Genomic DNA, 103,905 nt, shown 5'->3' with positions numbered 1-103,905 from the left:
GGACTTGGCTAGGGTTTTCCAGACCTCCGCGCTCGACCCGCACTGGACCTGAGGGCGGTAACCGCCGCTGCGGGCCGCCGGGACACACCCCGTCGGCCCGCTGCTTTGTCCCGCGTTGTCAGTGGCAGCGGATAGCCTGCACAAACAGACTTGCGATCGACTGAAGATCAGGGAGGGGCGGCGTGCGCGTCCTCGGGGTTGACCCGGGTCTGACCCGGTGCGGTGTCGGTGTCGTCGAAGGCGTCGCCGGACGTCCGCTGACCATGCTCGGCGTCGGGGTGGTCCGGACCCCCGCGGACGCCGACATCGGTCCGCGACTCGTCGGCATCGAGCGCGGCATCGAGGAGTGGATCGACCGCTACGAGCCCGAACTGGTCGCCGTGGAGCGGGTGTTCAGCCAGCACAACGTACGTACGGTGATGGGCACCGCCCAGGCCAGCGCCGTCGCCATGCTGTGCGCGAGCCGCCGCGGACTGCCGGTCGCCCTGCACACCCCGAGCGAGGTCAAGGCCGCCGTCACCGGCAGCGGACGCGCCGACAAGGCCCAGGTCGGCGCCATGGTCACCCGGCTGCTCCGGCTCTCCGCCCCGCCCAAGCCCGCCGACGCGGCCGACGCCCTCGCCCTCGCCATCTGCCACATCTGGCGCGCCCCCGCCCAGAACCGTCTCCAGCAGGCCGTGGCGCAGAACCGTCTCCAGCAGGCCGCTGCCCTGCACGCCTCGAAAGGCCGCACGTCATGATCGCCTTCGTCAGCGGCCCGGTGGCCGCCCTCGCCCCCACGACCGCCGTCGTCGAGGTGGGGGGCGTCGGCATGGCCGTCCAGTGCACCCCGAACACGATCGCGGCCCTCCGCGTCGGCGAGCCCGCCCGCCTCGCCACCTCCCTCGTGGTCCGCGAGGACTCGCTGACCCTGTACGGCTTCGCGGACGACGACGAGCGCCAGGTCTTCGAGCTGCTCCAGACCGCCAGCGGCGTCGGCCCCCGCCTCGCCCAGGCCATGCTCGGCGTGCACAGCCCCGACGCCTTGCGCCTCGCCGTCTCCACCGGCGACGAGAAGGCGCTCACCGCCGTCCCCGGCATCGGCAAGAAGGGCGCCCAGAAGCTTCTGCTCGAACTGAAGGACAAGCTCGGCGCGCCGCTCGGCAGCAGCGGCCTGGTCGGCCAGCGGCGCGCGGCCGCCGGCCCCGCGCCCTGGACCGAGCAGCTCTCCGCCGCGCTCGTCGGCCTCGGCTACGCGAGCCGGGAGGCCGAGGAGGCCGTCGCCGCCGTCACCCCGCAGGCCGAGGCCGCGCTCGCCGAGACCGGCTCCGCGCCCGTGCCGCAGCTGCTGCGCGCCGCCCTCCAGACCCTCAACCGCGCCCGCTGACCCGGCCGCCCCTTCCCCGTACGAGCGAAAAGGCAACCACCACCGTGAACTGGGACGACGAGACGGCAACGGCCGAGGAGCGGATCGTCGACGCCTCCGCCGAGGGCGACGACCAGGCCGTCGAGGCGGCGCTGCGCCCCAAGGACCTCGCCGAGTTCGTCGGCCAGGAGAAGGTCCGCCAGCAGCTCGACCTCGTCCTCAAAGCGGCCCGCCAGCGCGGCGCCACCGCCGACCACGTGCTGCTCTCCGGCGCCCCCGGCCTGGGCAAGACCACCCTCTCCATGATCATCGCGGCGGAGATGAACGCCCCGATCCGGATCACCAGCGGCCCCGCCATCCAGCACGCGGGCGACCTCGCCGCGATCCTGTCCTCCCTCCAGGAGGGCGAGATCCTCTTCCTCGACGAGATCCACCGGATGTCCCGGCCCGCCGAGGAGATGCTCTACATGGCGATGGAGGACTTCCGCGTCGACGTCATCGTCGGCAAGGGCCCCGGCGCCACCGCCATCCCGCTGGACCTGCCGCCGTTCACCCTGGTCGGCGCCACCACCCGGGCCGGCCTGCTGCCGCCGCCGCTGCGCGACCGCTTCGGCTTCACCGCCCACATGGAGTTCTACGAGCCGCACGAGCTGGAGCGGGTGGTGTGCCGCTCCGCCGGACTCCTCGACGTCGCCATCGACCCGGCCGGCGCCGCCGAGATCGCCGGCCGCTCCCGCGGCACCCCCCGTATCTCCAACCGGCTGCTGCGCCGGGTGCGCGACTACGCCCAGGTCAGGGCGGACGGAGCGATCACCCGTGAGATCGCCGCCGCGGCCCTCGGGGTGTACGAGGTCGACAGCCGCGGCCTCGACCGCCTCGACCGCGCCGTCCTCACGTCCCTGCTCAAGCTCTTCGGCGGCGGCCCGGTCGGTCTGTCCACCCTCGCGGTCGCGGTGGGGGAGGAGCGCGAGACCGTCGAGGAGGTCGCCGAGCCCTTCCTCGTACGGGAGGGACTGCTGGCGCGCACGCCCCGTGGCCGGGTCGCCACTCCGGCGGCCTGGGACCACCTCGGAATGGTCCCGCCGCAGGCCGCGGGACCCGGCTCCACCACCGGGAATGGGGGAACCGGACAACCGGGGCTCTTCGGGGCGTGACGGCGCGGAGACTCGCCCGTTCGGGAACCGGGGTGCGATGCTGGGCGTTGTTCCATCGATGCGGACTCGCCTAGACTCCGCCGATGCCGCCCTTATGGTCGGCGCACCCACCCCCGAATCAGGCCGACGGACTTTTCCCCGGCCTTGCGAAGGAAATTCCGTCCCGTGAATAACATCGGCATGCTCCTCCCGTTCATCGTGCTCATCGGGGCCATGTTCCTCATGACCCGCTCTGCCAAGAAGAAGCAGGCGCAGGCGGCGGAGATGCGCAACCAGATGCAGCCCGGCACCGGCGTACGCACGATCGGGGGGATGTACGCCACGGTCAAGGAGATCAACGACGAGACCGTCCTCCTGGAGGTCGCTCCCGGCGTCCACGCGGTCTACGCGAAGAACTCGATCGGCGCCGTCCTCGACGACGCGGAGTACAACCGCATCGTGCACGGTGACGAGCCCGACACGGTCGTCCCCGACGATGTGTCCTCGCTGACCGAGGCCGCCCAGGACGCCGAGGAGACCTCCACGGAGGCCGCGGTCGAGCCCAAGGCCGACCTGACCAAGAAGACCGGCGCTGCCGAGGGCGACAAGGACGGCAAGGCGGACGGCGAGACCGAGGCCAAGTAAGTTCCACGCACGGGAGCCGCGTCCGCCCCGCCGGGGCGTGCGCGGCTTCCGCGGCGGTCTCACGTCTGCGGGGCGGTTGCCCCTCACATACTTCGTGGCCGTCCCCGGCCCAGCGGCGCGGGGCGGTTCGGACAGGGAGAAACGACAGGTGGCAGCACCGAAGAAGGGCCGAAGGCCGGCGGGGGGCCAGAGCCGGCCGGGCCGCGCCCTGGCACTCATTCTGATCGCCATGGTCGCGTTGACCGGCGGGATGTTCTGGTCGGGGCACACCAAGCCGCGCCTGGGCATCGACCTCGCCGGCGGTACGTCGATCACGCTCAAGGCGAAGGCGGAGCCCGGACAGGAGTCCGCCGTCAACGAGTCCAACATGAACACGGCGGTCGGCATCATCGAGCGCCGTGTCAACGGGCTGGGTGTCTCGGAGGCCGAGGTCCAGACGCAGGGCCGCGAGAACATCATCGTCAACATCCCCAAGGGGACGAACGAGAAGCAGGCCCGCGAGCAGGTCGGTACCACCGCCCAGCTGTACTTCCGGCCGGTCCTGACCGTCGCCGCCGCCCAGCCGCCCGTCGCGGACCCGAGCGCCAAGCCGAACGGCACGGCCTCGCCGAAGCCCTCCGCTTCCGGCAAGCCCGCGCAGGGAGACAAGGGCGACAAGGACAAAGCCGGCCAGGGAGCCAAGGCCGGCAACGGAGAGGCGGACGGGAAGTCCGCCACTCCGACCGCCACCGCCACTCCGCAGGGCCGCGCCGTCACCGAGGGCCTGAAGGCCCCGAGCCCGACGGCCACCGCCAGCACCTCCCCGTCGGCCCCGGCGAAGGCGGCCACCCCGCCGGCCCCGGAGCAGACCCCCGACCCGGCCACCGCCGCGCTCCAGCAGAAGTTCGCGGCGCTGAACTGCCTCGACCCGAAGCAGCGCGCGGCCGTCGGCCAGGGCGTCAAGCCGACCGAGCCCGCCGTCGCCTGTGGCGAGAACGGCGGCATGTGGGAGAAGTACCTCCTCGGCCCCGCCGAGGTCGACGGCAAGGACGTCGACAAGGCCCGCGCCTCGCTCGACCCGCAGACCGGTCAGTGGATCGTGGACATGACGTTCACGGACGGCGGCTCGAAGAAGTTCCAGAAGATCACCAGCAAGCTCTCGCAGCAGGCCGAGCCGCAGAACCAGTTCGCGATCGTCCTCGACGGCGACGTCGTCTCGGCGCCCCGCGTCCAGACCACGCTCAGCGCCAACGCGCAGATCTCCGGCAGCTTCACCCAGCAGAGCGCCCAGGACCTCGGCAACATCCTGTCGTACGGTGCCCTGCCGCTCTCCTTCGTGACCCAGAGCGTGGACACCGTCACCGCCGCCCTCGGCAGCGACCAGCTGCAGGCCGGTCTCATCGCCGGTGCCATCGGTCTCGCCCTGGTCGTCCTCTACCTGGTGATCTACTACCGCGGCCTGTCGTTCATCGCGCTCCTCAGCCTCGGTGTCTCGGCCCTGCTCACCTACGTGCTCATGGCCCTGCTCGGCCCGGCCATCGGCTTCGCGCTGAACCTGCCGGCCGTCTGTGGCGCCATCGTCGCCATCGGTATCACCGCCGACTCGTTCATCGTCTACTTCGAACGCATCCGCGACGAGATCCGTGAGGGCCGCTCGCTGCGCCCAGCCGTCGAGCGCGCCTGGCCGCGGGCCCGGCGTACGGTCCTGGTCTCCGACTTCGTGTCGTTCCTCGCCGCCGCGGTGCTGTTCATCGTCACCGTCGGCAAGGTCCAGGGCTTCGCGTTCACGCTCGGCCTGACCACCCTCCTCGACATCGTCGTGGTCTTCCTCTTCACCAAGCCGGTGATGACGCTGCTGGCCCGTACGAAGTTCTTCGGCAACGGCCACAAGCTGTCCGGCCTCGACCCGAAGAGCCTCGGCGCCAAGCCGCCGCTGCGCCGCACCCGCCGTACGTCCGCCCCTGCCGCCGGCACTGTCGAACCGAAGGAGGCGTGAGATGTCGAAGCTCGGAGATCTCGGCGCCCGGCTCCACCGAGGTGAGGTCGGCTACGACTTCATCGGCAACCGCAGGATCTGGTACGGCCTGTCGATCCTGATCACCATCACGGCGATCGTCGCCCTCGCGGTGCGCGGGCTGAACATGGGCATCGAGTTCCAGGGCGGTGCTGTCTTCACCACCCCGAAGACCGCCGTCTCGGTCGAGCAGGCCACCGAGTACGCGGAGGAGGCGTCCGGTCACGACGCCATCGTCCAGAAGCTCGGCAACGGCTCGCTGCGCATCCAGGTCGGCGGCCTCGACACCGGCAAGTCCGACCAGGTGCGCGCGCAGCTGGCCGAGGACCTCAAGGTCGAGGAGCCGAAGATCGCGGCCGAGCTGGTCGGCCCCAGCTGGGGTGAGCAGATCGCCAACAAGGCCTGGACCGGCCTCGGGGTCTTCATGATCCTCGTGGTGATCTACCTCGCCATCGCGTTCGAATGGCGGATGGCCGTCGCGGCGCTCGTCGCGCTCATCCACGACCTCACGATCACGGTCGGCATCTACTCGTTGGTCGGCTTCGAGGTCACGGTCGGTACGGTCATCGGTCTGCTGACGATCCTCGGTTACTCGCTCTACGACACGGTCGTCGTCTTCGACTCCCTCAAGGAGCAGACGAAGGGCATCACCAAGCAGACCCGCTGGACCTACAGCGACATCGCCAACCGCTCGATCAACGGCACCCTGGTCCGTTCGATCAACACCACGGTGGTGGCCCTGCTCCCGGTCGCCGGCCTGCTCTTCATCGGTGGCGGCGTCCTCGGCGCCGGCATGCTGAACGACATCTCGCTGTCGCTGTTCGTCGGCCTCGCCGCCGGCGCGTACTCCTCGATCTTCATCGCCACGCCGCTCGTCGCCGACCTCAAGGAGCGCGAGCCGGCCATGCGGGCCCTGAGGAAGCGCGTCCTGGCCAAGCGGTCCGCCGCGGCCACCCGGGGCGACGAGCAGGACGTGGACGGCGCGTACGACGACATGGCGGCCGAGCCCGCCGTCGTCGGCCAGCGTTCGCGCCGCGGCCGGTCCTCGGAGCGCCGCGGATGAGCACCGAGACCCAGAGCACCAGCGACCTGCTCCTCAGCCGGATCAGGGACGTCCCCGACTATCCGAAGCCGGGTGTGATGTTCAAGGACATCACCCCGCTGCTCGCGGACCCGGAGGCGTTCACCATCCTCACGGACACCCTCGCCGGGCTGTGCGCCGTGGCCGGGGCCACGAAGATCGTCGGCCTGGAGGCCCGCGGCTTCATCCTGGCCGCCCCCGTCGCCGTCCGCGCCGGTCTGGGCTTCATCCCGGTCCGCAAGGCCGGGAAGCTGCCCGGGGCAACCCTGAGCCAGGCCTACGAGCTGGAGTACGGCACCGCCGAGATCGAGGTGCACGCCGAGGACCTGGCCGCGGGCGACCGCGTCATGGTCATCGACGACGTCCTCGCCACCGGCGGCACCGCCGAGGCGTCCATCGAGCTCATCCGGCGTGCCGGGGCCGAGGTCGCCGGCGTCGCCGTCCTCATGGAGCTGGGCTTCCTGCCCGGCCGGGCCCGCCTGGAGTCCGCCCTCGGCGGCGCTCCGCTCACGGCGCTGATCACCGTCTGACGAGCGGCCCGCAGGACGAAAGGGGCGGCCCGGGGAATTCCCCGGGCCGCCCCCGTCGTTTTCCCCACAGACCCGCCAGGGTCCCCGGACGACGCCGGACGACGCCGGACGACGCCGGACGACATCGGACGACTGTGGACGGCCGCCCAGGGCGCCGCGGCGGGCGGTCGCCGCCCGTCCCGCTCCGGGCCCGCCCCGGCCACGCGAGCACCGCGTCTCCCAGGTCGATACGATGGCCTTTCCGGGCCAGACCGGGGATCCGGAACCTCCCCCAGACTCCGTCCGGGGGACCCTCAGAGGAGCGCCGTTGCCAGACGAGGCCCAGTCATTCTCCGCCGAGCAGCCCGACCCGCAGGCCCAGCAGGCCGCGCCGGGGGCTGCCGCGCCACGGAACGAGCCTGCGGAGAACCGGCCCCGATCCGCGGCACCCGCGCCCGCCTCCGCCGCCCGGCCCGCGTCGGCGACGCCCGCCAGGACCGAACCGGCCCGCACCGAGCCCGCCCGCCCGGCGCACACTCCGGGCCGCTCGGGCGGCTCCTCCAGCCGCGTCCGCGCCCGCCTCGCCCGCCTGGGCGTCCAGCGCTCCTCCCCGTACAACCCGGTCCTCGAACCGCTGCTGCGGATCGTCCGCTCCAACGACCCGAAGATCGAGACGGCGACGCTGCGCCAGATCGAGCGCGCCTACCAGGTCGCCGAGCGCTGGCACCGCGGCCAGAAGCGCAAGAGCGGTGACCCGTACATCACCCACCCGCTCGCCGTCACCACCATCCTCGCGGAGCTGGGCATGGACCCGGCGACCCTGATGGCGGGGCTCCTGCACGACACCGTCGAGGACACCGAGTACGGCCTGGACGACCTGCGCCGCGACTTCGGCGACCAGGTCGCCCTGCTCGTCGACGGCGTCACCAAGCTCGACAAGGTCAAGTTCGGCGAGGCCGCGCAGGCCGAGACCGTCCGCAAGATGGTCGTCGCCATGGCCAAGGACCCCCGGGTCCTGGTCATCAAGCTCGCCGACCGCCTGCACAACATGCGCACCATGCGCTACCTCAAGAGGGAGAAGCAGGAGAAGAAGGCCCGCGAGACCCTCGAGATCTACGCCCCGCTGGCGCACCGGCTGGGCATGAACACCATCAAGTGGGAGCTGGAGGACCTCGCCTTCGCGATCCTCTACCCCAAGATGTACGACGAGATCGTCCGCCTCGTCGCCGAGCGCGCCCCCAAGCGCGACGAGTACCTGGCCGTCGTGACCGACGAGGTGCAGGCCGACCTGCGGGCCGCCCGGATCAAGGCCACCGTCACCGGCCGCCCCAAGCACTACTACAGCGTCTACCAGAAGATGATCGTCCGCGGCCGGGACTTCGCGGAGATCTACGACCTGGTCGGCATCCGTGTCCTCGTGGACACCGTCCGCGACTGCTACGCGGCCCTCGGCACCGTCCACGCGCGCTGGAACCCGGTCCCCGGCCGGTTCAAGGACTACATCGCGATGCCGAAGTTCAACATGTACCAGTCGCTGCACACGACGGTCATCGGACCCAGCGGCAAGCCGGTCGAACTCCAGATCCGTACGTTCGACATGCACCGCCGCGCCGAGTACGGCATCGCCGCGCACTGGAAGTACAAGCAGGAGGCCGTCGCCGGCGCCTCCAAGGTGCGCACCGACGTGCCGAAGAAGGCCAGCAAGGACGATCACGTCAACGACATGGCGTGGTTGCGCCAGCTGCTGGACTGGCAGAAGGAGACCGAGGACCCCTCGGAGTTCCTGGAGTCGCTGCGCTTCGACCTGTCCCGCAACGAGGTGTTCGTCTTCACCCCGAAGGGCGACGTCATAGCGCTGCCCGCGGGCGCCACCCCGGTCGACTTCGCGTACGCCGTCCATACCGAGGTCGGCCACCGCACGATAGGCGCCCGCGTCAACGGCCGGCTCGTGCCGCTGGAGTCCACCCTCGACAACGGCGACCTGGTCGAGGTCTTCACCTCCAAGGCGGCCGGCGCCGGACCGTCCCGGGACTGGCTCGGCTTCGTCAAGTCGCCGCGCGCCCGCAACAAGATCCGCGCCTGGTTCTCCAAGGAGCGCCGCGACGAGGCCATCGAGCAGGGCAAGGACGCCATCGCGCGGGCCATGCGCAAGCAGAACCTGCCGATCCAGCGCATCCTCACCGGCGACTCGCTGGTCACCCTCGCCCACGAGCTGCGCTACAGCGACATCTCCTCGCTGTACGCGGCGATCGGCGAGGGCCATGTCACGGCCCAGTCCATCGTCCAGAAGCTGGTCCAGGCCCTCGGCGGCGAGGAGGCCGCGACCGAGGACATCGCCGAGACCGTCCCGCCCGCCCGCGGCCGCGCCAAGCGGCGCTCCAGCGCCGACCCGGGCGTCGTGGTCAAGGGCGTCGACGACGTGTGGGTGAAGCTGGCCCGCTGCTGCACCCCGGTGCCGGGCGACCCGATCATCGGCTTCGTCACCCGCGGCAGCGGCGTCTCCGTGCACCGCAGCGACTGCGTCAACGTGGACTCGCTGTCCCGGGAGCCCGAGCGGATTCTGGAGGTCGAGTGGGCGCCCACCCAGTCCTCGGTCTTCCTGGTCGCCATCCAGGTCGAGGCCCTGGACCGGTCCCGGCTCCTGTCGGACGTCACCCGCGTCCTGTCCGACCAGCACGTCAACATCCTGTCGGCGGCCGTCCAGACCTCCCGCGACCGGGTGGCCACCTCGCGCTTCACCTTCGAGATGGGCGACCCCAAGCACCTGGGCCACGTCCTGAAGGCGGTACGGAGTGTGGAGGGCGTGTACGACGTCTACCGCGTGACCAGCGCCCGCAGGCCGTAGCCCCACCTGGCCGGCCACCGCGCCGAGCCGTACGCGATACGAGGAAGGGCCCCCGGCACGCGCCGGGGGCCCTTCCTCGTACGACCGGGAGAGGCGGGATCAGCCGCCGAACTCCTGCAGGCCCTTCAGCGCCTGGTCGAGCAGGGCCTGGCGGCCCTCCAGCTCCTTGGAGAGCTTGTCGGCCTTGGCGTCGTTGCCCGCCGCCCGGGCCGCGTCGATCTGCCCGCGCAGCTTGTCGACCGCGTCCTGGAGCTGACCCGTCAGGCCCGCGGCACGCGCCCGGGCCTCCGGGTTGGTGCGACGCCACTCGGCCTCCTCGGCCTCCTGGATCGCGCGCTCCACGGCGTGCATCCGGCCCTCGATGCGGGGACGGGCGTCACGCGGGACGTGGCCGATGGCCTCCCAGCGCTCGTTGACGGCACGGAACGCGGCCCGGGCCGCCTTCAGGTCCGTCACCGGAACCAGCTTCTCCGCCTCGACGGCCAGCTCCTCCTTCAGCTTGAGGTTCTCGCCGAACTCGGCGTCGCGCTCGGCGAACACCTCGCCACGGGCCGCGAAGAACACGTCCTGGGCGCCGCGGAAGCGGTTCCACAGGTCGTCCTCGTGCTCGCGCTGGGCCCGGCCCGCCGTCTTCCACTCCGCCATCAGCTCGCGGTAGCGGGCCGCCGTGCCGCCCCAGTCCGTCGAGTTCGCCAGCGACTCGGCCTCGGCGACCAGCCGCTCCTTGGCCTTGCGGGCGTCCTCGCGCTGCGCGTCCAGCGCGGCGAAGTGGGCCTTGCGGCGCTTGCTGAACGCCGAGCGGGCGTGCGAGAAGCGGTGCCACAGCTCGTCGTCGGACTTCCGGTCGAGCCGCGGCAGGCCCTTCCAGGTGTCCACGAGCGCCCGCAGCCGCTCGCCGGCCGACCGCCACTGCTCGCTCTGCGCCAGCTCCTCGGCCTCGGCGACCAGGGCCTCCTTGGCGACACGCGCCTCGTCGGCCTGCTTCGCCTTCTCGGCCTTGCGCTCCTCGCGGCGCGATTCCACCGTCCGGTCCAGCTGGTCGAGCCGGGCCGCCAGCGCCGCCAGGTCGCCCACCGCGTGGTGCTCCCGGACCTGCGTGCGGATGTGTTCGATGGCCGTCGTGGCGTCCTTGGCCGAGAGGTCGGTGGTCTTCACTCGCTTCTCGAGGAGGCCGATCTCGACCACCAGGCCCTCGTACTTGCGCTCGAAGTAGGCCAGCGCCTCCTCGGGGCTGCCGGCCTGCCACGATCCGACGACCTGCTCGCCCTCGGCCGTCCGCACGTACACGGTGCCCGTCTCGTCGACGCGGCCCCACGGGTCGCTGCTCACAGCGCCTCCTCACCATGATGCCGTCACGGGGGACCCGCCCCCTGGCATCGTCCACGGATTCCCGGCGGGTCTCGCCCGCCCTCCACAGCCCGGCCGACGGCCGGCACTGCACAACGCCAATCTAGGCGAACGGCGGCCCGGCTGTCCGCACTCAGCGCGACCGAAATTCCACGGTCGCGCGCGGGTACGGTCCCCGGGCCGCCCTCGCCCCGCCCGGCGGGCCTACTTCTTGGAGACGGTGGCCTTCTCGATCGTGACCGCCGTCTGCGGCGCCCCGTCCTGCGCGCCGCCCTGCACGCCGGCCTTCGCCACGGCCTCGACGGCCTTGACGCCGGCGGCGTCGAAGGTGCCGAACGGCGTGTAGTTCGGCGGCAGCCGGGTGTCCTTGTAGACGAGGAAGAACTGGCTGCCACCCGTGCCCGGACCCGCGTTCGCCATCGCCACGGTGCCCTTCGGGAAGGTGACCGTGCCGTCCTCCTTCGCCTTGCCGAGGCCCGTCAGGTTCTCGTCCGGGATCGCGTAGCCGGGACCGCCGGTGCCGTCGCCCTTCGGGTCGCCGCACTGCAGCACGTAGATGCCCGAGGTCGTCAGCCGGTGGCACTTCGTCCCGTCGAAGTACTTCTTGTCGGCGAGGTACTTGAAGGAGTTCACGGTGTGCGGGGCCTTCGCCGCGTCCATCGTGACCGTGATGTCGCCGGCGCTGGTCTTCAGCGCCATGGCGTACGTGGCCTTCTTGTCGATCGACATCGCCGGCTCGGGCTGCTTGGGCTCGGCGGACTCGCTCTTCCGCGGGTCCGGCGTGGCCGACGCGCCGGCCGCCGCGCTGTCGGAGGCCGGGGAGTCGTCACCGGACAGGGCCACCGAGGCCCAGACGGCGCCGCCGGCGGCGAGCACCACCGCGAGCGCGGAGGCGATGACGGTGTTCCGTCGTGCCTTGTGCCGTGCCTCCACACGCCGCTGCTGCTGTCGCAGGTACTTCTCCCTGGCGAGCTGCCGCCGCCGCTGATCGCTGCTGACCACCGGTTCCGCTCCTTCGTCGATCGCCAGTCCAGTCCTGGCCGGGTGTGCCCGTACCGTATACGGGTTGGCTGTGGAACAGGCACCGCCGGTAAACTCTGATCCGCTGCTTGTCACACGGCCGCACCCACCCACCGGACGAGACCAGAAGGACGATCGTGCTGATTGCCGGGTTCCCCGCCGGGGCCTGGGGCACCAACTGTTACGTGGTCGCCCCCGCCGCAGGCGAGGAGTGCGTCATCGTCGACCCGGGCCACCAGGCCGCCCAGGGAGTCGAGGAGACGCTGAGAAAACATCGGCTCAAGCCCGTCGCGGTGGTCCTCACCCATGGACACATCGACCACGTCGCCTCCGTCGTCCCGGTCTGCGGCGCCCATGACGTACCCGCGTGGATCCACCCCGCCGACCGGTACATGATGAGCGACCCGGAGAAGGCCCTCGGCCGCTCCATCGGGATGCCCCTCATGGGCGAGCTGACCGTGGGCGAGCCCGACGACGTGCACGAGCTCACCGACGGGGCCGCGCTGAAGCTCGCGGGCCTCGACTTCTCCGTCGCGCACGCGCCCGGGCATACCAAGGGGTCGGTGACCTTCAGGACCCCGGAGACCACGGAGATCCCCTCCGTCCTCTTCTCCGGAGACCTGCTCTTCGCCGGCTCCATCGGACGCACCGACCTGCCCGGCGGTGACATGGACGAGATGCTCGAATCGCTGACCCGCGTGGTCCTGCCGCTCGACGACTCGACCGTGGTGCTGTCGGGGCACGGTCCCCAGACGACCATCGGCCAGGAGCGCGCCACCAACCCGTACGTACGGCAGGTGGCCTTCGGCCTCGGGAGCGCGAACCAGGCTCCCCGACGAGGAATGTGACGAGAATCCACGTGAGCACCTTCAAGGCCCCCAAGGGCACGTACGACCTGCTGCCGTCGAACTCCGCGACCTATCTGGCGGTGCGCGACGCCATCGCCGCGCCGCTGCGGACCTCCGGCTACGGCTACGTCGAGACCCCCGGCTTCGAGGACGTGAACCTCTTCGCCCGCGGTGTCGGCGAGTCCACCGACATCGTCACCAAGGAGATGTACACCCTCACCACGAAGGGCGGCGACGAGCTCGCCCTGCGTCCCGAGGGCACCGCCTCCGTGCTGCGCGCGGCCCTGGAGGCCAACCTGCACAAGCAGGGCAACCTCCCGGTCAAGCTCTGGTACTCGGGCTCGTACTACCGCTACGAGCGCCCGCAGAAGGGCCGCTACCGCCACTTCTCGCAGGTCGGTGCCGAGGCCATCGGCGCCGAGGACCCGGCGCTCGACGCCGAGCTGATCATCCTGGCCGACCAGGCCTACCGCTCGCTCGGTCTGCGCGACTTCCGCATCCTGCTGAACTCGCTCGGCGACAAGGAGTGCCGCCCCGTCTACCGCGAGGCCCTGCAGACCTTCCTGCGCGGTCTCGACCTGGACGAGGACACTCTGCGCCGCGCCGAGATCAACCCGCTGCGCGTCCTCGACGACAAGCGCGAGTCCGTGCAGAACCAGCTCACCGACGCCCCGCTGCTGCGCGACTACCTGTGCGACGCGTGCAAGGCGTACCACGAGGAGGTGCGCGCGCTGATCACCGCGGCGGGCGTGGTCTTCGAGGACGACCCGAAGCTGGTGCGCGGCCTCGACTACTACACCCGGACCACCTTCGAGTTCGTCCACGACGGTCTCGGCTCGCAGTCCGCGGTCGGCGGCGGCGGCCGCTACGACGGTCTGTCCGAGATGATCGGCGGCCCCGCGCTGCCGTCCGTCGGCTGGGCGCTCGGCGTGGACCGTACGGTCCTGGCCCTGGAGGCCGAGGGCATCACCCTCGACCTGCCGGCCGCCACCAGCGTCTTCGCCGTCGCGCTCGGCGAGGAGGCCCGCCGGGTGCTGTTCGGCAAGATCACCGAGCTGCGCCGGGCCGGTGTCGCCGCGGACTTCTCCTTCGGCGGCAAGGGCCTCAAGGGCGCCATGAAGGACGCCAACCGCTCCGGCGCCCGCTTTGCGCTGGTCGCCGGCGAGCGCGACCTCGCCGAGGGCATGGTCCAGCTCAAGGACATGGAGTCCGGCGAGCAGCAGGCCGTCGCCCTCGACGAGCTGGTGGACGCGGTGAAGGCGAAGCTCGCCTGATCCGCCGCGTACGAGGGTCCCATCGGACCCTTGTGGCAGGGGTCCGGAGCCGCGATCATCGCGGACCGGGCCCCTGCCCGTATCCATGGGCGTGGCACCCTGTGCCGGGGGAGAGACGACAGGTTCCGGCCTCGCCGGGGCCCATCGGTTGACCGAGGAAGAACTGGTGGCGACATGACGAACACAGCGGCCGCGCACGATACCGCCCAAGGGGAGGGCTCCCGTACGCGCGGCGCCGGCCGGGGCTTCGCCTGGCTTCTGGTGATCACCGCCGCCGCGGGACTGCTGGCGTCCTGGGTGATCACGATCGACAAGTACAAGCTCCTGGAGGACCCCGACTTCGTCCCCGGGTGCAGCCTCAACCCGGTCGTCTCCTGCGGCAGCGTGATGCAGAGCGAGCAGGCGTCGGTGTTCGGCTTCCCGAACCCGATGGCCGGCCTCGTCGCGTACGGCGTGGTGATCGCCATCGGCGTCGGCGTCCTCGCGGGCGCCCGTTACCGCCGCTGGTACTGGCTCGGCCTCAACGCCGGCATGTTCCTCGGCGTCGTCTTCTGCACCTGGCTCATGATCCAGGCGCTGTACGAGATCAACGCCCTGTGCCTGTGGTGCGTGCTCGCCTGGATCGCCACCCTCGTCATGTTCTGGTACACGACCTCGTACAACATCCGCAACGGCGTGATCCCCGCCCCCGGCGCCCTGCGCTCCTTCTTCGACGAGTTCACCTGGGTCCTGCCGGCCTTGCACATAGGGGTCATCGGCATGCTGATCCTGACCCGCTGGTGGGACTTCTGGACCAGCTGAGTCCGGCCGGCCGGGCCACCCGGTCGCGGGGAAGGCCGGTCCCGGGCGCGTCGCGTCCGGGACCGGCCTTCTCGCCGTGTCGGTGGTCTGGCTTAGGCTTCATGACCGTGGAGCCCGACCTTTTCACCGCCGCAGCCGAAGAACGCCAGGAGAAGGACCCGGCCGGCAGCCCGCTGGCCGTCCGGATGCGTCCGCGCACCCTCGACGAGGTCGTGGGCCAGCGCCATCTCCTCAAGCCGGGCTCGCCGCTGCGCCGGCTGGTCGGCGACGGGTCGGGCGGCCCGGCCGGCGCCTCGTCGGTGATCCTCTGGGGCCCGCCCGGCATCGGCAAGACCACCCTCGCGTACGTGGTCTCCAAGGCCACCAACAAGCGCTTCGTGGAGCTGTCCGCGATCACCGCCGGCGTCAAGGAGGTCCGCGCCGTCATCGACGGGGCCCGCCGGGCCGTCGGCGGCTACGGCAAGGAGACCGTCCTCTTCCTCGACGAGATCCACCGCTTCTCCAAGGCCCAGCAGGACTCGCTGCTGCCCGCCGTGGAGAACCGCTGGGTCACCCTGATCGCCGCCACCACCGAGAACCCGTACTTCTCGGTGATCTCCCCGCTGCTGTCCCGCTCACTGCTGCTCACCCTGGAGCCGCTCACCGACGACGACCTGCGCGGACTGCTGCGCCGGGCGCTGGAGGAGGAGCGCGGGTTCGGCGGCGCGGTGACCCTCGCCGAGGACGCCGAGACGCATCTGCTGCGGATCGCCGGCGGAGACGCCCGGCGCGCCCTGACGGCCCTGGAGGCGGCGGCCGGCGCGGCCCTCGCCAAGAAGGAGCCGGAGATCACCCTGGAGACGGTCGAGGAGACCGTCGACCGGGCCGCGGTGAAGTACGACCGGGACGGCGACCAGCACTACGACGTGGCCAGCGCCCTCATCAAGTCCATCCGCGGCTCGGACGTCGACGCGGCGCTGCACTACCTGGCCCGGATGATCGAGGCGGGGGAGGACCCGCGGTTCATCGCCCGGCGGCTGATGATCTCCGCGAGCGAGGACATCGGCCTCGCCGACCCGAACGCGCTGCCGCTGGCCGTGGCCGCCGCCCAGGCCGTCGCCCTGATCGGCTTCCCGGAGGCGGCGCTGACCCTGAGCCACGCCACCATCGCCCTGGCCCTCGCCCCGAAGTCGAACGCGGCGACGAACGCGATCTTCGCGGCCCGCGCCGACGTACGCAACGGCCTCGCCGGCCCGGTCCCGTCCCATCTGCGCGACGGCCACTACAAGGGCGCCGCCAAGCTCGGCCATGCCCAGGGGTACGTGTACCCGCACGACGTCCCGGGCGCCATCGCCGCCCAGCAGTACGCCCCGGACCCGGTGCACGGCAAGCAGTACTACGAGCCGACCCGCTACGGGGCCGAGGCGCGTTACGCGGACGTGGTGGAGAAGGTGCGCGAGCGCCTGCGGGGCGAGAACGGCTGATCCTGGGGGTGTATGGGCGTGAGGCCAGGGGCCCGGGTGGCACGGGCGGTCTCGCGGAACCGGTACACTGACCGACAGTGCTGCGTCCCGTGTCCGGCTTCGGCCGGCATCACCAGAACGGGACAGGCAGCCGGAGTCCCGGTCCTTCGGGCCGGTTCTCCAGGAGCGTCGCGCACCTTCGAAGGTGTCGCGGGCAACCCATCACCACCGGGATTCCCCGGAGCGGCGGTGGGCCGTTCGCGTGCTGCACGTATGTGCCCAGACCAGGGAGCGGCTGCCCGGCAGGTCTCTCGTGGACCCGACGGGTCTTCCCGGCTGCGGATTGCGACCTCCCTAACCCTGGTGAAGCCGTATTCGAAAGAGATAGAGAGGTTGGTTCATGCCGAACCAGTCCCGTCCCAAGGTCAAGAAGTCGCGTGCCCTCGGCATCGCGCTGACCCCGAAGGCCGTCAAGTACTTCGAGGCCCGCCCGTACCCGCCGGGTGAGCACGGTCGTGGCCGCAAGCAGAACTCGGACTACAAGGTCCGTCTGCTCGAGAAGCAGCGTCTGCGCGCCCAGTACGACATCAGCGAGCGCCAGATGGCCCGCGCCTACGACCGCGCGAAGAAGGCCGAGGGCAAGACGGGCGAGGCGCTGGTCGTCGAGCTCGAGCGTCGTCTCGACGCCCTGGTCCTGCGTTCGGGCATCGCCCGCACCATCTACCAGGCCCGCCAGATGGTCGTCCACGGCCACATCCAGGTCAACGGCCAGAAGGTCGACAAGCCGTCCTTCCGCGTCCGTCCCGACGACGTCGTGATGGTCCGCGAGAAGTCGCGCAACAAGACCCTCTTCCAGGTCTCCCGTGAGGGTGGCTTCGCCCCCGACGGCGAGACCCCGCGCTACCTCCAGGTCAACCTGAAGGCCCTGGCCTTCCGCCTGGACCGCGACCCGAACCGCAAGGAGATCCCGGTCATCTGCGACGAGCAGCTGGTCGTCGAGTACTACGCCCGCTGATCCAGCCGGCCGCCGTACTCACCTCCGCGGTGTGAGCCCGCCGCTTCCCCGCCCGCCGTGGCGGGGGAGCGGCGGGCTTCCGCGTCTGCGGCCGCCCCCGCCCCGGCCGCGGCACCGGGTGCCCGGACACCCCTGGTCCGGGCCGGAATCCGGTACGGACGGGGACCTCCGGCGCGATAGGCTCGGAGGACGCTTATCCACCCGGGCCGGACCTCGTCTCCGAGCCCGACGACAGCAGAGAGCGGTGCACAGTGACCGGTGGTGAGGTTGCCGGGATCCTGGTGGCCGTGTTCTGGGCGATCCTCGTCTCCTTCCTCGCCGTGGTGCTGGTGAGGCTGGCGCAGACGCTCAAGGCGACCACCAAGCTCGTGGCGGATGTGACCGACCAGGCAGTCCCGCTGCTCGCGGACGCCTCCACGGCCGTGCGCTCGGCGCAGACCCAGCTCGACCGGGTCGACGCCATCGCCACGGACGTCCAGGAAGTCACGTCCAACGCCTCCGCGCTGTCCTCCACCGTCGCCTCCACCTTCGGCGGCCCGCTCGTCAAGGTCGCCGCCTTCGGTTACGGAGTGCGCCGGGCCCTGGGCCGCAAGGGGTCCGAGCCCGCGCCCGCGCCCGAGCGGCGCACCGTCCTCGTCGGCCGGACCGTGCCGATCGCGCGGCGCCGGAAGCAGAAGGGCTGAACCCGATGTTCCGCCGTACGTTCTGGTTCACCGCGGGCGCAGCCGCCGGCGTGTGGGCCACCGCCAAGGTCAACCGGAAGCTCAAGCAGCTGGCCCCGGAGAGCCTGGCCGCGCAGGCGGCCGACAAGGCCGTCGAGGCAGGTCACCGACTGAAGGACTTCGCCCTCGACGTGCGGGCGAACATGCAGCAGCGGGAGGCCGAACTCGGCGAGGCGCTCGGCCTGGACGCGCCGCCGCCGGAGCCCGGCCGCGAGCTGCCGGCCGCGCACCGCCCGACGGCGCTCGGCCCGCGTACCGCCACCTCCCGCACCACCCCGTATTCGATCTCGTACAACCGGAATGAGGACCACTGATGGAGTCGGCTGAAATCCGCCGCCGCTGGCTGAGCTTCTTCGAGGAGCGCGGGCACACCGTCGTCCCTTCGGCGTCGCTCATCGCGGACGACCCGACTCTGCTGCTTGTCCCGGCCGGCATGGTGCCCTTCAAGCCCTACTTCCTGGGTGAGGTCAAGCCGCCGTTCTCGCGCGCCTCCAGCGTGCAGAAGTGCGTGCGCACGCCCGACATCGAAGAGGTCGGCAAGACCACCCGCCACGGCACGTTCTTCCAGATGTGCGGCAACTTCTCCTTCGGCGACTACTTCAAGGAAGGCGCCATCAAGCTCGCCTGGGAGCTCCTGACCTCCTCGGTCGAGCACGGCGGCTACGGGCTCGACCCGGAGAAGCTCTGGATCACCGTCTACCTCGACGACGACGAGGCCGAGACCATCTGGCGCGACGTCGTGGGCGTCCCCGCCGAGCGCATCCAGCGCCTCGGCAAGAAGGACAACTTCTGGTCGATGGGCGTCCCCGGCCCCTGCGGCCCCTGCTCCGAGATCAACTACGACCGCGGCCCCGAGTTCGGCGTCGAGGGCGGCCCCGCCATCAACGACGAGCGGTACGTCGAGATCTGGAACCTCGTCTTCATGCAGTACGAGCGAGGCGAGGGCACCGGCAAGGACGACTTCGAGATCCTCGGCGACCTGCCGTCGAAGAACATCGACACGGGCCTCGGCCTGGAGCGCCTGGCGATGATCCTCCAGGGCGTCCAGAACATGTACGAGACGGACACCCTCAAGGTCGTCATCGACAAGGCCACCGAGCTGACCGGTGTCGCCTACGGCAAGTCCCACGACAGCGACGTGTCGCTGCGCGTGGTCGCCGACCACATGCGTACGTCGGTCATGCTCATCGGCGACGGCGTCACCCCCGGCAACGAGGGCCGCGGCTACGTGCTGCGCCGCATCATGCGCCGCGCCGTCCGCAACATGCGGCTGCTCGGCGCCACCGGCCCGGTCGTCCGCGAGCTCGTCGACACCGTCATCACGACGATGGGCGAGCAGTACCCGGAGCTGGAGACCGACCGCAAGCGCATCGAGACGGTCGCCCTCGCCGAGGAGGCCGCGTTCCTGAAGGCCCTCAAGGGCGGCACGAACATTCTCGACACCGCCGTCACCGAGACCAAGGCCGCCGGCGGCACGGTCCTGGCCGGCGAGAAGGCCTTCCTGCTCCACGACACCTGGGGCTTCCCGATCGACCTCACCCTGGAGATGGCCGCCGAGCAGGGCCTCTCCGTGGACGAGGACGGCTTCCGCCGCCTGATGAAGGAGCAGCGGGAGCGCGCCAAGGCCGACGCCCTGGCCAAGAAGACCGGCCACGCCGACCTCAGCTCGTACCGGGAGATCGCCGACGCCTCCGGTGCCACCCGGTTCACCGGCTACACCAACACCGAGGGCGAGACCACGGTCGTCGGCCTGATCGCCAACGGCGCCCCGTCCCCGGCCGCCTCCGAGGGCGACGAGGTCGAGGTCGTCCTCGACCGCACCCCGTTCTACGCCGAGGGCGGCGGCCAGCTCGCCGACCAGGGCCGGATCAAGCTGCACTCCGGTGCCGTCATCGAGATCCGCGACGTCCAGCAGCCGGTCCCCGGCGTCTACGTCCACAAGGGCTCGGTGCAGGTCGGCGAGGTGACCGTGGGCGCCTCCGCCTACGCCGCCATCGACGTGCGCCGCCGCCGGGCCATCGCCCGCGCCCACAGCGCCACCCACCTGACCCACCAGGCGCTGCGCGACGCCCTCGGCCCGACCGCCGCCCAGGCCGGTTCGGAGAACTCCCCGGGCCGCTTCCGCTTCGACTTCGGCTCGCCGAACGCCGTCCCCGGCGCCGTCCTCACGGACGTCGAGCAGAAGATCAACGAGGTGCTCGCGCGCGAGCTCGACGTGCACGCCGAGGTCATGCCGATCGACGAGGCCAAGCGTCAGGGCGCCATCGCCGAGTTCGGCGAGAAGTACGGCGAGCAGGTCCGTGTCGTCACCATCGGCGACTTCTCCAAGGAGCTGTGCGGCGGTACGCACGTCCACAACACCGCCCAGCTGGGTCTGGTGAAGCTGCTCGGCGAGTCGTCGATCGGCTCCGGCGTGCGCCGGATCGAGGCCCTCGTCGGCGTCGACGCGTACAACTTCCTGGCCCGCGAGCACACGGTCGTCGCCCAGCTCCAGGAGCTGGTCAAGGGCCGTCCGGAGGAGCTGCCGGAGAAGATCTCCTCGATGCTCGGCAAGCTGAAGGACGCCGAGAAGGAGATCGAGAAGTTCCGCGCGGAGAAGGTCCTGCAGGCCGCCGCCGGTCTGGTCGACTCCGCCCGGGACATCCGCGGCGTCGCCCTGGTCACCGGCCAGGTGCCGGACGGCACCGGCGCCGACGACCTGCGCAAGCTGGTCCTCGACGTCCGCGGCCGCATCCCCTCGGACCGCCCGGCCGTCGTCGCCCTGTTCACGACCGTGGGCGGCAAGCCGCTGACGGTCATCGCCACCAACGAGGCCGCCCGCGAGCGCGGCTTCAAGGCCGGCGAGCTGGTCCGCACGGCCGCCAAGACCCTCGGTGGCGGTGGCGGCGGCAAGCCGGACGTCGCCCAGGGCGGCGGGCAGAACCCGCAGGCCGTCAGCGAGGCCATGGCCGCTGTCGAGCGCCTCGTGACGGAGAACGCGTGACGATGCGTCGAGGACGCCGACTCGCCGTCGACGTCGGGGACGCCCGGATCGGGGTCGCCTCGTGCGACCCCGACGGGGTCCTCGCCACGCCGGTGGAGACCGTGCCGGGGCGTGACGTCCCGGCCGCCCACCGGCGGCTGCGGAAGCTCGTCGAGGAGTACGAGCCGATCGAGGTCGTCGTGGGCCTGCCCCGCTCGCTCAGCGGGCGGGAGGGCCCGGCCGCGACCAAGGTGCGCGCCTTCGCCCGGGAGATGGCCAAGGGCATCGCCCCGGTCCCGGTGCGGCTCGTCGACGAGCGGATGACGACGGTGTCGGCCACGCACGGGCTGCGGGCCTCCGGCGTGAAGGCGAAGAAGGGGCGGTCCGTCATCGATCAGGCCGCCGCTGTGATCATCCTTCAGAACGCTCTTGAGTCCGAACGGGTATCAGGTAATCCGCCCGGTGAGGGCGTCGAAACAGTCATCTGATCGCGATACGGTAACGTTCCGCGCGTTGCGGCGGTGTTCGAACAGCCGCCGCACCACGTAGAGGCTGAACGTCCGGAGGCCTCGCGGCTGTTTGGGGATCAATGACTGAGTATGGCCGGAGCCCCGGCTCCGAACCGTGGCACCCCCAGGACCCCCTGTACGGGGACCAGGGGTGGGATGGCCAACAACAGCAGCAGTACCCGCAGCAGGCGACGTACGGCCAAACGGATCCGTACGCGGGTGACGCGTATCAGCAGTACCCGCAGCAGGAACAGCAGCAGTACGCGCAGCAGGATCAGCAGCAGTACGCGCAGCAGGATCAGCAGCAGTATCCGCAGGAGCAGCACCAGCAGCAGTATCCGCAGCAGTACGCGCAGGAGCAGTACCCGCAGCAGTATCCGCAGGAGCAGGCGTACGGCGGGCAGCAGCAGTACGGGAACCAGGGCGGCTACGACGCCAACGGCTACCCCGTGCAGCAGCAGTCGCCGGAGTCGCAGCCGCAGCCGCAGTACGACGGCAACTGGGAGACGGGCCAGGCGGCGATGCCGTACAACGCCCCGCCCGCCGATCCGTACGGCGGCCAGCAGCAGCCCGACCTCTACGGCACCCCCGAGGCGTACCCGCCGCCGCAGCCCCCCGGCCACCGCCAGGCTCCGCCGGAGCCGGTCGACGAATGGGACGCGGACCCGGAGTCGCAGGAGGAGCATCCTTTCTTCACCGGCGGCGGTGACGACGACGGCGACGGCCGGGACGACCACGGTGGCCGGGGCGCCGGTCGCGGAGACCGCGCCGGCCGGGGCCGCCGGGGCGCCCGGGACGACCACGACGACGCGTACGACAAGTACGACGAGGAAGACGACGACGAGGAGCCGGGCCGCGGCTCCCGCTCCGGCCGCGGCGGCAAGGGCAAGAAGGGCCGCAAGGCCAAGAACGGGGTGGCCTGCCTGGTCGTCACGGGCGTCATCCTCGGCGCCGTCGGTGGCGTCGGCTACTTCGGCTACAAGTTCTACCAAGGCCGTTTCGCCGCCGCGCCCGACTACGTGGGCGAGGGCAGCGGCGACGTCCAGGTCGAGATCCCGGGCCAGGCGAGCGGCTCGCGGATCGGCAACATCCTCAAGAAGGCCGGTGTCGTCAAGAGCGTCGACGCCTTCGTCTCGGCCCAGCAGAGGAACCCCAAGGGTCTCTCCATCCAGGCCGGTGTCTACACGATGAAGAAGGAGATGTCGGCGGCGAGCGCGGTCGCGCTCATGCTCAACCCGGCGAGCCAGACCAACTTCATCATCCCCGAGGGCAAGCGCAACTCCTGGGTGTACGCCCAGATCGACAAGCGCCTCGACCTCGAACCCGGGACCACCAAGGACATCGCCTTCAAGGACGCGAACAAGCTCGGGCTGCCCGACTGGGCCAAGAACCGCCCCCGGACCAAGGACCCGCTGGAGGGCTTCCTCTACCCGTCGAGCTATCCGGTCGCCAAGGGCACCAAGCCGGAAGACGTGCTGCGCAGGATGGTCGCGCACGCGAACGGGGAGTACGGGAAGCTCGACCTTCAGAAGAAGGCGAGCGCGCTGGGCGTCAAGGGTCCCTGGGAGCTGCTGACCATCGCGAGCATGGTGCAGGCGGAGGGTAAGACGGACGACGACTTCCGCAAGATGGCGGAGGTCGTCTACAACCGTCTCGCCGACCCCAAGGAGACGGTCTACCTCATCCAGTTCGACTCGACGTACAACTATCTGAAGGGCCAGAGCGAGATCAAGCTCACCGAGGACGAGGTCAAGAACAACAAGGACCCCTACAACACGTACACGAACACGGGGCTGCCGCCGGGACCGATCGGCAACCCGGGCGACAAGGCGCTCGCCGCGATGCTCGATCCGACCCACGACGGCTGGAAGTACTTCGTCGCGACCGACGGCAAGAACAAGACCGAGTTCGCCAAGACGCACGACGAGTTCCTGAGGCTGAAGGACAAGTTCAATGCCGGCAACTGACGGGCGACGGGCGGCCGTCCTCGGTTCGCCCATCGCCCACTCGCTCTCCCCGGTCCTGCACCGGGCCGCGTACCGGGAGCTCGGCCTCGACGACTGGTCGTACGACCGCTTCGAGGTCGACGAGCCCGCGCTTCCCGGCTTCGTGGGCGGGCTCGACGCGTCATGGGCGGGGCTCTCGCTCACGATGCCGCTCAAGCGGGCGGTCATCCCGCTGCTCGACGAGATCACGGACACCGCCGCCGCCGTCGAGGCCGTCAACACGGTCGTCCTCACCGAGGACGGCCGCCGGGTCGGCGACAACACCGACATCCCCGGCATGGTCGCAGCCCTGCGCGAGCGGGGCGTCGAGAAGGTGGACGCGGCGGCGGTCCTCGGCGCCGGCGCCACCGCGTCGTCGGCGCTGGCCGCCCTCGCCCGGATCTGCTCGGGGCCCGTCACCGCGTACGTACGCAGTGAGGCGCGCGCCGAGGAGATGCGCGGCTGGGGCGAGCGCCTCGGGGTCGACGTCCGTACGGCCGCCTGGGACGACGCGGCCGAGGCCTTCGCCGCACCGCTCGTCGTCGCGACCACGCCCGCCGGGACCACGGACGCGCTCGCGGCATCCGTCCCCGACGCTCCCGGCACACTCTTCGATGTCCTGTACGACCCGTGGCCCACGCGGCTCGCCGCCGCCTGGTCCGCGCGCGGCGGCAAAGTGGTGGGCGGGCTCGACCTGCTGGTCCACCAGGCCGTGCTCCAGGTGGAGCAGATGACCGGGCGGACCCCCGGCCCGCTCGCGGCGATGCGGGCGGCGGGGGAGGCGGCGCTGGCCCAGCGCTGACCGAGGGGCCACGAGACGGGCGACACAAGGGGGAGACATGGGGGGAAATGTGCTGCTCGCGTCCAAGTGGGCGCTGGCGGAGGATCTGCTGCGGCTGTCGGTGGCGGCGGGGCGGGCCGTGTTCGTTTCGATGCCGGCCGTGGTCCGTTATCCGCTGCTCGTCCTGATCGGCGCCACGGCCGTCTACCTCGTCGTGGCCTGGTGCCGCAACGCGGTGCGGAAGCGGCGGGAGCTGCGGAAACAGGGCGAGCGAGGGGAAGCGGGAGAGGGCCCGGAGACGGCTCCGGGGACGGAGAAGACCTCACCCGACACGTGAGACGAGTGTCCCGACTCGTGGACCGGAGATCGACCGGTGGGCCGGACATGGGAGGATCGTCCCCGGCGGACCGGGGCCGCGCACCCGGGTCGCGCCGCAGTGCCCAGGCGCGAGCATGAGGAGCATCGTTGAGCAGGTTGCGTTGGCTGACGGCGGGAGAATCGCACGGGCCCGCGCTGGTCGCGACCCTTGAGGGACTTCCGGCCGGCGTTCCGGTCACCACGGAGCTGGTGGCGGACCATCTCGCCCGGCGGCGCCTCGGCTATGGACGCGGCGCGCGGATGAAGTTCGAGCGCGACGAGGTCACCTTCCTCGGCGGTGTCCGGCACGGCCTCTCGCTCGGCTCGCCGGTCGCGGTCATGGTCGGCAACACCGAGTGGCCCAAGTGGGAGAAGGTCATGTCGGCCGACCCGGTCGACCCGGCCGAGCTGGAGGGTTCCGCGCGCAACGCGCCGCTGACCCGGCCGCGCCCCGGTCACGCCGATCTGGCCGGCATGCAGAAGTACGGCTTCGACGAGGCCCGGCCGATCCTGGAGCGCGCCAGCGCCCGGGAGACCGCGGCCCGGGTCGCGCTCGGTGCCGTGGCCCGCTCCTTCCTGAAGGAGGCGGCCGGTATCGAGATCGTGTCGCACGTGGTCGAGCTGGCCGCCGCCAAGGCCCCGTACGGTGTCTACCCGACCCCCGCCGACGTCGAGAAGCTCGACGCCGACCCGGTGCGCTGCCTCGACGCCGAGACGTCGAAGGCGATGGTCGCCGAGATCGACCAGGCACACAAGGACGGCGACACCCTCGGTGGCGTCGTCGAGGTCCTCGCGTACGGCGTGCCCGTCGGTCTCGGTTCGCATGTGCACTGGGACCGGCGGCTCGACGCCCGGCTCGCGGCCGCGCTCATGGGCATCCAGGCCATCAAGGGCGTGGAGGTCGGCGACGGCTTCGACCTCGCCCGGGTGCCGGGTTCCCAGGCGCACGACGAGATCGTCCAGGGCGCCGACGGCATCACCCGGTCCACCGGCCGGGCCGGCGGCACCGAGGGCGGACTTTCCACCGGCGAACTGCTGCGCGTCCGTGCCGCGATGAAGCCGATCGCGACCGTGCCGCGGGCCCTCGCGACCGTCGACGTCGCCACCGGCGAGGCCGCCGCGGCCCACCACCAGCGCTCCGACGTGTGCGCCGTCCCGGCCGCCGGCATCGTCGCCGAGGCCATGGTCGCACTCGTCCTCGCGGACGCCGTCGTGGAGAAGTTCGGCGGCGACAGCGTCCCCGAGACCCGCCGCAACGTGCGCTCGTACCTCGACAACCTCCGCATCCGGTGACCGCCTCCGAGAGCGGCCGACCGCTCGTCGTCCTCGTCGGGCCCATGGGCTCCGGCAAGTCCACGGTGGGCGCCCTGCTCGCCGAGCGGCTCGGCGCGGTCTACCGGGACACCGACGCGGACATCGTCGCCACCGAGGGGCGCGAGATCGCGGACATCTTCGTCGAGGACGGCGAGGACCACTTCCGCGCCCTGGAGCGCGCCGCCGTGCGCACGGCCGTCGCCGAGCACCGGGGCGTCCTCGCGCTCGGCGGCGGCGCCGTGCTCGACGCGGACACCCGCGCCCTGCTCGCGCCGCTGCCCGTCGTGTATCTCTCGATGGACGTCGAGGCCGCGGTCCGCCGCGTCGGCCTCGGCGCCGCCCGGCCCCTGCTCGCCGTCAACCCGCGCCGTCAGTGGCGCGAGCTGATGGACGCACGCCGCCATCTGTACGAAGAAGTCGCGAGCGCCGTCGTCGCCACCGACGACCGCACGCCCGAAGAGGTCGCCCAGGCGGTCCTCGACGCACTGGAGTTGAAGGACGTATGACGGACACGGACCAGGACATCACCCGGATCCAGGTCGCAGGCTCCGCGGGCACCGACCCGTACGAGGTGCTGGTCGGCCGGCAGCTGCTCGGCGAACTCGGCAGCCTCATCGGCCCCGGGGCCAAGCGCGTGGCCGTGATCCACCCCGAGGCGCTGGCCGAGACCGGCGAGGCGCTGCGCGCCGACCTCGCGGACCAGGGCTTCGACGCCGTCGCCATCCAGGTGCCCAACGCCGAGGAGGCCAAGACCGCCGAGGTCGCCGCCTACTGCTGGAAGGCGCTCGGCCAGACCGGCTTCACCCGCAGCGACGTCATCGTCGGCGTCGGCGGCGGCGCCACCACGGACCTGGCCGGCTTCGTCGCCGCGACCTGGCTGCGCGGGGTGCGCTGGATCGCCGTGCCGACCACCGTGCTCGGCATGGTCGACGCGGCCGTCGGCGGCAAGACCGGCATCAACACCGCCGAGGGCAAGAACCTCGTCGGCGCCTTCCACCCGCCGGCCGGGGTGCTGTGCGACCTCGCCGCGCTCGACTCGCTGCCGGTGAACGACTACGTCAGCGGCCTCGCCGAGATCATCAAGGCCGGCTTCATCGCCGACCCGGTCATCCTCGACCTCATCGAGGCCGACCCGGCGGCCGCCCGCACCCCCGACGGCCCGCACACCGCCGAGCTGCTCGAGCGCTCGATCCGGGTCAAGGCCGACGTCGTCTCCGGCGACCTCAAGGAGGCCGGCCGGCGCGAGATCCTGAACTACGGCCACACCCTCGCGCACGCCATCGAGAAGAACGAGCGGTACAAGTGGCGCCACGGTGCCGCCGTCTCCGTCGGCATGGTCTTCGCCGCCGAACTCGGTCGGCTCGCCGGCCGCCTCGACGACGCGACCGCCGACCGGCACCGCACCGTCCTCGAGTCCGTCGGCCTGCCGCTCACCTACCGTGGCGACCAGTGGCCGCGGCTCCTGGAGACCATGAAGGTCGACAAGAAGTCGCGCGGCGACCTGCTGCGCTTCATCGTCCTCGGCGGCCTCGGCAAGCCGACCGTGCTGGAGGGCCCCGACCCGGCCGTCCTCATCGCGGCCTACGGCGAGGTGTCCGCGTGACCGAGCCCCGCCGGGTGCTCGTGCTGAACGGCCCGAACCTCGGCCGGCTCGGCTCGCGCGAGCCCGACATCTACGGCGCCACCTCCTACGAGGGGCTCGTCGCCTCCTGCCGGAGCCTCGGCGAAGAGCTGGGCTTCGACGTAGAGGTGCGCGAGACCAACGACGAGGGCGAGATGATCCGCTGGCTGCACGAGGCGGCCGACGGCGCGTTCCCGGTGGTCCTCAACCCGGGTGCCTTCACGCACTACTCGTACGGGATGCGCGACGCGGCCGCCCAGCGCACCGCGCCGCTCGTCGAGGTGCACATCTCCAACCCGTACACCCGTGAGGAGTTCCGGCACACCTCGGTCGTCGCCGCGGTGGCGACCGGGACCATCGCGGGCTTCGGTATCGGCTCCTACCGGCTCGCGCTGCGGGCCCTCGCCGAGGAACTGGACGACTGACCGGCCCGCCCGGCCGGTCCGCGCGGGCACCTCTCCGTCCACGCATCCGGGCACGTCGGACCGCCCCCGGCCGTTTCCCCAGAGGGAGCCGGGGGCGGTAACGTTCCGGCAACAGCGGAAGTTTCGGCGCGACGGGACGGAGTGGGGCACCGGATGCAGCACGCGATGAGGGCTCCGTTGCCACCGCATGAGCCGCCAGGTCAGAGCGGCCCGCCGGGCTGGCAGCACGGCCCGGCCGGCGCCCCCGGCGCACCGGCCCAGGGCGGGCCCCCGCCCGTGCCGCCGGCGCCCGCCGCGCCCCCCGTACCGCCCGCGCCCGGGCACCTGCCCTACCCCGGTTCCGGCCCGGCGCCGATGCCGGCCACGGGTCCGGCCCCCGCCCGGGTCCCGCAGGGCGTGCCGCCCGCCCCGCCGATGCCCCCCGCCCCGGCGGCTCCGGCCGCCGCCGCGGCACCGGCCCCCGCGTCGGCGGGCTGGGCCGCGAGCGGCCCGGCCACCGCACACGTCACCCTGCCGCCCCCGGTGACCGGCACCGCCGGCGCCACCATCGCCGTCCTGCTCATCGGCCCGGCCGGCGCGGGGAAGACCACCGTCGCCCGCCACTGGGCGTCCCGCCGGCGCGTCCCGACCGCCCACATCAGCCTCGACGACGTCCGCGAATGGGTCTGCTCCGGCTTCGCCGACCCTCAGTCGGGCTGGAACGAGCACTCCGAGGCCCAGTACCGGCTCGCCCGCCGCACCTGCGGCTTCGCCGCCCGCAACTTCCTCGCGAACGGGATCTCCTGCATCCTCGACGACGCCGTCTTCCCGGACTGGCCGGTCGTCGGCCTCGGCGGCTGGAAGCGCCATGTCGGCCCCGGCCTGCTGCCCGTCGTCCTGCTGCCCGGCCTCGACATCGTCCTGGAGCGCAACGCCGAGCGCAGCGGCAACCGGCGGCTGTCGGACGAGGAGGTCGCCGCGATCCACGGCCGGATGGCCGGCTGGTACGGCTCCGGGCTCCCGATCATCGACAACTCGACGTACGACGTGGAGACCACCGCCCGGGTCCTCGACGACGTGCTCGCCCGCGCGATCTCCGGGCAGCATCCGACGGCCTGACCTGGACGGCCTGACCTGGACGGCCCGACCCGATCCGGCCCGGCCCGGGAGGCCCGGTCGGCGGCGCCCAACAGGCCGGGGCGTCCGGCCACTCGTAGGCTCGGACCATGTCAGAGGTGTATGCGGAACGCCGGACCCGGCTGCGCGACCGCTGCGTGGCCGCGGGCAGCCCGGCGGCCCTGGTCTCCCGTCCCGCCAACGTCCGCTATCTCGCGGGCGGTTCGCCCGTCGGCGCGGTCCTGCTGATCGGCCCGGACGAGGACGTCCTGCTCTGCCCGGCGGCGCCGGGTCCCGACCCGGCCGAGGGGCGCGTCGACGAGGTCCTGTACCGGCAGCCACCCACCGGCGGCGTGGATCCCGCCGTCGTCGCGGTCGGTCTCGCCCGTACGGCCGGGGCGGACGCCCTCGCGGTCGAGGAACACCATCTGACCGTGGCCCGGCACCGGGCCATGGGGTCGGCCGCGCCCGGACTGCGTCTCGCCGATCTGTCCTCGGCCGTCGAACAGCTCCGGATCGTCAAGGACGAGGAGGAGATCGGCTCCCTGCGGATCGCCGCCGAGATCGCCGACCAGGCCCTCGGCGAACTCCTGGAGTCGATCCTGGTCGGCCGGACCGAACGGCACCTCGCCCTGGAACTGGAACGCCGGCTGGTGGACCACGGCGCGGACGGACCCGCCTTCCCCACCTCCGTGGCCACCGGCCCGAACTCCGGCGTGTCCGGGCACAAGCCCACCGACCGACGGGTCGAGGAGGGCGACTTCCTGTCCGTCTGCCTGGGCGCCAGCTATCACGGCTACCGCTGTGAGATCGGCCGTACCTTCGTCATCGGGACCACGCCGGCCGACTGGCAGATCGAGCTGTACGAGCTCGTCTTCGCCGCTCAGCGGGCCGGCCGGCAGGCCCTCGCACCCGGCGCCGCGTACCGCGACGTGGACCGCGCGGCCCGGCAGGTGCTCGCCGCGGCGGGCCACGGCGACGCCACCGCCAGGCTCACCGGGCACGGGGTGGGCCTGGAAATCGACGAGGACCCGCAGCTCGCACCCGCGGCCATGGGTAAACTGGACGCTTGTGTGCCGGTCACCGTCGAACCGGGGGTCCACCTCCCGGGCCGGGGCGGAGTCCGGATCGATGACACGCTCGTCGTGCGCCAGGAGGCGGACGGCGGACCCGAGCTACTCACCATCACGACCAAGGAGCTGCTCGCGCTGTAGGGCGCGGGCCGGCCTTTCGGTCCACGTCAGTCCAGGAGATTCCGCAACGTGGCTTCCACGAACGACCTCAAGAACGGCATGGTGCTCAAGCTCGACGGCGGCCAGCTCTGGTCCGTCGTCGAGTTCCAGCACGTCAAGCCCGGCAAGGGCCCGGCCTTCGTGCGCACCAAGCTCAAGAACGTCATGTCGGGCAAGGTCGTCGACAAGACCTTCAACGCGGGCGTGAAGGTCGACACGGCCACCATCGACCGCCGCGACATGCAGTTCTCCTACATGGACGGCGACTACTTCGTCTTCATGGACGAGGAGACGTACGACCAGCTGCACGTCGACCGCAAGGCCGTCGGCGACGCCGCCAACTTCCTCATCGAGGGCTTCACCGCCTCGGTCGCGCAGCACGAGGGCTCGGTTCTCTACGTCGAGCTGCCCGCCGCCGTCGTGCTGGAGATCAAGCACACCGACCCGGGTGTCCAGGGTGACCGCTCCACCGGCGGCACCAAGCCCGCCACGCTGGAGACCGGCCACGAGATCCAGGTCCCGCTCTTCGTCACCACCGGCGAGAAGGTCAAGGTCGACACCCGCACCAGCGACTACCTCGGCCGGGTGAACAGCTAACCGTGGCTGCCCGGAGCAAGGCCCGTAAGCGCGCCTTCCAGATCGTGTTCGAGGCCGATCAGCGCGGCACCTCGGTCCATGAGGTCCTCGCGGACCAGGTACGGCTGCACCGGTCCGACGACCGCCAGCCGCCGGTCAGCGACTTCACCATGCAGCTGGTCGAGGGCTACGCCCAGCACGTGGGGCGGATCGACGAGCTCATCGCGACCTACGCGGTGGACTGGGACCTCGACCGGATGCCGGCCACCGACCGGAACATCGTGCGCCTCGCCGCGTACGAGCTGATCTGGGAGGACGGCACGCCGGACGCGGTGGCCATCGACGAGGCCGTGCAGCTCGCCAAGGAGTTCTCCACGGACGACTCCCCGGCCTTTGTCAACGGTCTGCTCGGACGCTTCAAGGACCTGAAGCCGCGGCTGCGCCGGGAAGCGGACGCCTAGGCTCACGTCAGGCCCGTCCCGCCCGTCAGGGCAGCCGAAAGGGGCCCGCAGCACTCCAGGGTGCTGCGGGCCCCTTCGTCGTACGCGAGGACCGCACCGGCCGGTGCATCCGGGACATCCGGGACGTCCGGACGAACGAAACGCCGGACCGCGGGAGTCGTGGTGACTCCCGCGGCCCGGCGGTACGTTTCTGCGGGGTGACCCCGAGAGGTCGGCGCAGCGGGTCAGTTCTCCTCGTGGGCGACCGCGCGACGCGCTTCCGCGTCCAGGACGCCCCAGCTGATCAGCTGCTCGGTGAGCACCGAGGGGGACTGGTCGTAGATCACGGCGAGGGTGCGCAGGTCGTCCTGGCGGATCGACAGCACCTTGCCGTTGTAGTCGCCGCGCTGCGACTGGATGGTCGCCGCGTAGCGCTGGAGGGGGCCGGCCTTCTCCGCGGGGACGTGGGCCAGCCGCTCCAGGTCCAGGACCAGCTTCGGCGGCGGCTCGGCGGCTCCGCCCGGCGTGGTGCCCGGCAGCAGCTCCTGCACCGGAACCCCGTAGAAGTCGGCCAGCTCGGCCAGACGCTGCACGGTCACGGCGCGGTCACCGCGCTCGTAGGAACCGACCACGACCGCCTTCCAGCGGCCCTGGGACTTCTCCTCCACGCCGTGGAGGGAAAGGCCCTGCTGAGTGCGGATCGCACGCAGTTTGGCCCCGAGCTGCTTTGCGTACTCGCTTGACATAACGCTCCCGGACGCTGAGACGACGGGCGGCTGTGCCGCTCGACTGGTAACTCACTGTGAGGTTACGCAGCGTGACGCTCTTCCGTCAAGCCGAATGGTCCATACCGGCCCCTTCCGGGGGACGGCGCCCGGAGCGCCGGACGGGTGGTGAGGAAGGGAGCCGTCCGCCCCTGGTAGAGTGAATGGCGCAAATCCGACGTCCTTTAAGGTCCGTCCCGTGAGGCGGAGAAGGAGGTCCGTTTCACATGGACACACAGCAGCAGCATGCCGATGTCGCCCGGCCCGTTCTCGAGGCCCCGGACATCGCGCGGGTCCTGACCCGCATCGCCCACGAGATCGTCGAGCGCGCCAAGGGTGCCGACGACGTGATCCTCCTCGGCATCCCGACCCGCGGCGTCCATCTCGCCCGCCGGCTCGCCGACAAGCTCGCCGCCATCACCGGCACCACGATCCCGGTCGGCTCCCTCGACATCACGATGTACCGGGACGACCTGCGGCTGAAGCCGGCCCGCGCCCTCGGCCGCACCGAGATCCCCGGTGACGGCATCGACGGCCGCCTCGTCGTCCTCGTCGACGACGTCCTCTTCTCCGGCCGCACGATCCGCGCCGCCCTCGACGCCCTCGGCGACATCGGCCGCCCGCGCGCCGTGCAGCTCGCCGTCCTCGTCGACCGCGGCCACCGCGAGCTGCCCATCCGCGCCGACTACGTCGGCAAGAACCTCCCCACGTCGCTGCGGGAGACGGTCAAGGTCCAGCTCGCCGAGGAAGACGGTCGCGACACCGTCCTGCTCGGCAGCCGCCCCGCCTCCTGACCCCCAAGCCGGCCATCGCCGGGTCCAGGGCACAGCCCTGCGCACCCGCATGCCCTCACTCTCCCCACGGAGTCACACCCCGATGATGCGTCACCTCATCTCGGCCGCCGACCTCACCCGCGACGACGCCGTCCTGATCCTCGACACCGCCGAGGAGATGGCCCGGGTGGCCGACCGGCCCATCAAGAAGCTCCCGACCCTGCGCGGGCGCACCGTCTGCAACCTGTTCTTCGAGGACTCGACCCGCACCCGGATCTCCTTCGAGGCCGCCGAGAAGCGGCTGTCCGCGGACGTGATCAACTTCGCCGCGAAGGGCTCCAGCGTCTCCAAGGGCGAATCGCTCAAGGACACCGCCCAGACCCTGGAGGCGATGGGCGTCGACGCCGTCGTCATCCGGCACGGCGCCTCCGGCGCCCCGTACCGCCTGGCCACCTCCGGCTGGATCGACGCCCCCGTCATCAACGCCGGCGACGGAACCCACCAGCACCCCACCCAGGCCCTGCTCGACGCCTTCACCATGCGCCGCCGCCTGGTCGGCCGCGACACCGGCCTCGGCCGGGACCTGGACGGCAAGCGGATCACCCTGGTCGGCGACGTCCTGCACAGCCGGGTCGCCCGCTCCAACGTCGACCTGCTGCACACCCTCGGCGCCGAGGTCACCCTGGTGGCCCCGCCCACCCTCGTGCCCGTCGGCGTCGAGAGCTGGCCCTGCGAGGTCTCGTACGATCTCGACAGCGTGCTGGCGAAGTCCGACGCGGTGATGATGCTGCGTGTGCAGCGCGAGCGGATGAACGCCGCCTTCTTCCCGACCGAGCGCGAGTACTCGCGCCGCTACGGGCTCGACGGCCGGCGCATGGCGAAGATGCCCGAGCACGCCATCGTCATGCACCCCGGCCCGATGGTCCGCGGCATGGAGATCACCGCCGAGGTCGCCGACTCCGACCGCTGCACGGTCGTCGAGCAGGTCGCCAACGGCGTCTCCACCCGGATGGCCGTCCTCTACCTGCTGCTCGGCGGCGCCGAGTTCACCGCCCCCGCCTCCCCCCGTACCACCGAAGAGAGCTGAGACACCCCATGAGCAAGATCCTGATCCGTGGTGCGAAGGTGCTCGGCGGCGAGGTGGCGGACGTCCTGATCGACGGCGAGATCATCGCCGAGATCGGTACGGGCCTGGCGGCCGACGACGCCCAGGTGGTGGAGGCCGAGGGGCAGATCCTGCTGCCCGGCCTGGTCGACCTGCACACCCATCTGCGCGAGCCCGGCCGCGAGGACTCCGAGACCGTCCTCACCGGCACCCGCGCCGCCGCCTCCGGCGGCTTCACGGCCGTCTTCGCCATGGCCAACACCCACCCGGTGGCCGACAGCGCCGGCGTCGTCGAGCAGGTCTACCGCCTCGGCAAGGAAGCCGGCTACTGCGACGTCCAGCCCATCGGCGCCGTCACCGTCGGCCTGGAGGGCAAGAAGCTCGCCGAGCTCGGCGCCATGCACGACTCCGCCGCCGGCGTCACCGTCTTCTCGGACGACGGCAAGTGCGTCGACGACGCGGTGATCATGCGCCGCGCCCTGGAGTACGTGAAGGCGTTCGGTGGTGTCGTCGCCCAGCACGCCCAGGAGCCCCGTCTCACCGAGGGCGCCCAGATGAACGAGGGCGTCGTCTCCGCCGAGCTCGGCCTCGGCGGCTGGCCGGCCGTCGCCGAGGAGTCGATCATCGCCCGCGACGTGCTGCTCGCCGAGCACGTCGGCTCCCGCGTGCACATCTGCCACCTGTCCACCGCCGGCTCCGTCGAGATCGTCCGCTGGGCCAAGTCCCGCGGCATCGACGTCACCGCCGAGGTCACCCCGCACCACCTCCTCCTCACGGACGAGCTGGTCCGCACGTACGACCCGGTCTACAAGGTCAACCCGCCGCTGCGCACCGAGCGCGACGTCACGGCGCTGCGCGAGGCCCTGGCCGACGGCACGATCGACATCGTCGCCACCGACCACGCCCCGCACCCGCACGAGGACAAGGACTGCGAGTGGGCCGCCGCCGCCATGGGCATGGTCGGCCTGGAGACCGCCCTGTCCGTGGTCCAGCAGACGATGGTCGAGACCGGACTGCTCGACTGGGCCGGCGTCGCCGACCGGATGTCCTTCGCTCCCGCCCGCATCGGCCGGGCCGCCGGCCACGGACGACCCGTCTCGGCTGGTGAGCCCGCGAACCTGACCCTGGTCGATCCGGCATACCGTGGTGAAGTGGACCCCGCCGACTTCGCCTCGCGCAGCCGCAACACCCCCTACGAGGGCCGTGAGCTGCCGGGACGCGTCACCCACACGTTCCTGCGGGGCCGCGCAACGCTCGTCGACGGGAAGCTGGCGTGACACCACACGTACTCCAGGCGGCCGCCGCCACCATGGCCGCCGAACCGAAATCGGCCGAGGTCACCGACTGGGCCGGACGGCTCGGCTGGGTCGTCGGACTGCTGCTCTTCATCACCTTCGTCTACTGGCTGATGCGCCAGGGATGGAAGTGGCGCGGCAGCCTCCAGTCCGACCTCCCGCCGCTGCCCGGGATCCCCGACCACCCCGGTGAGGCGCGGCTCACGCTGCGGGGCCGCTACCACGGCTCCACCACCGCCGGACAGTGGCTCGACCGGATCGTCGCCCACGGCCTGGGCCTGCGCAGCCGCGCCGAGCTCACCCTCACGGACGCCGGGATCGCCGTCGTACGCCCCGGGGCGAACGACTTCCTCATCCCGGCCGCCGCCCTGCGCGAGGCCCGCCTCGACAAGGGCATCGCCGGCAAGGTCCTCACCGAGGGCGGCCTGCTGATCGTGACCTGGGAGCACGGCGGCAAGGAACTCGACTCCGGCTTCCGCGCCGACCGCGCGGCCGAGCACGCCGCCTGGGTCGAGGCCGTGAACTCCCTGAGCAGCACCCACCACCAGAACCAGCACGCAAGCACGACGGAAGGCACCGCACGATGACGACCTCCACCCGGGGAACCGCCAGGGTTCCCGCCGTACTCGTCCTGGAGGACGGCCGCATCTTCCGCGGCCGCGCCTACGGGGCCGTGGGGGAGACCTTCGGCGAGGCCGTGTTCTCCACCGGCATGACCGGCTACCAGGAGACCCTCACCGACCCGTCGTACCACCGGCAGGTCGTCGTCATGACCGCCCCGCACGTCGGCAACACCGGCGTCAACGACGAGGACCCCGAGTCCGCCCGCATCTGGGTGGCCGGCTACGTCGTCCGCGACCCCGCCCGCGTCTCCTCCAACTGGCGCGCCCAGCGCTCCCTCGACGAGGAGCTGCGCACCCAGGGGGTCGTCGGCATCCAGGGCATCGACACCCGCGCCCTCACCCGCCACCTGCGCGAGCGCGGCGCCATGCGCGTCGGCATCTTCTCCGGCAGCGCGCTGCCCGACGAGGGCACCCTGCTCGCCGAGGTGCGCCAGGCGCCCGAGATGGCCGGCGCCGACCTCTCCGCCGAGGTCGCCACCAAGGAGCCGTACGTCGTCCCCGCGATCGGCGAGAAGAAGTTCACCGTCGCCGCCGTCGACCTCGGCATCAAGGGCATGACCCCGCACCGGATGGCCGAGCGCGGCATCGAGGTGCACGTGCTGCCCGCCACCGCCACCGCCGAGGACGTCTACGCCGTCGCCCCCGACGGCGTGTTCTTCTCCAACGGCCCGGGCGACCCGGCGACCGCCGACGGCCCCGTCGCCGTCATGCAGGAGGTCCTGCGCCGCAAGACGCCGCTCTTCGGCATCTGCTTCGGCAACCAGATCCTCGGCCGCGCCCTCGGCTTCGGCACGTACAAGCTGAAGTACGGCCACCGGGGCATCAACCAGCCGGTCCAGGACCGCACCACCGGCAAGGTCGAGGTCACCGCCCACAACCACGGCTTCGCCGTCGACGCGCCCCTCGACAAGGTCTCCGACACCCCCTTCGGGCGCGCCGAGGTCTCCCACGTGTGCCTGAACGACAACGTCGTGGAGGGCCTCCAGCTGCTCGACCAGCCGGCCTTCTCCGTCCAGTACCACCCCGAGGCGGCCGCGGGCCCGCACGACGCCGCGTACCTCTTCGACCGCTTCGTGACCCTCATGGAGGCCGAGCGTGCCTAAGCGCACCGACATCCAGTCCGTCCTCGTCATCGGCTCCGGCCCGATCGTCATCGGACAGGCCGCCGAGTTCGACTACTCCGGCACCCAGGCGTGCCGCGTCCTCAAGTCCGAGGGTCTGCGGGTCATCCTGGTCAACTCCAACCCGGCCACGATCATGACCGACCCGGAGATCGCCGACGCCACCTACGTCGAGCCGATCACCCCCGAGTTCGTCGAGAAGATCATCGCCAAGGAGCGCCCCGACGCCCTCCTGCCCACCCTCGGCGGCCAGACCGCGCTCAACACCGCGATCTCCATGCACGAGCAGGGCGTCCTCGAGAAGTACGGCGTCGAGCTGATCGGCGCCAACGTCGAGGCCATCCACAAGGGCGAGGACCGCGACCTGTTCAAGGGCGTCGTCGAGGCCGTCAAGGCCAAGATCGGCTACGGCGAGTCCGCCCGCTCGGTCATCTGCCACACCATGGACGAGGTCATCGCGGGCGTCGACACGCTCGGCGGCTACCCGGTCGTCGTCCGTCCCTCCTTCACCATGGGCGGCGCCGGCTCCGGCTTCGCCCACGACGAGGAGGAGCTGCGCCGCATCGCCGGCCAGGGCCTCACGCTCTCCCCGACCACCGAGGTGCTCCTGGAGGAGTCCATCCTCGGCTGGAAGGAGTACGAGCTGGAGCTGATGCGCGACAAGAACGACAACGTCGTGGTCGTCTGCTCCATCGAGAACTTCGACCCGATGGGCGTGCACACCGGTGACTCGATCACCGTCGCCCCGGCGATGACCCTCACCGACCGCGAGTACCAGCGCCTGCGCGACATCGGCATCGCGATCATCCGCGAGGTCGGCGTCGACACCGGCGGCTGCAACATCCAGTTCGCGGTGAACCCGGACGACGGCCGCATCATCGTCATCGAGATGAACCCGCGCGTCTCCCGCTCCTCCGCGCTCGCCTCCAAGGCCACCGGCTTCCCGATCGCCAAGATCGCCGCCCGGCTCGCCGTCGGCTACACGCTGGACGAGATCCCGAACGACATCACCGAGAAGACCCCGGCCTCCTTCGAGCCGACCCTCGACTACGTCGTCGTCAAGGCCCCGCGCTTCGCCTTCGAGAAGTTCCCGTCCGCCGACTCCACGCTGACGACGACCATGAAGTCGGTCGGCGAGGCCATGGCCATCGGCCGCAACTTCACCGAGGCCCTGCAGAAGGCCCTGCGCTCGCTGGAGAAGAAGGGCAGCCAGTTCGACTTCACCGGCAAGCCCGGTGACCTCGGTGACAAGGCCGAGCTGCTCGCCCGGGCGGTCCGCCCGACCGACGGCCGGATCAACACGGTCATGGAGGCCATCCGCGCGGGCGCCACGCCCGAGGAGGTCTTCGAGGCCACCAAGATCGACCCGTGGTTCGTCGACCAGCTCTTCCTCATCAAGGAGATCGCCGACGAGCTGGCCGCCGCCGAGAAGCTCGACCCCGAGCTGCTCGCCGAGGCCAAGCGGCACGGCTTCTCCGACGCCCAGATCGCCGGGATCCGCGGTCTGCGCGAGGACGTCGTCCGCGAGGTCCGGCACGCCCTTGGCGTCCGCCCGGTCTACAAGACCGTCGACACCTGCGCCGCCGAGTTCGCCGCGAGGACCCCGTACTTCTACTCCTCGTACGACGAGGAGACCGAGGTCGCGCAGCGCGAGAAGCCCGCGGTGATCATCCTGGGCTCCGGCCCGAACCGCATCGGCCAGGGCATCGAGTTCGACTACTCCTGCGTCCACGCCTCCTTCGCGCTCAGCGACGCGGGCTACGAGACCGTGATGGTCAACTGCAACCCGGAGACCGTCTCCACCGACTACGACACCTCCGACCGGCTCTACTTCGAGCCGCTCACCCTGGAGGACGTCCTGGAGATCGTCCACGCCGAGGCGCAGGCCGGCCCCATCGCCGGTGTCGTCGTCCAGCTCGGCGGCCAGACCCCGCTCGGCCTCGCCCAGGCGCTCAAGGACAACGGCGTGCCGGTCGTCGGCACCTCCCCGGAGGCCATCCACGCCGCCGAGGACCGCGGCGCCTTCGGCCGGGTGCTCGACGAGGCGGGCCTGCCCGCCCCCAAGCACGGCACCGCCACCACCTTCGCCGAGGCCAAGGCCATCGCCGACGAGATCGGCTACCCGGTGCTCGTCCGCCCGTCGTACGTGCTCGGCGGCCGCGGCATGGAGATCGTCTACGACGAGACCCGCCTCGAGTCGTACATCGAGGAGTCCACCGAGATCTCCCCGACCCGCCCGGTCCTGGTGGACCGCTTCCTCGACGACGCCATCGAGATCGACGTCGACGCGCTCTACGACGGCGAGGAGCTCTACCTCGGCGGCGTCATGGAGCACATCGAGGAAGCCGGCATCCACTCCGGCGACTCGGCCTGCGCGCTGCCCCCGATCACCCTCGGCGGCTTCGACATCAAGCGGCTGCGGGCCTCCACCGAGGCCATCGCCAAGGGCGTCGGCGTGCGCGGTCTGATCAACATCCAGTTCGCGATGGCCGGCGACATCCTGTACGTCCTGGAGGCCAACCCGCGCGCCTCGCGCACCGTCCCCTTCACCTCGAAGGCGACCGCGGTGCCGCTCGCGAAGGCCGCCGCGCGCATCTCGCTCGGCGCCACCATCGCCGAGCTGCGCGCCGAGGGCCTGCTGCCGAAGAACGGCGACGGCGGCACCCTGCCGCTCGACGCGCCGATCTCCGTCAAGGAGGCCGTGATGCCGTGGAGCCGCTTCCGCGACATCCACGGCCGCGGCGTGGACACCGTCCTCGGCCCGGAGATGCGCTCCACCGGCGAGGTCATGGGCATCGACTCGGTCTTCGGCACGGCCTACGCCAAGTCGCAGGCCGGCGCCTACGGCCCGCTGCCCACCAAGGGCCGCGCGTTCATCTCGGTCGCCAACCGCGACAAGCGCTCGATGATCTTCCCGGCCCGCGAGCTGGTCGCCCACGGCTTCGAGCTGCTGGCCACCTCCGGTACCGCCGAGGTGCTCAAGCGCAACGGCATCAACGCCACGGTCGTGCGCAAGCAGTCCGAGGGCGAGGGCCCGGACGGCGAGAAGACCATCGTCCAGCTCATCCACGACGGCCAGGTCGACCTGATCGTCAACACCCCGTACGGCACCGGCGGCCGCCTCGACGGCTACGACATCCGTACGGCCGCGGTGGCCCGCTCCGTGCCGTGCCTGACCACGGTCCAGGCCCTCGCGGCGGCCGTCCAGGGCATCGACGCCCTCGGCCGCGGCGACGTGAGCGTCAGCTCGCTCCAGGAGCACGCCCGGCACCTGACGGCGGCCCGCGACTAGGGCCTTGGAGAGGTCCTGAGGGCCCTGTACGAGGAGGGGGGACACCGGCACGACCCGCGGTGTCCCCCTCTTCATGAGCGGCCCCCGCTCCCGCCCCGCTCCCGCCCCGCCATGAGCGCCCACCCCGTACCAGCGCACGAGGGATATCCCGGACGATGTACAAACTCTTCTTCCACCTGGTCTTCAAGCGGATGGACCCCGAGCAGGCCCACCACATGGCCTTCCGCTGGATCCGGCTCGCCGCCCGCGTCCCGGTCCTGCGCACCTTCGTCGCGGCCGTCCTCGCCCCCCGCCATAAGGCGCTGCGCACCGAGGCCCTGGGCCTGCGCATGCACGGCCCCTTCGGCCTGGCGGCCGGCTTCGACAAGAACGCCGTCGGCATCGACGGCATGGCCATGCTCGGCTTCGACCACGTCGAGATCGGCACGGTCACCGGCGAGGCCCAGCCCGGCAACCCCAGGAAGCGGATGTTCCGGCTGGTCCCGGACCGCGCCCTGATCAACCGCATGGGCTTCAACAACGAGGGCTCGGCCGCCGTCGCCGCCCGCCTGGCCGCCCGCAGCCCCGTCTTCAAGACGGTCGTCGGCGTCAACATCGGCAAGACCAAGGTCGTCCCCGAGGCCGACGCCGCCGCCGACTACGTGAAGTCCACCGAGCGGCTCGCCCGGCACGCCGACTACCTGGTCGTCAACGTCTCCTCGCCGAACACCCCCGGCCTGCGCAACCTCCAGGCCACCGAGTCGCTGCGCCCGCTGCTCACGGCCGTGCGCGAGGCCGCCGACCGCTCGGTGCCCGGCCGCCACGTGCCGCTCCTGGTGAAGATCGCCCCCGACCTCGCCGACGAGGACGTGGACGCGGTCGCCGACCTCGCCCTGGAACTGGGCCTGGACGGCATCATCGCCACCAACACCACCATCGCCCGCGACGGTCTGGGCCTGAAGTCCGACCCGGCCGTGGTCCGGGAGACCGGCGGACTGTCCGGAGCGCCCGTCAAGCAGCGCTCCCTGGAGGTGCTGCGCCGCCTCTACGCGCGCGTGGGGGACCGGATCGTCCTCGTCGGCGTCGGCGGCATCGAGAACGCCGAGGACGCCTGGGAGCGGATCCTCGCGGGCGCCACCCTGATCCAGGGCTTCAGCGCCTTCATCTACGAGGGGCCGTTCTACGCCCGCGCCATCCACCGGGGCCTCGCCGAGCGGCTCGCCGCCTCCCCGTACGCCACCCTCGCCGAGGCCGTCGGCGCCGACACCCGCACCCGTACCGGAAAGGCCGCGAAGTGACGCGCGAAGTGACGAGCGAAGTGACCCTGGAACCCTTCGGCACCCGGCTGCGCCGGGCCATGGACGAGCGCGGCCCGCTGTGCGTCGGCATCGACCCGCACGCCGCCCTGCTGGACTCCTGGGGCCTGGCCGACGACATCGCGGGCCTGGAGCGCTTCACGTACACGGTCGTGGAGGCGCTGGCCGGCACGGTCGCCGTCTTCAAGCCGCAGGCCGCGTTCTTCGAGCGCTTCGGCTCGCGCGGCGTGGCCGTCCTGGAGCGCGCCACCGCCGATCTGCGGACGGCCGGCGGCCTGGTCGTCATGGACGCCAAGCGCGGCGACATCGGCTCCACGATGGCCGCCTACGCGGAGGCCTTCCTGCGCCCCGGCGCGCCGCTGTTCTCCGACGCGCTGACCGTCTCCCCGTACCTGGGCTACGGCTCCCTGAAGCCGGCCGTCGACCTGGCCCGGGCCTCCGGCGCCGGCCTGTTCGTGCTGGCTCTCACCTCCAACCCGGAGGGCGCCGAGGTCCAGCGCGCCGTGCGCGCCGACGACCCGGAGCGGCGGACCATCGGCGCGACGATGCTGGCGCACCTGGCCGAGGAGAACGCGGGGGAGACCCCGATGGGCTCCTTCGGCGCGGTCGTGGGGGCGACGCTCGGCGATCTGTCGGCCTTCGACCTCGGCATCAACGGTCCGCTGCTCGCCCCCGGCATCGGTGCCCAGGGCGCGACCCCGGCCGACCTGCCGAAGGTCTTCGGCGCGGCCGTGGGCAACGTCGTCCCGAACGTCAGCCGGGCCGTCCTCAAGGAGGGCCCCGACGCGGGTGCGCTGCGCGGCGCGGCGGAACGTTACGCGAACGAGATCCGCGAGGCCGTCGGCGGCTGACACGCCCCCGCGGCCGTTTTCGGTCCTCTTGCGCCAATCCGCAGGTGGGGCCGCGTGTCCGCGGCCGTGCCGGCGCTTGACAAAAGTTGCCCCAAAACTGGGGTTAAATGCCCGAAAAGTCCTGGTCGGCCGATGCTGACCAGGACTTTTCGTCTGTTCTCGCTGACTGGAGCGGCCTCGGCCGCTAGTCTCCGGGGCAGAGTCGGCGATCGGCACTCCCTGTGCTGTTCGCTGCTCCGCTGGTGTGGGGCACCCCGCTTCTCACTGGTCCGTATCCGACAGTTCGACATCCGAGGTGACGTAGGCGTGGCTCTTCCGCCCCTTACCCCTGAACAGCGCGCAGCCGCGCTCGAAAAGGCCGCCGCGGCTCGCCGGGAGCGGGCCGAGGTCAAGAATCGACTCAAGCACTCCGGCGCCTCCCTGCACGAGGTCATCAAGCAGGGCCGGGAGAACGACGTCATCGGCAAGATGAAGGTCTCCGCGCTGCTCGAGTCCCTGCCGGGCGTGGGCAAGGTCCGCGCCAAGCAGATCATGGAGCGTCTCGGCATCTCAGAGAGCCGCCGTGTCCGCGGTCTCGGCTCCAACCAGATCGCCTCCCTGGAGCGCGAGTTCGGCAGCACCGGAGCCTGACCTTTCGGTCATATCCGACAAATGGCCTCCACCCCGGCGCAAGCGGGGGTGAAGCCCTGGAATAATCGCTGCATGGCAGCAGAAGTACGTCCGCGGCTGACCGTGCTCTCCGGACCCTCTGGGGTCGGGAAGAGCACGGTCGTCGCGCATATGCGCAAGGTCCACCCCGATGTCTGGCTCTCGGTGTCGGCCACGACGCGGAAGCCCCGGCCCGGCGAGCAGCACGGTGTCCAGTACTTCTTCGTCACGGACGACGAGTTCGACAAGCTGATCGCCAACGGCGAGCTGCTGGAGTGGGCCGAATTCGCGGGCAACCGCTACGGCACCCCGCGCCGTGCGGTCCTCGACCGGCTGGAGGCCGGCGAGCCGGTGCTCCTGGAGATCGACCTCCAGGGCGCCCGCCAGGTCAAGGAGTCCATGGACGAGGCCCGGCTGGTCTTCCTGGCTCCGCCGAGCTGGGACGAGCTGGTACGCCGGCTCACCGGCCGCGGCACCGAGTCGCCCGAGGTGATCGAGCGCCGCCTGGAGGCGGCGAAGGTCGAGCTGGCCGCCGAGGCCGAGTTCGACACCACGCTCGTCAACACCTCGGTCGAGGACGTCGCGCGTGAGCTGCTAACGTTGATGAACGTTGTCTGATCCTTTATCCGTCTTCGGATAGAGAACCCCATCTTCGGAAGGTAGAGCGTGTCCTCTTCCATCACCGCGCCCGAGGGCATCATCAACCCGCCGATCGACGAGCTGCTCGAGGCGACGGACTCCAAGTACAGCCTCGTGATCTACGCCGCCAAGCGCGCGCGCCAGATCAACGCGTACTACTCGCAGCTCGGCGAGGGCCTGCTCGAGTACGTCGGTCCGCTCGTCGACACCCACGTGCACGAGAAGCCGCTCTCGATCGCCCTGCGCGAGATCAATGCGGGTCTGCTGACCTCCGAGGCCATCGAGGGCCCGGCTCAGTAGAGCGTCTTCTCCGCGGACATACGCGGAGGAGGAGCAGAGAAAAGCAGAAACGCGGAGTAATCCGCGATCACAGGCCCGGCGGAACAACCGCCGGGCCTGTGGTGTCTCATGGAGGCGTCGGAAGGCGTCGGGAGGCGACGTCCGGCGGCGGGCGTCCGGAGCCAGGCGTCCGGAGCCGCCTGGAGGCGATTCGAGTCGATTCGTACGCGCCCGTGTGCGGATCCGAGTGCGGGGAGTGGCACATCGTGGCAAAGCCGAAGGTGGTCCTGGGTGTCAGCGGCGGGATCGCCGCGTACAAGGCGTGCGAGCTGCTGCGCCGGTTCACCGAGTCCGGACACGACGTCCGGGTCGTGCCGACCGAGTCCGCCCTGCACTTCGTGGGCGCGGCCACCTGGTCCGCCCTCTCCGGCCACCCCGTCTCCACCGAGGTGTGGGACTCGGTCCACGAGGTCCCGCACGTGCGCATCGGCCAGGGCGCCGATCTCGTCGTGGTCGCCCCCGCCACCGCCGACATGCTGGCCAAGGCGGCCCACGGGCTCGCCGACGACCTGCTCACCAACACGCTGCTCACCGCCCGGTGCCCGGTCGTCTTCGCCCCGGCCATGCACACCGAGATGTGGGAGCACCCGGCCACCCAGGAGAACGTGGCCACCCTGCGCCGCCGCGGCGCCGTCGTCATCGAGCCCGCCGTAGGCCGGCTCACCGGCGTCGACACCGGCAAGGGCCGGCTGCCCGACCCGGCCGAGATCTTCGAGGTCTGCCGCCGCGTCCTCGCGCGCGGGGTCACCGCCCCCGACCTGGCCGGCCGCCATGTCGTGGTCAGCGCCGGAGGCACCCGCGAGCCCCTCGACCCGGTTCGCTACCTGGGCAACCGCTCCTCCGGCAAGCAGGGCTACGCCCTCGCCAAGGCCGCGGCCGCCCGGGGTGCCCGGGTCACCCTGATCGAGGCCAACACCGGACTGCCCGACCCGGCTGGCGTCGACCTCGTCCGGGTCGGCACCGCCGTCCAGCTGCGCGAGGCCGTCGTCAAGGCCGCCGCCGACGCCGACGCGGTGGTGATGGCCGCGGCCGTCGCCGATTTCCGCCCCGCCGCGTACGCCTCCGGCAAGATCAAGAAGACCGACGACGGGGGCGCGCCCACCATCGAGCTGGTCCGCAACCCCGACATCCTCGCGGAGATCTCCGCCGACCGCGCCCTGCCTGGCCAGGTCGTCGTCGGCTTCGCCGCCGAGACGGACGACGTGCTCGCCAACGGGCGCGTCAAGCTCCGCCGCAAGGGCTGCGACCTGCTCGTCGTCAACGAGGTGGGGGAGCGCAAGACCTTCGGCTCGGAGGAGAACGAGGCCGTGGTCCTCGCCGCCGACGGCACTGAGACCCCCGTCCCGTACGGACCGAAGGAAGCCCTGGCGGAGACCGTCTGGGACCTGGTGGTGCCGCGGCTGCGCGGCGCGTCCGGCTGAATATCGTCCGAGGGGTGAGACGGGTGCCCGGCTCACCCCTCGGGGTAAAGGCGAACAAACTCGGACATAAGTCCAGGTTTATGGACTGAAAACCACAAGGATCGGTGGCGAATACCGCACAGATCACGCCGAGGCGTGCCCGGGACCTGGCCACTTGCCGGAGCCTGCCCGATAGACTGTCCTCTGGAACGTCGCGGGGCGCAGCCCCCTGCCGGTCCGCGAAACGAGTAGCCAGCAGCCGCTGCAACCCCAGGGAGCGTTGTGTCCCGTCGTCTGTTCACCTCGGAGTCCGTCACCGAGGGTCACCCCGACAAGATCGCTGACCAGATCAGCGACACCATTCTCGACGCGCTGCTCAAGGAGGACCCCACCTCCCGCGTCGCCGTCGAGACGCTGATCACCACCGGCCTCGTGCACGTCGCCGGTGAGGTCACCACGAAGGCGTGGGCCGACATCCCCACCCTCGTGCGCAACAAGATCCTCGAGATCGGGTACGACTCCTCGAAGAAGGGCTTCGACGGCGCCTCCTGCGGCGTGTCGGTGTCCATCGGCTCCCAGTCCGCGGACATCGCGCAGGGCGTCGACACCGCCTACGAGTCCCGCGTCGAGGGCGACGAGGACGAGCTCGACAAGCAGGGCGCCGGCGACCAGGGCCTGATGTTCGGCTACGCGTCGGACGAGACCCCCGAGCTGATGCCGCTCCCGATCCACCTCGCGCACCGCCTGTCGCGCCGCCTGACCGAGGTCCGCAAGAACGGCACCATCCCGTACCTGCGCCCCGACGGCAAGACGCAGGTCACGATCGAGTACGACGGCGACAAGGCCGTCCGCCTCGACACGGTCGTCGTCTCCTCGCAGCACGCCTCGGACATCGACCTCGAGTCGCTGCTCGCGCCCGACATCCGTGAGTTCGTCGTCGAGTACGTGCTGAAGCAGCTCGTCGAGGACGGCATCAAGCTGGACACCGACGGTTACCGCCTGCTGGTCAACCCGACCGGCCGCTTCGAGATCGGCGGGCCGATGGGCGACGCCGGCCTCACCGGCCGCAAGATCATCATCGACACCTACGGCGGCATGGCCCGCCACGGTGGCGGCGCCTTCTCCGGCAAGGACCCGTCGAAGGTCGACCGCTCGGCCGCCTACGCCATGCGCTGGGTCGCCAAGAACGTCGTCGCCGCGGGCCTCGCCTCGCGCTGCGAGGTCCAGGTCGCGTACGCGATCGGCAAGGCCGAGCCGGTGGGCCTGTTCGTCGAGACCTTCGGCACGAACAGCATCGAGACCGAGAAGATCGAGCACGCCATCGCCGAGGTCTTCGACCTCCGCCCGGCCGCGATCATCCGCGACCTCGACCTGCTCCGCCCGATCTACTCCCAGACCGCCGCATACGGCCACTTCGGCCGCGAGCTGCCGGACTTCACCTGGGAGCGCACCGACCGCGTGGACGCCCTGAAGGCGGCCGCGGGCGTCTGACCCGCCGGCCCGCACCACGGCCACGACGGCCCGGCACCCCTGGAGGGCGCCGGGCCGTCGGCGTACCGGAAGCCGAGGCGGGGATCAGAGCACGGGAATCCCTTCGTTGCAGCACCAGGCGGCGACGGGACCACGATCAGAGATGCCCTGAGCATTGATGCGGTGTGGCGCAGGCGCAGTGTCGGCAGCCTCCCGACCGCTGTGGCGCCCATCCACTCTTCAAGCAGCAGGGAGTCTCTTTCTGAGGCGTATCCCTGAGTCGTAAGGCCGCCCGCAGTAAGCGTGCCCAGGTTTTTCGGACGAGCGAGCCCGCCTTGCGGGTGGGCTCGTGAGACGGCCTGGGGCGAAGCGTTCCCCAGGCAGCTCGCGGTGGGCAATCGGAGACAGCGACGGGGCAGCGGCCGACGAGCTCCGGCAGCCGCCATGCGAGTTCATCGCCGATCGTCTTCGTGTCCACGTGATGGCTCTGGGAGTCGATCCGAAGGGAATTACGGGCTGCCAGCGGAGCCAGCTCAGGTGGCAGCATGTCTCCGCTCAGACGCTCCATGTGCCGACCCTTCAGCACGGGAATCACGTGGACTCCACAGCGCAGTGCCTCCAGAAGTTCCATGCGGACCCAGTCGTCCGACTCGCGGAGCCCCGGGTCGGTGGCCCAGCTCGGACCGATGACCGCGAGCAGTACCTTGCAGCGCCGGACATGAGTCAGCAGCTCCTGCGGGAAGAATTCCCCGCCCCGGATCGAGCGCCCCGCGAAGAAGACGGAGTCCTCACCGAAACGTGCTGTGAGCGCCTGGTCGAGAAGGGCGGCCATCTCATTGCCGTCGCCGGTGCGATAGTTGATGAAGATCTCAGGCATGGCGTACCGCCTCCGATGCGGGAACAGGCTGGGCGTGGTGATGCAGCACTGTGGCCAACTCCGGAGCGAGGGCTCGAACCGCGGCGTTTCCGTGGCGTCGGGACAGGACACGCGACAGCCGGTGCAGATCTCCTCGGACGGTCGCGGAGGCGAGGGCCTGGCACTCCGGCAGCAGCGGGCGGGCGATCTCGCACGCCTGGTCGGTGTCACCGGCGACGGCGTGGGCGAGGGCCCGACGTGTGCCGTAGCGGACTCGCGTGCGGACGGCATGCGGGGAAAGCCGAGGCACTTCTCGATCGAGGCTTTTTGCCGCCTGCTCCGGCAGTCCCAGGTCGAGCAGGCACCAGCCGACTGTCATCGCGACAGGGTCGCCAACATGGGTGGTGCCGAGCAGGGGCAGTCCGTCGGCGCCGGCCTTGCCCGCTTGGTCGAACAGTTCCCGTCCCCGGTCGAGTGCGCGAGAATACGCGTCCTGGTCGCCCGCCAATGCATGGCCTTGGGCCTCGCGCAGGGCTGCGAGACCGTGGATTCGAGCCGTCGACCGACTCTTCTGAGCAGCTTGAGCGAGCTCGACTGTCGCCCTCGCGTCACCGCTGTAGAGGGCGATCAAAGCGCGACGGACGAGCGAGTAGACGGCGAGATCGTGGTCACCGGCGGCCTCGGCGAGACGGATGGCGTGGTCGGTCCAGGCGAGAGCGCTGGTGTCGTCGCCACCTTCCTGTGCCATCCAGCCGGTGAACTCGGCGTACCGGGAGGACAGGACGTACAGGTGACGCGCCGTACGGGTGTCGGAACCGAGCGTCAGTGCGGGGAGCATGCGGGTCTGTGCGGCGAGCCCGGGCAGGACGAGGCCGGCGGGCGCTGTCTGCCCGAGCCTGCGGAACTGGCCGAGAAGAGCCTGCATCTCGTCGAGGAGCCGGCTGCCGACGTGCGCGGCCGCATCCACGGCCGCGGCGACCGTGACGTCCATCGTCGGCACCCGCACGGGGAGATCCGGGGGAGACGGATGCGTCCGCGGGGGTGCGCCGGTCGTCGTCTCGCGCCGGATGTGTCGCACTCGGCCGACGGCCGCGGGCACCAGGGCCGCCAGGGCGCCTTCCGCGCGGACGGCGCCGTCGCACAGCCGCGCAAGTTCGGCCGTCGGCCGCTGCCGCCCGGTCTCGACCTTGCTCAGCTGCCCCTTGCTGTAGTGCACGCGTGCCGCCAGACCGTCCAGCGTCATCCCGATGGCCAGGCGTCTGCGACGCAGCTCGGGACCGAACTTCATCCACGCTTCCACTGCCGAAGCCTCCTTGTGGCAGGTGACAGCCAGGAGCCGACCCTTGCGACCGCAAGATGGTCGGCGCTGTTTCACGTTGCCATTGGCATCGGAGCGCCCGACAGAGCGCCGATTCGGCCAGCCCTGGCTGATCCCGCACCCGCCCGGGTGTCCGAGGCGTCTGGTAGGTATGAGGCTGTGAGCAGCGAGAACGAGAAGTCCGAGGGGCCCGGGGCCGGTGAGGCGGCGGAGCCCGAGCAGCTCGCGCTCATCCGGGAGACCGTGCGGACGGCGAAGGTGCCGCGGGCCAAGCCGCGGACCTGGCGGGGGGCCGCGCTCGCGAAGGAGCTGCCGGTGGCGCGGGTCGTGGTGAACAAGGGTGTGCTCCACCTCGACCAGTTCTTCGACTACGCCGTGCCCGAGGAGCTGGACGAGGCCGCGCGCCCCGGGGTGCGGGTCCGGGTCCGGTTCGGGGCCGGGGCGCACAAGGTGCGCGGGGGGCGGCGCGAGGGCGGGCGGCTCATCGACGGGTTCCTGATCGAGCGGCGCGCCGAGTCCGACTACTCCGGGCCGCTCGCCGCGCTCGCCGACGTCGTCTCACCCGAGCCGGTGCTCGGGCCCGAACTGCTCGGCCTCGCCCGGGCGGTCGCCGACCGTTACGCGGGCAGCCTCGCCGACGTGCTCCAGCTCGCCGTCCCGCCGCGCAACGCGAGCGCCGAGAAACGGCCCTCGCCCGCGCCGCTGCCGCCGCCCCCCGCGCCCCCTGCGGGCAGCTGGGCGCGGTACGAGCGCGGGCCCGCGTTCCTGGAGTCGCTGGCGGGCGGCGGCGCGCCCCGTGCCGTGTGGAACGCGCTGCCCGGACCGCACTGGGCCGAGGAGATCGCCCGCGCCGTCGCCGCCACCCTCGCCTCCGGGCGCGGCGCCCTCGTCGTCGTCCCCGACGGCCGCGCCGCCACCCGTGTCGACGCGGCCCTGACCGGCCTGCTCGGCGAGGGGCGGCACGCCCTGCTGACCGCCGAGGCCGGGCCCGAGAAGCGGTACGCGCAGTGGCTCACCGTCAGTCGCGGCGCGGTCCGGGCCGTCGTCGGCACCCGGGCCGCCATGTTCGCGCCCGTACGGGACCTCGGCCTCGTCGTCATCTGGGACGACGGCGACTCCAGCCACAGCGAGCCGCACGCCCCCCAGCCCCACGCGCGCGAGGTGCTGCTGCTGCGCGCCGCCCACGACCACTGCGCCTTCCTGCTCGGTTCGACGAGCTGCACCGTCGAGGCCGCCCAGCTCGTCGAGTCCGGCTGGGCCCGGCCCCTGCTGGCCGGCCGCGACCAGGTCCGGGCCGCCGCGCCCCTCGTCCGTACCGTCGGCGACACCGACCTCGCGCGCGACGAGGCCGCCCGCGCCGCCCGGCTGCCCACCGTGGCCTGGCAGGTGGTCCGGGAGGGGCTGAAGACGGGGCCCGTGCTCGTCCAGGTGCCGCGCCGCGGATACGTCCCGCGACTGGCCTGCGAGCGCTGCCGCACCCCTGCCCGCTGCCGCCACTGCTCCGGTCCCCTGGAGGCCCCTGAACAGCAGGAACTGCGCTGCGGCTGGTGCGGCAGGGGCGCGCCCGACTGGCATTGCGAGGCGTGCGGCGCGACCCGGCTGCGCGCGCAGATCGTGGGAGCCCGGCGTACGGCCGAGGAGCTGGGGCGGGCGTTTCCCGCCGTGCCCGTACGGACCTCCGGCCGCGATCATGTCCTGGACCGGGTGCCGGGCCGTCCCGCGCTGGTGGTGAGCACCCCGGGCGCCGAGCCCGTCGCCGACGGCGGCTACGCGGCGGCCCTGCTCCTCGACGGCTGGGCCATGCTCGGCCGCCCCGACCTGCGGGCCGGTGAGGAGGCGCTGCGCCGCTGGATCGACGCGGCGGCGCTGGTACGGGGTCAGGGCGACGGCGGCACCGTGGTGGTCGTCGCCGAGCCGACGCTGCGGCCCGTGCAGGCGCTGGTGCGCTGGGACCCCGTCGGGCACGCCCAGCGCGAACTCGCCGAACGCGCCGAGCTGGGCTTCCCGCCCGTGTCCCGGATGGCGTCGGTGGCCGGTCTGCCCGAGGCCCTCGCGGCCTTCCTCGACGGCGCCGAACTGCCGCCCGACGCCGAGATCCTGGGGCCCGTACCGCTGCCCGTCACCCGGCCCGGCGGCCCGCGCCGCCCCGGCGACACTCCGCCCGGCGAACAGTGGGAGCGCGCGCTCGTCCGCGTCCCGCCGGGCAGCGGGGCCGCGCTGGCCACCGCCCTGAAGCGGGCCCAGGCGTCCCGTCTCGCCCGCGGTGGCGGGGAACCAGTGCGGGTGCGCGTCGACCCGCCCGACATCGGCTAGCGGGCGCCGGCCGCGCCCGGCCCCGGCCGTCGGCCTTCCCGCCCCTGGGGTCCGGAGCGCCGTTCGTGCGCCCCCTGTGCCACGGCGGTCAGCCGTTGCGCGGGGCCGGGAAGGCGGGCGGGCGCTGCTCCTCGCGCAGGCCGTGGCCGCCCGGCGCGGGCTGCGGCGGCATGGGACGGGCCGACGGGACGACCGGCAGCGGACGGACCGGCGCCCCAGGCTCCGGCGGCCGGGTCTGGTCGAGGGCGGCACCCGGCTGCGGGGTGCGGCGGGACCCGTAACGGCGGTGCACCGCCTGCTTGGTGACCCCGAGCGCGGAGCCCACCGCGTCCCACGAGAACCCGAGCGAGCGGTCGAAGTCCACCGCCGCCGTCACCAGGGTCTCGACGCTGTCCCGCAGTTCCTGCGCGAGACGGACGGTCGGGGCGGGCGCGCGCCCGTAGACGACGAAGCCCGTCGACGGGGCGGAGCGGCGCGGGCGGTAGACATTGCCCAGCTGGGCCGTGAGCGTGCGCAGTGCGTCCACCTGCCGCCGTACGCGCTCGATGTCCCGCACGAGCAGGTGCAGACTGGCCCGGGCCTGGGCGTCATGGGTTGCGTGGTCGGCCATGGATGAGCCTCTCGAACCGGCGTGGAAAGGAGACGGGCCGCTGGAGGAGAGGCGACCCGCGTTGGTCAATCTCTCTTGACCAACGCGCCGCCTGGACTTGGGTCACGCTGCGGGGGCGTGCAGGTACGTGCGCACAGCGCTCGTCTGCGCGTACGCCCCCCGAGCGCTCCCGGTCGAGGTCCGGTCGAGGCCCAGGGGAGGCGTGGGGAGGGGACACCTCCAGCCGCAGGGGGACACCTCTAGACTGGTGCGCTGCCCGTTCACGCCCCAAGATGCGAGGTTTTCCCGCGTGAAGCTCGTCTTCGCCGGCACCCCCGAGGTCGCCGTACCCGCCCTGGACGCCCTGCTCGCCTCCGGGCGGCACGAGGTGGCCGCCGTGATCACCCGCCCCGACGCCCCCGCCGGGCGCGGGCGCCGGCTCGTCGCCAGCCCCGTCGCCGAGCGGGCCGAGGAGGCCGGCATCGAGGTGCTGAAGCCGCGCCGGCCGCGCGACGAGGACTTCCTCGCACGGCTGCGTGAGATCGCGCCGGACTGCTGTCCGGTCGTCGCGTACGGCGCGCTGCTGCCGCGGGTCGCCCTCGACATCCCCGCCCGCGGCTGGGTGAACCTGCACTTCTCGCTGCTGCCCGCGTGGCGCGGCGCCGCGCCCGTACAGCACGCGCTGATGGCCGGGGACGAGGTGACCGGCGCCTCCACCTTCCAGATCGAGGAGGGGCTGGACTCCGGCCCGGTGTACGGGGTCGTCACCGAGGACATCCGCTCCACCGACACCAGCGGCGACCTGCTCACCCGGCTCGCTTTCGCGGGCGCCGGGCTGCTCGCCGCGACCATGGACGGCATCGAGGACGGTTCCCTCAAGGCCGTGCCGCAGCCCGCCGACGGCATCACCCTCGCCCCGAAGATCCAGGTCGAGGACGCCCAGGTGGACTTCGCCGCCCCGGCGCTGCGCGTCGACCGCGTCGTCCGCGGCTGCACCCCCGCGCCCGGCGCGTGGACCCTGTTCCGCGGCGAGCGCCTGAAGCTCGTCCAGGCCGCCCTGGTCACCGACCGCACCGACCTCGCCCCCGGCGAACTGGCCGCAGGCAAGAACAACGTGTACGTCGGCACCGGGTCGCACGCCGTCGAACTGCTGTGGGTCCAGCCGCAGGGCAAGAAGCCGATGAAGGCGGCGGACTGGGCGCGCGGCGTCCGCATCGCGCCCGGCGAGCGGGTGGGCGCCTGACGGCCGGGACCGCGCTCCCGCTTCCCGAAGGGTCCTGGTGGGACTGGGAGGTACGGCACTACGACGGCAGCCGGCTCACCCTGGTCGCCGGCCACGACCTGACGTACCACCACGGCCTCGAGGTCGTCTTCACGGACACCGTCTACGTCCGCTGCCCGATGGCCTTCGGCGACCCGGAGTTCCGCGAGCCGACCCCCGGCGAGCGGGCGGAGACCGCCCGCCTCGTCGGCGGGGAACCGCCGGTGCTCGTCGCCTTCGAGGCGGACGGCGGCGGCACGGAGCCGGTCTCCTGCCTGATCGCCGCCGAGGCGTGGGCGGTGCGGCAGGGGACGTTCCGGCGGAGCGTGCGAGCCGGGTGACGGCCGGATCACCGGGACGGCACGGCCCTCGCACGCCTCGCGGTCCGGCGGCGGTACCCCCTGTACGCCTGGTACTGGGCTCCCTGGAGCTACGCTGAGAGGGCCGGACGCCGGGCGTCCGGCCCTCTTGGCACCCTCTCAGTACGTCATTCAGTACGTCATTTCTCACGCGGAGCACCTTTGAGCGAGCAGGCACGTCGCGCCACGCCCCCGACCACCAAGTCCCCCCAGAGCGGCAAGGGAGGCAAGGGCGGCAAGGCCCCCCGGCCGCACCGCCGGCCGCAGAAGGACCCGGTGCGGATCCTCGCCTTCGAGGCGCTGCGGGCCGTGGACGAGCGCGACGCGTACGCCAACCTCGTCCTGCCGCCCCTGCTGAAGAAGGCCCGGGAGAAGAACGAGGGCTTCGACGGGCGGGACGCCGCGCTCGCCACCGAGCTCGTCTACGGCACGCTGCGCCGCCAGGGCACCTACGACGCGATCATCGCGGCCTGTGTCGACCGGCCGCTGCGCGAGGTCGACCCGCCGGTGCTCGACGTGCTGTCGCTCGGCGCCCACCAGCTGCTCGGGACCCGCATTCCCAGCCACGCCGCCGTGTCCGCGACCGTCGAGCTCGCCCGGGTGGTGCTCGGCGACGGGCGCGCCAAGTTCGTGAACGCCGTCCTGCGCAAGATCGCCCGGGACGACCTCGACACCTGGGTGGAGCGGGTCGCGCCGCCGTACGAGGACGACGCCGAGGAGCACCTGGCCGTCGTCCACTCGCACCCGCGCTGGGTGGTCTCGGCGCTGTGGGACGCGCTCGGCGGCGGCCGGGCCGGCATCGAGGAGCTGCTGGCGGCCGACAACGAGCGGCCCGAGGTCACCCTCGTCGCCCGCCCCGGCCGAACCACCGTCGAAGAGCTGGCCGAGGCCGTCGAGACCGAGCCCGGCCGCTGGTCGCCGTACGCCGTGCGGCTCGCCGAGGGCGGCGAACCCGGTGCCGTCGAGGCGGTACGGGACGGCCGGGCCGGCGTCCAGGACGAGGGCAGCCAGCTCGTCGCGATCGCCCTGGCCAACGCGCCCCTGGACGGCCCCGACACCCGATGGCTCGACGGCTGCGCCGGCCCCGGCGGCAAGGCGGCCCTGCTCGGCGCCCTCGCCGCCGGGCGCGGCGCCGCCCTGCTGGCCTCCGAGAAGCAGCCGCACCGCGCGCGTCTGGTCGAGCGCGCCCTGGCCGGCAACCCCGGCCCGTACCGGGTCATCGCCGCCGACGGCACCCGCCCGCCGTGGCGCGAGGGTTCTTTCGACCGGGTCCTCATGGACGTGCCGTGCTCCGGGCTCGGCGCCCTGCGCCGCCGCCCCGAGGCCCGCTGGCGCCGTCGCCTGTCCGACCTCGACGGCTTCGCCCCGCTGCAGCGCGGGCTGCTCACCGAGGCGCTGCGCGCGGTCCGCGTCGGAGGCGTGGTCGGTTACGCGACCTGCTCGCCGCATCTGGCCGAGACCCGGGTGGTCGTCGACGACGTCCTGAAGAAGGTGGGCGGCGCCGAGCTGATCGACGCCCGCCCGCTGTTCCCCGGGGTCCCGGACCTCGGCGACGGACCGGACGTTCAGCTGTGGCCGCACCGGCACGGCACGGACGCCATGTACCTGGCGCTGATCCGCCGTACCGCCTGATGTCCGCCTGACATCCGCCCGCTTTCGGACCGGCGCCGGTCCGAAAGCGAGCGGCAGCGCCGCTCCCCCGACATCCGTTCGACCTCGGGGGCGGCGTTTCCGACTGGTCTGTACCAATACGTCCCGCTCTCGGATGGCCACACTCGGACAGCGCGGCCAAGAAGTCCCCGAGAACATGGCAGGCTTGGCCCATGGCGCAGATCAATCCCAGCATTCTGTCCGCGGACTTCGCCCGGCTCGCCGAGGAGGCGAAGGCGGTCGACGGTGCCGACTGGCTGCACGTCGACGTGATGGACAACCACTTCGTCCCCAACCTCACGCTGGGCGTGCCGATCGTCGAGTCGCTGAGCCGGGCGACCGACACCCCCCTCGACCTTCACCTGATGATCGAGGACCCGGACCGCTGGGCGCCCCAGTACGTGGAGGCCGGGGCCGGCTCCGTCACCTTCCACGTGGAGGCGGCGGCCGCGCCCGTCCGGCTGGCCCGCGAGATCCGCGCCCAGGGCGCCCGGGCGTCGATGGCGCTCAAGCCGGGCACGCCCATCGAGCCGTACGAGGACCTGCTGCCGGAGCTGGACATGCTCCTGATCATGACGGTCGAGCCGGGCTTCGGCGGCCAGGCGTTCCTGGACATCATGCTGCCGAAGATCCGCCGCACCCGTGAGCTGATCTCCAAGCACGACCTGGAGCTCTGGCTCCAAGTCGACGGCGGTGTCTCCGAGTCCACCATCGAGCGATGCGCGGAGGCCGGCGCGGACGTCTTCGTCGCCGGTTCCGCGGTGTACGGGGCGGCCGACCCGGCCGCCGCGGTCCGCTCCCTGCGGGCCAAGGCGGACACCGTCACCGCCACGGCGGCCTGGGCGTGTGGCCACTGAGCCGCCACCGCGCCACCGGTACGTGAACGGGGGCCGTCGGACCGCGGACACGTCCGTTCCGGGCCCGTCGGATCTGACAGGATGAAGGTGGGCCCCGGGGGTGACCAGCGGCGGGGCCGGCCTCGCCGCCGTCGGGAGCGGGCGGCGACACCGGCGGCGGACGAGCGGCACGCCGTACACACTCGGCAGTAATCGGCAGTAATCGGCAGTAATCGGCAGTACAGCGGCATCAGTAGAACCACAGCACGGCACAGCAGCAGTAGACACAGACAGCACACACCAGCACCACAGCAGCACATGAAGCGCGGCAGCGGTACGTGAACAGCAGTGAGGAGATCGCGGTGGCGGGAATGCCGGCGGGACGGTCAGCCCTGCGGATGGGCCCCGCGGAGCTCGTGCAGGCGGCGGCCATGGCCCGCCGCTTCTACCTGGAGGGCAAGTCCAAGATCCAGATCGCCGAGGAGTTCGGCGTGAGCCGCTTCAAGGTGGCCCGGGTCCTGGAGACCGCCCTGGAGCGCGATCTCGTACGCATCGAGATCCGCGTGCCGGCCGAGCTGGACGCCGAGCGCTCCGACGCGCTCCGCGCCCGCTACGGCCTGCGCCACGCGGTCGTCGTCGAGTCCCCGGCGGAGGGCGAGGACGAATCGCCCGACCCGGAGAACCTCGGCGAGGTCGCGGCCGACCTGCTCGGCGAGCTGGTCACCGAGGGCGACGTGCTGGGCCTGGCCTGGGGCCGGTCCACCATCCACATGGCCGCCGCCCTCGACCGGCTGCCGCCCTGTACCGTCGTCCAGCTCACCGGCGTGTACGACGCGGGCACCGCCGAGCGCGGCTCGGTCGAGGCGGTCCGGCGGGCCGCCCAGGTCTCCGGCGGCGAGGCGCACCCCATCTACGCGCCGATGCTGCTGCCCGACCCGGCGACCGCCGCGGCGCTGCGCAGCCAGACCGGCATCGCACGGGCCTTCGACTACTTCGACAAGGTGACGGTCGCCTGTGTGTCGATCGGCTCCTGGGAGCCGGGCATCTCCACCGTCCACGACATGCTCTCCGACGCGGAGCGCGCGCACTACGCCTCGCTGGGCGTCGCCGCCGAGATGTCGGCGCACCTCTTCGACGCGGAGGGCCGCCGGGTCGGCCGCGACCTGGGGGAGCGGTGCATCACCGTCGAGGCGGACCGGCTGCGCCGGATTCCCGAGGTCGTCGCCATCGCGGGCGGCCAGCGCAAGGCCGCGGCCATCGGCGCGGTGCTCCGCTCCGGCCTGGTCACCAGCCTGGTGACCGACCGCTCGGCGGCGGACTACCTGCTCACCGAGTTCAGCCCGGGCCCGCGCCCGGCGCTCGACCGGGCGGACCCGGACGGCATCTGAGAACCGGCGCGCGCCCCGGGGCGGTGTCCCGCAGCGCGCGCCGACCTGGCGGCGGCTCCGGCCGCGCCGTGACAGCATCAGGGCATGATCATGCGATATGCCCGGCTCGGGCTCGGCCTTCTGGCCGGGCTCGCGCTGTTTCTGACGGGCTGCTCCGGCGGTACGGGTACGGTCACCGGCAGTCCCGCCCCCGCCCGTACCACCGCGGTCGCCACCCCGGGTCCGACCGGTGACGCCACCGCCACCGCGAGGGCCACGAGCGCGCCCTCGGCCCACTCGGCCCTCCCGACCGTCCGCGAGGCGGACCTGCCGCCCGAGGCGCGCCGGACGATCCGGCTGATCCGGGACGGCGGGCCCTATCCGTACGCCAAGGACGGCGCCGTCTTCTCGAACTTCGAGCGCGTCCTGCCGCGGCACGAGCGCGGCTACTACCACGAGTACACGGTCAAGACGCCGGGCGCGCACGACCGCGGGGCCCGGCGGATCGTCACCGGGCGGGACGGCGGGTTCTTCTACACGGACGATCACTACGCGAGCTTCCGGGAGGTGATCACCGAATGAGCCCCCGCGAGCCCCATGACCCCCGTACCCCCCATGACCCCGGCGAACCGCGTACCTCCCGGGCCCCCGGCCTCGGTGCCCTCGGCCGCCCCGTCGTCCTCGACCTGCACGGCGTCACCGACAAGGCCGCCTTCATGGACCGCTGCGCCGCCGCCCTCGCGCTGCCCGCGTGGTTCGGCCGCAACTGGGACGCCCTCGCCGAGAGCCTGACCGACCTGTCCGGCCGTGTCGCCCTTGTCGTCACCGGCTGGCAGGCCTATGCCGAGGCGCGGCCGGCCGAGTGGCGGACCGCCCAGGACGTCTTCGCCACTTCCGTTGCCGAACGCCCCACCCGTCTCACGGTCCTCCTCTCCCTCGGTGACCTCCCGGCCACCCTCGGAGGATCCGACGAAAGGCCCTCCGCGAGCCTCGGATGATTCGCCCCGGGCTGGTATCCATGGGGGCGTGGGACAATGAACTACGTGCTTTTTCCCCTGGCTGAAATGCCTAGGGGCCGATCCGAACGACTGGGATGTCAGCACGTGCGTTTCCTCAACGACCTCAAGCCGCCGTACGACCTCACGTACGACGATGTGTTCATGGTGCCGAGCCGCTCGGCCGTCGGGTCCCGCCAGGCGGTGGACCTCTCCTCGCCGGACGGCACCGGAACGACGATCCCGCTGGTCGTGGCCAACATGACCGCCATCGCCGGCCGCCGCATGGCCGAGACCGTCGCGCGCCGCGGCGGCCTGGTCGTCATCCCGCAGGACATTCCGATCGAGGTCGTGACCGAGGTCGTGTCCTGGGTCAAGGCCCGCCACCTGGTCCTCGACACCCCGATCGTCCTGGAGCCGCACCAGACCGTCGCGGACGCGCTGTCCCTGCTGCCCAAGCGGGCGCACGACGCCGGTGTCGTCGTCGACGAGAACCGCCGTCCCATCGGTGTGATCACCGACGCCGACCTGTCCGGCGTGGACCGCTTCACCCAGCTCAACGAGGTCATGTCCCGGGACCTGCTCCTGCTGGACGCCGACATCGAGCCGCGCGCCGCGTTCCACACCCTCGACGCCGCCAACCGCCGCTACGTCCCGGCCGTCGACCGCGACGGCCGGCTGGTCGGCATCCTCACCCGCAAGGCCGCCCTGCGCGCGACCCTCTACACCCCGGCCGTCGACAAGAACGGCAAGCTGCGCGTCGCGGCCGCCGTCGGCATCAACGGCGACGTGGCGGGCAAGGCCAAGCAGCTGCTCGACGCGGGCGTGGACACCCTCGTCGTCGACACCGCGCACGGCCACCAGGAATCGATGATCAACGCCATCCGGATCGTCCGGGCGCTCGACCCGCAGGTCCCGATCGTGGCCGGCAACATCGTCGCCGCCGAGGGCGTCAAGGACCTCATCGAGGCCGGCGCGGACATCATCAAGGTCGGTGTGGGCCCCGGCGCCATGTGCACCACCCGGATGATGACCGGCGTGGGCCGGCCGCAGTTCTCCGCCGTCATGGAGTGCGCCGCCGAGGCGCGCAAGTACGGCAAGCACGTGTGGGCCGACGGTGGCGTCCGGCACCCGCGCGACGTCGCCATGGCGCTCGCCGCCGGCGCGTCGAACGTGATGATCGGTTCCTGGTTCGCCGGGACGTACGAGTCCCCGGGCGACCTCCAGCAGGACGCCGAAGGCCGGCTCTACAAGGAGTCCTTCGGCATGGCCTCGGCCCGCGCGGTCAAGAACCGCACGAGCGACGAGTCGGCCTACGACCGGGCCCGCAAGGCGCTCTTCGAGGAGGGCATCTCCACCTCGCGGATGTACCTCGACCCGCAGCGTCCGGGTGTCGAGGACCTGATCGACTCGATCATCGCCGGTGTCCGCTCGTCCTGCACCTACGCCGGCGCGGGCAACCTCGCCGAGTTCGCCGACCGGGCCGTCGTCGGCATCCAGTCGGCCGCCGGGTACGCGGAGGGCAAGCCGCTGCACGCCAGCTGGAGCTGACCTCGCCGTCGCCGGTGAAACGTATCGGCAGACCGGACCGTGGGCCTCGGGAGCATGTCTCCCGGGGCCCACGGCCGTATCCGGACCCGGCACCCGGCGCACCCGGCACCCGGCGCACCCGGACCCGGCACCCGGAACCCCGGCTCCGATCCGCCCCCTGAATCCCGCATCCCGACACCCCCTCCCGACACCCCCTCCCGACACCCCCTCCCCGTACCCGGAACATCCCCGGAGAGGGCATGTACGCGGGCTGCCCGCCATGCCCCCGATATATCGATTCATGCAATGGCGCGCAATGTTTCCCCGTCTGCGTGGCACGCGCGCAATGATCGAACGGCCCTTCGCAAGAACCCTGCGTCACGGTCGCGAAGTGCGACGGCTTAGGCTCATCCCTCGTACCAGGAGTGACGGTGACCGTCTGCTCGGCGGTCTTCCCCCTTTCCCGTGGGCTGTCTCGGCATGCCCACGTACCGCCGCGGGTCTCCGCCTCGTCGACAGGCAGTGAGAAGGAGCCCCCGCAGTGCTCGACCACGGCGCAGCCCCAGCGGCCGCGGACACCGACGCCCGGCCCAGCCGCATCCCCCCGTCGCTGTCCTTCCTCGTCCGGCGCAAGCCGGTGGAACGCCTGGTCGCGGAGGGTGGCCAGGGTGACGGCGGCTCGCTGCGGCGCTCGCTCTCGATGTGGCAGCTGACCATGATCAGCATCGGTGCGACGCTCGGCACCGGCATCTTCGTGGTGCTCGGCGAGGCCGTTCCCAAGGCCGGCCCCGCGGTCACCATCGCCTTCGTCTTCGCCGGACTCACCGCGCTCTTCTCGGCGCTGTCGTACGCGGAACTCGCCGGTACGATCCCGGTGGCCGGGTCCTCGTACTCGTACGCGTACGCAACGCTGGGCGAATTCATCGCCTGGATCTGCGGCTGGTGCCTGCTCCTGGAGTACGGCGTGTCGGTCGCCGCCGTGGCCGTCGGCTGGGGTGACTACCTCAACGAGCTGCTCGACGGCACGATCGGTGTCACCCTCCCCGCGGCGCTCTCCGCGCCGCCCGGTGACGGCGGTGTGTTCAACCTGCCCGCCCTGATCGTCGTCGTGCTCGCCATGCTGTTCCTGCTCGGCGGCGTCCGGGAGTCCGCCCGGGCCAACATGATCATGGTGTGGGTGAAGTTCGCCTCGCTGGCGCTTTTCTGCGCGATCGGTTTCATGGGCTTCAAGTCCGGCAACTACTCCGACTTCATGCCGCTCGGTGCCAAGAGCGTCGGCGCCGCCGGGGCCGTCCTGTTCTTCTCGTACATCGGCTTCGACGCCGCCTCCACGGCCGGCGAGGAGGCGAAGAACCCCAAGCGCGACCTGCCCCGCGCGATCATGCTCTCGCTGGTGATCGTCACCGCCCTCTACGTGCTCGTCGCCGCCGTCGCCATCGGCGCCTGGGACTGGAGGAAGTTCGAGGGCTCGGAGGCCTCGCTGGCCGCGATCATGGACGACGTGACCGGCCAGGACGTCTGGGGTACGGTGCTCGCCGCCGGCGCCGTCGTCTCCATCGCCAGCGTCGTGCTGACCGTGCTCTACGGCCAGACCCGCATCCTCTTCGCGATGTCCCGCGACGGCCTCATGCCGAAGGTGTTCGGCAAGGTCGAGCCGAAGAGCGGCGCCCCGCGCACCAACACCCTGATCGTCTCGCTCTTCTGCGGCGTCCTCGCCGCCGCCGTCCCGCTTGGCGAGCTGGTCAACGCCACCAGCATCGGCACGCTCTTCGCGTTCTGTCTGGTCAACATCGCCGTCGTGGTGCTCCGCTACACCCGCAAGGACATGGACCGCACCTTCAAGGTGCCGTTCGGTCCGCTCTTCCCGGTGCTCGGCTTCGCCTGCTGTGCGTACAGCATGTACATGCTGGACCTGATCACCTGGGCGTACTTCGGTGTCTGGATGGCCGTCGGCCTCGTGTTCTACTTCCTGTACGGCATCCGCCGCTCGAAACTGGCCACAGCATCCGCAGAGAAGTGATCCACCCGTAGTGCGACTCAACGACCTCGACGAACGCATCGTCCACGCCCTCGCCGAAGACGCCCGGCGCAGCTTCGCCGACATCGGCTCGCTGGTCGGCCTCTCCGCCCCCGCAGTCAAGCGGCGCGTGGACCGGCTCCGGGCCGAGGGCGCCATCACCGGCTTCACCGTACGGGTGGACCCGGCGGCGCTCGGCTGGGAGACCGAGGGGTTCGTCGAGATCTTCTGCCGCCACAACACCTCGCCGGAGGACATCCGGCGCGGCCTGGAGCGGTACCCGGAAGTGGCGTCCGCGTCGACCGTCACCGGTGACGCCGACGCCCTCGTCCAGGTCTTCGCCTCCGACATGCGCCACTTCGAGCGCGTCCTGGAGCGCATCGCGGGCGAGCCCTTCGTGGAGCGCACCAAGTCCGTCCTGGTGCTCTCGCCGCTGCTGCGGCGCTTCTCCTCGGGCTCGCCCTCGTCCCCCTCGTAAGCCCGCGACCGGGGTCCTCCGCCGGGGTCTTCCGGCGGAACGAGGCCAGGCGATACGAGGCGGTGCGGGCCGTGGTTCCCGCACCGCCGTCCTCGCCCGCCCACCCCCGTGGGGCGGTCTTCAGGCCGGGTCCGGAAAGGCTCTCCCCCCAGGGCTTCGCCTGGGAGGTGCCCCCAGCCCGCGACGCCTGGCGCGCACTCCCCCGTAGCCCTTCGGGCACGGGAGGTGCCACCACGCCGCGTTGTCGGAGTCGCCCCAGCACGTCCAGTACGAGGGCGATCCTCCGCCTTGCGATCGCGGCTCGGCATCCGAAGGACGAATGAAGCGCCGAGACGGAGCGAGCGAAGCGAGCGCAGTGCACCAGACGCCGCGGGCCCTGCCTTCCGGGCGGACGGCGCTACTTTCCGGACACGGCCTCGGAACCCGGGTACTCCGGTATCCACGGCAGCACCCGGAAATCACCCGTACCCGCCAGCACCTGCTCGAACGGCGGCGCCGACTGGCACGGAGGTACGTTGCCCTTCTTCGGGTCCTGGGTCATCCAGCTGTAGCCCAGCCGGTCGTTCGTGCCGTCGTCCAGCACCGAGACCCCGACCCGGGCGCCCTTGAACGCCTTCACGTCGGTCTCCACCACCCGCCCGGTCACCACGGCCACCGGGCCGCCCGTGACCAGGCAGTCCACCGTCGCCACCGCGTATCCGCCCTTGCCCTGGACGTAGTGGCTGAAGCGGAACGTGCCCGTCGCCGCCTGCGGATTCATGGTGTCCGGCGCGGCCAGGTGGGCGTCGAAGGAGAACGTGATGTCGTCCCCGGCCGGGCGGTAGAGCTTCGCCGTCCCGGTCAGGGCCGCGGCCTCCCGGGCGCCGGGCTCCTCGCCCGGCCCGGTGCCGGTCGCGGCGGCCGACCCCGCGGCGCCCGCGGTGAGGAGCAGGGCGGCGGCGACGGCGGCGATCTTCGTACGGCGGTTCATGGCCTCGTGGTCCTCTCGGCAGACCGTCCGGCCCCCTCGACCGGATGCCCTCACTCTTCCGCGTCGCCCCCCGTCCGGGCATCGCGCCGGGGGACGGTGCCGCTCTCCCCCGTACGGCGGGGGAGGGGTCCTGCCAGGGGCGGAGCCGGCCGGTCCGGCCCGACGCAACGAATCGCCGTCAGGGCCGAAGATCGCGCAACGGTTCGGCGGTCGGTCCGCAACGGACGCGCCTTGTCGCGGCCGAACGCGGAAACGTACCGTTCTTGGCAACCTCCCCGGCGACCCCGCGCTTTCGCGTGCGGTCGACCCTGCCCCCGACCTGCGAGGACCGCCCATGCCCGCGCTGCGCACGGCCCTGCTCCAGAGCTCCGGCGAGCCCGGCGACGTGGCCGCCAACCTCACGGTCCTCGACGAGGCCGCGGCCCGCGCGGCCCAGGCCGGTGCCGGACTGCTGCTCGCGCCCGAACTCTTCCTCACCGGCTACGCGATCGGCGACGCCGTGACCCGGCTGGCCGAGACCGCCGACGGCCCGTCCGCCCGCGCGGTCGCCGCGATCGCCGCCCGCCACGGGCTGGCCGTCGGCTACGGCTACCCCGAGCGCGACCCCGGGCGGCCCGGCGTCCTCTACAACGCGGCCCAGCTCTTCGGCTCCGACGGCGCGCCCCTCGCGCACTACCGCAAGACCCACCTCTTCGGCGAGGGCGAGCGGAGGTGGTTCACCCCCGGTGACGCGAGCGTCGTCCAGGCCGTCGTCGGCGGCCTGACGGTCGGCCTGATCATCTGTTACGACGTCGAGTTCCCCGAGAACGTCCGGGCGCACGCGCTGGCCGGCACCGATCTGCTGCTGGTCCCGACCGCCCTCATGCACCCGGCCGAGATCGTCCCCGAGGCCGTCGTGCCCGTGCGGGCCTTCGAGAACCAGCTCTACCTCGCGTACGCCAACCGGACCGGCCCCGAGGGCGACTTCGAGTTCGTCGGCCTGTCCACGCTCGCCGGGCCCGACGGTACCGCCCGGGCCCGCGCGGGCCGGGGCGAGGAGCTGGTGTTCGGCGACGTCGACCCCGCGTTCCTGGCGGCCTCCCGCGCGGAGAACCCGTATCTGCGCGACCGCCGTCCCGGCCTGTACGGCGCCCTCACCGAAGCCTGAACCGGCCGGATCTCCCGACCTCGGCCCCGGCCCGCGCCCAAGCCGGATCTCACCCCGCGCCCGAGCCTCCCCGCGCGTCCCGCCGCGCGCCCCGCTTCTCCTCACCTGCCTCACCCGTATCCGTGCAAGGAGTCCGTACCCCATGACGTCCACGGTGCCCACCGCCGTCCAGCACACCGACGGCCAGCCGCCGATCACCATGTTCGGCCCGGACTTCCCGTACGCCTACGACGACTTCCTGGCCCACCCCGCGGGCCTCGGCCAGATCCCGGCGCCCGAGCTCGGCGCCGAGGTCGCCGTGATCGGCGGCGGTCTGTCGGGGATCATCGCCGCGTACGAGCTGATGAAGATGGGCCTCAAGCCCGTCGTCTACGAGGCGGACCGGATCGGCGGCCGGCTGCGCACCGTCGGATTCGAGGGGCCGGAGACCGAGGGCCTGAGCGCCGAGATGGGCGCGATGCGCTTCCCGCCCTCCTCCACGGCGCTCCAGCACTACATCGACCTGGTGGGCCTGACGACCACGCCGTTCCCGAACCCGCTGGCCGAGGCCACCCGCTCGACCGTCGTCGACCTCAAGGGCGAGTCGCACTACGCCGAGACCATCGACGACCTGCCGCAGGTCTACCGGGACGTCGCCCGGGCGTGGAACGACTGCCTGGAGGAGGGCGCCGACTTCTCCGACATGAACCGCGCCCTGCGCGAGCGCGACGTGCCGCGCATCCGCGAGATCTGGGCCCGGCTCGTCGAGAAGCTCGACAACCAGACCTTCTACGGCTTCCTCTGCGAGTCCGAGGCGTTCAAGTCCTTCCGGCACCGCGAGATCTTCGGCCAGGTCGGCTTCGGCACCGGCGGCTGGGACACCGACTTCCCCAACTCCATCCTGGAGATCCTGCGGGTCGTCTACACCGAGGCCGACGACCACCACCGCGGCATCGTCGGCGGCTCGCAGCAGCTGCCGCTGCGGCTGTGGGAGCGCGAGCCGGAGAAGATCACGCACTGGACGCCGGGCACCTCCCTGCGCTCCCTGCACGAGGACGGCGAGCCGCGGCCGGCCGTCACCCGGCTGAACCGCGCCGCCGGCAACCGGATCACCGTCACCGACGCGTCCGGCGACATCCGTACGTACCGCGCGGCGATCTTCACCGCCCAGTCCTGGATGCTGCTGTCCAAGATCGCCTGCGACGACTCGCTCTTCCCGATCGACCACTGGACCGCGATCGAGCGCACCCACTACATGGAGAGCTCCAAGCTCTTCGTGCCGGTCGACCGGCCGTTCTGGCTGGACAAGGACGAGAAGACCGGGCGGGACGTCATGTCGATGACCCTCACGGACCGGATGACCCGGGGGACGTACCTGCTGGACGACGGCCCGGACAAGCCGGCTGTCATATGCCTGTCGTACACGTGGTGCGACGACAGCCTGAAGTGGCTGCCGCTGTCCGCCGCCGAGCGGATGGAGGTCATGCTGAAGTCGCTCGGCGAGATCTACCCGGATGTCGACATCCGGTCGCACATCATCGGCAACCCGGTCACGGTCTCCTGGGAGAACGAGCCCTACTTCATGGGCGCCTTCAAGGCCAACCTGCCGGGCCACTACCGCTACCAGCGCCGTCTGTTCACGCACTTCATGCAGGACCGGCTGCCCGAGGACATGCGGGGCATATTCCTGGCCGGCGACGACATCTCGTGGACGGCCGGCTGGGCCGAGGGCGCGGTGCAGACGGCGCTCAACGCGGTGTGGGGCGTGATGCACCACTTCGGCGGGACGACCGACGCGTCCAACCCGGGACCGGGCGACCTGTACGACGAGATCGCCCCGGTCGAGCTGCCGGAGGACTGACCGGCGCTCGGGCCCGGAGCGGACGAAGGGGCGGGTCAGGGCCGCCGGGCGAGCGGCGTGAGCAGCATCCGCCCCACCAGGCCCACCGACCGGTCGAGGCGCTCGGCGAACTCCTCGGCCAGCGCGGGCAGCCGGCGGATCTGCCACAGCGACCGGGCCGCGAGCCAGGCCCCGTCGCGGGCCCGCTCCAGGCTCCAGCAGCCGAGCAGATGGGTGAGCGGGTCCGTGACCTCCAGCAGGTCCGGGCCCGGCATCAGCTCTTCCCGTACCCGCTCCTCCATGAGGACGAGGACATCGCCGACCCGGTCGAACTCGTCCTCCAGGTCGGCGGGCGTACAGTCCAGGGCCCGGCTGGTGTCGACGACCGCGAGCGCCAGGTCGTGCCCGATGTGCGCGTTGATCCCGGCGAGCGCGAACTGGAGCGGCAGGACCCCGGGATGGCGCCGGTAGTCGAACAGCGGCCGCCAGCAGGCGGGGGGCGCGACGTCCGCCGCGACGGCGTCGACGGCCGCGAGATAGCGCTCCGCGAACCGTACGTCGAGGGTGGTGGCGGCCTTCCGGTCGGCGAAGGCGCCCGCCTCGATGGCCCGGCCGATCTCCTCGGTGACGGTCAGATAGACCCGGTTGAACACGGCCACCCCGTCGGCCGGGCTCCAGGCCGTGCGCAGCGCCCGCAGCCGGTCCACCACGGGGTCGACCGCGAGGAACGGTCCGATCGGCCCGGCGTCCCACCCGTCCGCCGGGCCGGCCGACGGCTCGGCGTCGGGCGGCCGGGTGAGCCGCTCGGGGGACTGCGGGGAGGACTGCCGGGAGGACTGCCGGGTCTGCGCCATGAGGGCAGATTCGCAAAAGCCGGGCCCGGGAGGGAACTCCACAGGCCCGGCTTCCCCGGATCGGACGAATCCGTCAGTTCTTCGACGCGTCCTCGCCGCCGCTCTCGTACGAGCTGGTACCGGAGTCGAGCAGCGGCTCCTGCTGCTTCATGTGGGCCGGGGCGAAGGCGCGCAGCACGTGGTAGCCGGTGATGACGACCAGGGTGCCGAGCGCGATGCCGCCCAGCTCGAAGGTGTCGGTGAAGGTCAGCTTCACGCCGCCGACGCCGATGATGATGCCGGCCGCGGCGGGCACCAGGTTGAGCGGGTTGCGCAGGTCGACCTTGGCGTTGATCCAGATCTGGGCGCCGAGCAGGCCGATCATGCCGTAGAGGATCACGGTGATGCCGCCGAGGACACCGCCGGGGATGGCGGCGACGACCGCGCCGAACTTCGGGCACAGACCGAACAGCAGCGCGAAGCCGGCCGCGGCCCAGTAGGCGGCGGTGGAGTAGACCCGGGTGGCGGCCATGACGCCGATGTTCTCGGAGTACGTGGTGTTCGGCGGGCCGCCCACGGCGGTGGACAGCATGGAGCCGACGCCGTCGGCGGCGATGGCGGTGCCGAGCTTGTCGTCCAGCGGGTCCCCGGTCATCTCGCCGACGGCCTTGACGTGTCCGGCGTTCTCCGCGATGAGCGCGATGACGACGGGCAGCGCGACGAGGATCGCGGACCACTCGAAGGTGGGGCCGTGCAGGGACGGCAGACCGAACCAGTCGGCCTTGGAGACACCGGAGAGGTCCAGCCGCCAGTGGTCGGTGACCTGGCCGCTCGCGGACACCGAGTGGATCTTGCCGAAGACCAGGTCGGACAGCCACGAGATGCCGTAACCGAAGATCAGGCCGAGGAAGATCGCGATACGCGACCAGAAACCGCGCAGGCAGACCACCGCGAGTCCGGTGAACAGCATCGTGAGCAGGGCCGTCCACTGGTCCTGCGGCCAGTACGTGGACGCGGTGACCGGCGCCAGGTTGAAGCCGATCAGCATGACGACGGCGCCGGTGACGATCGGCGGCATGGCCGCGTGGATGATCCGCGCGCCGAACTTCTTCACCGCGAGGCCCGCGAGGAACAGCGCCGCGCCGACCACGAACACGGCGCCGGTCACGGTGGCGCTGGTGCCGCCGGAGGCCCGGATCGCGGCGGCGACACCCACGAAGGAGAGCGAGCAGCCCAGGTACGAGGGGACGGTGCCGCGGGTCGCGAGCAGGAAGATCACGGTGGAGACACCGGACATCATGATCGCGAGGTTCGGGTCCAGCCCCATGAGGACGGGAGCGACGAAGGACGCGCCGAACATCGCGACCACGTGCTGGGCGCCGAGTCCGATCGTCCGCGGCCAGGTCAGCCGTTCGTCCGGCCGGACGACGGCCCCGGGAGCGGGTGTCTTCCCGTCGCCGTGCAGGGTCCAGCGCACGCCGAGGCTCATGTGGTCGCTCCAGTTCTCAGGGTCCGGTGACGGCCGGCCCCGCCGTGTCGGGACCGAAAAAGATCAGCCATATGGTAATGCCGCACGGCACGCCCGACCGACCAGTGAGTACGGCGGTTCCCCGACCCGGTGATCCTGCCCGTCAGCGGACCTGCTCCGAGGCCCGCGACGGGGCCCCTCCGGCGGCCTCGCGGGCCCGGGTCCGGAGTACTCCCGCACCGAGCACCAGACCGAACGCGAGCAGGGTGACCAGCGAGAACGAGACGACGAGACTGGTCGCGTCGGCGATCCCGCCGATCGCCGACGGGGCGATGAGCCCCGAGGTGTACGTGATGGTCGCCACGCCCGCTATCGCCTGGCTCGGGTTCGGGCCGCTGCGCCCGGCGGCGGCGAAGGCGAGCGGGACGACGACCGCGACCCCGAGCCCGATCAGTCCGAATCCGGCCATCGCCAGGGCGGCGTGCGAGGCGGCCACCACGAGTACCCCGCCGACGGTGGCGACCAGACCCCCGACCCGTACCGTACGCACCGCGCCGAACCGGTCCACGATCCGGTCGCCGGCCAGCCGGGCCACGGCCATGGTGAGGGCGAAGGCGGTGGTGGAGGCGGCCGCCAGGCCGGCGGAGGTGCCCAGCTCGCCCTTGAGGTAGACGGCCGACCAGTCCATGCTCGCCCCCTCCGCGAACACCGCGCAGAACCCGACGGCGCCGATGATCAGCGCGGACTTCGGCGGCAGCGCGAAACGCGGCGGGGCCTCCTCCTCGGGCGAGCTGCGCAGGTCGAGCACGCCCTGGCAGCACACCAGGCCGAGCGCGGTGAGGATCAGCGCGGCCATCAGATGGTGCAGCCGGGCGTCCGCGCCGAGGTGCGCGGCGAGCGTGCCGGCGGCCGAGCCGATCAGCGCGCCCGCGCTCCACATACCGTGCAAGCCGGACATGATCGAGCGGCCGAGCCGGGTCTCGGTCTCCACGCCGAGCGCGTTCATGGCGACGTCGGACATGCCGGCGGTGGCGCCGAAGACGAGGAGCGCGGCGCACAGCGTGTAGACGTTGGGCGCGAGCGAGGGCAGCGTCAGGGCGAGCGTCCACAACGCGAGCAGTCCGCGCAGGGCCGTTCGGGCGCCGAGCCGGTGGCTGATCGCGCCGGCCAGCGGCATCGCGAGCGAGGCGCCGATCGCGGGAAAGGCGAGCGCGAGCCCGAGCTGGCCGGCGCCGACGTCCGCGTGCTCCTGGATCCAGGGGATCCGGGTCGCGAAACTGCCGGTGACCGCGCCGTGGACGCAGAAGACGGCGGCGATCGCGTACCTGGCCCGCCGCAGTCCTGGTGTGATGCCGATCCTGTCCGCCATCGGTCCGTCCCTCCCTGGAACCCCTGGATACGAGTGTGCGCAGCGCGAGGCGCGGCGCGCGCCGAACTCGTGCCGGGCCCCGCGCCGAGTCCACGCCGACTCCGCGTCGCGTAAACTATCAGGAACCCTGCCTGATAAATAGAAGTGCGGGAGCGCCGGACCCGCGCGGGCATCTGAGAGGATCACCGCATGGCCGCATCCCCGAGCACCGCCCGGGCCCTCAACGACCGGCTCGCCCTGCGTCTGCTCCAGGACGCGGGCCCGTTGACGGCGACCCAGCTGAAGACGCTCACCGGGCTCTCCCGCCCCACCGTCGCCGACCTCGTGGAGCGGCTGCAGAGCGGCGGCCTCGTGCACATCGTCGGCGAGACCGGAGCCCAGCGCCGCGGCCCCAACGCCCGGCTGTACGGGATCGTGGCCGACCGGGCCCACCTCGCCGCGCTCGACGTACGCACGCGTTCCGTCTCCGTCGTCGTCTCCGACCTGCTGGGCACCACGCTCGCCGAGGCGACCCTGCCCATCGGCGACGGTGCCGGAGCCGCCCCCGGACCCGCCGCCGAACAGGCCGTGGCACTCCTCGAACGCACCGCCCGCGCGGCCGGCGCCGCCCGGCTGCACAGCGTCGCCGTCGGCGCGCCCGGCCTCATCGACCCGGCCACCCGCCAACTGCGGGACACCGCCAAGCTCCCCGAATGGCACCGGCTGCTGATCGCCACGCTCCAGCAGCGGCTGCCCGCCACCGTCCTGGTGGAGAACGAGGTCAACCTGGCCGCCGTCGCCGAACTCCGCGAAGGCGCGGCCCGGGGCGAGAACGGCGGCGAGGGCGTGGGGCAGGCCGGCGGCCGGGACACCTTCGTCCTGCTCTGGCTCGGCCAGGGCATCGGCGCCGCCGTCGTCCTCGACGGACGGCTGCGCCGCGGCGCCTCCGGAGGCGCGGGCGAGATCGGCTTCCTGCCGGTGCCGGGCACCTCCGGGCTGCCCTCGGCCCACGGCTGCGACGGCGGGTTCGACGAACTGGCCTGCGCCGCGTCCATCGACGCCCTGGCCCGTACCCACGGCCTGGACCCGGCCACCGCGCTGGAGTCGGCGCATCCGGCCTTCCTCGACGCACTCGCCGGCCGGCTCGCCCTCGGCGCCGCCTCGGTCGCCGCCGTCCTCGACCCCGGCTGCGTGGTCCTCGCCGGCGAGACCGGCCACCGCGGCGGCCCGGCCCTGGCCGCCCGGGTCGAGGCCCGCCTCGCCACGCTCTCCCCGTTGCGCACCGAGGTCCGCGCCACCACGCTCGGCGACACCGCGATCCTGCGTGGCGCCCTCCTCACCGCCCGCGACGCGGCTCAGGACGCCCTCTTCCCGTAACCCGGACACCCGTAACCCGGACACCCGTAACCCGGACACCCGTAACCCGGACACCCGTGATCCGGACACCCGTAACCCGGACACCCGGATACGACACGTCCGCGCCGCGCCCCGGGATGGAGGGGCGCGGCGCGGACGCGGGGCGGAGAGGGGGCCCGGCGACGGCAAGGGCCGTGGGAAACCGCCGCCGGGGGTCTCAGGTGCGTTCCGTCAGCGGACGGTCAGCAGGCGCCGAGGTCCTGCCAGACGCCCCAGTCGCCGGTCGTGCCCGGCTCCTCGTTCTGGGTCCACCACTTGGCCTTCCAGCCGTGGCCCTTGTGGGACACGGTCTGGCCCGCGTTGTAGACGGAGCCGGCCGTGTACGCCGGGGCGGCGCAGCCCGTGGGCGGGGTGGTCGGCGGCGTCGTCGGAGGCGTGGTGGGCGGGGTCGTCGGGGGAGTGGTCGGCGGAGTGGTGGGAGGCGTGGTCGGCGGGGTCGTCGTCCCCGGCTCCACCGTCGTCGTGCCGCGCGCCAGGTCCCCGGTGAGCGCGTACGCCGTCCCGCCGATGGTCACGGTCCAGTTCGACGGGGTCGACACCGGCAGGTAGTAGTTGAACGACAGGTCCACCGTCGCGCCCGGGGCGAGCGACTGCCACGCCGGGAGCTTCAGCGACACCCGCTGGAAGTCGCCCTTCAGGCCGCCCACGTTGCTGCCCGTGTGACCGCTGGCGATCACCTTCGTCCCGAAGCCCGACTGGTCGGAGGCGTTGTTCGGCGCCGACGTGCCGTAGTCGAACTGGAACTCCGTGCCGCCCGGCAGCGCCGTCGCCGTGTTGTTGGTGATCCGCAGCTTCGGGGTGATCGGGTAGTTGGAGTCGCCCAGCTTGAAGTCGGTGAACTCCACGCCCACGTCGACGGCCTGGGTGGGCAGCGTCGTGCCCGCCTTCTTCGCGCCGTACGGGGCGGCCGCCTTGAACTTGTCGTACATCAGCGAGGTGAGCGTCGAGCCCGGCTCGTACTGGCCCTTGGCCGCGTTCCAGCCGTAGTCGCCGGCCAGCTCCCACACCATCGTGCCGCCGATGCCGCGGTCGACGACGTAGTCGGCCTTGGCGCCCACCGACTGCTCGTCCTCGGTGGAGAGGAAGACCTTCTTGTCGGCGTTCCACAGCCACGGGGCGACCAGCGTCGCGTCGTACTTACGGGCGTAGGCGCCGGTCAGCTTGGTGTCGGCGGGGAAGCCGTAGCGGGTGACGTAGTCGCCGACGATCCCCTTCTCCAGGTTCTTGGCGTGCCACATCGGGTTGGAGCCGGCGGGCGACTCCTTGCCCGCGGTGTCCTTGTCGTGCCACAGGTTGTCGATGCCGGAGGCGCCGTCGCCGCACTTGGTCAGGCCGGAGCCGGCCGGACAGCCGGTCGTGGCGGCCTTGCCCCACAGACCGTCGGTGCCGCCCTGCACGTTCTTGAAGCCGCGGGTGTAGTACGGCAGGCCGATGTTGATCCGGCCGGACGGCATCGAGCCGCGGAAGTAGTGGTAGGCCCAGTCGGTGTTGAGGTAGCCGAGGGAGCCGTACTGCGCCGAGCCGTAGACGTTGGCGGCGGCGAGCTCGGCGTCCTTGCCGTCGTCGAAGAGCGAGGCGTTCGGGCCGACGTACTCGTTCCAGGCGCCGTGCAGGTCGTAGGACATGATGTTGACGTAGTCCAGGTACTTCTGCATCTGGAACGTCTCCATGCCGCGCAGCAGATAGCCGGAGGAGGGCGCGGCGACGGTCAGCATGTAGTGCTTGCCGTCGGTGGCGCCGGCCCGGTCGAGCTTCTCGCGCAGCGACTTCATCAGGACCGCGTAGCCCTGGACGAGGCCCGCGCGGCGCGCGTTGGAGAGCTGCCAGTCGAGCGGGTTGCCCGAGTCCTTCATCGTCGTCGGGTACTCGTAGTCGATGTCGACGCCGTTGAAGCCGTACTTCCGGATGAAGTCGACGGCGGAGTTCGCGAAGGTGTCGATGCCGGCCAGGTTGACCGAGCCGTCGGCGTTGGTGGCCATCGAGTAGAAGCCGCCGGAGTCGACCCGCTTGCCGCTGTCGTCGAAGTAGCCGCCGGTCTCGGCCCAGCCGCCCACGGAGATCAGGGTCTTCACGTTCGGGTGCTGCTTCTTGAACTTGTTGAGCAGGTTGAAGTGCCCCTTGTAGGGGTACGCGGGGTCCATCTCGGCGCCCGCGACACCGGGCCAGGTCATCCCGGTGGCCGCGTTGTCGGGGCCGTCGGTGCCCACGGACAGTTTGTTGTCGCCGCCGACGTGGCCGAAGGCATAGTTGAGGTGGGTGACCTTGTCCCACGGGATGTCGGAGGCCAGATAGGCGGGCTCGCCGTTCTTGCCGGTGCGCCAGCCGGTGAAGTAGCCGATGACGCGGCGCTGGTGGTCGGCGCCCATCTTCTCGCGGCCCTCGGTGTCGTAGACCGAGCAGTAGGGGACGTCGACGCCGGGCGTCTTGTACAGGCCGTCGGGGCGGCAGGACGCGTTGTCGGCGGCGTACGAGACGCCACCCGAGGCGAGGGAGCTGATCAGCAGTCCGGCGACGGCCGCGCCGGAAGTGAGCAGCGAGGCCCTCTTCTTCGTGGGGGAGAGCACGATCGGTTCCTCCAGGGGAGGTCGGGCGAACACAACGAACAAGGGGGGTGGGTCGTGTGGGGCCCGCGGAGTGCGCACACCGCTGGTCCGTACCTCGGAGGTGACACGGAGATTAAGAGGACTAGACCAGTGCGTCAATAGGTCTGGACCAAAGGCGTAAGGCCGGGCGGTGCCGGGTGACGGCGGGCGGCGACGGTCGACGACGGTCGGCGATCCGCTCGATATGTGAGTCGGGCCACAGGCGGACACCCGGGGGGTCGGTCCCCTTGCGGGCCGTGGCAGACTGGGCCTGTATCAGCAGCAGCGCACTCCGGGGTCGGTGTAATTCCGAACCGGCGGTTATAGTCCGCGACCCGTCCGCAGCCAGCGGCCGGTTGACCAGGTGAGATTCCTGGACCGACGGTGAAAGTCCGGATGGGAGGCAGTGCGCGGCGGGTGACCCCTCTTCCAGGGGTGTGCCGGCCGTACGTCCGCTGGTCGCCGTACCCGCTCCGGCGGGTCCACGTGGCGTACCAGAGGATCCGGCCTTCGGCGCACCCTGCGCGAGGAGTCGTTTCCGCTTTTCTGTCGTCATCGACAGGCCCCGGAGTCCGTGCCCGAAGAGGCAGGAGGACCCGGTGGCCACCCAGGCCGACATCACCGCCATGCGACGTGCGATCGCGCTCGCCGCCCGCGGTCTCGGCTTCACCAGCCCCAACCCCGTCGTCGGCTGTGTCGTCACCGACGCGTCCGGCCACCCGGTCGGCGAGGGCTGGCACCAGCGCGCCGGCGGCCCGCACGCCGAGGTCCACGCCCTCGCCGCGGCCGGTTCCGCGGCCCGCGGCGGCACCGCGTACGTCACCCTCGAACCCTGCAACCACACCGGTCGCACCGGCCCCTGCGCCCAGGCCCTGATCGAGGCCGGGATCGCCCGGGTCGTGTACGCGGTCGGGGACCCGAACCGCGAGGCCACCGGCGGTGCCGACACCCTGCGCGCGGCCGGGACCGAGGTCGGGCAGGGGCTCCTGGAGGACGAGGCCGAGGCCGGCAACCTGGCCTGGCTCACCGCCGTACGCCACGGCCGCCCCTTCGTCCGCTGGAAGTACGCCGCCACCCTCGACGGCCGGATCGCCGCCGCCGACGGCAGCTCCCGCTGGATCACCTCCGCCGCGTCCCGCGCCGAGGTCCACCGGCTGCGCGCCGAGGCCGACGCGGTCGTGGTCGGCGGCGGCACGCTCCGCGCCGACGACCCGCACCTCGCCGTCCGCGGCATCGAGGGCGCCGCCCAGCCGCTGCGGGTCGCCCTCGACACCCGCGCCGGCGTGCTGCCCACCGCCCGGATCCTCGACGACGCCGCGCCCACGCTGCTGGTCGTCGGCGAGGACGCCGACACCCGGCACCTGCCCGGCGTCGAGCTGCTCCGGCTGCCCCTGCGTGACGGCCGCATCGGCGTCGACGAGCTGCTTTCCGGGCTGTACGCGCGCGGTGTCCGCTCCGTCCTCCTCGAAGGCGGCCCCACCCTCGCGGGCTCCTTCGTCGCCGCGGGCGCCGTCGACCAGGTCGTCGGCTATCTCGCCCCGGTCCTCCTCGGCGCGGGCCCCGCCGCCCTCGCCGACGCCGGAATCAACACGATCACGCGCGCGTTGCGCCTCGACGTCACCGACACCGCGCGCGTGGGATCCGATCTCCGTATCACCGCCGTTCCCACCGCCTCTGCCGTCCCGACCCCCAAGGGAGCCTGACCGTGTTCACCGGAATCGTCGAAGAACTTGGCGAGGTCGTCGCCGTCGAGCAGCTGACCGACGCCTCCCGCTTCCGACTGCGCGGCCCCCTGGTCACCGAGGGCGCCCGGCACGGCGACTCGATCGCCGTCAACGGCGTCTGCCTCACGGTCGTGGAGACCGCCGACGGCGAGTTCACCGCCGACGTGATGGCCGAGACCCTCAAGCGCTCCTCCCTCGGCGCCCTGGAGCCCGGCTCCCGGGTCAACCTGGAGCGGCCCATGGCCGTCGGCGGACGTCTCGGCGGCCACATCGTCCAGGGCCACGTGGACGGCACCGGGACGATCCTGAAGCGCGAGCCCTCCGAGCACTGGGAGGTCGTCACCGTCGGCCTGCCCGCCCCGCTCGCCCGCTACGTCGTCGACAAGGGCTCCATCACGGTCGACGGCGTCAGCCTCACCGTCGTCGAGGCCGGCGACGACCGCTTCACCATCAGCCTCATCCCCACCACCCTCGCCCTGACCACGCTCGGCATCAAGCAGCCCGGCGACCCGGTCAACCTCGAGGTGGACGTCATCGCCAAGTACGTCGAGCGGCTGCTCGGCCCGAACGCACAGGAGAACGTCAAGTGAACTGGCTCAACTCCGAGGCGTTCGTCGTCTTCGGCCAGCACATCCTGTGGTCCGACATGATCGGCAACACGATCGGTCTGCTGGCCCTCGCCCTCGGCTGGCGCCGCTCCATCCTCACCTGGCCCGCCCAGCTGCTCTCCGGCATCGTCCTCGTCGGCGCCTACGCCTCCGCCCACCTGTCCGGCGGCGTCGGCAAGCAGCTCCTCGTCATCGGCGTCGCCGCCTGGGGCTGGTGGCAGTGGAACCGCGGCAAGCAGCAGGCCCAGGACGGCTCCCTCGCCGTCCGCTTCGCCACCTGGAAGGAGCGCGGGCTGCTGCTGGCGGGCGCGGCCCTCGGCACCCTCGCCGTCGGCGGCCTGTTCACCCTCTACCCGTCGCTTTCCTGGAGCCCGTGGGCCGACGCGTACATCTTCGTCGGCACCCTCGTCGCGATGGTCGCCCAGGCCCGTGGCCTGATCGAGTTCTGGTTCGCCTGGCTCCTCGTCGACCTCGTCGGCGTCCCGCTCGCCTTCCACAGCGGCCTCGCCTTCTCCGGCCTGGTCTACGTCGTCTACTTCGCCCTCGTCGTCTGGGGCATGCGCGACTGGTGGCTCCGGTCGCGGACCGTCCCCGCCCTGGAAGGAGCCCACGCGTGAGCACCCACCTGTCGTCCGCCGGCCCCCTGTCCTCCGACGCGCTCCCCGCGGACACCACCAGCCGGTTCTGGGACACCACCGACCTCGCCCTCGACCCCGTCGAGCAGGCCGTCGCGGACATCGCCGCCGGCCGTCCCGTCGTCGTCGTGGACGACGAGGACCGCGAGAACGAGGGCGACCTCGTCATCGCGGCCGAGAAGGCCACCCCCGAGATCGTCGCCTTCATGATGAGCGAGTGCCGCGGTCTGATCTGCGCCCCCATGGAAGGCGACGAACTCGACCGCCTGCGGCTGCCGCAGATGGTCGAGCAGAACACCGAGGCGATGCGGACCGCCTTCACCGTCTCCGTCGACGCCGCCCCCGTGCACGGCGTCACCACCGGCATCTCGGCCGCCGACCGCGCCACCACCCTGCGGATGCTGGCCGCCGGCACGTACGAGCCCGGCGACTTCGTCCGCCCCGGCCACGTCTTCCCGCTGCGCGCCCGGTCCGGCGGCGTGCTGACCCGCCCCGGCCACACCGAGGCAGCCGTCGACCTGGCCCGGCTCGCCGGACTCCGCCCGGCCGGCGCGATCGTCGAGATCGCCGGCGAGGACGGCGTGATGCTGCGACTGCCCGAGCTGGTCCCGTTCGCCCGCAAACACGGCCTGACGATCATCTCCATCGAGGACCTGATCGCCTACCGCCGCTCCGCCGAGCCCCTCGTCCGCCGCGAGGCCGAGGTCCGGCTGCCGACCGCGTACGGCGAGTTCACCGCGTACGGCTACCGCTCCACCACCGACGGCGTCGAGCACGTCGCCCTCGTCCACGGCGACCTCGGCGACGGCCGGGACGTCCTCGTCCGGGTCCACTCCGAATGCCTGACCGGCGACGTCTTCCACTCGCTGCGCTGCGACTGCGGCCCCCAGCTGGAGGCGGCCATGGAGCGGATCACCGAGGCCGGCCGCGGTGTCGTCGTCTATCTGCGCGGCCACGAGGGCCGCGGCATCGGCCTGCTGTCCAAGCTCCGCGCGTACGAACTCCAGGAACGCGGCCGCGACACCCTCGACGCCAACCTGGAGCTCGGCCTGCCCGCCGACGCCCGCGACTACGCGGCCGGCGCGCGGATCCTCGCCGACCTCGGCGTGCGCGGCCTGCGGCTGCTCACCAACAACCCCGACAAGACCGCCGCCCTCACCCGGCACGGCCTCGACGTCACCGGCCGCGAGCCCATGCCGGTCCAGGCGGGCGAGCACAACCTCGGCTACCTGCGCACCAAGCGGGACCGGATGGGCCACGACCTGCCCTGGCTGGACCCCACCCCGGCCGGCACCCACCCCCACCAGTAACCCCGGCACCCCGCCCCTTTCACGAACGGCGAGGGGCGGGGCACCGCATCACAGGCACAACCCGGCAAGGAGAGACATGAGCGGCAAGGGCGCACCCGTCCTCAGCGTGAAGACCTGCGGTGACCTGCGGGTCGCGGTCGTCGCGGCCCAGTGGCACGAGAAGATCATGGACGGCCTCGTCGACGGCGCCCTGCGCGCCCTCACCGAACTCGGCATCGAGGAGCCCACCCTGCTCCGCGTCCCGGGCAGCTTCGAACTCCCCGTCGTGGCCAAGGTGCTCGCCGGGCGCGGCTACGATGCGGTCGTGGCACTCGGCGTCGTCATCCGCGGCGGCACGCCGCACTTCGAGTACGTGTGCCAGGGCGTCACCAACGGCCTGACCCAGGTCGCCGTCGAGACCGGCGTACCCGTCGGATTCGGCGTCCTGACCTGTGACACCGAGGAGCAGGCCCTGGACCGGGCCGGCCTGGAAGGGTCCCACGAGGACAAGGGCCACGAGGCCGTGACCGCCGCCGTCGCCACCGCGACCGCGCTGCGCACGGTGAGCGAACCCTGGCGCTGAGGCGCGCCGTCGTACCCCGTACCCTTAGGACATCATGGCGAACAAAACCTTCGAAGAGCTCTTCACCGAGCTCAAGAGCAAGGCCGAGACCGGCGACCCGGCGACCTCCCGTACCGCGGAACTGGTCGGCAAGGGCGTCCACGCCATCGGCAAGAAGGTCGTCGAGGAGGCCGCCGAGGTCTGGATGGCCGCCGAGTACGAGGGCAACGAAGCCGCCGCCGAGGAGATCTCGCAGCTGCTGTACCACGTCCAGGTGATGATGGTCGCCCGCGGGATCTCGCTCGACGACGTCTACGCCCATCTCTGATCCCGCCGCCCCTCCCCGAAGGGGCCGCCGGACCGGAACCACCCCACCCCGCACGACGTACGACCTCTGAGGCAAAGGAAGCCCACCCCATGCTGCGCATCGCCGTCCCCAACAAGGGTTCCCTCTCCGGACCTGCGATGGAGATGCTCCATGAGGCGGGCTACCGGCAGCGCAAGGAGTCCAAGGAACTCGTCACCGTCGACCCCGACAACGAGGTGGAGTTCTTCTACCTCCGCCCCAAGGACATCGCGATCTACGTGGCGTCCGGCCGGCTCGACATCGGCATCACCGGCCGCGACCTGCTCCTGGACTCCGGAGCCAACGCCGAGGAGATCCTGCCGCTGAACTTCGGCCGCTCCACCTTCCGCTACGCCACCCGCCCGGGCACCGCGACCGGTCCCAAGGACTTCCACGGCATGACGATCGCGACCTCCTACGAGGGCATCGTCGGCAAGCACCTCGCCGAACAGGGCATCGACGCTGCCGTCGTCCACCTCGACGGCGCGGTCGAGACCGCGATCCAGCTGGGTGTCGCCCAGATCATCGCGGACGTCGTCGAGACCGGCACGAGCCTGCGCAACGCCGGCCTGGAGGTCATCGGCGAGCCGATCCTCACCTCCGAGGCCGTCGTCGTCCGCCGCGCCGGCGCCCCCACCGACGACCCCAAGGTGCAGCAGTTCCTGCGCCGCCTCCAGGGCGTCCTGGTCGCCCGCAGCTACGTGATGATGGACTACGACTGCCGCGCCGAGCACCTGGAGCAGGCCGTCGCCCTCACCCCCGGCCTGGAGTCCCCGACCGTCTCCCCGCTGCACAACGAGGGCTGGGTCGCCGTCCGCGCGATGGTGCCGTCCCGCGAGGCGCAGAAGGTCATGGACGACCTGTACGAGCTGGGCGCCCGCGCCATCCTCACCACGGCCATCCACGCCTGCCGGCTCTGAGCCGCGCCGGGGGCCACCCCGCGCCGACGACTTCACGCCGACGTCCTCACGCCACCCCGTACCGAAAGCCGGAACACCCGCATGTCCGACACCAGCGCACCCGCCCTTCCGGTCACCTTCCGGCCGGCCCGCACCCGGGTCGTCCTGCTGACGAGTGGGGTGGCGATGTTCGTCGTCATCAGCGCCGTCGGCCTGATGCTGGATTCGCTGTCGCCGGGGGAGCGGATGAGCTTCGTGTTCGTCGCCGCGCTCTTCGCGGGTGTCCTGGTCATGCTCAGCCGTCCCAAGGTCGTCGCCGACGACGACGGCGTGACCGTGGTGAACATCACCCGGGTCCGCCGGCTCGCCTGGGCCGAGATCCTGCGGGTCAACCTGCGCCCCGGCGATCCGTGGGTGTTCCTCGACCTGAGCGACGGCACCAGCCTGCCGGTGCTCGGCATCCAGCCCGGCATCGCCAAGGGCCGGGCCATAGAGGACGCGAGGGCTCTGCGGGCCCTCGCCGACAGCCGGGGCACCGGGCGCGAAGGCGCCTGATCCGGCCTCGGGACCCGGGGCGGTCAGAGCCGCGCACAGGGGCCGACGAGGGGGCGCGCGGACCGGGGGAGACCCCGAGCCGACCCCGTACCGGACCCTGATCCGTCCCCCATCCGGGGCCGACCCCCTGCCCGGGACGGCCCGCACGTGACTACTCTTGATGGCGGTGGTGCCGAGCGGCGCCACCGTCTCGCGTGTGCAGGGCCGCCCGCCGGCGGCCCGCGAGGCAGACCTTCGACCCGAGGAGTGACTCCCTCCGGCAATGGACGGATCGTCCGGTAGTACCTGCGCCGCCCCCTCGTCCGAGGCGGCGGCATGATCGTCTCTCTCCTGCTGCTCCTCGCAGCTTTCCTCCTGATCCTCGCCAACGGCTTCTTCGTGGCCGCCGAGTTCGGCCTCGTCACCGTGGAACGGGCGGACGCCGAGCGCGCCGCCGCCGAAGGCGACCGCCGCGCCCGCACCGTCGTCACGGCGCTGCGCGAGCTGTCCTTCCAGCTTTCCGGCACCCAGCTCGGCATCACCATCACCTCGCTCGTCACCGGCATGCTCGCCGAGCCCGCGATCGCCGGGCTGCTCGACGGACCGCTGAGCGCCACCGGCCTCCCGGACGGCGCCGTCTCCGGCATCGCCGTCCTGATCGGCATGCTGCTCGCCTCCGCCGTACAGATGGTCGTCGGCGAACTCGTGCCGAAGAACTGGGCGGTCTCCCGGCCGCTGCAGGTCGCGCGCTTCGTCGCCGGCCCGCAACACGTCTTCTCCAGCCTGTTCCGTCCGGTGATCTCCGCGCTGAACACCGTGGCCAACCGGCTCGTCCGGCTCTTCGGCGTCGAACCGGCCGACGAGCTCGACTCGGTCCGCACCCCGCGGGAGCTGGTCTCCCTCGCCCGCCACTCGGCCCAGGCCGGCGCCCTCGAACAGGACACCGCCGACCTCTTCGTCCGGACCCTGACCCTCGGCGGCCTCACCGCCGACCAGGTCATGACCCCGCGCGTGAAGGTGAGCGCCCTGCAGTCCGACGCGACCGCGGCCGACGTGCTCAACCTCACCCGGGCCACCGGTCTGTCCCGCTTCCCGGTCTACCGCGAGCGGATCGACGAGATCGTCGGCATGGTCCACCTCAAGGACGCCCTCGCGGTCGTACCGAAGGAGCGGCACCGGGTCCCGGTCGGCCGGATCGCCGTCCCGCCGCTGCTCGTCCCCGAGTCGCTGCCCGTCCAGGCCCTGCTCGAACGGCTCCGCCGCGAGCAGCCCATCGCGGTCGTCGTCGACGAGTACGGCGGCACCGCCGGCGTCGTCACCCTGGAGGACATCGTCGAGGAACTCGTCGGCGAGGTCCGCGACGAGCACGACACCGCCGCCGACGCGCGGCCCGAGCTCGCGCCCGTGCCCACCGACGACGGCTCCCAGATCTGGGAGGCCGACGGCTCCTGCCGGGTGCACACCCTGCGCCGGATAGGACTCGACGTGCCCGACGGCCCGTACGAGACGGTCGCCGGGCTCGTCGCCGACCTGCTCGGCCGCATCCCCGCCCCCGGCGACCGCGCCGAGCTGCCCGGCTGGCGGCTCTCGGTCCGCCAGGTCGACCGCTACCGCGCCGAACGCGTGCGCCTCATGCGCATCGCCCCGGTGCCCGTCGCCGCGGAGGCGGTCCGATGAGTCTCCTGCCCCTGCTCTTCGCCGTCCTGCTGGTCCTCGCCAACGGCTTCTTCGTCGGCGCCGAGTTCGCGCTCGTCTCCGTCCGCCGCAGCCAGATCGAACCGCTCGGCGGCGCCCGCGCCCGCCAGGTCCTCCACGGCCTGGAGCACCTGCCGCAGATGATGGCCGCCGCCCAGTTCGGTATCACCGTCGCCTCCCTGACGCTCGGCGCGGTCGCCGAGCCGACCGTGGCCCGGCTGCTCGAACCCGTCTTCCACGCCGTCCACGTCCCCGAGGGCCTGATCCACCCCCTCGGCTATGTGATCGCGCTGGCCGTGGTGGTCGTCCTGCACCTGGTCATCGGTGAGATGGTGCCGAAGAACCTGGCCATGGCCGACCCCGAGCGCACCGCCCTGCTCCTCGGCCCCGGCCTGGTCGCCTTCGCCCGGGTCTGCCGGCCCGTCACCGCCGCCCTCGGCGCCTGCGCCGCGCTGGTCCTGCGGGCCTTCAAGGTCGAGCCGAAGGACGAGGTGGAGGCCGTCTTCACCAGCACGCAGCTCGGCCGGCTCGTCGAGGACGCCGGCCAGGCCGGACTGCTCGACCCGGCCGAGCAGGAGCGTCTGGAGGACGCCCTGGAACTGGGCACCCGCCCGGTCACGGACGTCCTCATACCGGCGGCCGCGCTCGTCACGGTCTCCCCGTCGGCCACCCCGCGCGAGATCGAGGAGCTGACCGTACGGACCGGCTACTCCCGCTTCCCGGTGCGCGCCGAGGGCCGGGGCACCCTCATGGGCTTCGTGCACGTGAAGGACGTCCTCGACCTGGAGGACCGGGAGCGCGCGCTGCCCCAGCAGGTGTGGCGCCCGCTGGCCACGCTCCGGCCGGAGCTGCCGCTGGACGACGCGCTCACCGTGATGCGCCGGGCCGCCACGCACCTGGCGCAGGTCGCGGACGCCTCCGGCCGGGTGCTCGGCCTGGTCGCCCTGGAGGACGTCCTGGAGATGCTGGTCGGCGAGGTCCGCGACCCCGCCCACCGGGTCGTGGCGCCCGCGTCGCACCCGGACCCGCGGACGGCGCAGGCCCTGGCGAGCTGAGCCGACGCCCGTCGTCAGCGGGAGCCGCCCGGGACCTGGATCCCGGGCGGCTCCCGTACATCCGGGGGAGCCGTACGGGACTCAGAGGCCCGGTTCCTGTGGGCCCCGGGCCGTCGGGCCGCGGCCCGACAGGACCTCGCCGTACGCCTGCATCAGATCGGGCAGCCGCAGCGTCGCCAGATCCTCGCGGGACGGGGTGCGGGCGAAGCCGGACAGCCGCAGATCGCGGTACGCGCAGGACTTCTCGTACAGGGTGCGCAGGAACCGCCCGTTGCCCAGCTCGTCGATCCAGCCCTGCTCGACCACGTGCCCGCTGATCGAGCGCAGCTCGTCCAGCGCCTCCTCGTCCCAGCCGTCGCCGTTGGCCGCCGCGAGCACCCGGCCGATCTCGGTGAGTTCGAGCGGGCGGTACGAGGGGAAGTCGACCCGGGTCGTGAAGCGCGAGGAGAGCCCGGGGTTGGCGGCCAGCAGCCGGTCCATGCCCTCGGGGTAGCCGGCCAGGATCACCACCAGATGGTCGCGGTTGTCCTCGGCGCGCTTGAGCAGCACCTGGAGCGCCTCGTCGCCGTACGCGTCGCCCTTGCTGTAGCCGGTGTTGGAGAGCGCGTACGCCTCGTCGACGAACAGCACCCCGCCGATCGCCGAGTCGATCAGTTCGTTCGCCTTCACGGCGGTCTGGCCCAGGTACTCGCCGACCAGATCGGCGCGCTGGGCCTCCACGAGGTGGTCGCCGCCGAGCAGCCCGAGCGCGTAGAACACCCGGCCGAGGATGCGGGCGACGGTGGTCTTGCCGGTGCCGGACGGGCCCGAGAAGACGAAGTGCCGCTTCGGCGGCTGGACGGGCAGCCCCTGCCCGGCGCGCAGCCGGGCCATCTCCAGCTGCGCCGACAGCGCCTTCACCTGCCGCTTGACCGGCTCCATGCCGACCATCCGCTCCAACTGCTCCAGCGCGTCCGCGAGCAGCTCCGGGTCGGTCGGGCTCGCGGGGAAGCGGGGCGGCACCGGCTGGCGGGGCACCGCCGCCTTCTGCCGGACGAACTCCGGGGGCTCCGGCGGTTCCGGCGGAACGGACGGCACGAACGGGGGCACGGCCTCGGTGCTGACCAGCAGCCCGTCCCCGGCCGGCACCTCCGGGTCGAACCCGGCCACCGCCTCCGTGTCGACGGCGGCCGGTATGTCCTGGCCGATCCCGCCGTACAGGGGCGCGCTCAGCCCGGGATCGTCCGGCCCCTCGAAACCGTCGTACTCGGCGATCGCGGCGAGCCGTGCCGTGGTGTCCATGAAGGCCGGGTCGATCCGGTGCACGGCCCGGTAGAGGGGGAGCGCGGCGGCCGTCCGGCCGGTGCCCTCGTGTGCCCGGGCCAGCCAGTAGCGGAGCTCCTTGCGCTGTGGCTGTTCGCTGCGGCAGCGCATGAGCGCGGCCGCCAGCATCGGCTCGGCCTGCCCGTACATCTCCAGGCGGACCCGGGCCATGCCACCGAACAGGCCCGCCTCGATGCCGAGGAAGGGATCGTCCACCAGCGGCTCGGTGTGCCGGACCAACTGGTCCCAGTCCTTGACGAGATACGCCCGGCAGGCGTGCAGGAAGCGCACGTGTAAGTCGGTGTCGACCGGCGGCAGCCCCGCCAACGCCCGGTCCAGCTCGGCCACATGGCGGCCGTCGAGCCAGTGCGAGGCGTGCGCGAGCAGCAGGTCGCGCGGGGTCTCCAGGACCGGCTGCACCCACCAGCCCAGCCAGTACCAGGAGTTGAGGTTCCGCCGGTGCCGTGCCCGCTGTTCGCCGAACCGTTCCCGGTGGCGGAACATCCGCAGCAGGGCGGTCGTGGTGTCGACCCGCAGCGCGTGCAGGCCGAGCCAGCCGTCCGCCATGCCGGGGTCGACGCGTACCGCCGTCCGGAACTCCTCCTCGGCCTGCGGATACGCGCCCATGGTGTAAGCGTCGACTCCGCGCAGCCAGGCGAGTTCGGCGGGGGCATGCGCGCCCTGTGTGCCGAAATCCATCGGTCCCCCACAACCGTCTTCACGTGGACGGGAATTGACCACACCGAGGGGCATCGTACCGGCGTGGAGGGCGTGTGAAGAGGGAGAAGGAGGCGATCCCCTCGATCAGGGGGATCCGCCAGGGGCCGTTCGGCTCGATTCCGACGTGGCGGCGGCCGGTTCACCGATGATTACGGACGGTGAGATCGGGAGGCGGAACGAAGCCCCCGATCACGGGGGAACAACCGGGGGCTTCGCGTCCGCGGCGGCTCCGGAGAGCCGCACATTGAGAACGTAAGACCTGTACGCCCCTTGGGTCAAGCCGAGTTGAGGCACTCGCGCAAGCGGAATCCGGCCGGCTCAGTTTGCGGCCGGGGAGCCGTCACGGTACGTGATGGTCTGGTGCGCGCCTGCTGCCACAGAAGGCCCGGGCAGCCACACGTAACCCTCTCCGCACTCCCGTACCAGGGCGTCGGCGAACGGCCGTGAAGGGTCCTCGGTGAAATGGCGAGTCTCCGCCACGGTCCAGCCGTCCCAGAAATCGGCGAGCTCATGCCCGTCCCGGTGCCGGCCGCGGACCCAGGACTCCTCGGGGCCGCGCTCCATCCACAGCAGCCGCGCCAGATACGGGCGCAGCACCCGCCGCCCGGCCCCCACGCCCTCCACCAGGACCACGGGTGCCGGCGGGAGCGGCCGGAGCGGGCCGAAGCGGCGCCGGTCCCAGTCGTACGGGGCGTAGTGCGCGTGCTCGCCCCGGGAGAGCGGGCCGATCACCTGGCGCAGCATCCGGTCCGTCCACGCGAAGGGCTCGTCGTGGGTGGCGAGGTCGTCGAGATGGAGCACGGGCGCGGGCCCGGTGGCGGTGCCTGTATGGAGGGTGTCGAGTGCGGTGGCGAGCCGCCCGGCGAGCGTCGACTTCCCGGAGCCCGCGTGGCCGTCGATCGCGACCAGCCGCACCGGACCGCAGGAGGGCGGCAGCCGGAGGAGTTCCGCGGCGAGGCGGTCGAGAGCGTCCATGGCCCCAGGGTAGGCGAGTCGATCCCGGCGCCCCGCCGCGGCCCGGCGCGTCCGTCCGCAGGTCAGCGCGGCCCGGTCCGCCAGTGGCACAGACCAATATTGCTCGCGCGGCGCCGGTCGAATCGCTGGCAGAAGCCGTCCGCGAGCCGCGATAGTGGGGCCCGCAGCCCGTCCCTTCGCCACCACCGACTGGAGGGTCACCGCCCATGCCCCCTGCCACCCCGCGCAGAACCGTCCTCGCCGCCGCCCTCGCGACGGCCGCCGGCACGGTCGCGGCCACCGCCGCGAGCACCATCCCCGCCTCCGCCGCCGCTGCCGCACCGTGCGGCGCCGGGGGCGACACCTGCGGCGACGAGGCCGTCACGACGACGGCCGGCCAGGCCCCGCCGGCGGCCGGAGCCGTCGACAACCGCTTCTGGCACACGTACACCGACTGGCGCTGCGGCACGCCCGCCGGCACCCGCGCCGTCTCCGGCCGCCGCCCCGGTCTCGTCATCGGCACCCCGGCGGGCACCACCGAGTACACCGACCCGCACACCGGGCGGACGAGCGGCTGGGAGTACGCGAGCTGGACCTCGCCCCGCCACACCTCCACCGTCCCGGCCACCGAGCTCGTCGCCTCCTGGAACGCCGACACCCCGGCCGGCACCTGGCTCCAGGTGGAGCTGCGCGGCACGTACGGCGACGGTACCGAGACGCCCTGGTTCGTGATGGGCCGCTGGGCCGCGGGCGACACCGACATCCGGCGTACCTCGGTCGACGACCAGACCGACGGCAAGGCGTCGATCTGGACGGACACCTTCTCGGTCGACGACCCGGCGAGCGGGCTGCGGCTCGTCTCGTACCGGCTGCGGCTCACCCTCTACCGCACGCCCGGCACCACCCTCACGCCGACGGTGTGGCGGATCGGCGCGATGGCCTCGGACGTCCCCGACCGGTTCACGGTGCCCGCGTCCACGCCCGGTCTCGACCGCGAACTGACCGTGCCGTGCTACTCGCAGAACATCCACGTCGGCCAGTACCCGGAGTACGACAACGGGGGCGAGGCCTGGTGCAGCCCCACCTCCTCGCAGATGATCATCGAGTACTGGGACCGCCGCCCCACCGCCGAGGACCTGGCCTGGGTCAACCCGGAGTACGCCGACCCCCAGGTCTGCCATGCCGCCCGGTTCACCTACGACCACCAGTACGAGGGCTGCGGTAACTGGCCCTTCAACGCCGCCTACGCCGCCTCGTACACCGACATGAACGCGGTGGTGACCCGGCTGCGCTCGCTCACCGACGTGGAGACCCTGATCCGGGCCGGCGTCCCGGTCATCACCTCCCAGTCCTTCCTCAAGGCGGAGCTGACCGGCGCGGGTTACGGCACCTCGGGCCACCTGATGACGGTCATCGGCTTCACCGCCGACGGCGACGTGATCGCCAACGACCCGGCCTCGCCCAGCGACGTGGCCGTCCGCCGCGTCTACCGGCGCCGCGAATGGGAGAACATCTGGTTGAGAACCAAACGCTACGACGCGAACGGCAAGGTCAGAAGCGGTACGGGCGGGGTCTGCTACCTCTACTGGCCCGAAAAGCCGGAGGCGAGTCAGCACCGCGTGTTGCGGTCCCTCGGGCTGCTGTGAGCTTGATCGAACGATGTCCGAGTCAGCGGGACGCCTCGTGGGAGAGGAGTCGGGGTCACGGCCGGATCGTGGTGTTGTCGCCGGTGACGGCCGTGCCGATGGTCTGTGCGGCGATGGACCGCTGACCGGACGCGGTGATCGTCACAGCACCGGCCGCGGGAAGCCGGGCGGCCAGTTCGGCGAGCAGCTGCGGATCCTCCCGTAGCGTCCGCTTGATCTGCTGGCGCAGGGCGGCAGCAGCATCGGCGTCCCCCGGTTCCTCGGCCGCCTCACGTACCGCCGCCTCCAGTTCCGGGCGTCCGGCCGGGCTCCGGCGCCCCCAGACCGCATGCAGAATACTGCGCCCTGCGTTCGCCGTCGCTCCCACCGCGGCGTCCTCAGCCCGGGCCAGCACCCCCGCACCGTAGGCACCCAAGGCCGCGCTCAGATACGGCCCTGCCTGCCCCATGAACTGCACGATCTCCGCTCCCACAACCCACCTCTGAATTCCTGTCAGTGACTGAGGCCGGGCATCAGACTAGGCCGCCCCCCACTCGGCCGAGTCGATCCTCGCGCAGATCTGTGCGACGAGCGGGTTCTCCGGGCCCAGGACGGGTTCGATCCTGTCGAGGGCTGCGCGATAGAGGGCGATCGCCTTTCGGTGTGCGCCGGCCTCCTGATGGGTGTCCGCCAGGGTGAGTTGGGCGTTCAGGACATTCGGGTGGTCACCGAGGGTCTGCTGCCAATGGGAGAGGTTGGCTTCGTGCAGTGGCACGGCCAGATCGGGTCGGCCAGCGAACCGGTAGATCTCGGCCAGGTACTGCCGTTGCTCGAGTGCGTCCGGGTGGGTGGCGCCGAGTTCCTTCTCGGTGAGCGCGACGCTCTGTTCCAGCAGTTCGGTCGCCTGGGCGGGGCTGCCGGACCTGCCGTGGGCGCGAGCCAGCATGGCGGTGCAGTGGAGTGTTTGCGGGTGGGTGCCGCCGAGTTCGGCCTCCAGCTGTGCGCGGATGTCCGCCAGGACGGCGACTGCCTGTTCCGCGCTGCCGGACTCGAGGTGGGCGGCGGCCAGGTTCGTCCGGCCGGTGACAGTGTGTGGGTGCGTGTCGCCGAACACGAGGCCGGCGTTCCGCACGCTGACCTCCAGGAGTTGGACGGCGCGTCGGGCGTCGCCGACCGTGAGGTGTGCGATGGCCAGGTTGCTCCGACACACCACGGTGTGCGGGTGGTCCTCGCCGAGCGACCGGATGCACCGCTCCAGTGTCGTCTCCGCGAGGGGCACGGCCCGCGCCGGATCGTCCGTCTGACGCAGTGCGTCGGCCAGGCCGATGTAGTTCGCCAGAGTGTCCGGGTGGGACTCGCCGAAGACCTGCTCGCACTGGGCGACGACGGTCTCGAAGAGCGGGACGGCGCCGGCCGGGTCGCCCGCCGCGAGGTGGGTCTTCGCGAGGCCGCTTCGGGTGGCGAGGGTGTGGGGGTGGGTCTCGCCGAGCAGCGCGGCACGGTGCTCGAGGACGGTGTCGTACTGGGCGATCGCACGTCCTGCGTCACCGGCGGCCTGGTATGCCTGCGCCAGCCCGTTCCTGGTGCTCAGGGTCTGGGGGTGGGCGTCGCCGAGCAGGTGGGCGCTCTGCGCGGCCGCGGTCTCCAGCAGTGGGAGCGAGCGGGACGGGTTCCCGGCGTCCCGGTAGGCGCAGCCGAGGTTCGCGCGGACGGCGATGGTCTCCGGGTGCGCCTCGCCGTACACCTCCTCGCACCGGGCCAGGGCCGTTTCGAGATGCTGCGCCGCCTGCTCTGGGCGTCCGGCGATCGCATAGGCGTAGGCGAGGTTGTTCCGGCTGGTGATGGTTTCGGGATCGCTGTCGCCGAGCGCCTGCTGCCATTGGGCGAGCACGGCGGTGTACATCGGAATGGCGCGCGGCAGGTCGCCTGAGGCGAGGTAGGCCGCCGCCAGGCCGTGCCGGCTGGTCAGGGTGGCAGGATGGGTTGGTCCCAGGGATTGCTCGTACTGCGTGAGGGTCGCCTCATGCAGAGAGATGGCACGATCCAGGTCGCCGGACGCGTGATAGGCGCGGGCCAGTTCCTCGCAGCTGACGAGAGTGTCGGGGTGGTCCTCGCCAAGTGCCTGCCTACGCCGGGCCAATGTCCCCTCGTGGAGTGCGACGGCACGGGCCAGATCGCCGGAGTCACGGTAGGAGTTGGCGAGGTTGGAGGTGACCGTGAGTGTCCCCGGGTGTGACTCTCCGAAGATCCGCGCGCACTGGGCGACCATCGGTTCGAGGATCGCGATGGACCGGCCGAAGTCCCTGGCTCCGTGGTAGGCGCCGGCCAGGTTCGCGCGGACCTTCAGGGTGAGTTCGTGCTCGGCGCTGGCGAGTGCTTCGCAGCTGGCGAGGGCTGCCGTGAGCAGCGGAACGGCGCGGGCGTCGTGGCCGAGGCCAGCGAGGTAGCTCGCGGCGCTCGCGTACCGTCCGGCGGGAAAGGTGTCGGCGTGCCCGTCAGGAGTGGTGGCCGCGAGTGCGACGAGGTGTGGGAGCAGCCGATCCCATACGGGGGACCGGCCATCGTCGGGCGGTTCTCCCAGGGGTATGACCGCGGCGCACAGCAGCCGTTCGGCCTCCAGCCGTTCGGCCTCCAGCCGACCGGCCGGCGCCGTGCCACCAGGGGGTGACTGGTTCCGGAGGGTGGCCTGGACCAGTCGGTGGACGCTCACCGTGTCCTGGGTGAGGGAGACCATGCAGTAGACCCCAAGGACTCCAAGGGCCTCGTGGAGTTCGTCGCTGTCGTCAGCGATAGGGGCCAGCAGTTCCACCGGGATGTCATCGGGCGCCAGCCACGCCAACGCGGAAAGGACGGATACTGCCAGGGGGTTGCGCTCCGTGAGGGTGCTGATCGTCTGGCGCCAGATCCGGGCGACGGTGCGCTCTGGGGCGATACCTTCAGGAGCCTTGTCCAACGCGCTGATCAGCCTTCGGCGGTAGCGCTCGATGCCGATCGTCGGGTTTTGCGCCAGGTAGGCGCCGGCCTGCATCAGACCGATGGGAAGCTGCCCCAGGTCAGCGGCGAGGGCCCGGGCTTCATGCATCTGACGGTGGGTCGGCGGGGTCTCGCCGAGCGCGTGCCTGCAGAGGAGTTCACTTGCCGCGGCCAGGTCGAGTACGTCCAGGGCCAGCGTCGCGACGGAGGTCGGCCAGCCGGCCGACCGTCGGCTGGTGGCGATGACGGAGCCGTTCAGCGCGCCGATGTACGGACGCAGATCGGCCGGATTCTCGACATTGTCGAAAACCAGCAGCCAACCCGGATGCCACTGCAGCCACATCGTCGCCCAGGCGGCGCGCTCTTCGGTGGATGCGCTGCCGGCCCACGTGGGGATCAGCCGAAGAGCGAGGTCGGCCAGCGATTGCTCGATGCCGGCGGGAGAACCGGCGGCGATCCACCAGGCCACCGTGTGTTCGTCGCGGTGTCTGTGGGCGTACTCGAGCGCCAGGGTGCTCTTGCCGACGCCGCCGAGGCCCTGGACGACGGCAGTCCTGGCGGCTCGCTGCCCGGGCTCCGCCCTGAGCGTGCCGCGCAGCCGGCCCAGCGCGTCGGTGCGGCCGAGACACAGCGGGAGCGGCGGCAGATTGGTGAACCCGGCAGGCGCCTGGACATCGCGCGCCGAGTTCAGCAGCTCGGCCGTGAGGATGGCGACCGGGCCGGTGATCGCCGTCCCGATGTGATGGGCGGCGACAGACCCGGATCCTGTCGCCTCAAAGGTGAAGTTCGTCATCGTAAGACCCGTCGCCCCCCGTCGCCGATGATCTCCGTCGACTGTACTTCGCTGCTTCCGCGCACGACCCGGCCCGGAGGACTGATATGGCTCAAAGGGCGAAAACGGCCTGGACGATCGCCCGCTCACACCGGTCAGAACTCGCGTTGCCGGATCGTTACCACACGGGCGGGTGTTGTCCGGAAAGCCTGTACGAACGAACCAACTCGCGAACTACCGTGCGGTAGCGCAGGGGGCGGGGGTCGTCGGATGACTCGTGCTCCGGGGGAAGTCCGGCGGTACGGGGGCTCTTTGATGACTGTCCAGCGCGTGGTCCGCGGCCGTTCGGGCGTGATCATCATCCTGGCCATGGTGCTCACCATGTCCGGGCTGACCTCGCCCGAGCTGTTCCGCAGCGCCGCCGCGACGGTGCCGGACGCCGGGTCGGCGGTCACCGGGCCGGAGGGGCCGGAGGGCACGTCGTTCAACCCGAACCAGATCAAGGACATCAAGGCGGCCGACCCCGGCTCCGGGGTGAACCTGGTCGAGGCGCCCTCGGCGAACAACAGCGGTGACGCGCGGTTGTCGTACCCGCTGGAGGTGCCGAAGGGCCGCGCGGGCCTGGAGCCGAATCTGGCCCTCAGCTACAACTCGTCGGGGACGAACGGGTGGCTCGGCGCGGGGTGGGACCTCACCACCCCGATGGTCACGGTCGACACGCGGTGGGGTGTGCCGCGCTACGACGCCGGACTGGAGACCGAGACCTACCTGCTCAACGGTGAGCAGCTGACCCCGGTGGCGCACCGGAGCGCGTTGCAGGCGCGCACCGCGGAGAAGGTGTTCCACTCCCGGGTGGAGGGCTCGTTCGACCGTATCGTGCGCCACGGCGACAGCCCCGCGAACTACTGGTGGGAGGTCACCGACAAGCAGGGTGTCCGCACGCTCTTCGGCGGCACGGCCGACAGCACGCTGGCCGACGGCAAGGGTCGCGTCGCGACCTGGGCGGCGCGGGAGGTCCGCGACGGCCACGACAACGTGCTGCGCTACCGGTACGCCAAGGTGGCCGACGGCGGCACGGCGGGCTCCGCGGTGCCGGGCAGCGACCTGTACCCGCAGAAGATCACCTACACCGGCAGCGGCGACACCGACGGCAGGTACTCCGTGACGTTCGTCCGGGACCGTGAGCGCGGCGAGCCCCGCCGGGCGGACGTGCGGATCGACGCCAAGTACGGGTTCAAGAAGGTCACCGCCGACCTGTTGCGGCACGTCGAGGTCAAGCTGGACGACCAGCTGATCCGCGCCTACGAGTTGAACTACCGGACCGGCGCGTTCGCCAAGACGCTGCTCACCTCGGTGTCGCAGTTCAGCGAGAGCAATCAGCTGTTCAACACCCACACGTTCGACTACTTCGACGACGTGCGCGACCAGTCGGGCAACTACAACGCCTTCGCCGACGCGGCGGGTTGGTCGGTGCCGGATGACGGCCTCGGGGTGAACATCCGCGAAGGCGAGGCCAGCGCGATCTCGGCGAACACGTCGGTCGGCTTCGGCGCGCACCTGTTCGCGGGCTACAACGTGCAGGGGCTGACGACCAAGGAGGGTTCCGTCGGGCTGAAGGTCGGGTTCAGCGCGGGCCAGTCCGACGGCCTGTCGGCGCTGGCCGATGTGAACGGCGACAACCTGCCGGACAAGGTGTTCCGCAAGAACAAAGACGTGTTCTACCGGCCCAATCTGGCCAGACCTGGGGGTGAGCCGAAGTTCGGCGACACGCCGATCAAGCTCACCAACCTCCCGGGAATCTCGACCGAGCGCACGCTGTCCGGCACCATCGGCGTCGAGTCGTACGTCCTCACCACCTCGGCCCAGCTGGACTTCGTGGGCACCACGACCACCTCGGACCGGTTCTTCAGCGACGTCAACGGTGACGGCATAGCCGACCTGGTGAACAACGGCGGCGTGCTGTTCGGCTACCTGGACGCGAACGGGCAACCTGCCTACAGCGCGGACTCCACCCGCACCCCGGTGCCGATCGGGGGCGGCGCGGTGACCGGCGAGATCGTCGGCGATCAGACCGCGCAGTTCAACCAGCAGGTGGACAACTCGCCGCTGTTGGACACGGTGCGCCGCTGGGTCGCGCCGTTCGACGGCAACGTCCGCGTGGACGGCCGCGTGCAGCTGACCCAGGATCCCTCCCCGGCACGGGCGGCCTACACCAAGGCCGACGGCGTGCGGGTCACCATCCAGCACAAGGACGCCGAACTCTGGGCGCAGCGGATCGGCCCCGACGACCACACCGAGTTCACCCCGGGCAATGTGGCGTCGATTCCGGTGAAGAAGGGAGACGCCCTCTACTTCCGCACACAATCCATTCTGGACGGCAAGTACGACACCGTGGCGTGGGACCCGGAGATCACCTACACCAACCTGCCGGCCGGCACGGACGCGAACGGGTTGGCGAACACCGTGTTCCGCGCGTCGGCCGACTTCACCTTCGGCGGCAGGCCCTCCTTGGTGACCGTGCCGGTGAACGGCACGCTGCGGCTGACCGGTGACGTGGTCAAGTCCAAGGCGACGTCGGACGACGTGACCGTCGTGATCGAGAAGGGCAACGGCGTCCACCCCGGCGCGGAGGTGTACCGCAAGGTCCTGCCCGCCGCGTCGACCGGTACCACCGCGATCGACGTGAGCATTCCGGTCAGCATGTTCGAGAAGATGTCGTGGAAGCTGAAGACCGACTCCCCGATCGACGTCTCGGCGGTGAGCTGGGCACCGAAGGCGCACTACACGGCCGCGCAGGGGGTCGAGTCGGTCGTCGACGCCAAGGGCGATCCCACGCTGGTGATCACCCCGCCGTACGACATGACCATGTTCCCGGCGGACACCCTCACCGCGCCGCAGCAGTCCTACAAGGCGACCAGGACCGGCCAGTTGAAGGTGCGGCCGAAGGTGTCCCTCAACTTCGGGTTCTTCGGTGACGCCAACATCGCGTTGACGGTGAAGAAGCGCGGCGGGCAGCTGCTCGGCAAACGGGTCTTCCAGGCCAAGGACACCTCCTTCGGTGGCCCGAACCTTGACCTGACCGTGCCGGTCACCGCCGGCGACGAGCTCTATATCGACTACTCCACGACGGATACCCGACTGCTCGGCGCACTCCTCGAGCAGTCCGCGTCGGTCACCTATGACGTGACGTCCAGCTGGCCGACCTTCACCCCGGCGCCCAGCGCCATGCACGGTTCCGTCGGGCAGGGCGCCTTCGCCCAGCCCTACCGCGGCTGGGGTGTGATCGGCTACCAGGGCAACCGCGACCGCGCCACCCAGCCGCTCAAGCAGGCCGAACTTACGCTGGACCAGAGCTTCAAGGACGCACTTCCCAAGGAGCCCAAGGAAGCGGACGTCGCGCCCTTCGCCGCGAACCCCCGGCTCACCATGCCGCGCCTCGCGGTGTTCGCCCCCGTCCCCGCCAAGGGCGGCTGGGCCGCTCAGGACGAGTCCTCCTGGGCCACCGCCGCGATGGCGACGAGTTCCCGCCTCGGCGCGGACACCATCGACATCGTCACCGACGCCGACGTGGCGGGCGACCGGACAGTGATGCGCCGCGGTGTCACCGGCCAGGTGTCGGCCACCCTCGCGGCCGGCCCGTTCGGCGGCACCGTGGTCGGCGGGATCACCGCGGGTTCGGTCGACTACCTCGACCTCAACGGCGACGGCTACCCCGACGTCGTGGGCGCCAAGGAGATCCAGTTCTCCGACATGACCGGCGCGCTCGGCGCCACGCGCGGCACCCTCGGCGGCAACGTCCGCGAGGCGGACAACGTCTCCGGCAACGTGTCGCTCTCCGCGGGCAGCGAGACCGCCACCATCGCCAGCGCCCTGGGCATGGCCGCGCCCGACGCGGGCACCAGCGCCAACACCGCCACCACCGGCGCGGTCCAACCGTCGCTCGGCATCGGCGGCAGCCTCGGCGGCGGCGAGTCCGACGTCCGCGTCGACCTGATCGACATCAACGGGGACGGGTTGCCGGACAAGGTGTTCGGCAACGGCGACGTCCAGTTGAACCTCGGCTACTCCTTCGCCGCCCGCGAACCCTGGTCGGCCGGACCGATCAACGACGCGTCCACCCGCAACGTCGGCGTCAACCTCGGCTTCAACGTCGACCGCTACGGCTTCGCGGGCGGAGTCTCCGCCGAGCTGGGAACCTCGTACACCAAGGCGAGCATGACGGACGTCAACGGCGACGGCCTCACCGACCGGGTGTTCACCGACGGGGCCAACCCGATCAAGGTCGCGCTCAACACCGGCACCGGCTTCACCGCGCCCGCCCCCTTCCGCGGCAGCTTCCCCGACATCGCCGTCGACAAGAACGCCAGCCTCGGCGGGGGCGTCTACTTCACCGTCGGCCTGCCCACTCCCGTCGGCGTCTTCGTCTTCAACCCCGGCGTCAACGCGTCCACAGGCATCAGCCGGGCCGAAACCAGCCTGCGGGACGTCAACGGCGACGGCCTGGCCGACCACGTCAAGTCCACCCGGGACAACGAACTCCTCGTCGCGGTCAACAAGACCGGTCGCACCAACCTGCTGCGCTCGGTCAGCCGGCCGATGGGCGCCCGAATCGACCTGGACTACACCCGGTCGGGCAACACCGCCGACATGCAGGAGAGCCGCTGGGTGCTGTCCCGCACCTCGGTGTTCGACGGGCTCGCGGGTGACGGTGCCGACACGCGACTGACCACCTTCCGCTACGAGCAGGGCCGCTACGACCGGCTGGAACGCGAGTTCCTCGGCTTCGGCCGCGTGGTGACCGAGGACCGCGACACCGGTACGGATGACGCCGTTCGCCGCACGGTGACCGACGAGTACCGCACCGACGGATACGTGAGCCGCGGCCTGCTCACCCGCACGCTGACCGAGGACGGCGCCGGCCACCCGTACCGCGAGACACTCAACACCTACCGGTTGCTTGACATCTCCACGGACCAGGAAGCCGACCCGAAGAGCCGGACCGCCACCGTCTTCCCGCAGCTCACCCGCGTCGAGGAAAAGCACTACGAAGGCGCGGACGCCGCGGGAAAGTCCACCTTCACTGACCTTTCCTACGACGAGTACGGCAACGTCATCCGCACCTTCGACGCGGGTGACGAGGGCACCGCGGACGACCTGGAGACCGTCTTCGCCCACAGCGGCTCCGACACGCAGTGCCGCGACCGGAACCTCGTCGGCGTCGTCAACGCGATACGGCAGAAGGCCGCGGCGACCGGCGCACTCCTGCGCCACCGCGAATCCACCGTCGACTGCGCGACCGGCGCCGTGCGCCAGATACGCGAGTACCTCGACGAGGACACCGCGGCCGTCTCCGACCTGACGTACCACCCGGACGGGAACCTGAAATCGGTGACCGGTCCGGCCAACGCACAAGGGCAGCGCTACAAGCTGGAGTACGGCTACGACACCACCGTCGGCGTACACGTCGAGTCCATCGAGGACAGCTTCGGCTACCGCTCGTCCACGGCGTACAACCTCAAATACGGGCAGCCCGAGCGGAACACCGACCACAACGGCCAGCCGCTCCGGATGTCCTACGACAGTGTCGGCCGACTCGAAGAGGTGACCGGGCCTTACGAGAAGGACGGCGACCGGGCCACGATCACCTTCGGCTACCACCCCGAGGCGACCGTCCCGTACGCCACGACCGAGCACCTCGACCGTGCCGCCTCGGGCGTACGCGACGACACCATCGACACCCTCACCTTCACCGACGGCCTCAAGCGTGTCCTGCAGACCAAGAAGGACGCCTCGGTGTCCGCCTCGCCCGGGGCCACGCCCACCCAGGTGATGACGGTCTCTGGCCGGCTGAAGTTCGACTCCTTCGGCCGCGCCGTGGAGAAGTACTACCCGGTGACCGAGGACAAGGGAGCCGCGAACACCACGCTCAACGCCTCCTTCGACTCCGTGGCACCCACGAAGGAGACCTTCGATGTCCTGGACCGCTCGGTCAGGACCGTGCAACCGGACGGCGCCACCACCAGCACCGGGTACGCCTTCGGCGAGGACCGGGCGGGCACGACCCGCTTCGAGCGGACGGTGACCGACGGCAACGGCAAGGAGCGCCGCACCTACACCGACGTCCGGGGCGCCACCACATCGGTGAAGGAGTTCAACGGCTCCTCGGCGATCTGGACCAGCTACGCGTACGACCCCGCAGGTCAGGTCACGACGATCACCGACGACAAGGACAACGTCACGCGCGCCGGCTACGACGCACTGGGACGTCGTACTTCGTTCGACAGCCCGGACGCCGGGCGCTCCGAGACCCGCTACGACCTCGCCGGGAACGTCACATCGAAGATCACCGCGAACCTGCGGGCAGCGGACAAGGCCGTCGAGTACGACTACGAGTACTCGCGGCTGAAGGCCATCCGCTACCCGACGTTCCCGGAGAACAACGTCTCCTACGAGTACGGAGCCCCCGGCGCACCGGACAACGCGGCCTCGCGCGTCACTGAGGTCCACGACGCGGCGGGAACGGTGAAGCGCGCCTACGGTGCGCTCGGCGAGGTGATCAAGGAGACCCGCACCATCACCGCGGTCCCGGACGCCCCGCGCACCTACACCACCGCCTGGCGCTACGACGCCTTCAACCGTGTGCTGGAGATGACCTATCCCGACGGCGAGGTCCTGACCTACGACTACGACTCGGGCGGCCAGGTCGGCCGGGCCACCGGATCCAAGAACGGCACCGACTACACGTACCTGGACCGGATCGACTACGACAAATTCGGGCAGAAGATCCTCCAGCAGACCGGCAACGGGGTGCGCACCACCTACACCTACGACGCCGAGGACCGCCGACTCGGAGCGCTGAAGTCCGTGGCGCCGGGCGGAACCGCGTTCCAGAACCTCGGCTACACGTACGACAAGATCGGCAACATCACCTCGCTGGCGAACAACGCGCCGCAGGGCGGGGACATCGGCGGACCGAGCAGCCAGACCTACGGATACGACGACCAGTACCGGCTCACCTCCGCGTCCGGCCAGTACACGGACAAGAACAACGCGGTCAACACGTACACACTGAGCCTGGGCTACGACTCGATCCACAACACCACGAGCAAGTCGCAGAACCACGAGGTCACCGGCGGCACCCCGGCCTTCCCGGTCGGAGGTGGCGGAGCCGGGCCGATCGAACCGGTCGAGGACCCGTCCAACCCGGGCGACGTCCAGGACCGGACCACCTACGACTACACGTACGTCTACGACGGCGCCAGACCGCATGCCCCGACCAAGGTTGGTCCCGTCAGCCATGCCTACGACGCCAACGGCAACCTGACAGGCACGGTCAACACAGCCGTCGCCGACAAGCGCCGGCAGTACGTGTGGGACGAGGAGAACCGCCTCGTCTGCAACCAGGACACAGCGACCGGCACCCTCACACAGGACCCGAGCGGCTGCGCCGGCGCCACCGTCTCCTACGTCTACGACGACAAGGGCGACCGCCTCGTCAAGCGGAGCGACGACGGACTCTCCCTCTACCCGAACCGGTACTACAGCGAACGCGACACCACCGGCTACAAGCACGTCTTCGTCGGCGACAGCCGCGTGACGACCAAAACCGTCGCGACCACCGGTGCCGAGGACGCCCAGCAGTTCTTCCACGCAGACCACATCGGCTCCTCCGGCTACGTCACCGACAAGCAGGGCGAGGTCACCGAGCACCTGGAGTACTTCCCGTACGGGGAGACCTGGGTGGAGGAACGGACCGGACAGGCGGACACGCCCTACCAGTTCACCGGCAAGGAACTCGACGCGGAGACCGGGCTCTACTACTACGGAGCCCGCTACTACAACCCACGGACCCAACTCTGGGCGAGCACCGACCCGGTGCTGCCCGACTACCTCGACGGGGACATGGCGGGCGGCATCGCCGAGCCGCGCAACCTCGCCGCCTACACCTACACCCACAACAACCCGGTCAAGCTCACCGACCCGACCGGCAAGTGGCCGAAGATGCCGTCCTGGAAGACGATCGGCCACACCACCCTCGACGTCGTCGGCATGGTCCCGGTCGTCGGTGAGGTCGGCGACCTGGCCAACGCGGGCTGGTACGCGGCGGAAGGCGACTACGTCAACGCCGGCCTCTCCGCCGCCTCGGCCATCCCGGGCGCGGGCTACGCGGCGAACGCCGCCAAGTACGGCAACAAGGCACTCGACGCCGCACAGGCCGCCAAGAACGCCAACAACGCCGCCGATGCGTCGACTACGGCCAAGGCGGCCGACACGGCACCCGTACCGAAGGCGGCCGACAGCCCTCCCGCACCGAAACCGGCCGACAGCGGAGCCGCCCCCAAGGCTGCCGACAACACGGCAGGGAACTGCGGCACCGGCAACAGCTTCACCCCGGACACCATGGTCATGATGGCCGACGGCGACCACAAGGCCATAGGCCAGGTGCGCGTCGGCGACAAGGTCACCGCCACCGACCCGGTGACCGGAGAAGCCGGCCCGCGCACGGTCACCGCGCTCATTACCGGTGAGGGCCAGAAGAACCTGGTCGAGATCACCGTAACCAACCCCGGCGGACATCCGGGCAAGGTCGTCGCGACGGACAATCACCCGTTCTGGGCGCCCGAACTCGGCAAGTGGCTCTACGCCAAGGAAATCGTCCCCGGAATGCTGCTGCAGACCGGCAACGGCACCTACACCCAGGTGAGCGCGGTGCGCGCGTGGACCCAGCACGAGCGGGTCCACAACCTCACGGTTAATGACCTGCACACGTACTATGTGCTCGCGGGAACCATGCCGGTCCTGGTGCATAATTGCGACTTCGTTGTGGGCTCGAACGGAACCGCCGTGCCTACCAGTGCATCACGATTGGAATCCGGTTTGCAGTCTGCCGTTAATTCCGGAGAGCCCGGATTTAGCACCTTCCCGACTCGTTCGGCAGGTGTCGGATACGAGCTGCCGGATGGTAGCAGGGTCCGCATCATGCAGCCCTCGGCCAATGGGAATGCCGGCCTTCGGGCGTCATTTACAAACGGCTCGGATGCACCTGTGAGTCCATTCACTGGAAAGCCTGTCCAACCGCCCCGCGGCGTCAATCCGAAGCAGTACGTCCGCGAGCGTACACACGTCGAATTGGGGCCGTGATGGAGTCGGTATTGGAGGAGATCCGACGGTTTCTCCCGCTCAGTGTCACCACAGTTGAAGCAGATAGCGACGGCATTTGCCTTCAAGGGGATCGTTGGCGACTGCGCATCAATACCAGCTGGCGGGTAACTGAAGGCGGCCAGATCACCATTTCACCGAGTCTGACGAGAGATGGGTCGTCGTTCTACGGCCTGGAAGATCTTGTTGGCGATGAAGTTGTCGACGTTGGTATCCAAGGCGTCCAATTCAGGCAGGACTTGTACGTGGTAACCCGCGAAGGGCGAATCCTGGAGATCTTCAGTGACTTCCCTTACGGTGAATGGCTGTTGTCGATTTCGGATATGGGTGACGAACGAAGAATCCCGATCTTCGATCTCGAAGGACCAGTGTCCGACGTTGCCCAATAGGATCGAGGGGGCCCCGGCCGGCGAAGGCCTGCGGGAAGTGGGGCTGCCGCCAGGCGTACATGTTGTGTCGCGAGTCCGGCACTGGTGTCGAGACCACGAGTGGATGTCTGCCCGGCGACGAGGCCCCGGAGTCAGCACCGATCCAGCACGACGCACTCGAACGGACCGGAACGGACGCCAGCGGAAGTCAGCACCAGGTCAGCACCACCGCGACCGCGCTCGATTTGCCTCACGCGGTCCGAGCCTTTGACCTGCATGTTTGTGCAGGAGGGCGTCGCGTGATAAGCGGCGCCCTCCCATTTGGAGAACATCTGGCTGCGGACGAAGCGCTACGACGCGAACGGCAAGGTCAGAAGCGGTACGGGCGGGGTCTGCTACCTCTACTGGCCCGCCAAACCGACCCCCTCCCAGCGCCGCGCACTGGAGTCGCTGGGCGTGCTCTGAACGGACGCGGCGTCACGTCCGCGCCGGCGGCCTGACGACCCCGGGCCGGCACCGGCCCGGGGTCGTCAGGCCACAGCGGCGGCCCGCCCACGGAACTGTGGTGTCAGGAAGGCGATCCGGGCCGGGACGCAGCCGGGTCGCCGGGCGCGCCGGCGGGGCCGGCCGAGGAGAGAGCGCGGTGACGTCGAGCGGCCGCGGTGGGGTGGTGAAACTCATGCCGGCTCCCGATGGCGTGAACTGACGAGGCGGGTGTGCTCAGTTGCCGAGGTTGAGCAACAGGGTGTCTCCCTGGGTGTTGGGGACGTAGACGTTGGGGAACAGCTGCTCGACCGCCCCGTTCGCCCGCTCGACATCAGCGCTCATGGTGACTCCCACCGGGATGGTGCTGGTGGCGTCCGTGTAGACGGGCGTTACCTGATAGGAGATCGCGTCGTCCGTTCCGAAGACATTGAGGTCGGTGGACTTGACCAGGGTCTCCGCCATGGCCTCGAAGGTCCGCATGCTGGGTGTACCGGTGTTCATCCCCGCCTGCCAGCAGGGGACGAGATTGACCCGGATGCCCCTGCCGCCGACGACGTTCGGGATCAGGTGGCACCGGGCCAGCGAGCCCGAAGTGGGCGAGTTCGCCTGCTTGAACAGCTGAGCGTCCTGCCACCCGACGATGTCTCCCTGAGCGGAGGATCCCTTCCCGATCTTCTTGCCGATGCACGCCTCGGCTCGGGTCGGTCGGGCTCCGGCCGCGCCGGGCGGGGTCGTCGTCTTGTTGACGTGGTCGACCGCCTCGGTGGTGTTCAGGATCCATCCGTCACCGTTGGGGACCGAACCCATCGGCGTGGTGTCCAGGCAGCGTGCGTGCGGGCCGGTGTTCGGCGTGGTGAATTCCACCTCGAACTGGTCGGCGTCGATCACCCGCTGGTCCGCGAAGCCCTCGGTGAGCTGCGCGTCCGCGAACTGCTTGTCGGCGGCCGGGACATGGGCCTGGACGCAGGGCCGGGACCTGTCCAGTTCCTTGGCGTTGCCCAGGACGTACGCGTCCCACTCGCGGTTGCCGAGGTTGGAGATCATCTCGACGCACTGATCGCCGCTGGTTCCCCCCTCCTTCGTCTCGGCGAAGGGGAACTCGCCGCAGGTGTCGTTGTCGACGAGGTCCGTCAGCACCTGGAAATTGCCGCAGGTGCTGGCCGAGCGGCCATCCACGCCGCTCGTCGCCCGGGTCAGCGGCTTGCCCTTGCCCCAGGCGTCGTTGAGGTTCTTCTGTGCCCACTGGTAGGCGGCGACGGCGGCGCCGGGGTCGGCGCTCTGCGCGTGCATCTTCACGACGGGCATGACGGAGGGGACGGCGCAGCCCGCCGGCGAGGTGCCCCCGACCGCGTTGTCGCAGCGGATCTTGCGCGGGTTGTCCCAGGAGGCGTTCGGGTCGACCGCCGTGGCGCCGGGAGAGGTCACGTACATCTTGTACGAGGTGACGAACTCGGAGGCGGCGCCCGCCGCGGGGGACGAGGAGTAGGAGACGGTGCCGGTGAGGGACTGGCCCAGGGTCAGGTCGCCCCCGTACCAGGGCGCGGTCTTCGTCGCCGTGCAGCCGGACCCGCAGGAGGAGCGGAACTTGGCGTTGAGGGCGGTGACGTCGCCGCTCGCGGCGGTCATCTTGACGGTGACCTGCTCGTTCCAGGTCGTGGCCGCCTTCTGGAGCGATGCCCCGGCGGAGATCTCCAGCGTGCCGCGGCCGATCTCCTTGGCGTTGCTGTCGCGCAGGATGTAGACGACGTTCACTCCGGTCACGCAGTACTCGAAGCGCTCGTAGGAGTAGGTGCCGGGGCTGGTGATGTCACAGCTGCCCGTGCTTGCCGCCGCGAGGCCCTGCGGCTTCGTCGTTTCCTGCTTCGCGGCGCGCTTCGCCGGGGCGGGCCTCGTGCTCACACACGCCTGGACGGCGCCCGCCTGACGCTCCTTCGAACCCGCGGCCGTGGGCTCGCAGCGCTCTTTGGAGGTCTTCGGGAAGGAGCTGATCGCGGTGGTGGGAGCCGAGGCCTTCGCCGGGGCGGTCGGGGCCGCCCCGGCCACCTGCCGCGGCTTCTCCTCCGCGGCCTGCGCCGCCGGGCTCGTACCGAGCGTGGCGAGGCCCAGCGTCACCGC

The 103,905-nt window shown here is 71.5% G+C and carries 84 protein-coding genes, 1 pseudogene and 1 riboswitch (1 of these 86 cut by a window edge); of the genes and pseudogenes, 69 read left to right on the top strand and 16 right to left on the bottom strand.

The features are described 5' to 3' along the window. Nucleotides 1-182: 182 nt before the first annotated feature. The 8 genes from ruvC (at nt 183) to ABZ693_RS10330 (ending at nt 9,551) form a co-directional block, all read left to right on the top strand. The gene (gene ruvC / locus ABZ693_RS10365) at nt 183-740 is read left to right on the top strand and encodes a crossover junction endodeoxyribonuclease RuvC (RefSeq protein WP_359875368.1); all 558 of its coding nucleotides are present in this window, start codon (nt 183-185) and stop codon (nt 738-740) included. Then, nucleotides 737-1,366 (top strand): Holliday junction branch migration protein RuvA, encoded by a 630-nt coding sequence (gene ruvA / locus ABZ693_RS10360; RefSeq protein ID WP_359875367.1) that lies wholly within the window; start codon nt 737-739, stop codon nt 1,364-1,366. The genes ruvC and ruvA overlap by 4 nt, the downstream gene beginning before the upstream one ends. A gap of 44 nt (nt 1,367-1,410) precedes the next feature. Next, the gene (gene ruvB / locus ABZ693_RS10355; RefSeq protein WP_359875366.1) at nt 1,411-2,499 is read left to right on the top strand and encodes a Holliday junction branch migration DNA helicase RuvB; all 1,089 of its coding nucleotides are present in this window, start codon (nt 1,411-1,413) and stop codon (nt 2,497-2,499) included. Between the two features lie 180 nt (nt 2,500-2,679). After that, nucleotides 2,680-3,123: a preprotein translocase subunit YajC gene (gene yajC, locus ABZ693_RS10350; RefSeq protein ID WP_359875380.1), complete on the top strand. Its 444-nt coding sequence runs from the start codon at nt 2,680-2,682 to the stop codon at nt 3,121-3,123. Nucleotides 3,124-3,271: 148 nt separating this feature from the next. Continuing rightward, nucleotides 3,272-5,098, top strand: a complete 1,827-nt coding sequence (gene secD / locus ABZ693_RS10345; protein ID WP_359875365.1) for a protein translocase subunit SecD — start codon at nt 3,272-3,274, stop codon at nt 5,096-5,098. 1 nt (nt 5,099) lies between these two features. Continuing rightward, nucleotides 5,100-6,179 carry a protein translocase subunit SecF gene (secF, locus tag ABZ693_RS10340; RefSeq protein ID WP_359875364.1) on the top strand — a complete coding sequence of 360 codons (1,080 nt, stop codon included), beginning with the start codon at nt 5,100-5,102 and terminating at the stop codon, nt 6,177-6,179. Then, a complete protein-coding gene (locus ABZ693_RS10335) occupies nt 6,176-6,727 on the top strand; it encodes an adenine phosphoribosyltransferase (protein WP_359875362.1) in 552 nt (183 codons plus the stop codon). Before secF ends, ABZ693_RS10335 begins: the two co-directional genes overlap by 4 nt. 307 nt (nt 6,728-7,034) lie before the next feature. Further along, the gene (locus ABZ693_RS10330) at nt 7,035-9,551 is read left to right on the top strand and encodes a RelA/SpoT family protein (RefSeq protein ID WP_359875360.1); all 2,517 of its coding nucleotides are present in this window, start codon (nt 7,035-7,037) and stop codon (nt 9,549-9,551) included. Between the two features lie 99 nt (nt 9,552-9,650). Here ABZ693_RS10330 and ABZ693_RS10325 read toward each other — a convergent pair whose 3' ends face one another. Together ABZ693_RS10325 and ABZ693_RS10320 are read right to left on the bottom strand one after the other, a co-directional pair. Then, entirely contained in the window at nt 9,651-10,880 is a 1,230-nt protein-coding gene (locus ABZ693_RS10325) for a DUF349 domain-containing protein (protein ID WP_359875359.1), read from the bottom strand. A 222-nt stretch (nt 10,881-11,102) separates the two neighbouring features. Continuing rightward, nucleotides 11,103-11,900 (bottom strand): peptidylprolyl isomerase, encoded by a 798-nt coding sequence (locus tag ABZ693_RS10320; protein WP_359875358.1) that lies wholly within the window; start codon nt 11,898-11,900, stop codon nt 11,103-11,105. Nucleotides 11,901-12,055: 155 nt separating this feature from the next. On the opposite strand from ABZ693_RS10320, the gene ABZ693_RS10315 reads away from it, so the two are divergent. From ABZ693_RS10315 to nusB, 20 genes are all read left to right on the top strand, one after another. Further along, nucleotides 12,056-12,766 (top strand): MBL fold metallo-hydrolase, encoded by a 711-nt coding sequence (locus tag ABZ693_RS10315; RefSeq protein ID WP_359875357.1) that lies wholly within the window; start codon nt 12,056-12,058, stop codon nt 12,764-12,766. Between the two features lie 11 nt (nt 12,767-12,777). Continuing rightward, nucleotides 12,778-14,040, top strand: a complete 1,263-nt coding sequence (gene hisS / locus ABZ693_RS10310) for a histidine--tRNA ligase (RefSeq protein WP_359875356.1) — start codon at nt 12,778-12,780, stop codon at nt 14,038-14,040. Between the two features lie 174 nt (nt 14,041-14,214). Next, a complete protein-coding gene (locus ABZ693_RS10305; RefSeq protein WP_359875355.1) occupies nt 14,215-14,841 on the top strand; it encodes a vitamin K epoxide reductase family protein in 627 nt (208 codons plus the stop codon). A gap of 107 nt (nt 14,842-14,948) precedes the next feature. Then, nucleotides 14,949-16,304 carry a replication-associated recombination protein A gene (locus ABZ693_RS10300; RefSeq protein WP_359875354.1) on the top strand — a complete coding sequence of 452 codons (1,356 nt, stop codon included), beginning with the start codon at nt 14,949-14,951 and terminating at the stop codon, nt 16,302-16,304. Nucleotides 16,305-16,683: 379 nt separating this feature from the next. Continuing rightward, nucleotides 16,684-17,298 (top strand): 30S ribosomal protein S4, encoded by a 615-nt coding sequence (rpsD, locus tag ABZ693_RS10295; protein WP_359875353.1) that lies wholly within the window; start codon nt 16,684-16,686, stop codon nt 17,296-17,298. A 251-nt stretch (nt 17,299-17,549) separates the two neighbouring features. After that, nucleotides 17,550-17,981: a DUF948 domain-containing protein gene (locus tag ABZ693_RS10290; RefSeq protein WP_359875352.1), complete on the top strand. Its 432-nt coding sequence runs from the start codon at nt 17,550-17,552 to the stop codon at nt 17,979-17,981. 5 nt (nt 17,982-17,986) lie between these two features. Beyond that, the gene (locus tag ABZ693_RS10285) at nt 17,987-18,334 is read left to right on the top strand and encodes a hypothetical protein (protein WP_359875351.1); all 348 of its coding nucleotides are present in this window, start codon (nt 17,987-17,989) and stop codon (nt 18,332-18,334) included. Beyond that, complete coding sequence (gene alaS / locus ABZ693_RS10280; RefSeq protein WP_359875350.1) at nt 18,334-21,003, top strand: alanine--tRNA ligase; 2,670 nt, start codon at nt 18,334-18,336, stop codon at nt 21,001-21,003. Before ABZ693_RS10285 ends, alaS begins: the two co-directional genes overlap by 1 nt. Nucleotides 21,004-21,005: 2 nt before the next feature. Next, nucleotides 21,006-21,470: a Holliday junction resolvase RuvX gene (gene ruvX, locus ABZ693_RS10275; protein WP_359875379.1), complete on the top strand. Its 465-nt coding sequence runs from the start codon at nt 21,006-21,008 to the stop codon at nt 21,468-21,470. 101 nt (nt 21,471-21,571) lie between these two features. Next, the gene (gene mltG / locus ABZ693_RS10270; RefSeq protein WP_359875349.1) at nt 21,572-23,458 is read left to right on the top strand and encodes an endolytic transglycosylase MltG; all 1,887 of its coding nucleotides are present in this window, start codon (nt 21,572-21,574) and stop codon (nt 23,456-23,458) included. Beyond that, nucleotides 23,445-24,278, top strand: a complete 834-nt coding sequence (locus ABZ693_RS10265) for a shikimate dehydrogenase (RefSeq protein ID WP_359875348.1) — start codon at nt 23,445-23,447, stop codon at nt 24,276-24,278. Before mltG ends, ABZ693_RS10265 begins: the two co-directional genes overlap by 14 nt. A gap of 37 nt (nt 24,279-24,315) precedes the next feature. Further along, nucleotides 24,316-24,594, top strand: a complete 279-nt coding sequence (locus ABZ693_RS10260) for a hypothetical protein (protein WP_359875347.1) — start codon at nt 24,316-24,318, stop codon at nt 24,592-24,594. 128 nt (nt 24,595-24,722) lie between these two features. After that, a complete protein-coding gene (aroC, locus tag ABZ693_RS10255; protein ID WP_359875346.1) occupies nt 24,723-25,907 on the top strand; it encodes a chorismate synthase in 1,185 nt (394 codons plus the stop codon). A 44-nt stretch (nt 25,908-25,951) separates the two neighbouring features. After that, nucleotides 25,952-26,434 (top strand): shikimate kinase, encoded by a 483-nt coding sequence (locus tag ABZ693_RS10250; protein ID WP_359875377.1) that lies wholly within the window; start codon nt 25,952-25,954, stop codon nt 26,432-26,434. Further along, nucleotides 26,431-27,531 (top strand): 3-dehydroquinate synthase, encoded by a 1,101-nt coding sequence (gene aroB, locus ABZ693_RS10245; RefSeq protein ID WP_359875345.1) that lies wholly within the window; start codon nt 26,431-26,433, stop codon nt 27,529-27,531. Before ABZ693_RS10250 ends, aroB begins: the two co-directional genes overlap by 4 nt. Beyond that, complete coding sequence (gene aroQ, locus ABZ693_RS10240) at nt 27,528-27,974, top strand: type II 3-dehydroquinate dehydratase (RefSeq protein ID WP_359875344.1); 447 nt, start codon at nt 27,528-27,530, stop codon at nt 27,972-27,974. Before aroB ends, aroQ begins: the two co-directional genes overlap by 4 nt. A gap of 153 nt (nt 27,975-28,127) precedes the next feature. Continuing rightward, a complete protein-coding gene (locus ABZ693_RS10235; RefSeq protein ID WP_359875343.1) occupies nt 28,128-29,072 on the top strand; it encodes an AAA family ATPase in 945 nt (314 codons plus the stop codon). Between the two features lie 107 nt (nt 29,073-29,179). Beyond that, complete coding sequence (locus tag ABZ693_RS10230) at nt 29,180-30,283, top strand: aminopeptidase P family protein (protein WP_359875342.1); 1,104 nt, start codon at nt 29,180-29,182, stop codon at nt 30,281-30,283. Between the two features lie 48 nt (nt 30,284-30,331). Continuing rightward, entirely contained in the window at nt 30,332-30,898 is a 567-nt protein-coding gene (gene efp, locus ABZ693_RS10225; RefSeq protein WP_359875341.1) for an elongation factor P, read from the top strand. 2 nt (nt 30,899-30,900) lie between these two features. Then, complete coding sequence (gene nusB / locus ABZ693_RS10220) at nt 30,901-31,338, top strand: transcription antitermination factor NusB (RefSeq protein ID WP_359875340.1); 438 nt, start codon at nt 30,901-30,903, stop codon at nt 31,336-31,338. A 224-nt stretch (nt 31,339-31,562) separates the two neighbouring features. Here nusB and bldD read toward each other — a convergent pair whose 3' ends face one another. Next, a complete protein-coding gene (bldD, locus tag ABZ693_RS10215) occupies nt 31,563-32,063 on the bottom strand; it encodes a transcriptional regulator BldD (RefSeq protein ID WP_359875339.1) in 501 nt (166 codons plus the stop codon). 245 nt (nt 32,064-32,308) lie between these two features. Here bldD and pyrR point away from each other — a divergent pair, with 245 nt between their 5' ends. The 13 genes from pyrR to metK all read left to right on the top strand — a co-directional run bounded on the left by pyrR (nt 32,309) and on the right by metK (nt 46,953). Next, nucleotides 32,309-32,875, top strand: coding sequence for a bifunctional pyr operon transcriptional regulator/uracil phosphoribosyltransferase PyrR (pyrR, locus tag ABZ693_RS10210; protein WP_359875338.1), 567 nt, complete (start codon nt 32,309-32,311; stop codon nt 32,873-32,875). 82 nt (nt 32,876-32,957) lie between these two features. After that, nucleotides 32,958-33,941, top strand: a complete 984-nt coding sequence (locus ABZ693_RS10205) for an aspartate carbamoyltransferase catalytic subunit (RefSeq protein ID WP_359875337.1) — start codon at nt 32,958-32,960, stop codon at nt 33,939-33,941. A gap of 8 nt (nt 33,942-33,949) precedes the next feature. Beyond that, nucleotides 33,950-35,236 carry a dihydroorotase gene (locus ABZ693_RS10200; protein ID WP_359875336.1) on the top strand — a complete coding sequence of 429 codons (1,287 nt, stop codon included), beginning with the start codon at nt 33,950-33,952 and terminating at the stop codon, nt 35,234-35,236. A 32-nt stretch (nt 35,237-35,268) separates the two neighbouring features. Continuing rightward, nucleotides 35,269-35,841 (top strand): PH-like domain-containing protein, encoded by a 573-nt coding sequence (locus tag ABZ693_RS10195; protein ID WP_381710555.1) that lies wholly within the window; start codon nt 35,269-35,271, stop codon nt 35,839-35,841. Next, complete coding sequence (carA, locus tag ABZ693_RS10190; protein ID WP_359875334.1) at nt 35,838-36,980, top strand: glutamine-hydrolyzing carbamoyl-phosphate synthase small subunit; 1,143 nt, start codon at nt 35,838-35,840, stop codon at nt 36,978-36,980. Before ABZ693_RS10195 ends, carA begins: the two co-directional genes overlap by 4 nt. Then, nucleotides 36,973-40,290: a carbamoyl-phosphate synthase large subunit gene (carB, locus tag ABZ693_RS10185; RefSeq protein WP_359875333.1), complete on the top strand. Its 3,318-nt coding sequence runs from the start codon at nt 36,973-36,975 to the stop codon at nt 40,288-40,290. Before carA ends, carB begins: the two co-directional genes overlap by 8 nt. 155 nt (nt 40,291-40,445) lie before the next feature. Further along, nucleotides 40,446-41,567, top strand: coding sequence for a quinone-dependent dihydroorotate dehydrogenase (locus ABZ693_RS10180; RefSeq protein WP_359875332.1), 1,122 nt, complete (start codon nt 40,446-40,448; stop codon nt 41,565-41,567). A 20-nt stretch (nt 41,568-41,587) separates the two neighbouring features. Next, nucleotides 41,588-42,436 (top strand): orotidine-5'-phosphate decarboxylase, encoded by an 849-nt coding sequence (pyrF, locus tag ABZ693_RS10175; RefSeq protein ID WP_359875376.1) that lies wholly within the window; start codon nt 41,588-41,590, stop codon nt 42,434-42,436. A gap of 306 nt (nt 42,437-42,742) precedes the next feature. Next, a complete protein-coding gene (locus ABZ693_RS10170) occupies nt 42,743-43,066 on the top strand; it encodes an integration host factor (RefSeq protein ID WP_359875331.1) in 324 nt (107 codons plus the stop codon). Nucleotides 43,067-43,138: 72 nt separating this feature from the next. Further along, the gene (gene gmk / locus ABZ693_RS10165; protein WP_359875330.1) at nt 43,139-43,702 is read left to right on the top strand and encodes a guanylate kinase; all 564 of its coding nucleotides are present in this window, start codon (nt 43,139-43,141) and stop codon (nt 43,700-43,702) included. 48 nt (nt 43,703-43,750) lie between these two features. Continuing rightward, on the top strand, nt 43,751-44,023 hold the full coding sequence (rpoZ, locus tag ABZ693_RS10160) for a DNA-directed RNA polymerase subunit omega (RefSeq protein ID WP_005319902.1): 273 nt from the start codon (nt 43,751-43,753) through the stop codon (nt 44,021-44,023). 245 nt (nt 44,024-44,268) lie between these two features. Then, a complete protein-coding gene (coaBC, locus tag ABZ693_RS10155; protein WP_359875329.1) occupies nt 44,269-45,483 on the top strand; it encodes a bifunctional phosphopantothenoylcysteine decarboxylase/phosphopantothenate--cysteine ligase CoaBC in 1,215 nt (404 codons plus the stop codon). 261 nt (nt 45,484-45,744) lie between these two features. Further along, nucleotides 45,745-46,953, top strand: a complete 1,209-nt coding sequence (metK, locus tag ABZ693_RS10150; RefSeq protein WP_359875328.1) for a methionine adenosyltransferase — start codon at nt 45,745-45,747, stop codon at nt 46,951-46,953. 136 nt (nt 46,954-47,089) lie between these two features. Here the strand turns inward: metK and ABZ693_RS10145 are convergent, their stop codons facing one another. Continuing rightward, nucleotides 47,090-47,809: a toll/interleukin-1 receptor domain-containing protein gene (locus tag ABZ693_RS10145; protein WP_359875326.1), complete on the bottom strand. Its 720-nt coding sequence runs from the start codon at nt 47,807-47,809 to the stop codon at nt 47,090-47,092. Then, entirely contained in the window at nt 47,802-49,076 is a 1,275-nt protein-coding gene (locus ABZ693_RS10140; RefSeq protein ID WP_359875325.1) for a helix-turn-helix domain-containing protein, read from the bottom strand. Before ABZ693_RS10140 ends, ABZ693_RS10145 begins: the two co-directional genes overlap by 8 nt. Before the next feature lie 189 nt (nt 49,077-49,265). Between ABZ693_RS10140 and ABZ693_RS10135 the strand changes: the two genes are divergently transcribed. Continuing rightward, nucleotides 49,266-51,419, top strand: coding sequence for a primosomal protein N' (locus ABZ693_RS10135; RefSeq protein WP_359875324.1), 2,154 nt, complete (start codon nt 49,266-49,268; stop codon nt 51,417-51,419). 88 nt (nt 51,420-51,507) lie between these two features. Here the strand turns inward: ABZ693_RS10135 and ABZ693_RS10130 are convergent, their stop codons facing one another. Continuing rightward, nucleotides 51,508-52,029 (bottom strand): hypothetical protein, encoded by a 522-nt coding sequence (locus ABZ693_RS10130; RefSeq protein WP_359875323.1) that lies wholly within the window; start codon nt 52,027-52,029, stop codon nt 51,508-51,510. 289 nt (nt 52,030-52,318) lie between these two features. On the opposite strand from ABZ693_RS10130, the gene fmt reads away from it, so the two are divergent. The 10 genes from fmt (at nt 52,319) to ABZ693_RS10080 (ending at nt 62,501) form a co-directional block, all read left to right on the top strand. Continuing rightward, nucleotides 52,319-53,251: a methionyl-tRNA formyltransferase gene (gene fmt, locus ABZ693_RS10125; protein ID WP_359875322.1), complete on the top strand. Its 933-nt coding sequence runs from the start codon at nt 52,319-52,321 to the stop codon at nt 53,249-53,251. Continuing rightward, a complete protein-coding gene (locus ABZ693_RS10120) occupies nt 53,161-53,610 on the top strand; it encodes a hypothetical protein (RefSeq protein WP_359875321.1) in 450 nt (149 codons plus the stop codon). Before fmt ends, ABZ693_RS10120 begins: the two co-directional genes overlap by 91 nt. Nucleotides 53,611-53,790: 180 nt before the next feature. Then, nucleotides 53,791-55,260: an RsmB/NOP family class I SAM-dependent RNA methyltransferase gene (locus ABZ693_RS10115; protein WP_435842386.1), complete on the top strand. Its 1,470-nt coding sequence runs from the start codon at nt 53,791-53,793 to the stop codon at nt 55,258-55,260. A 191-nt stretch (nt 55,261-55,451) separates the two neighbouring features. Then, entirely contained in the window at nt 55,452-56,135 is a 684-nt protein-coding gene (gene rpe, locus ABZ693_RS10110) for a ribulose-phosphate 3-epimerase (protein ID WP_359875320.1), read from the top strand. Nucleotides 56,136-56,452: 317 nt separating this feature from the next. Continuing rightward, nucleotides 56,453-57,502 (top strand): sugar-binding transcriptional regulator, encoded by a 1,050-nt coding sequence (locus ABZ693_RS10105; RefSeq protein ID WP_359875319.1) that lies wholly within the window; start codon nt 56,453-56,455, stop codon nt 57,500-57,502. A gap of 84 nt (nt 57,503-57,586) precedes the next feature. Then, complete coding sequence (locus tag ABZ693_RS10100) at nt 57,587-58,063, top strand: guanyl-specific ribonuclease (protein WP_359875318.1); 477 nt, start codon at nt 57,587-57,589, stop codon at nt 58,061-58,063. Next, nucleotides 58,060-58,479 (top strand): barstar family protein, encoded by a 420-nt coding sequence (locus ABZ693_RS10095; protein ID WP_359875317.1) that lies wholly within the window; start codon nt 58,060-58,062, stop codon nt 58,477-58,479. Before ABZ693_RS10100 ends, ABZ693_RS10095 begins: the two co-directional genes overlap by 4 nt. Before the next feature lie 105 nt (nt 58,480-58,584). Further along, nucleotides 58,585-60,027: a GuaB1 family IMP dehydrogenase-related protein gene (locus ABZ693_RS10090; RefSeq protein ID WP_359875316.1), complete on the top strand. Its 1,443-nt coding sequence runs from the start codon at nt 58,585-58,587 to the stop codon at nt 60,025-60,027. Nucleotides 60,028-60,547: 520 nt separating this feature from the next. Next, nucleotides 60,548-62,026 (top strand): amino acid permease, encoded by a 1,479-nt coding sequence (locus tag ABZ693_RS10085; protein WP_359875315.1) that lies wholly within the window; start codon nt 60,548-60,550, stop codon nt 62,024-62,026. Between the two features lie 10 nt (nt 62,027-62,036). Further along, nucleotides 62,037-62,501: an Lrp/AsnC family transcriptional regulator gene (locus ABZ693_RS10080; protein ID WP_359875314.1), complete on the top strand. Its 465-nt coding sequence runs from the start codon at nt 62,037-62,039 to the stop codon at nt 62,499-62,501. Between the two features lie 397 nt (nt 62,502-62,898). Here the strand turns inward: ABZ693_RS10080 and ABZ693_RS10075 are convergent, their stop codons facing one another. Next, entirely contained in the window at nt 62,899-63,471 is a 573-nt protein-coding gene (locus ABZ693_RS10075; protein ID WP_359875313.1) for a Repetin, read from the bottom strand. Between the two features lie 334 nt (nt 63,472-63,805). On the opposite strand from ABZ693_RS10075, the gene ABZ693_RS10070 reads away from it, so the two are divergent. Together ABZ693_RS10070 and ABZ693_RS10065 are read left to right on the top strand one after the other, a co-directional pair. Further along, the gene (locus tag ABZ693_RS10070) at nt 63,806-64,618 is read left to right on the top strand and encodes a carbon-nitrogen hydrolase family protein (RefSeq protein ID WP_359875312.1); all 813 of its coding nucleotides are present in this window, start codon (nt 63,806-63,808) and stop codon (nt 64,616-64,618) included. 142 nt (nt 64,619-64,760) lie between these two features. Beyond that, on the top strand, nt 64,761-66,458 hold the full coding sequence (locus ABZ693_RS10065) for a flavin monoamine oxidase family protein (protein WP_359875311.1): 1,698 nt from the start codon (nt 64,761-64,763) through the stop codon (nt 66,456-66,458). 35 nt (nt 66,459-66,493) lie between these two features. On the opposite strand, the gene ABZ693_RS10060 is transcribed toward ABZ693_RS10065, so the two are convergent. The 3 genes from ABZ693_RS10060 to ABZ693_RS10050 form a co-directional block, all read right to left on the bottom strand. Next, the gene (locus tag ABZ693_RS10060; protein ID WP_359875310.1) at nt 66,494-67,291 is read right to left on the bottom strand and encodes a DUF5995 family protein; all 798 of its coding nucleotides are present in this window, start codon (nt 67,289-67,291) and stop codon (nt 66,494-66,496) included. Between the two features lie 73 nt (nt 67,292-67,364). Next, a complete protein-coding gene (locus ABZ693_RS10055; RefSeq protein ID WP_359875309.1) occupies nt 67,365-68,759 on the bottom strand; it encodes a uracil-xanthine permease family protein in 1,395 nt (464 codons plus the stop codon). A gap of 142 nt (nt 68,760-68,901) precedes the next feature. Further along, entirely contained in the window at nt 68,902-70,107 is a 1,206-nt protein-coding gene (locus ABZ693_RS10050; RefSeq protein WP_359875308.1) for an MFS transporter, read from the bottom strand. Nucleotides 70,108-70,296: 189 nt separating this feature from the next. Here ABZ693_RS10050 and ABZ693_RS10045 point away from each other — a divergent pair, with 189 nt between their 5' ends. Continuing rightward, a complete protein-coding gene (locus ABZ693_RS10045; RefSeq protein WP_359875307.1) occupies nt 70,297-71,463 on the top strand; it encodes an ROK family transcriptional regulator in 1,167 nt (388 codons plus the stop codon). 221 nt (nt 71,464-71,684) lie between these two features. On the opposite strand, the gene ABZ693_RS10040 is transcribed toward ABZ693_RS10045, so the two are convergent. Then, nucleotides 71,685-74,066, bottom strand: a complete 2,382-nt coding sequence (locus ABZ693_RS10040; RefSeq protein ID WP_359875306.1) for a chitinase C-terminal domain-containing protein — start codon at nt 74,064-74,066, stop codon at nt 71,685-71,687. A gap of 301 nt (nt 74,067-74,367) precedes the next feature. After that, nucleotides 74,368-74,498, top strand: a riboswitch (FMN riboswitch). 185 nt (nt 74,499-74,683) lie between these two features. Between ABZ693_RS10040 and ribD the strand changes: the two genes are divergently transcribed. The 10 genes from ribD to ABZ693_RS09990 all read left to right on the top strand — a co-directional run bounded on the left by ribD (nt 74,684) and on the right by ABZ693_RS09990 (nt 83,431). Continuing rightward, nucleotides 74,684-75,787 (top strand): bifunctional diaminohydroxyphosphoribosylaminopyrimidine deaminase/5-amino-6-(5-phosphoribosylamino)uracil reductase RibD, encoded by a 1,104-nt coding sequence (gene ribD, locus ABZ693_RS10035; RefSeq protein ID WP_359875305.1) that lies wholly within the window; start codon nt 74,684-74,686, stop codon nt 75,785-75,787. Nucleotides 75,788-75,789: 2 nt separating this feature from the next. After that, nucleotides 75,790-76,398: a riboflavin synthase gene (locus ABZ693_RS10030; protein WP_359875304.1), complete on the top strand. Its 609-nt coding sequence runs from the start codon at nt 75,790-75,792 to the stop codon at nt 76,396-76,398. 56 nt (nt 76,399-76,454) lie between these two features. Continuing rightward, complete coding sequence (locus ABZ693_RS10025; protein ID WP_359875373.1) at nt 76,455-77,033, top strand: nicotinamide mononucleotide transporter family protein; 579 nt, start codon at nt 76,455-76,457, stop codon at nt 77,031-77,033. Nucleotides 77,034-77,059: 26 nt separating this feature from the next. Beyond that, a complete protein-coding gene (locus ABZ693_RS10020; RefSeq protein WP_359875372.1) occupies nt 77,060-78,361 on the top strand; it encodes a bifunctional 3,4-dihydroxy-2-butanone-4-phosphate synthase/GTP cyclohydrolase II in 1,302 nt (433 codons plus the stop codon). Between the two features lie 76 nt (nt 78,362-78,437). After that, the gene (ribH, locus tag ABZ693_RS10015) at nt 78,438-78,923 is read left to right on the top strand and encodes a 6,7-dimethyl-8-ribityllumazine synthase (protein WP_359875303.1); all 486 of its coding nucleotides are present in this window, start codon (nt 78,438-78,440) and stop codon (nt 78,921-78,923) included. Between the two features lie 34 nt (nt 78,924-78,957). Then, a complete protein-coding gene (locus ABZ693_RS10010) occupies nt 78,958-79,230 on the top strand; it encodes a phosphoribosyl-ATP diphosphatase (RefSeq protein ID WP_359875302.1) in 273 nt (90 codons plus the stop codon). Nucleotides 79,231-79,319: 89 nt separating this feature from the next. Next, complete coding sequence (hisG, locus tag ABZ693_RS10005; protein WP_359875301.1) at nt 79,320-80,168, top strand: ATP phosphoribosyltransferase; 849 nt, start codon at nt 79,320-79,322, stop codon at nt 80,166-80,168. A gap of 81 nt (nt 80,169-80,249) precedes the next feature. Further along, nucleotides 80,250-80,702, top strand: a complete 453-nt coding sequence (locus tag ABZ693_RS10000) for a PH domain-containing protein (protein ID WP_359875300.1) — start codon at nt 80,250-80,252, stop codon at nt 80,700-80,702. Between the two features lie 315 nt (nt 80,703-81,017). Continuing rightward, nucleotides 81,018-82,358: a hemolysin family protein gene (locus tag ABZ693_RS09995; RefSeq protein WP_359875299.1), complete on the top strand. Its 1,341-nt coding sequence runs from the start codon at nt 81,018-81,020 to the stop codon at nt 82,356-82,358. After that, nucleotides 82,355-83,431 carry a hemolysin family protein gene (locus ABZ693_RS09990; RefSeq protein WP_359875298.1) on the top strand — a complete coding sequence of 359 codons (1,077 nt, stop codon included), beginning with the start codon at nt 82,355-82,357 and terminating at the stop codon, nt 83,429-83,431. Before ABZ693_RS09995 ends, ABZ693_RS09990 begins: the two co-directional genes overlap by 4 nt. Nucleotides 83,432-83,512: 81 nt before the next feature. Here the strand turns inward: ABZ693_RS09990 and ABZ693_RS09985 are convergent, their stop codons facing one another. Then, nucleotides 83,513-85,432 carry an AAA family ATPase gene (locus ABZ693_RS09985; protein WP_359875297.1) on the bottom strand — a complete coding sequence of 640 codons (1,920 nt, stop codon included), beginning with the start codon at nt 85,430-85,432 and terminating at the stop codon, nt 83,513-83,515. Nucleotides 85,433-85,771: 339 nt separating this feature from the next. Next, the gene (locus ABZ693_RS09980) at nt 85,772-86,428 is read right to left on the bottom strand and encodes a uridine kinase family protein (RefSeq protein WP_359875296.1); all 657 of its coding nucleotides are present in this window, start codon (nt 86,426-86,428) and stop codon (nt 85,772-85,774) included. A gap of 206 nt (nt 86,429-86,634) precedes the next feature. On the opposite strand from ABZ693_RS09980, the gene ABZ693_RS09975 reads away from it, so the two are divergent. Beyond that, nucleotides 86,635-88,053: a C39 family peptidase gene (locus tag ABZ693_RS09975; RefSeq protein WP_359875295.1), complete on the top strand. Its 1,419-nt coding sequence runs from the start codon at nt 86,635-86,637 to the stop codon at nt 88,051-88,053. A gap of 55 nt (nt 88,054-88,108) precedes the next feature. Here ABZ693_RS09975 and ABZ693_RS09970 read toward each other — a convergent pair whose 3' ends face one another. Beyond that, the gene (locus tag ABZ693_RS09970) at nt 88,109-88,525 is read right to left on the bottom strand and encodes a hypothetical protein (RefSeq protein WP_359875294.1); all 417 of its coding nucleotides are present in this window, start codon (nt 88,523-88,525) and stop codon (nt 88,109-88,111) included. 45 nt (nt 88,526-88,570) lie between these two features. Beyond that, complete coding sequence (locus ABZ693_RS09965; protein WP_359875293.1) at nt 88,571-91,798, bottom strand: tetratricopeptide repeat protein; 3,228 nt, start codon at nt 91,796-91,798, stop codon at nt 88,571-88,573. A gap of 294 nt (nt 91,799-92,092) precedes the next feature. On the opposite strand from ABZ693_RS09965, the gene ABZ693_RS09960 reads away from it, so the two are divergent. The 3 genes and pseudogenes from ABZ693_RS09960 to ABZ693_RS09950 form a co-directional block, all read left to right on the top strand. Beyond that, nucleotides 92,093-100,918, top strand: coding sequence for a SpvB/TcaC N-terminal domain-containing protein (locus ABZ693_RS09960; protein ID WP_359875292.1), 8,826 nt, complete (start codon nt 92,093-92,095; stop codon nt 100,916-100,918). Further along, complete coding sequence (locus tag ABZ693_RS09955) at nt 100,915-101,325, top strand: hypothetical protein (RefSeq protein ID WP_359875291.1); 411 nt, start codon at nt 100,915-100,917, stop codon at nt 101,323-101,325. Before ABZ693_RS09960 ends, ABZ693_RS09955 begins: the two co-directional genes overlap by 4 nt. Before the next feature lie 303 nt (nt 101,326-101,628). Beyond that, nucleotides 101,629-101,769: pseudogene (locus ABZ693_RS09950) on the top strand (peptidase C39 family protein); the annotation flags it as partial. A gap of 255 nt (nt 101,770-102,024) precedes the next feature. Here the strand turns inward: ABZ693_RS09950 and ABZ693_RS09945 are convergent. Next, nucleotides 102,025-103,905, bottom strand: the 3' portion of a protein-coding gene (locus ABZ693_RS09945) for a DNA/RNA non-specific endonuclease (RefSeq protein ID WP_359875290.1). It continues 69 nt past the right edge of the window; the window shows 1,881 of its 1,950 coding nt (coding positions 70-1,950); its start codon lies off the right edge, out of view — the gene reads right to left on this strand; the stop codon is at nt 102,025-102,027.

This window comes from Streptomyces laurentii (assembly GCF_040635425.1).
Taxonomy (GTDB): Bacteria; Actinomycetota; Actinomycetes; order Streptomycetales; family Streptomycetaceae; genus Streptomyces; species Streptomyces laurentii.
This window is presented reverse-complemented; position numbering and strand designations above follow the sequence as displayed.

What these genes read in the sequence shown, in the direction of transcription:
- ruvA (WP_359875367.1), top strand. Translation starts at nt 737, where the DNA reads ATGATCGCCTTCGTCAGCGGCCCGGTGGCCGCCCTCGCCCCCACGACC.
- yajC (WP_359875380.1), top strand. Translation starts at nt 2,680, where the DNA reads ATGCTCCTCCCGTTCATCGTGCTCATCGGGGCCATGTTCCTCATGACC.
- secF (WP_359875364.1), top strand. Translation starts at nt 5,100, where the DNA reads ATGTCGAAGCTCGGAGATCTCGGCGCCCGGCTCCACCGAGGTGAGGTC.
- ABZ693_RS10335 (WP_359875362.1), top strand. Translation starts at nt 6,176, where the DNA reads ATGAGCACCGAGACCCAGAGCACCAGCGACCTGCTCCTCAGCCGGATC.
- ABZ693_RS10305 (WP_359875355.1), top strand. Translation starts at nt 14,215, where the DNA reads ATGACGAACACAGCGGCCGCGCACGATACCGCCCAAGGGGAGGGCTCC.
- rpsD (WP_359875353.1), top strand. Translation starts at nt 16,684, where the DNA reads ATGCCGAACCAGTCCCGTCCCAAGGTCAAGAAGTCGCGTGCCCTCGGC.
- ABZ693_RS10285 (WP_359875351.1), top strand. Translation starts at nt 17,987, where the DNA reads ATGTTCCGCCGTACGTTCTGGTTCACCGCGGGCGCAGCCGCCGGCGTG.
- alaS (WP_359875350.1), top strand. Translation starts at nt 18,334, where the DNA reads ATGGAGTCGGCTGAAATCCGCCGCCGCTGGCTGAGCTTCTTCGAGGAG.
- ruvX (WP_359875379.1), top strand. Translation starts at nt 21,006, where the DNA reads ATGCGTCGAGGACGCCGACTCGCCGTCGACGTCGGGGACGCCCGGATC.
- mltG (WP_359875349.1), top strand. Translation starts at nt 21,572, where the DNA reads ATGACTGAGTATGGCCGGAGCCCCGGCTCCGAACCGTGGCACCCCCAG.
- ABZ693_RS10265 (WP_359875348.1), top strand. Translation starts at nt 23,445, where the DNA reads ATGCCGGCAACTGACGGGCGACGGGCGGCCGTCCTCGGTTCGCCCATC.
- ABZ693_RS10260 (WP_359875347.1), top strand. Translation starts at nt 24,316, where the DNA reads ATGGGGGGAAATGTGCTGCTCGCGTCCAAGTGGGCGCTGGCGGAGGAT.
- ABZ693_RS10250 (WP_359875377.1), top strand. Translation starts at nt 25,952, where the DNA reads ATGGGCTCCGGCAAGTCCACGGTGGGCGCCCTGCTCGCCGAGCGGCTC.
- aroB (WP_359875345.1), top strand. Translation starts at nt 26,431, where the DNA reads ATGACGGACACGGACCAGGACATCACCCGGATCCAGGTCGCAGGCTCC.
- ABZ693_RS10235 (WP_359875343.1), top strand. Translation starts at nt 28,128, where the DNA reads ATGCAGCACGCGATGAGGGCTCCGTTGCCACCGCATGAGCCGCCAGGT.
- ABZ693_RS10230 (WP_359875342.1), top strand. Translation starts at nt 29,180, where the DNA reads ATGTCAGAGGTGTATGCGGAACGCCGGACCCGGCTGCGCGACCGCTGC.
- bldD (WP_359875339.1), bottom strand. Translation starts at nt 32,063, where the DNA reads ATGTCAAGCGAGTACGCAAAGCAGCTCGGGGCCAAACTGCGTGCGATC.
- pyrR (WP_359875338.1), top strand. Translation starts at nt 32,309, where the DNA reads ATGGACACACAGCAGCAGCATGCCGATGTCGCCCGGCCCGTTCTCGAG.
- ABZ693_RS10205 (WP_359875337.1), top strand. Translation starts at nt 32,958, where the DNA reads ATGATGCGTCACCTCATCTCGGCCGCCGACCTCACCCGCGACGACGCC.
- ABZ693_RS10200 (WP_359875336.1), top strand. Translation starts at nt 33,950, where the DNA reads ATGAGCAAGATCCTGATCCGTGGTGCGAAGGTGCTCGGCGGCGAGGTG.
- ABZ693_RS10195 (WP_381710555.1), top strand. Translation starts at nt 35,269, where the DNA reads ATGGCCGCCGAACCGAAATCGGCCGAGGTCACCGACTGGGCCGGACGG.
- carA (WP_359875334.1), top strand. Translation starts at nt 35,838, where the DNA reads ATGACGACCTCCACCCGGGGAACCGCCAGGGTTCCCGCCGTACTCGTC.
- ABZ693_RS10180 (WP_359875332.1), top strand. Translation starts at nt 40,446, where the DNA reads ATGTACAAACTCTTCTTCCACCTGGTCTTCAAGCGGATGGACCCCGAG.
- gmk (WP_359875330.1), top strand. Translation starts at nt 43,139, where the DNA reads ATGGCAGCAGAAGTACGTCCGCGGCTGACCGTGCTCTCCGGACCCTCT.
- ABZ693_RS10145 (WP_359875326.1), bottom strand. Translation starts at nt 47,809, where the DNA reads ATGCCTGAGATCTTCATCAACTATCGCACCGGCGACGGCAATGAGATG.
- ABZ693_RS10140 (WP_359875325.1), bottom strand. Translation starts at nt 49,076, where the DNA reads ATGAAGTTCGGTCCCGAGCTGCGTCGCAGACGCCTGGCCATCGGGATG.
- ABZ693_RS10130 (WP_359875323.1), bottom strand. Translation starts at nt 52,029, where the DNA reads ATGGCCGACCACGCAACCCATGACGCCCAGGCCCGGGCCAGTCTGCAC.
- rpe (WP_359875320.1), top strand. Translation starts at nt 55,452, where the DNA reads ATGGCGCAGATCAATCCCAGCATTCTGTCCGCGGACTTCGCCCGGCTC.
- ABZ693_RS10100 (WP_359875318.1), top strand. Translation starts at nt 57,587, where the DNA reads ATGATCATGCGATATGCCCGGCTCGGGCTCGGCCTTCTGGCCGGGCTC.
- ABZ693_RS10095 (WP_359875317.1), top strand. Translation starts at nt 58,060, where the DNA reads ATGAGCCCCCGCGAGCCCCATGACCCCCGTACCCCCCATGACCCCGGC.
- ABZ693_RS10075 (WP_359875313.1), bottom strand. Translation starts at nt 63,471, where the DNA reads ATGAACCGCCGTACGAAGATCGCCGCCGTCGCCGCCGCCCTGCTCCTC.
- ABZ693_RS10070 (WP_359875312.1), top strand. Translation starts at nt 63,806, where the DNA reads ATGCCCGCGCTGCGCACGGCCCTGCTCCAGAGCTCCGGCGAGCCCGGC.
- ABZ693_RS10065 (WP_359875311.1), top strand. Translation starts at nt 64,761, where the DNA reads ATGACGTCCACGGTGCCCACCGCCGTCCAGCACACCGACGGCCAGCCG.
- ABZ693_RS10060 (WP_359875310.1), bottom strand. Translation starts at nt 67,291, where the DNA reads ATGGCGCAGACCCGGCAGTCCTCCCGGCAGTCCTCCCCGCAGTCCCCC.
- ABZ693_RS10055 (WP_359875309.1), bottom strand. Translation starts at nt 68,759, where the DNA reads ATGAGCCTCGGCGTGCGCTGGACCCTGCACGGCGACGGGAAGACACCC.
- ABZ693_RS10050 (WP_359875308.1), bottom strand. Translation starts at nt 70,107, where the DNA reads ATGGCGGACAGGATCGGCATCACACCAGGACTGCGGCGGGCCAGGTAC.
- ABZ693_RS10045 (WP_359875307.1), top strand. Translation starts at nt 70,297, where the DNA reads ATGGCCGCATCCCCGAGCACCGCCCGGGCCCTCAACGACCGGCTCGCC.
- ABZ693_RS10025 (WP_359875373.1), top strand. Translation starts at nt 76,455, where the DNA reads ATGATCGGCAACACGATCGGTCTGCTGGCCCTCGCCCTCGGCTGGCGC.
- ribH (WP_359875303.1), top strand. Translation starts at nt 78,438, where the DNA reads ATGAGCGGCAAGGGCGCACCCGTCCTCAGCGTGAAGACCTGCGGTGAC.
- ABZ693_RS10010 (WP_359875302.1), top strand. Translation starts at nt 78,958, where the DNA reads ATGGCGAACAAAACCTTCGAAGAGCTCTTCACCGAGCTCAAGAGCAAG.
- hisG (WP_359875301.1), top strand. Translation starts at nt 79,320, where the DNA reads ATGCTGCGCATCGCCGTCCCCAACAAGGGTTCCCTCTCCGGACCTGCG.
- ABZ693_RS10000 (WP_359875300.1), top strand. Translation starts at nt 80,250, where the DNA reads ATGTCCGACACCAGCGCACCCGCCCTTCCGGTCACCTTCCGGCCGGCC.
- ABZ693_RS09995 (WP_359875299.1), top strand. Translation starts at nt 81,018, where the DNA reads ATGATCGTCTCTCTCCTGCTGCTCCTCGCAGCTTTCCTCCTGATCCTC.
- ABZ693_RS09990 (WP_359875298.1), top strand. Translation starts at nt 82,355, where the DNA reads ATGAGTCTCCTGCCCCTGCTCTTCGCCGTCCTGCTGGTCCTCGCCAAC.
- ABZ693_RS09985 (WP_359875297.1), bottom strand. Translation starts at nt 85,432, where the DNA reads ATGGATTTCGGCACACAGGGCGCGCATGCCCCCGCCGAACTCGCCTGG.
- ABZ693_RS09980 (WP_359875296.1), bottom strand. Translation starts at nt 86,428, where the DNA reads ATGGACGCTCTCGACCGCCTCGCCGCGGAACTCCTCCGGCTGCCGCCC.
- ABZ693_RS09975 (WP_359875295.1), top strand. Translation starts at nt 86,635, where the DNA reads ATGCCCCCTGCCACCCCGCGCAGAACCGTCCTCGCCGCCGCCCTCGCG.
- ABZ693_RS09965 (WP_359875293.1), bottom strand. Translation starts at nt 91,798, where the DNA reads ATGACGAACTTCACCTTTGAGGCGACAGGATCCGGGTCTGTCGCCGCC.
- ABZ693_RS09960 (WP_359875292.1), top strand. Translation starts at nt 92,093, where the DNA reads ATGACTGTCCAGCGCGTGGTCCGCGGCCGTTCGGGCGTGATCATCATC.